General features: G+C 70.5%; 98 protein-coding genes, 4 tRNA genes and 1 other RNA gene (2 of these 103 cut by a window edge). 76 read left to right on the top strand and 27 right to left on the bottom strand.

Going from position 1 to position 115,343, the window contains the following annotated elements; all coding sequences use genetic code 11:
* From ASL10_RS06370 to rnpB, 6 genes are all read left to right on the top strand, one after another.
* A protein-coding gene (locus ASL10_RS06370; RefSeq protein WP_056045525.1) for an FAD-dependent oxidoreductase crosses the window boundary here: on the top strand, window positions 1-400 show its 3' end. Its footprint begins 740 nt before the window's first position; the window shows 400 of its 1,140 coding nt (coding positions 741-1,140); its start codon lies off the left edge, out of view; the stop codon is at window positions 398-400.
* Between the two features lie 29 nt (window positions 401-429).
* Window positions 430-1,203: an alpha/beta fold hydrolase gene (locus tag ASL10_RS06365; protein ID WP_056045523.1), complete on the top strand. Its 774-nt coding sequence runs from the start codon at window positions 430-432 to the stop codon at window positions 1,201-1,203.
* Between the two features lie 126 nt (window positions 1,204-1,329).
* The gene (locus ASL10_RS06360) at window positions 1,330-2,769 is read left to right on the top strand and encodes a hypothetical protein (RefSeq protein ID WP_157485306.1); all 1,440 of its coding nucleotides are present in this window, start codon (window positions 1,330-1,332) and stop codon (window positions 2,767-2,769) included.
* Window positions 2,770-2,778: 9 nt separating this feature from the next.
* A complete protein-coding gene (locus ASL10_RS06355) occupies window positions 2,779-3,594 on the top strand; it encodes a Nif3-like dinuclear metal center hexameric protein (protein WP_056045517.1) in 816 nt (271 codons plus the stop codon).
* Window positions 3,595-3,706: 112 nt separating this feature from the next.
* Window positions 3,707-4,450, top strand: a complete 744-nt coding sequence (locus ASL10_RS06350) for a zinc ribbon domain-containing protein (protein ID WP_233568328.1) — start codon at window positions 3,707-3,709, stop codon at window positions 4,448-4,450.
* A gap of 71 nt (window positions 4,451-4,521) precedes the next feature.
* An RNA gene (gene rnpB / locus ASL10_RS11545) (RNase P RNA component class A) lies at window positions 4,522-4,902 on the top strand.
* A gap of 75 nt (window positions 4,903-4,977) precedes the next feature.
* Here rnpB and ppgK read toward each other — a convergent pair.
* Window positions 4,978-5,739, bottom strand: a complete 762-nt coding sequence (gene ppgK / locus ASL10_RS06345) for a polyphosphate--glucose phosphotransferase (protein WP_056045514.1) — start codon at window positions 5,737-5,739, stop codon at window positions 4,978-4,980.
* Window positions 5,740-5,752: 13 nt separating this feature from the next.
* On the bottom strand, window positions 5,753-6,616 hold the full coding sequence (gene map, locus ASL10_RS06340; protein ID WP_056045510.1) for a type I methionyl aminopeptidase: 864 nt from the start codon (window positions 6,614-6,616) through the stop codon (window positions 5,753-5,755).
* Window positions 6,617-6,682: 66 nt separating this feature from the next.
* Between map and ASL10_RS15965 the strand changes: the two genes are divergently transcribed.
* A complete protein-coding gene (locus tag ASL10_RS15965) occupies window positions 6,683-6,853 on the top strand; it encodes an SPOR domain-containing protein (protein ID WP_123570143.1) in 171 nt (56 codons plus the stop codon).
* Between the two features lie 66 nt (window positions 6,854-6,919).
* Here ASL10_RS15965 and ASL10_RS06335 read toward each other — a convergent pair whose 3' ends face one another.
* Window positions 6,920-8,698, bottom strand: coding sequence for an NAD+ synthase (locus ASL10_RS06335; RefSeq protein WP_056047500.1), 1,779 nt, complete (start codon window positions 8,696-8,698; stop codon window positions 6,920-6,922).
* A 37-nt stretch (window positions 8,699-8,735) separates the two neighbouring features.
* On the opposite strand from ASL10_RS06335, the gene ASL10_RS06330 reads away from it, so the two are divergent.
* The 5 genes from ASL10_RS06330 (at window position 8,736) to ASL10_RS06310 (ending at window position 18,195) form a co-directional block, all read left to right on the top strand.
* The gene (locus ASL10_RS06330; RefSeq protein WP_056045507.1) at window positions 8,736-10,073 is read left to right on the top strand and encodes a glutamine synthetase family protein; all 1,338 of its coding nucleotides are present in this window, start codon (window positions 8,736-8,738) and stop codon (window positions 10,071-10,073) included.
* 21 nt (window positions 10,074-10,094) lie between these two features.
* Window positions 10,095-13,040, top strand: a complete 2,946-nt coding sequence (locus ASL10_RS06325; RefSeq protein ID WP_056045504.1) for a bifunctional [glutamine synthetase] adenylyltransferase/[glutamine synthetase]-adenylyl-L-tyrosine phosphorylase — start codon at window positions 10,095-10,097, stop codon at window positions 13,038-13,040.
* Window positions 13,041-13,546: 506 nt separating this feature from the next.
* Window positions 13,547-15,133 carry a glycosyltransferase family 2 protein gene (locus tag ASL10_RS06320; RefSeq protein WP_123570783.1) on the top strand — a complete coding sequence of 529 codons (1,587 nt, stop codon included), beginning with the start codon at window positions 13,547-13,549 and terminating at the stop codon, window positions 15,131-15,133.
* Entirely contained in the window at window positions 15,126-16,709 is a 1,584-nt protein-coding gene (locus ASL10_RS06315; protein WP_148053613.1) for a glycoside hydrolase family 26 protein, read from the top strand. The genes ASL10_RS06320 and ASL10_RS06315 overlap by 8 nt, the downstream gene beginning before the upstream one ends.
* A 55-nt stretch (window positions 16,710-16,764) precedes the next feature.
* Window positions 16,765-18,195 (top strand): UDP-glucose/GDP-mannose dehydrogenase family protein, encoded by a 1,431-nt coding sequence (locus ASL10_RS06310; RefSeq protein ID WP_082460236.1) that lies wholly within the window; start codon window positions 16,765-16,767, stop codon window positions 18,193-18,195.
* Window positions 18,196-18,383: 188 nt separating this feature from the next.
* On the opposite strand, the gene glnA is transcribed toward ASL10_RS06310, so the two are convergent.
* A complete protein-coding gene (gene glnA / locus ASL10_RS06305; protein WP_043592663.1) occupies window positions 18,384-19,808 on the bottom strand; it encodes a type I glutamate--ammonia ligase in 1,425 nt (474 codons plus the stop codon).
* Window positions 19,809-19,946: 138 nt separating this feature from the next.
* Between glnA and ASL10_RS06300 the strand changes: the two genes are divergently transcribed.
* Window positions 19,947-20,390 carry an RDD family protein gene (locus ASL10_RS06300; protein WP_056045495.1) on the top strand — a complete coding sequence of 148 codons (444 nt, stop codon included), beginning with the start codon at window positions 19,947-19,949 and terminating at the stop codon, window positions 20,388-20,390.
* Window positions 20,391-20,474: 84 nt separating this feature from the next.
* Here the strand turns inward: ASL10_RS06300 and ASL10_RS06295 are convergent, their stop codons facing one another.
* A complete protein-coding gene (locus tag ASL10_RS06295; RefSeq protein ID WP_056045492.1) occupies window positions 20,475-21,197 on the bottom strand; it encodes a DUF4191 domain-containing protein in 723 nt (240 codons plus the stop codon).
* Window positions 21,198-21,319: 122 nt separating this feature from the next.
* Between ASL10_RS06295 and ASL10_RS15960 the strand changes: the two genes are divergently transcribed.
* Window positions 21,320-22,705: a hypothetical protein gene (locus ASL10_RS15960; RefSeq protein WP_056045489.1), complete on the top strand. Its 1,386-nt coding sequence runs from the start codon at window positions 21,320-21,322 to the stop codon at window positions 22,703-22,705.
* Between the two features lie 27 nt (window positions 22,706-22,732).
* On the opposite strand, the gene sucB is transcribed toward ASL10_RS15960, so the two are convergent.
* From sucB to ASL10_RS06275, 3 genes are all read right to left on the bottom strand, one after another.
* On the bottom strand, window positions 22,733-24,232 hold the full coding sequence (gene sucB / locus ASL10_RS06285; RefSeq protein WP_056045486.1) for a 2-oxoglutarate dehydrogenase, E2 component, dihydrolipoamide succinyltransferase: 1,500 nt from the start codon (window positions 24,230-24,232) through the stop codon (window positions 22,733-22,735).
* A gap of 89 nt (window positions 24,233-24,321) precedes the next feature.
* On the bottom strand, window positions 24,322-25,695 hold the full coding sequence (gene lpdA / locus ASL10_RS06280; RefSeq protein ID WP_056045482.1) for a dihydrolipoyl dehydrogenase: 1,374 nt from the start codon (window positions 25,693-25,695) through the stop codon (window positions 24,322-24,324).
* Between the two features lie 174 nt (window positions 25,696-25,869).
* The gene (locus ASL10_RS06275) at window positions 25,870-27,348 is read right to left on the bottom strand and encodes a leucyl aminopeptidase (protein ID WP_056045479.1); all 1,479 of its coding nucleotides are present in this window, start codon (window positions 27,346-27,348) and stop codon (window positions 25,870-25,872) included.
* A gap of 85 nt (window positions 27,349-27,433) precedes the next feature.
* On the opposite strand from ASL10_RS06275, the gene ASL10_RS06270 reads away from it, so the two are divergent.
* The 5 genes from ASL10_RS06270 (at window position 27,434) to ASL10_RS06250 (ending at window position 33,317) form a co-directional block, all read left to right on the top strand.
* Window positions 27,434-28,360, top strand: coding sequence for a proteasome assembly chaperone family protein (locus ASL10_RS06270; protein WP_056047489.1), 927 nt, complete (start codon window positions 27,434-27,436; stop codon window positions 28,358-28,360).
* Between the two features lie 88 nt (window positions 28,361-28,448).
* The gene (locus ASL10_RS06265) at window positions 28,449-29,804 is read left to right on the top strand and encodes a nitrate/nitrite transporter (protein WP_056045476.1); all 1,356 of its coding nucleotides are present in this window, start codon (window positions 28,449-28,451) and stop codon (window positions 29,802-29,804) included.
* Between the two features lie 240 nt (window positions 29,805-30,044).
* The gene (locus ASL10_RS06260) at window positions 30,045-31,304 is read left to right on the top strand and encodes an RNA polymerase sigma factor (protein ID WP_056047486.1); all 1,260 of its coding nucleotides are present in this window, start codon (window positions 30,045-30,047) and stop codon (window positions 31,302-31,304) included.
* 4 nt (window positions 31,305-31,308) lie between these two features.
* Window positions 31,309-32,568 (top strand): MurT ligase domain-containing protein, encoded by a 1,260-nt coding sequence (locus tag ASL10_RS06255; RefSeq protein WP_056045474.1) that lies wholly within the window; start codon window positions 31,309-31,311, stop codon window positions 32,566-32,568.
* Window positions 32,565-33,317, top strand: a complete 753-nt coding sequence (locus ASL10_RS06250; RefSeq protein ID WP_056045471.1) for a hypothetical protein — start codon at window positions 32,565-32,567, stop codon at window positions 33,315-33,317. Before ASL10_RS06255 ends, ASL10_RS06250 begins: the two co-directional genes overlap by 4 nt.
* Before the next feature lie 100 nt (window positions 33,318-33,417).
* Here ASL10_RS06250 and ASL10_RS06245 read toward each other — a convergent pair whose 3' ends face one another.
* Window positions 33,418-33,645 (bottom strand): hypothetical protein, encoded by a 228-nt coding sequence (locus tag ASL10_RS06245; protein WP_043592677.1) that lies wholly within the window; start codon window positions 33,643-33,645, stop codon window positions 33,418-33,420.
* Between the two features lie 224 nt (window positions 33,646-33,869).
* Here ASL10_RS06245 and ASL10_RS06240 point away from each other — a divergent pair, with 224 nt between their 5' ends.
* The gene (locus tag ASL10_RS06240) at window positions 33,870-35,984 is read left to right on the top strand and encodes a type IIA DNA topoisomerase subunit B (protein ID WP_056045466.1); all 2,115 of its coding nucleotides are present in this window, start codon (window positions 33,870-33,872) and stop codon (window positions 35,982-35,984) included.
* Between the two features lie 80 nt (window positions 35,985-36,064).
* Here ASL10_RS06240 and ASL10_RS06235 read toward each other — a convergent pair whose 3' ends face one another.
* A complete protein-coding gene (locus ASL10_RS06235) occupies window positions 36,065-38,578 on the bottom strand; it encodes a DNA topoisomerase (ATP-hydrolyzing) subunit A (RefSeq protein ID WP_056045464.1) in 2,514 nt (837 codons plus the stop codon).
* 97 nt (window positions 38,579-38,675) lie between these two features.
* On the opposite strand from ASL10_RS06235, the gene ASL10_RS06230 reads away from it, so the two are divergent.
* Entirely contained in the window at window positions 38,676-39,770 is a 1,095-nt protein-coding gene (locus ASL10_RS06230; protein WP_235452488.1) for an alkaline phosphatase family protein, read from the top strand.
* 28 nt (window positions 39,771-39,798) lie between these two features.
* Here ASL10_RS06230 and sepH read toward each other — a convergent pair whose 3' ends face one another.
* Window positions 39,799-40,953: a septation protein SepH gene (gene sepH / locus ASL10_RS06225; RefSeq protein ID WP_056045456.1), complete on the bottom strand. Its 1,155-nt coding sequence runs from the start codon at window positions 40,951-40,953 to the stop codon at window positions 39,799-39,801.
* 198 nt (window positions 40,954-41,151) lie between these two features.
* Here sepH and ASL10_RS06220 point away from each other — a divergent pair, with 198 nt between their 5' ends.
* Entirely contained in the window at window positions 41,152-41,445 is a 294-nt protein-coding gene (locus ASL10_RS06220; RefSeq protein WP_043592858.1) for a DUF4193 domain-containing protein, read from the top strand.
* Here ASL10_RS06220 and ASL10_RS06215 read toward each other — a convergent pair.
* Window positions 41,420-41,875, bottom strand: coding sequence for a DUF3093 domain-containing protein (locus ASL10_RS06215; protein WP_056047483.1), 456 nt, complete (start codon window positions 41,873-41,875; stop codon window positions 41,420-41,422). The two genes, ASL10_RS06220 and ASL10_RS06215, sit on opposite strands and share 26 nt — an antisense overlap.
* A 39-nt stretch (window positions 41,876-41,914) precedes the next feature.
* Between ASL10_RS06215 and dut the strand changes: the two genes are divergently transcribed.
* The 5 genes from dut (at window position 41,915) to dxs (ending at window position 48,899) form a co-directional block, all read left to right on the top strand.
* Window positions 41,915-42,376, top strand: a complete 462-nt coding sequence (gene dut, locus ASL10_RS06210) for a dUTP diphosphatase (protein ID WP_200922575.1) — start codon at window positions 41,915-41,917, stop codon at window positions 42,374-42,376.
* Between the two features lie 77 nt (window positions 42,377-42,453).
* Complete coding sequence (locus ASL10_RS06205; protein WP_123570779.1) at window positions 42,454-43,092, top strand: DUF3710 domain-containing protein; 639 nt, start codon at window positions 42,454-42,456, stop codon at window positions 43,090-43,092.
* Window positions 43,093-43,098: 6 nt separating this feature from the next.
* Entirely contained in the window at window positions 43,099-43,857 is a 759-nt protein-coding gene (locus ASL10_RS06200; protein ID WP_056045452.1) for a DUF3159 domain-containing protein, read from the top strand.
* 151 nt (window positions 43,858-44,008) lie between these two features.
* Window positions 44,009-46,825 (top strand): aconitate hydratase AcnA, encoded by a 2,817-nt coding sequence (gene acnA / locus ASL10_RS06195; RefSeq protein ID WP_056045449.1) that lies wholly within the window; start codon window positions 44,009-44,011, stop codon window positions 46,823-46,825.
* A 127-nt stretch (window positions 46,826-46,952) separates the two neighbouring features.
* Window positions 46,953-48,899: a 1-deoxy-D-xylulose-5-phosphate synthase gene (dxs, locus tag ASL10_RS06190; protein WP_056045446.1), complete on the top strand. Its 1,947-nt coding sequence runs from the start codon at window positions 46,953-46,955 to the stop codon at window positions 48,897-48,899.
* A gap of 79 nt (window positions 48,900-48,978) precedes the next feature.
* Here the strand turns inward: dxs and ASL10_RS06185 are convergent, their stop codons facing one another.
* From ASL10_RS06185 to ASL10_RS06170, 4 genes are all read right to left on the bottom strand, one after another.
* On the bottom strand, window positions 48,979-51,102 hold the full coding sequence (locus ASL10_RS06185) for a 3-hydroxyacyl-CoA dehydrogenase NAD-binding domain-containing protein (protein ID WP_056045443.1): 2,124 nt from the start codon (window positions 51,100-51,102) through the stop codon (window positions 48,979-48,981).
* On the bottom strand, window positions 51,099-52,304 hold the full coding sequence (locus ASL10_RS06180) for a thiolase family protein (protein WP_056045440.1): 1,206 nt from the start codon (window positions 52,302-52,304) through the stop codon (window positions 51,099-51,101). The genes ASL10_RS06185 and ASL10_RS06180 overlap by 4 nt, the downstream gene beginning before the upstream one ends.
* A 73-nt stretch (window positions 52,305-52,377) precedes the next feature.
* Entirely contained in the window at window positions 52,378-53,712 is a 1,335-nt protein-coding gene (locus ASL10_RS06175; protein WP_082460233.1) for an HRDC domain-containing protein, read from the bottom strand.
* Window positions 53,713-53,755: 43 nt separating this feature from the next.
* Window positions 53,756-54,352 (bottom strand): DUF3000 domain-containing protein, encoded by a 597-nt coding sequence (locus tag ASL10_RS06170; protein ID WP_056045437.1) that lies wholly within the window; start codon window positions 54,350-54,352, stop codon window positions 53,756-53,758.
* A 109-nt stretch (window positions 54,353-54,461) separates the two neighbouring features.
* On the opposite strand from ASL10_RS06170, the gene ASL10_RS06165 reads away from it, so the two are divergent.
* Window positions 54,462-55,706: a S9 family peptidase gene (locus tag ASL10_RS06165; RefSeq protein WP_235452485.1), complete on the top strand. Its 1,245-nt coding sequence runs from the start codon at window positions 54,462-54,464 to the stop codon at window positions 55,704-55,706.
* On the opposite strand, the gene ASL10_RS06160 is transcribed toward ASL10_RS06165, so the two are convergent.
* Genes ASL10_RS06160 through ASL10_RS06150 form a run of 3 tightly spaced genes read right to left on the bottom strand, consistent with a single transcriptional unit; the run spans window position 55,664 to window position 57,755 of the window.
* On the bottom strand, window positions 55,664-56,419 hold the full coding sequence (locus ASL10_RS06160; RefSeq protein ID WP_056045434.1) for a dihydrofolate reductase family protein: 756 nt from the start codon (window positions 56,417-56,419) through the stop codon (window positions 55,664-55,666). The two genes, ASL10_RS06165 and ASL10_RS06160, sit on opposite strands and share 43 nt — an antisense overlap.
* Window positions 56,416-56,859 (bottom strand): SufE family protein, encoded by a 444-nt coding sequence (locus tag ASL10_RS06155; protein ID WP_056045431.1) that lies wholly within the window; start codon window positions 56,857-56,859, stop codon window positions 56,416-56,418. Before ASL10_RS06155 ends, ASL10_RS06160 begins: the two co-directional genes overlap by 4 nt.
* Window positions 56,856-57,755, bottom strand: coding sequence for a sulfurtransferase (locus tag ASL10_RS06150; protein WP_056047468.1), 900 nt, complete (start codon window positions 57,753-57,755; stop codon window positions 56,856-56,858). The genes ASL10_RS06155 and ASL10_RS06150 overlap by 4 nt, the downstream gene beginning before the upstream one ends.
* A 176-nt stretch (window positions 57,756-57,931) precedes the next feature.
* On the opposite strand from ASL10_RS06150, the gene zapE reads away from it, so the two are divergent.
* Together zapE and ASL10_RS06140 are read left to right on the top strand one after the other, a co-directional pair.
* Entirely contained in the window at window positions 57,932-58,948 is a 1,017-nt protein-coding gene (zapE, locus tag ASL10_RS06145) for a cell division protein ZapE (RefSeq protein WP_056045427.1), read from the top strand.
* Window positions 58,949-59,169: 221 nt separating this feature from the next.
* Window positions 59,170-60,450: an ammonium transporter gene (locus ASL10_RS06140; RefSeq protein ID WP_056045424.1), complete on the top strand. Its 1,281-nt coding sequence runs from the start codon at window positions 59,170-59,172 to the stop codon at window positions 60,448-60,450.
* 144 nt (window positions 60,451-60,594) lie between these two features.
* On the opposite strand, the gene ASL10_RS06135 is transcribed toward ASL10_RS06140, so the two are convergent.
* Both ASL10_RS06135 and ASL10_RS06130 read right to left on the bottom strand, forming a co-directional pair.
* Window positions 60,595-62,289, bottom strand: coding sequence for an alpha-amylase family glycosyl hydrolase (locus tag ASL10_RS06135; protein WP_056045420.1), 1,695 nt, complete (start codon window positions 62,287-62,289; stop codon window positions 60,595-60,597).
* Window positions 62,290-62,413: 124 nt separating this feature from the next.
* Window positions 62,414-62,486, bottom strand: a tRNA-Val gene (locus ASL10_RS06130).
* Between the two features lie 174 nt (window positions 62,487-62,660).
* Between ASL10_RS06130 and ASL10_RS06125 the strand changes: the two genes are divergently transcribed.
* The 3 genes from ASL10_RS06125 (at window position 62,661) to ASL10_RS06115 (ending at window position 63,025) form a co-directional block, all read left to right on the top strand.
* Window positions 62,661-62,732: transfer RNA gene (locus ASL10_RS06125), tRNA-Gly, on the top strand.
* A 66-nt stretch (window positions 62,733-62,798) separates the two neighbouring features.
* Window positions 62,799-62,872, top strand: a tRNA-Cys gene (locus tag ASL10_RS06120).
* An 81-nt stretch (window positions 62,873-62,953) separates the two neighbouring features.
* Window positions 62,954-63,025, top strand: a tRNA-Val gene (locus ASL10_RS06115).
* 148 nt (window positions 63,026-63,173) lie between these two features.
* Here the strand turns inward: ASL10_RS06115 and ASL10_RS06110 are convergent.
* Window positions 63,174-64,673, bottom strand: a complete 1,500-nt coding sequence (locus ASL10_RS06110; protein ID WP_056045416.1) for a serine/threonine-protein kinase — start codon at window positions 64,671-64,673, stop codon at window positions 63,174-63,176.
* Window positions 64,670-66,007 (bottom strand): bifunctional phosphopantothenoylcysteine decarboxylase/phosphopantothenate--cysteine ligase CoaBC, encoded by a 1,338-nt coding sequence (gene coaBC / locus ASL10_RS06105; RefSeq protein ID WP_056047462.1) that lies wholly within the window; start codon window positions 66,005-66,007, stop codon window positions 64,670-64,672. The genes ASL10_RS06110 and coaBC overlap by 4 nt, the downstream gene beginning before the upstream one ends.
* Before the next feature lie 178 nt (window positions 66,008-66,185).
* Here coaBC and ASL10_RS06100 point away from each other — a divergent pair, with 178 nt between their 5' ends.
* From ASL10_RS06100 to ASL10_RS06085, 4 genes are all read left to right on the top strand, one after another.
* Window positions 66,186-66,932: an NRDE family protein gene (locus ASL10_RS06100; protein ID WP_056045413.1), complete on the top strand. Its 747-nt coding sequence runs from the start codon at window positions 66,186-66,188 to the stop codon at window positions 66,930-66,932.
* Window positions 66,933-67,086: 154 nt separating this feature from the next.
* Window positions 67,087-67,941: an amino acid ABC transporter substrate-binding protein gene (locus tag ASL10_RS06095; RefSeq protein WP_056047459.1), complete on the top strand. Its 855-nt coding sequence runs from the start codon at window positions 67,087-67,089 to the stop codon at window positions 67,939-67,941.
* A 2-nt stretch (window positions 67,942-67,943) separates the two neighbouring features.
* The gene (locus tag ASL10_RS06090) at window positions 67,944-68,609 is read left to right on the top strand and encodes an amino acid ABC transporter permease (RefSeq protein ID WP_056045410.1); all 666 of its coding nucleotides are present in this window, start codon (window positions 67,944-67,946) and stop codon (window positions 68,607-68,609) included.
* Window positions 68,599-69,402, top strand: coding sequence for an amino acid ABC transporter ATP-binding protein (locus tag ASL10_RS06085; protein ID WP_056045408.1), 804 nt, complete (start codon window positions 68,599-68,601; stop codon window positions 69,400-69,402). The genes ASL10_RS06090 and ASL10_RS06085 overlap by 11 nt, the downstream gene beginning before the upstream one ends.
* Before the next feature lie 78 nt (window positions 69,403-69,480).
* On the opposite strand, the gene ASL10_RS06080 is transcribed toward ASL10_RS06085, so the two are convergent.
* Window positions 69,481-70,707 carry a cobalamin-independent methionine synthase II family protein gene (locus tag ASL10_RS06080; RefSeq protein WP_056045404.1) on the bottom strand — a complete coding sequence of 409 codons (1,227 nt, stop codon included), beginning with the start codon at window positions 70,705-70,707 and terminating at the stop codon, window positions 69,481-69,483.
* 221 nt (window positions 70,708-70,928) lie between these two features.
* On the opposite strand from ASL10_RS06080, the gene ASL10_RS06075 reads away from it, so the two are divergent.
* The 15 genes from ASL10_RS06075 (at window position 70,929) to ASL10_RS06005 (ending at window position 86,077) form a co-directional block, all read left to right on the top strand.
* Window positions 70,929-72,236 carry an aminotransferase class V-fold PLP-dependent enzyme gene (locus ASL10_RS06075; protein ID WP_056047456.1) on the top strand — a complete coding sequence of 436 codons (1,308 nt, stop codon included), beginning with the start codon at window positions 70,929-70,931 and terminating at the stop codon, window positions 72,234-72,236.
* Window positions 72,233-72,682 (top strand): Fe-S cluster assembly sulfur transfer protein SufU, encoded by a 450-nt coding sequence (sufU, locus tag ASL10_RS06070; protein ID WP_056045401.1) that lies wholly within the window; start codon window positions 72,233-72,235, stop codon window positions 72,680-72,682. The genes ASL10_RS06075 and sufU overlap by 4 nt, the downstream gene beginning before the upstream one ends.
* Before the next feature lie 194 nt (window positions 72,683-72,876).
* Window positions 72,877-74,814 carry a threonine--tRNA ligase gene (gene thrS, locus ASL10_RS06065; RefSeq protein ID WP_199859613.1) on the top strand — a complete coding sequence of 646 codons (1,938 nt, stop codon included), beginning with the start codon at window positions 72,877-72,879 and terminating at the stop codon, window positions 74,812-74,814.
* Between the two features lie 2 nt (window positions 74,815-74,816).
* Window positions 74,817-75,401: an HIT domain-containing protein gene (locus tag ASL10_RS06060; RefSeq protein WP_369794371.1), complete on the top strand. Its 585-nt coding sequence runs from the start codon at window positions 74,817-74,819 to the stop codon at window positions 75,399-75,401.
* Between the two features lie 23 nt (window positions 75,402-75,424).
* The gene (gene pdxS, locus ASL10_RS06055; protein WP_056045394.1) at window positions 75,425-76,339 is read left to right on the top strand and encodes a pyridoxal 5'-phosphate synthase lyase subunit PdxS; all 915 of its coding nucleotides are present in this window, start codon (window positions 75,425-75,427) and stop codon (window positions 76,337-76,339) included.
* 22 nt (window positions 76,340-76,361) lie between these two features.
* A complete protein-coding gene (gene pdxT / locus ASL10_RS06050; RefSeq protein WP_056045389.1) occupies window positions 76,362-76,967 on the top strand; it encodes a pyridoxal 5'-phosphate synthase glutaminase subunit PdxT in 606 nt (201 codons plus the stop codon).
* A gap of 38 nt (window positions 76,968-77,005) precedes the next feature.
* On the top strand, window positions 77,006-77,767 hold the full coding sequence (locus ASL10_RS06045) for a YebC/PmpR family DNA-binding transcriptional regulator (protein ID WP_056045387.1): 762 nt from the start codon (window positions 77,006-77,008) through the stop codon (window positions 77,765-77,767).
* A gap of 9 nt (window positions 77,768-77,776) precedes the next feature.
* A complete protein-coding gene (ruvC, locus tag ASL10_RS06040) occupies window positions 77,777-78,352 on the top strand; it encodes a crossover junction endodeoxyribonuclease RuvC (RefSeq protein WP_043592720.1) in 576 nt (191 codons plus the stop codon).
* A complete protein-coding gene (ruvA, locus tag ASL10_RS06035) occupies window positions 78,349-78,963 on the top strand; it encodes a Holliday junction branch migration protein RuvA (protein WP_056045385.1) in 615 nt (204 codons plus the stop codon). The genes ruvC and ruvA overlap by 4 nt, the downstream gene beginning before the upstream one ends.
* A complete protein-coding gene (gene ruvB, locus ASL10_RS06030; protein WP_056045381.1) occupies window positions 78,960-79,985 on the top strand; it encodes a Holliday junction branch migration DNA helicase RuvB in 1,026 nt (341 codons plus the stop codon). The genes ruvA and ruvB overlap by 4 nt, the downstream gene beginning before the upstream one ends.
* Window positions 79,986-80,064: 79 nt before the next feature.
* A complete protein-coding gene (gene yajC / locus ASL10_RS06025; protein ID WP_056045376.1) occupies window positions 80,065-80,478 on the top strand; it encodes a preprotein translocase subunit YajC in 414 nt (137 codons plus the stop codon).
* A 96-nt stretch (window positions 80,479-80,574) separates the two neighbouring features.
* Window positions 80,575-82,338: a protein translocase subunit SecD gene (gene secD / locus ASL10_RS06020; RefSeq protein ID WP_056045374.1), complete on the top strand. Its 1,764-nt coding sequence runs from the start codon at window positions 80,575-80,577 to the stop codon at window positions 82,336-82,338.
* A complete protein-coding gene (gene secF / locus ASL10_RS06015) occupies window positions 82,338-83,348 on the top strand; it encodes a protein translocase subunit SecF (RefSeq protein WP_056045371.1) in 1,011 nt (336 codons plus the stop codon). The genes secD and secF overlap by 1 nt, the downstream gene beginning before the upstream one ends.
* Window positions 83,345-83,695: a rhodanese-like domain-containing protein gene (locus ASL10_RS06010; RefSeq protein WP_056045369.1), complete on the top strand. Its 351-nt coding sequence runs from the start codon at window positions 83,345-83,347 to the stop codon at window positions 83,693-83,695. The genes secF and ASL10_RS06010 overlap by 4 nt, the downstream gene beginning before the upstream one ends.
* A gap of 237 nt (window positions 83,696-83,932) precedes the next feature.
* Complete coding sequence (locus ASL10_RS06005; RefSeq protein ID WP_235452715.1) at window positions 83,933-86,077, top strand: bifunctional (p)ppGpp synthetase/guanosine-3',5'-bis(diphosphate) 3'-pyrophosphohydrolase; 2,145 nt, start codon at window positions 83,933-83,935, stop codon at window positions 86,075-86,077.
* Here the strand turns inward: ASL10_RS06005 and ASL10_RS06000 are convergent.
* The 3 genes from ASL10_RS06000 to ASL10_RS05990 all read right to left on the bottom strand — a co-directional run bounded on the left by ASL10_RS06000 (window position 86,056) and on the right by ASL10_RS05990 (window position 88,910).
* Complete coding sequence (locus ASL10_RS06000) at window positions 86,056-86,697, bottom strand: hypothetical protein (protein WP_056045366.1); 642 nt, start codon at window positions 86,695-86,697, stop codon at window positions 86,056-86,058. The two genes, ASL10_RS06005 and ASL10_RS06000, sit on opposite strands and share 22 nt — an antisense overlap.
* Before the next feature lie 102 nt (window positions 86,698-86,799).
* Window positions 86,800-88,029 (bottom strand): DUF349 domain-containing protein, encoded by a 1,230-nt coding sequence (locus tag ASL10_RS05995; RefSeq protein ID WP_056045363.1) that lies wholly within the window; start codon window positions 88,027-88,029, stop codon window positions 86,800-86,802.
* Between the two features lie 89 nt (window positions 88,030-88,118).
* Window positions 88,119-88,910 carry a peptidylprolyl isomerase gene (locus tag ASL10_RS05990; protein WP_082460230.1) on the bottom strand — a complete coding sequence of 264 codons (792 nt, stop codon included), beginning with the start codon at window positions 88,908-88,910 and terminating at the stop codon, window positions 88,119-88,121.
* 65 nt (window positions 88,911-88,975) lie between these two features.
* On the opposite strand from ASL10_RS05990, the gene ASL10_RS05985 reads away from it, so the two are divergent.
* From ASL10_RS05985 to ASL10_RS05870, 24 genes are all read left to right on the top strand, one after another.
* Complete coding sequence (locus tag ASL10_RS05985; protein WP_082460229.1) at window positions 88,976-90,385, top strand: replication-associated recombination protein A; 1,410 nt, start codon at window positions 88,976-88,978, stop codon at window positions 90,383-90,385.
* A 220-nt stretch (window positions 90,386-90,605) separates the two neighbouring features.
* A complete protein-coding gene (rpsD, locus tag ASL10_RS05980) occupies window positions 90,606-91,235 on the top strand; it encodes a 30S ribosomal protein S4 (protein ID WP_043592736.1) in 630 nt (209 codons plus the stop codon).
* A gap of 123 nt (window positions 91,236-91,358) precedes the next feature.
* Window positions 91,359-91,550: a hypothetical protein gene (locus ASL10_RS05975; RefSeq protein WP_056045353.1), complete on the top strand. Its 192-nt coding sequence runs from the start codon at window positions 91,359-91,361 to the stop codon at window positions 91,548-91,550.
* A 56-nt stretch (window positions 91,551-91,606) separates the two neighbouring features.
* A complete protein-coding gene (alaS, locus tag ASL10_RS05970; protein WP_056045351.1) occupies window positions 91,607-94,279 on the top strand; it encodes an alanine--tRNA ligase in 2,673 nt (890 codons plus the stop codon).
* Between the two features lie 8 nt (window positions 94,280-94,287).
* On the top strand, window positions 94,288-94,797 hold the full coding sequence (gene ruvX / locus ASL10_RS05965) for a Holliday junction resolvase RuvX (protein ID WP_056045348.1): 510 nt from the start codon (window positions 94,288-94,290) through the stop codon (window positions 94,795-94,797).
* Window positions 94,798-94,800: 3 nt separating this feature from the next.
* Window positions 94,801-96,144: an endolytic transglycosylase MltG gene (gene mltG, locus ASL10_RS05960; protein ID WP_056045346.1), complete on the top strand. Its 1,344-nt coding sequence runs from the start codon at window positions 94,801-94,803 to the stop codon at window positions 96,142-96,144.
* A 98-nt stretch (window positions 96,145-96,242) separates the two neighbouring features.
* The gene (gene aroC, locus ASL10_RS05955; RefSeq protein WP_056045343.1) at window positions 96,243-97,448 is read left to right on the top strand and encodes a chorismate synthase; all 1,206 of its coding nucleotides are present in this window, start codon (window positions 96,243-96,245) and stop codon (window positions 97,446-97,448) included.
* A 32-nt stretch (window positions 97,449-97,480) separates the two neighbouring features.
* Complete coding sequence (locus ASL10_RS05950; RefSeq protein WP_056047447.1) at window positions 97,481-97,960, top strand: shikimate kinase; 480 nt, start codon at window positions 97,481-97,483, stop codon at window positions 97,958-97,960.
* Entirely contained in the window at window positions 97,957-99,045 is a 1,089-nt protein-coding gene (gene aroB, locus ASL10_RS05945; RefSeq protein ID WP_056045338.1) for a 3-dehydroquinate synthase, read from the top strand. The genes ASL10_RS05950 and aroB overlap by 4 nt, the downstream gene beginning before the upstream one ends.
* An 85-nt stretch (window positions 99,046-99,130) precedes the next feature.
* Entirely contained in the window at window positions 99,131-99,694 is a 564-nt protein-coding gene (gene efp / locus ASL10_RS05940) for an elongation factor P (protein WP_043592746.1), read from the top strand.
* Between the two features lie 3 nt (window positions 99,695-99,697).
* Window positions 99,698-100,108, top strand: a complete 411-nt coding sequence (gene nusB, locus ASL10_RS05935) for a transcription antitermination factor NusB (RefSeq protein WP_043592748.1) — start codon at window positions 99,698-99,700, stop codon at window positions 100,106-100,108.
* Between the two features lie 121 nt (window positions 100,109-100,229).
* Window positions 100,230-100,823, top strand: coding sequence for a bifunctional pyr operon transcriptional regulator/uracil phosphoribosyltransferase PyrR (gene pyrR / locus ASL10_RS05930; protein WP_056045333.1), 594 nt, complete (start codon window positions 100,230-100,232; stop codon window positions 100,821-100,823).
* Window positions 100,820-101,776 (top strand): aspartate carbamoyltransferase catalytic subunit, encoded by a 957-nt coding sequence (locus ASL10_RS05925; protein WP_056045330.1) that lies wholly within the window; start codon window positions 100,820-100,822, stop codon window positions 101,774-101,776. The genes pyrR and ASL10_RS05925 overlap by 4 nt, the downstream gene beginning before the upstream one ends.
* A complete protein-coding gene (locus ASL10_RS05920) occupies window positions 101,773-103,140 on the top strand; it encodes a dihydroorotase (RefSeq protein ID WP_056045327.1) in 1,368 nt (455 codons plus the stop codon). Before ASL10_RS05925 ends, ASL10_RS05920 begins: the two co-directional genes overlap by 4 nt.
* Window positions 103,137-103,658, top strand: coding sequence for a hypothetical protein (locus ASL10_RS05915; RefSeq protein WP_056045324.1), 522 nt, complete (start codon window positions 103,137-103,139; stop codon window positions 103,656-103,658). Before ASL10_RS05920 ends, ASL10_RS05915 begins: the two co-directional genes overlap by 4 nt.
* Complete coding sequence (gene carA, locus ASL10_RS05910; protein WP_056045322.1) at window positions 103,651-104,835, top strand: glutamine-hydrolyzing carbamoyl-phosphate synthase small subunit; 1,185 nt, start codon at window positions 103,651-103,653, stop codon at window positions 104,833-104,835. Before ASL10_RS05915 ends, carA begins: the two co-directional genes overlap by 8 nt.
* A complete protein-coding gene (gene carB, locus ASL10_RS05905; protein ID WP_056045319.1) occupies window positions 104,835-108,110 on the top strand; it encodes a carbamoyl-phosphate synthase large subunit in 3,276 nt (1,091 codons plus the stop codon). The genes carA and carB overlap by 1 nt, the downstream gene beginning before the upstream one ends.
* Window positions 108,107-108,961, top strand: coding sequence for an orotidine-5'-phosphate decarboxylase (gene pyrF, locus ASL10_RS05900; RefSeq protein ID WP_056045314.1), 855 nt, complete (start codon window positions 108,107-108,109; stop codon window positions 108,959-108,961). Before carB ends, pyrF begins: the two co-directional genes overlap by 4 nt.
* Entirely contained in the window at window positions 108,949-109,863 is a 915-nt protein-coding gene (gene gmk, locus ASL10_RS05895; RefSeq protein WP_056045311.1) for a guanylate kinase, read from the top strand. Before pyrF ends, gmk begins: the two co-directional genes overlap by 13 nt.
* 77 nt (window positions 109,864-109,940) lie before the next feature.
* Entirely contained in the window at window positions 109,941-110,207 is a 267-nt protein-coding gene (gene rpoZ / locus ASL10_RS05890; RefSeq protein ID WP_056045308.1) for a DNA-directed RNA polymerase subunit omega, read from the top strand.
* 120 nt (window positions 110,208-110,327) lie between these two features.
* Complete coding sequence (metK, locus tag ASL10_RS05885; RefSeq protein WP_056045305.1) at window positions 110,328-111,560, top strand: methionine adenosyltransferase; 1,233 nt, start codon at window positions 110,328-110,330, stop codon at window positions 111,558-111,560.
* A 2-nt stretch (window positions 111,561-111,562) separates the two neighbouring features.
* Window positions 111,563-113,638, top strand: coding sequence for a primosomal protein N' (locus ASL10_RS05880; protein WP_235452478.1), 2,076 nt, complete (start codon window positions 111,563-111,565; stop codon window positions 113,636-113,638).
* A gap of 15 nt (window positions 113,639-113,653) precedes the next feature.
* A complete protein-coding gene (gene fmt, locus ASL10_RS05875; protein ID WP_082460228.1) occupies window positions 113,654-114,643 on the top strand; it encodes a methionyl-tRNA formyltransferase in 990 nt (329 codons plus the stop codon).
* On the top strand, window positions 114,640-115,343 hold the 5' portion of the coding sequence (locus tag ASL10_RS05870; protein WP_056045302.1) for an RsmB/NOP family class I SAM-dependent RNA methyltransferase. The gene runs 667 nt beyond the window's last position; 704 of the gene's 1,371 nt are visible here — the first part of the coding sequence; it begins with the start codon at window positions 114,640-114,642; its stop codon lies off the right edge, out of view. The genes fmt and ASL10_RS05870 overlap by 4 nt, the downstream gene beginning before the upstream one ends.

The following is a 115,343-nucleotide window of genomic DNA, read 5'->3' as shown; positions in this document are numbered from 1 at the left end:
TCCCGACCCCGACCGACCCGGCGAGTCGTGGTGGCCGGGCGTCGTCTACGGCATGCTCACGCCGGGCGAGGGCGTCAAGGCGGGCTGGCACGGAGCCGGACCCGTCGTGCACCCCGACCGCCGGTCGTTCGAACCCGACCCCGGGCAGCTCGAGCAGCTGCGGCGGTACGCCCGCGAGTGGTTGCCCGGCGTCGACGCCGAGACCGCCGACCCGATCAGCTGCACGTACACGACCACCGACGACGAGGACTTCGTGCTCGACCGGGTCGGCCCCGTCGTGGTGGGGGCGGGGTTCTCCGGGCACGGCTTCAAGTTCACGCCTCTCGTGGGGTCGATCCTCGTCGACCTCGTCGAGGGCGGCGACGCCCCCGCGCGGTTCCGGCGGCTGGGCCGGCCGTGAGCCCCCGGAGCGCGACGACCAGGGGCACCGTGGCGGGCCTGCCCTTCGTGCGCCGGGGGAGCGGCGTCCCGACGATCCTGCTGCCCGGGGTCGGCCCCGGTCGCCACCACCCCTCGACCTGGGACCGGACCCTGCTGCGGCTCGAGACGGCGCCGCTCGTCCGGCGGCTCGACCTGTGGACGCTCGGTCGTCGCCGCGGGTTGCCCGAGGGCACGACGATGGAGGACCTCGCCGACGACGTGGCCCGGGCCGCGGCCGAGATCGCGGACGGCCCGATCGACGTGGTCGGCACCTCGACGGGCGGCAGCATCGCGCTCCGACTGGCCGTCGACCACCCCGAGCTCGTCCGTCGACTGGTCCTCGTGTCCTCCGCCCACCGGCTGGGCGAGGCCGGGCGCGAGGCCCAGCAGCGCACGGCCGAGCGCCTCCGGGCCGGTGACGCGAGAGGTGCCTCGGCCGCGATGCTCGGTCAGACGACCACCGGCGTCCCGTCCTCGAACGCCCTGCGGCGCCTCGGACGGGTGGCACACCACTTCGTCGTCGGCGACCGACACGACGACCTGGTCGTGACGCTGGACGCCGAGGACTCGTTCGACGTGGGCGACCGCCTGGGCGAGGTCACGGCCCCGACGCTCGTCGTGGCCGGTGGCGCCGACGGTTTCTACCCCCTCGACCTGGTGGCGCGGACCGTCGCCGGCCTGCCGGACGCGACGCTCGCCGTGCACCCCCGGTCGGGCCACCTCGGCCTGGGCTCGCGAGGAGTGTCCCGCGAGGTGCTCGCCCACCTGACCCGCGCCTCCTGACGCTCGGGGCCTCGAGGACGCCCGGGGGTCGGCCGGGGGTCGGCCGGGGCACCCCGGACGACGAATGTGCCGGTCGGACCGGCGAGTCCGCCCGTCGCGGGGCCGTTCGTCACCTACCATCCGAGCATGGCCGACAACGTGCAGACCGCGAGCGTCGGGGGCATCGCACCCCTCGACGACGACGTCACGTTCCACCGGCGCCGTGTGACGTTCGTCGCACCCCTCGACGACACCGTCCCCGAGCCCTCCGCTCGCCCGGACCAGCAGGAGCACCACCCCGTGAACCAGACCCTCGCCCCCGAGACCTCCGAGACCTCCGAGACCTCCGAGGCCGTCCAGGCCCCCGTCGATCGGCTCGACGACACGACCGAGGACCGTCAGGCCGAGACGCGTCAGGCCGAGACGCGCCACACCGAGGCCCGCCCCGTCGACTCCGCCACTCCAGTGGTGCCCCGTCCCGTCTCGATCCCCTCGCACCGCGCCGACGTCGTCCTCGACGACGTCGTGCCCACGGACGCCTTCGAGGCCCGCCCGGCGAGCGTGGCCCGCCACTCGGTCGACACCTCGGCGATCACCCTGCCGGTGCTCGCCGTGTCGGTGCCCGACGATCTGCCCCAGCCACCGGAGCGCATGACGCTCGACGACGAGGTGCTCGCCCGCCTGGTCGAGAAGCGCCTCGAGGACACCGCGACCATCGACCTGATGGCCGTCGTCCAGGCCCAGCTGGCCCTGCGCGAGGTCGAGGCCGCGCGCTTCGCCTCCTGGGAGGACGAGATCACCCGCGTCGGCACGGACGAGGCGGCGCGCGCCCTCGAGGCCACGCGCCTCCGGTTCACCGGGGTCCTGCCCGTCGTGACGCCCGGGGCGATCCGTCAGGCCAGGCCCGTCGTCGAGGCGGGCCACGCGCCGGACGCCGACCGTGACGCGCAGCTGGCGGACGCCACGCTGACCTCTGCTCCCGTCGTCGTCCCGTCGACCGGCCCCCGTCCCGTCGGGCTCGACGCCGGCAACTCCGCCGACTCCGCCGACGCCCCGGACCCCCGGGCGGCAGCCGACCAGGAGGCGCTGGTCGCGCCGACCCGGTCGGCCTCCGACATGCAGACGGTCGTCTCCGCCCCCGTCCCGCCCCTGCTGCGTCGTCCCCTCGCGCTCGTGGTCGCCGCCACGGCCGCGCTGATCGTCGTCGCGGCCGTCGTGCTGGCCTTCGTCCCCGCCCTCGCCGTGGCCTCGGCCGTCCTCGCCACCGTCGCCGTCCCCGTCGCGACCGGCCTCGTCGGCCTGACCGCGCTCGCCTCGGTCTCGACCCGCCCCGACGACGCCACCCGCGTCGCCCGCCGCGGTCCGGTGGGCGTCGTCGCCGGCGTCGTGGTCGGCACCGTCGTCGGCTTCGGTCTGCTCCTGAGCGACCTCGGTTCGTTCGCCTGGCAGGGTTTCGTCGTCCGGGCCGTGGGCCTCACCGGCCTGTCGACGTCCGTCTCGGTGGTCGTCGCCCTGCTCGGCGCCTCGGTCGTCGCGTTCATCGTCGCGGTCATGATCACGGGGTTCCGCTCGACGGCTCGCGACTAGGCTGTCGAGGTGTCCACCCTCGCCTCGGTCAACTCCGTCATCGAACGTCTCTGGCCTCTCGCGGGCGCGTCGTCGTGGGATTCTCCCGGTCTCGTCGTCGGTGACCCCGACCGGCCCGTGACCCACGTGCACCTGGCCGTCGACGCCGTGCTCGACACCGTCGACGAGGCCGTCGGCATGGGGGCCGACCTGTTGCTGGTCCACCATCCGCTGCTGTTCCACGGCGTCTCGACGGTGTCGGAGGACACCACCAAGGGTGCCGTCGTCGCGCGTCTCGTCCGTGCCGGGTGCGGCCTCGTCGCCGCCCACACCAACGCCGACGTCGTCGAGACCGGCACGTCCCGCGTGCTCGCGCACCAGCTCGGCCTCGTCGACCAGCGCCCGATCACCCCGGGCGCCACCGACGACACGGGACTCGGCATCGTCGGGCGCCTGCCGCACGCCATGACGCTCGTGGCCCTCGCCCGCCAGCTCGGCGACGTGCTGCCCCCGACCGCGTCCGGCATCCGTGTGGCAGGTGACGCCGACCGCGTCGTCGAGACCGTCGCCCTCTGCGCCGGTGCCGGCGACTCGCTGCTGGCCGACCCGGCGGTGCTCGCCGCCGACGTGTACGTCACCAGCGACCTGCGCCACCACCCCGCCTCCGACGCGCGCGAACTCATGAGGCTCGGCCGCGGCCCCGCCCTGGTCGACGTGTCGCACTGGGCGGCCGAGTGGCTCTGGCTCGACACGGCGGCCGCGCAGCTCCGCCGCGAGCTGCACGACGTCGAGGTCACCCTCAGCGACCTGCGCACCGACCCGTGGGACTTCGCCGTCGTGCAGTGAGCACGCCGAGCCGCCCGTCGCGACGTCGCCGGGTCGCGACCCGCAAGACCTCGCGGCACGCGCCTCCTCGTCGCCCCGTCCCTGCCTCCCCCCGACCCCGAGAAGAGTCCCCATGCCCCTGATGAAAGCCAGCTACGAGCACCAGGCCCTGCTGCTCGACCTGCAGCAACTCGACACCGCACTCCGCCAGATCGCGCACAAGGGGGCGAACCTCCCCGAGATCGCCGTCCTCGCGTCGCTCGAGGGCGACGGCTCTCGCCTCCGCAGCCGCCTCGCGACCGAGCAGGGCGCCTGGGAGGACGCGCAGAGCGAGCTCAAGCGCATCGAGTCCGACGTCGCCGTCGTCGAGGCGCGCGTCGTCCGTGACGAACAGCGCATCGCGTCGTCGTCGTCCTCGAAGGACGTGGCCGCGCTCGAGGGCGAGCTCGCCGCCCTCGCCAAGCGTCGCTCCGACCTGGAGGACCTCCAGCTCGAGGTGATGGAACGCGTCGAGAGCCTGGGTGCCGTCGCGGCGGTGACGCGGGGCGAGCTCGACCAGCTCGACACCCGCCGCGTCGACGCCGAGACCGGGCGCGACGCGAAGCTCGCCGAGCTCGAGGCCGACCGGGCCGAGGTCGTCGCCAACCGCGAGACCATCGCCGCCACGGTGCCCGCCGATCTGCTGGCCCTCTACGAGCGTCAGCGGGACCGCTACGGCGTGGGTGCCTCGTTGTTGCGTGGTGGCGTGTCGAGCGCGAGTGGCGTGGCCCTGACGGGCAGCGACCTCGCGGCCGTGCGTGCCGCCGCCGAGGACGACGTCGTGCTCTGCCCCGACAGCAACGCGGTCCTCGTCCGCACCTACGAATCAGGCCTCTGACCAGGGGCGGGGCCCCCGCACGAGCCGTGGCACACGGAGGGGCGTCGCACCGCTAGGCTCGGGGTCGCGAATGGGTCGACAAGACGGTCGCGTCGGCGGGCGAGAGCCCGTCGCCGAGGAACGTCCGGGCTCCACAGAGCAGGGCGGTGGGTAACACCCACCCGGGGCAACCCGCGAGAAAGTGCAACAGAGAGCAGACCGCCACGCGTCGCACCTCCGGGTGCGACACGGGGTAAGGGTGAAACGGCGGTGTAAGAGACCACCAGCGGCTCGGGTGACCGGCCGGCTATGTAAACCTCGCCCGGAGCAAGGTCAAAGAGGGGACGACGAGGCTGCTCGCCGAGTCCCCGGGTAGACCGCTAGAGAGCTGCGGCAACGTAGTTCCGAGAGAGATGGCCGTCCATGGTGCCTCGGCACCGGGACAGAACCCGGCGTAGCAGTCGGCCCATTCGCCTCACGCGAGACGACCCCGGCCCAGGAGGCGCGCCTCCTCGGCCGGGGTCGTCTCGCGTCGGTCGCGTCTCGCCTCAGAACGCCGGGTTCGAGTCGGCGGCCAGGGCGGCGGCACCCATGATGCCGGCGTTGTTGCGGAGTTTCGCCGGGACGATCTCGGCCCGCAGGTCGAGCAGCGGCAAGAACTCGTCGTGGTGCTTCGAGACGCCGCCGCCGACGATGATCAGGCGCGGGTAGAGCAGGGCCTCGAGGTGCGAGTAGTACTTCTGCAGGCGCTTCGCCCAGTGCTTCCAGCTGAGGTCGTCGCGCTCCTTCGCCGCGAACGAGGCCTTGGTCTCGTAGTCCTTGCCACCGATCTCGAGGTGCCCGAGCTCGGCGTTGACGATGAGCACGCCGTCGTTGATCAGGGCGGTGCCGATGCCCGTGCCGAGCGTCGTCATGACGACGAGGCCCTTCACGTCCTTCGCGGCCCCGAAACGGGTCTCGGCGTAGCCCGCGGCGTCGGCGTCGTTGACGAAGTGGATGTCGCGGCCGAGCGTGGTCTCGAAGAGCTTCTCGGCCTCGAAGCCGATCCACTTCTTCGACACGTTGGCGGCCGAGAGGGTCTTGCCGTCCATGATGGCGGCCGGGAAACAGACGCCGACCGGCACCGAGGCGTCGTCGAGGCCGAGTTCGTCGACGATCTGCCGGACGACCGCGACGATGGCGTCGGGTTCACCGCCCTCGGGAGTGCTCTTCTTGATGCGGTCCGAGAGGAGCTCGCCGCTGTCGAGGTCGACGATCGCCCCCTTGATGCCTGTGCCGCCGATGTCGATTCCCACTGCGGTGCGTGCCATGGGTGGTCCTTTCTCAGGAGAGCGTGAGGATGTCGGCACCGCGTTCGGTGACGACCAGGGTGTGCTCGAACTGGGCCGTGAGGCTCTTGTCGCGGGTGGTGACGGTCCAGTCGTCGTCCCAGACGTCGGCCTCGATGCCACCGAGGGTCAACATGGGCTCGATGGTGAACACCATCCCGACCTCGATGACGTCGTCGTACTGCGGCGCGTCGTAGTGGGGGATGATCAGGCCGGAGTGGAAGGCGCGTCCGACGCCGTGGCCGGTGTAGTCGCGCACGACGCCCAGGCCGAAGCGCTTGGCGTACGACTCGATCGCCCGACCGATCACGTTCACCTGACGCCCCGGAGCGACGGCCTTGATGCCGCGCCTCAGCGCCTCACGGGTGCGGTCGACCAGGTCGACGGTCTCGGGGGCGGCCTCGCCGACGACGAAGGTGCGGTTCAGGTCGCCGTGGACGCCGTTCTTGAACGCCGTGATGTCGACGTTGATCAGGTCGCCGTCGACCAGGACGGTGTCGTCGGGGATGCCGTGGCAGATGACCTCGTTCACCGAGGTGCAGACCGACTTGGGGTACCCGCGGTACCCCAGGGTCGACGGGTAGGCGTCGTGGGCGACGACGAACTCGTGGGCGATGCGGTCGAGTTCTTCGGTCGTCACGCCGGGGCGGAGGGCGGCCTCGACGGCGTCGATGGCCTGCGAGGCGATGCGGCCGCTCTCGCGGATCAGCTCGACGGTCTCGGCGTCGTAGACGTCGCCGTCGGTGTACTCGGCCGGAGCGGCCTTGCCGACGTACTCGGGTCGGGCGATCGACGGGGGGACCGGACGCTGCGCTGAGATCCGGCCCGGGGTCAAGAATCCGTGGGAGTCCCGGGGCATACGATCAAGCTTAGGGGGAGCGCGACGGGCTCGCGTTCTCGACAGCCGCACCGAGAGGACGACACCATGGCCGAGTTCTGGTTCAACACGAAGACGCACGAGGTCGAGGAGGGCAAGGTCTCTCCGGCCGTCGACCGCGCCGGGCCCTACGCCACCCGCGACGAGGCGGCCCGGGCGATCGAGACGATCAAGGCCCGCAACGCCGCCCTCGACGCCGAAGAGGCCGCGAACGACTGACCGGTCCGGTCGTCCGGTCGGCGCGTCGCCGTCGGGACGACCGGTCGCCGACGGGCCGATCGGGCGTCAGACCGTCGTCGGCCGGTAGGTGATCGGCAGACGGCGGTCCCGGCCGAAGGCCATGCCCGAGATCTTCGGGCCGATCGCCCCCTGGCGGCGCTTCCACTCGGAGCGGTCGACCAGCTTCGTGATCTCGGCCACCGTGTCCGCGTCGTAGCCGAGCGCCACGACGTCGGCCGCCCCGAGCGCGTTCGTGATGTACCCCTCGAGGATGCCGTCGAGCACCTCGTAGGGCGGCAACGAGTCCTCGTCCTTCTGGTCCGGCCGCAGCTCGGCCGACGGCGGCTTCGTGATCGAGTTCTCGGGGATGGGCGCGGTCTCGCCGATCGACTCGGCGTGGGCGTTGCGCCACCGGGCGAGCTCCCAGACCATCGTCTTGGGGACGTCCTTGATCGGGGCGAACCCACCGACCGAGTCGCCGTAGATCGTCGAGTAGCCGACGGCGAGCTCGGTCTTGTTGCCCGTGGTCAGCACGAGGTGGCCGTGCAGGTTCGACAACCCCATCAGCACGAGCGCCCGGGCGCGGGCCTGGACGTTCTCGGCGGCGAGGCCGGTGAGGTGCAACTGGTCCTCGAACGGTGCGACGAGGCCGGCGATCGGTTCGGTCGAGTACCGCACGCCGATCCGCTCGGCGACGTCGTCGGCGTCGCTGCGGCTGTGCTCGCTCGACCACTGGCTGGGCATCGAGACGCCGTACACGGCGTCGGCCCCGATGGCGTCGGCGGCGATCGCCGCGCACACGGCCGAGTCGATGCCGCCCGAGAGTCCGAGGATGACGCTGCGGAACCCGTTCTTCCGCACGTAGTCGCGAGTGCCCAGCACCAGGGCGTTCCAGAGCTGCTGGCGGTCGTCGGGCAGGTCGGCGACGTCGCGCTCGACCGGGGACGAGGAGGCGCGCCCGGCGTGCGGCCCGGAGCCACCGGAACCGACGGTCGCGTCGGACGCCGGGTCGAGCTCGACGCGGCGGATGCCCTCGGGCAGCTCGGTGTCCGTGGCCGGCTCGGGGTCGAGGTCGACGACGAGCAGGTGCTCGTCGAACTGCGGGGCCCGGGCCAGGATCGTGCCGCTGCCGTCGACGACCACGCTGTCGCCGTCGAAGACGAGGTCGTCCTGACCGCCGACGATGTTGACGTAGGCCACCAGGGTGTCGTTCTCGACGGCCCGGCGGGTGACGAGGGGGAGGCGCACCTCGTCCTTGTCGCGGACGAACGGGCTCGCGTTGATCACGACGAGCAGGCCCGCGTCGGCGTGCAGCACGCGCTCGACGGGGCCGCCGTCGCGCCAGAGGTCCTCGCAGATCACGAGGGCGACGTCGACGCCCGCCACGCGGACGACGAGCAACTCGTCGCCGGGGATGAACACGCGGTACTCGTCGAAGACCGAGTAGTTGGGCAGGTGGTACTTGGCGGTGGTCGTCACGACGCGACCGCCCTGCAGGACGCTGGCGCAGTTCTTCGCGATGGCGGTCGGGGCGTTGCTCGTGCCCAGGAGGCGCGGCTCGAACGGTCCGTCGGCGTGGCCGACCACCACGGGGAGGTCGCCCAGGCCCTCGGCCTCGAGGGTCTCGGCCAGCACCTCGACGGCGTGCCGACTGGCCTGGAGGAAGCTCGGCCGGCTGGCCAGGTCCTCGATCGGGTACCCCGTGACGCTCATCTCGCCCGCGGCGAGGAGGTCGGCGCCGGCGGCGTGGGCCCGGCGGGCCGCCTCGACGATCTGGGCGGAGTTGCCGGCGAGGTCGCCGACGACGGGGTTGGTCTGCGCGAGCGCCAAGCGGAGTCGGGGCATGTCCACTACCGTAGTGGCGGAGCAGAAAGGCCGTGGCATGGACAAACAGAGGGACTTCGTCCTCCGCACGATCGAAGAGCGCGGCATCAAGTTCATCCGCCTCTGGTTCACCGACGTGATCGGCACCCTCAAGTCCGTCGCCATCGCCCCGGCCGAGGTCGAGGGGGCGTTCGCCGAGGGCATCGGCTTCGACGGTTCGGCCATCGAGGGCCTGACGCGCTCGTACGAGGCCGACGTCCTCGCGCAGCCCGATCCGACGACCTTCCAGATCCTGCCCTGGCGGGGCGAGATCGATCCGACCGCCCGCATGTTCTGCGACATCACGACGCCCGACGGCCAGCCCGCCGTGGCGGATCCGCGCAACGTCCTGAAGCGCACCCTGGCCCGGGCGGGCGAGCGCGGCTTCACCTTCTACACGCACCCCGAGGTCGAGTTCTACCTCCTCAAGAGCGCCCAGCTCGGCGCCGACGGCCCCCAGCCGGTCGACTCGGCCGGCTACTTCGACAACGTCCCCGGCGGGACCGCCCACGACTTCCGTCGCCGCTCCGTCCGCATGCTCGAAGACCTCGGCATCTCGGTCGAGTTCAGCCACCACGAGGCGGGGCCCGGTCAGAACGAGATCGACCTGCGCTACGCCGACGCGCTGACGACGGCCGACAACATCATGACCTTCCGGACGGTCATCAAAGAGGTCGCCATCGAGCAGGGCGTCTTCGCCTCGTTCATGCCGAAGCCGTTCAGCCAGCACCCCGGTTCGGGCATGCACACGCACATGTCGCTCTTCGAGGGCGACTCCAACGCCTTCTACGAGGCGGGCGCCGAGTACCAGCTGTCGACCATCGGTCGTCAGTTCATCGCGGGCCTGCTCAAGCACGCCCCCGAGATCACGGCCGTGACGAACCAGTTCGTCAACAGCTACAAGCGCCTCTGGGGCGGCGACGAGGCGCCGAGCTTCGTGACCTGGGGCCACAACAACCGCTCGGCGCTCGTGCGCGTCCCGCTCTACAAGCCGAACAAGGGCAACTCGAGCCGGGTCGAGTACCGTGCCATCGACTCCGCGGCGAACCCGTACCTGGCCTTCTCGCTGATGCTGGCGGCGGGGCTCAAGGGCATCGAAGAGGGCTACGAGCTGCCCGCCGAGGCCGAGGACAACGTCTGGGGCCTGAGCGACGCCGAGCGTCGTGCCCTGGGTTACCGTCAGCTGCCCGCCAGCCTCGACCACGCCCTGTCGATCATGGAGACCAGCGAACTCGTCGCCGAGACGTTGGGCGAGCAGGTCTTCAACTACGTGCTCCTCAACAAGCGACAAGAGTGGAAAGAGTACCGGGCACAGGTCACGCCGTTCGAGCTGCGCTCGAACCTCGAGATCCTCTAGTCGACCGGCCACCCCGCCCTCATGCCCCGATCCGCGACCGGTCTCTCCGAGCTGGCGCGGCTCGGGTTCTCCGACCTCGGTGCCGGGCGTGACCGGCTCGACCGCCTCGTCGCCGAGGTGCCCCAGGTGCGCGACCTGGTCCCGTGGTTCGCCACGGTGGCCGACCCGGACGCGGCCCTGGCGCACCTCGAGCGATCGGTCGAGCGGGATCGTGCCGGCGTGGTCGAGTTGCTCCACGGCGAGGCCGGCCCGCGCCTCCTGAGGGTCCTCGGTGCCTCCGAGGGCCTTGCCGAGTTCGTCGCGCGTCGCCCGGCCGAGGCGGGCGTCCTGCTCGAACCGCTGGACGAACCACCGCCGGCCGCGACGTACCGTGACGACGTCCGTCGGGCGGCGACCGGGCTGACCGGCGACGAGGCGCGCGTCGCGCTCCGGGTCCGGTACCGGCGTCACCTGCTCCAGCTGGCGTCCTTCGACCTCGAGGCCGACGACCCCGTCGAGGTCCTGCCCCGCGTGGCCGCCGCTCTCGCCGACCTCGCGGGCGCCGCCCTCGACGCCGCCGTCGACGTGGCCCGACGCGAGGTCCCGTTCCCCGCCGCCGACGTCGAGCGCACCCGGCTCGCCGTCATCGGCATGGGCAAGGCCGGGGCCCGCGAGCTGAACTACCTCAGCGACGTCGACGTGGTCTACGTCGCCGAGGGCGTCGACGGGCTCGAGAACGGTCGGGCCGTCGAGATCGGCAGCCGTCTGGCGATGCACGCGGCTCGGGCGATCTCGGACCTCGCCGTCGAACCCGACCTCTGGGAGGTCGACGCGAACCTGCGGCCGGAGGGCAAGGACGGCGCCCTCGTCCGCACGCTCGAGTCGCACGTCGCGTACTACGAGCGCTGGGCCAAGGGGTGGGAGTTCCAGGCCCTGTTGAAGGCGCGGCCCCTCGCGGGCGACGTCGACCTCGGCGAGCGCTACGTCGCGGCCGTCGCGCCGTTCGTCTGGTCGGCCGCCTCACGCGAGAACTTCGTCGAGTCGGTCCAGGCCATGCGCGAACGGGTCACGGCCCTGATCCCGGCGGGCGAGGTCGACCAGCAGCTCAAACTCGGTCCCGGCGGACTGCGCGACATCGAGTTCACCATCCAGCTGCTGCAGCTCGTCCACGGGCAGGCCGACGAACGCGTGCACCAGCGCTCGACGCTCGACGCGTTGGGCGCCCTGGCCGCGCGGGGCTACGTCGGACGAGCCGAGGCCGCGGAGTTCGACCGCGACTACCGCGTGCTGCGCCTGCTGGAGCACCGCATCCAGCTGACGCGACTGCGGCGCACGCACCTCATGCCGACGGACGAGAACGCCCTCCGGGTCCTCGCCCGCGGCACCGGTCTCGCGCCGGGTGCCGCCCAACTCGTCGACCTGTGGCAAGGGGTGAAGCGTCGGGTCCGTACGTTGCACGTGCGGCTGTTCTACCGCCCGCTCCTGTCGGCCGTCGCGGCGCGACCCGAAGAAGACCTGGCGCTCAGCTCCGACCAGGCGTCGGCGCGGCTCGCGGCCATCGGATTCGCCGACCCGAAGGGCGCGCTCGGTCACATCGCCGCCCTGACGGCCGGCGTCTCCCGCCGGGCGAGCATCCAGCGCCACCTGCTGCCGGCCATGCTGCAGTGGTTCGCCGACGGCACCGACCCCGACCTCGGTCTGCTCGCGTTCCGGCGATTGAGCGACGGCCTCGGCGAGTCGTACTGGTTCCTCCGCATGCTGCGGGACTCGTCGGGGGCCGCCCACCGACTGACGACCGTCCTGTCGTCGTCGACCTTCGCCGCCGACCTGCTGGAGCGCATCCCCGAGGCCGCGGCGTGGCTCGAGAACGACGCGGAGCTCAAGGCCCGCTCCCTCTCGAGCCTCCTCGACGAGACGGCCGCCACCCTGGCGCGGCACCGTTCGCCCGACGCGGCGGCGACGGTCCTGCGGCAGGCGCGGCGCCGCGAGATCCTGCGGCTCGCCGTGGGCGGCATCCTGGGCATCCTCGACATCGGCACCCTGGCCCGGGGCCTGACCGCGGTGACGACGGCCTCGGTGACCGGGGCGTTGGCCCTCGCCCGCCGGGACGCCGGCGACCTCGAGTTCGCCGTGATCGCCATGGGCCGGTACGGGGGAGAAGAACTCGGGTTCGGTTCCGACGCCGACTTGCTCTACGTCTACCGCGCTCCCGAGGGCGACGAGACGGCCCATCGGCGTGCCCTCACGGTGGCCGCCGAGATGAGCCGACTCACGTCCGACGCCCTCGTGCCGTTCGACCTCGACACCGGCCTGCGCCCCGAGGGGAAGAACGGGCCGGTGGTCCGATCGCTGTCCTCGTACCGGGCCTACTACGCTCGCTGGTCGCTCACATGGGAGGCCCAGTCGTTGTTGCGCGCCCGGCCCGTGGCCGGTGACGAGACGCTTCTCGACGACTTCATGGCCGTCGCCGACGCGGTGCGGTACCCCGCCGAGCTGACCGAGCAGCAGATCCGCGAGGTCAAGCGCATCAAGGCCAGGGTCGAGTCCGAGCGTCTGCCCAAGGGCGCCGAGCCCTCGCGTCACCTCAAGCTCGGTCGGGGCTCGCTGAGCGACGTCGAGTGGTTCGTCCAACTGCTCCAGCTGCAGCACGGGGTGGACGTGCCCGGCCTCCGGACCCCGTCGACGCTCGACGCCCTCGCCGCGGCGGTGGACGCCGGCCTGGTGGCCGACGAGGACGCCCGGCGGCTGCACGACGCCTGGATCATGGCCTCCCGGGCGCGCTCGGCGGTCACCCTCTGGACCTCCCGGACACAGGACGTCCTGCCACGGGACCGTCGGCAGCTGGAAGGCGTGGCGCGCCTGATGGAGTACCCGCCGGGCTCCGCCACGACCCTCGAAGAGGACTACCTCGCGGCCACCCGTCGGTCACGCGCCGTCTTCGAGCGCGAGTTCTACGGCATCGACGAGGCACCCGAGCCGCTCGGCTGACCCGTCCGGGATGTGCGACACGCCCGGGCTGCGCCGGAGGCGGTCGATCCGCTCGGGTCGACGTCGGGCCATTTCGCTGTACCCCGTTTGGCGGTGTTGTACCCCTGTGCACGTGTCCATCGGATTTCGGGCAGATGACCCACGGGTGGGGGGTGGTCGTCGACGGCGGCGTCGAGGCCCATCGCTGCCCATTGGGCAACGCCCGTGCCGGGCGCTGATTCCGGGCTCGTGACCAGGCTTTTCGTTCGGCGTCGGATCACGGCTGCCCGTCCCACCTGCGGACCGATCGAACGGTTCCGTTCGGACGTCGAGCCCTCACCGACGTGTCAGCACTTCTGTCGACAGCACCTTGCCCGACCCGACGTACCCCGACCGGCGCGCCCGGCCACCCGCGGTCGGGGGGTGGTTGTGAGCCGCCCGTGAGTGACTGAGAATTCCCTCAACCCGATAGACCAATTCCCCAGCGTTGCGGAAGCCGATCCCTTCTCACACCTCAGGTGGCCATCGTGTTGACCTTCATCCTGCAGATCCGATCCATGGCGGGCGGATACCCCGAGATCTACCTCTTCGCCGCCTACAGCGCCCTCATCTGGGTGCTCTGGATCATCAAGGTCCTGCTCTCCCGCCGCTACCGCCCCTTCACGGGCGAGTTCCGCGGCACGACCAGCGTCGTCGTCCCCGTCGTGGACGAACCGCTCGACCTCTTCCGGGACGTCATCGGCCGCATGGTCGAACAGGGTCCCGGCGAGATCATCGTCGTCATCAACGGCAAGCCCAACCCCGAGCTCGCCGCCGTCTGCGAGGAGTTCGGGCCGCTCGTCCGGTGGGTGCACACGCCGATCCCGGGCAAGCGCAACGCCGTCATGATCGGCACCGAGCTCAGCCGGGGAGACATCACCGTCCTGGTCGACTCCGACACGGTCTGGACGCCGGGCACCCTCTCCGAGCTGCTCCGTCCGTTCGCCCAGGAGAACGTCGGGGGAGTCACCACCCGCCAGCGCATCCTCGAGCCCGAGCGCAGCTGGATCACGCGGTGGGCCGACTGGCTCGAGAACTCCCGTGCCCTCTACTCGATGCCGGCGCAGAGCGTGCTGGGGCAGATCGGCTGCCTGCCGGGCCGCACCATCGCCTTCCGCCGCGAGATCCTCGTCCGGGTCATGGACAAGTTCATGACGGAGAAGTTCATGGGCGTGTTCCTCGAGGTCAGTGACGACCGCACCCTGACGAACCTCACGCTCAAGGAGGGCTACCGCACCGTCTACCAGCACACCAGCCTCGTCTACACGGACGCCCCGCTCCAGGTCAAGAAGCTCTACAAGCAGCAGCTGCGCTGGGCTCGCGGGAGCCAGTACAACACCCTCCGCATGATGCCGTGGATGGTCGGGCACGCCCCGCTCCTCGCGTTCTTCTTCGCCATGGACATCGTGCTGCCCTTCATGCTCATGGGCGTCATCGGCGGCTGGATCTACCGGGGGATCACCGGCCAGGGCGTGAACCTGTACCGCGGCATCCTCGAGGAGTACGGCGTGCAGACCGGTCTCATCAGCATCGTCGTCCTCATGGTGGTCTCGTCCGTGCTCAGCATGTCGATCCGTCAGATGCGCCACCTGGCCGAGAAGCCCTCGGACTTCTTCCGCCTCCCGGTGTTCATCATCGTGTCGACGTTCTTCCTCATGCCCATCCGGGTCATCGGGTTCTTCCGCATGGGTCACGCCAGCGGTTGGGGCACCCGGGCCGGGGCCTACGCAGGAGGCGCGGCCAACGACGAGATGCAGGGTGCGCTCGACGAGGTGGCCGAGGAGGCCCCCATCGACGCCCTCGAACGGCAGTTCCGCGACGGCGTCGACCCGGGGGTCGACACGCTCTTCGACTTCGGCTCGACTGCCGACGAGACGGACGAACAGGGTGCGGTCCTCGTCCGGAGCCGCAAGGCGGCCCTGGCCGCCGAGGCCGACGGCGCGACCACGCCGGCACCGGTGGCCGCCGTGGCCACCGCCACCGCGCCTCCTCGTCGTCGCCTCAACCCCAAAGCCGGGTTCCCGTACCTGATCGGCGCCGCCATCATCGCCCTGGAGGTCTTCTTCATTGTCTGACTCGACGCAGGACTTCGTCACTCCCGTCCACATGCATTCCGGCGCCTGGTGGGCCACCTCGCACGGCAACGCCCGACGCACGGCGCTCGGCGCCACCGCCGTGGTGGTGTTGCTCGCGATGATCTCGTGGCTCATCTGGGTCTCGCCGTCCGACAACATCGTCCGCAGTGCCGTCACCGAGGTCACGGGCGTCGACCCGTCCATCAACGTCTCGTCGCTCAAGGCGGACCGGTCCGCCTTGCTCGACCAGCTGGTCTCCGCGAAGAAGCAGCTCGCCGAGAGCAAGGCCGCCCTGGCCGACGTGCAGCAGCAGGCCTGGACGTCCGAGGGACAGCTGACCGCGGCGCAGGCGAAGCTCGCCTCCGCCGAGTCGGCGCTGGCCCAGGCACAGACCGCCGCGGAGTCGGGGGGCGCGGGCACCGGGTCGGGCGCCGCAGGCACCGCCGGCGGTCGGGGGACCGGCGCGTCGACCGGCTCCGGGTCGGGCGGCACGGGGTCGAACGGATCGACCGGAGGCGGCGCCACGGGCCCCGTCACGGTCGAGACGCCGTCCCTCGCCTCGATCATCGACCCCGACTCGCGGTACTTCGGGCTCTTCACGGACCAGGCGCCGTTCAACTGGGCGACCTACGACGCGCAGGAGGCGGCGGTCGGTTCCGAGGCCAACATGGTCGGGTACTTCCAGGGTTTCGACCAGGAGTTCCGTGCCGACGCCGTCCGCTCGTCCTGGTCGCGGGGCAAGCTGCCCGTCCTGACGTGGGAGTCGCAGCCGATCAAGGCCGGCAACAACGAGCCCGAACAGCCCGACTACAGCCTGACGAAGATCATCGACGGCAGCTTCGACTCGTATCTGACCACCTACGCCGACGACATCGTGGCCAACGGCATGCCGCTGGCCCTGCGGTTCGACCACGAGATGAACGGCACCTGGTACCCCTGGAGCACCGACTACGGCAACAGCAAGGGCGCCGTCAACGGCAACGGTCCCGCGGACTACGTGAAGGCCTGGCAGCACGTCCACGACCTGTTCGAGCGGCAGGGTGCGAACGACCTGGTCGCCTGGATCTGGGCGCCCACGCGGGTCGACCGTCTGGCCACGGGCAAGACGGGCGGGAGCAACCACACCACGGAGGCCTTCCTGGCGACCCTCTACCCGGGCCCCGAGTACGTCGACATCGTGGGCATGTCGGGCTACTACCGCCCGCCGTACGACGACAAGTCCAAGCCGACCTTCGACAGCACCTTCGGGGCCACCCTGAAGCAGCTCCGGGCGATCGCACCGGGCAAGAACATCCTGCTCGCCGAGATCGGCGCCAGCGAGACGGGTGGCTCGTCGGATCCGACGGCCACGAGCGAGAAGGCGCAGTGGTTCAACTCGCTGTTCGCCGCGCTGGCCGATCCGGCGAACGCGGACATCATCGGCTTCTCGTACTTCGACCTCGTCGCCACCACGGTCGTGGACGGGGTGCGGTCGACCAACGACTGGCGCCTCACGTCCCGGTCCGACAGCCTCGCCGCCTTCACCGCGGGGATCACCCGACGCGACGTCGGTTACGACCTGCAGCCGTCGCCGTGACGACAGCCACCACCTTCCCCTTCTCCCGCCTCTTCCCCATCCCCAGGAGCGCATCATGAAGAAAGACGCCACCACCCCCGAGTCCGCCGTCGCCGCGACGGGGGCCGACGCCACCTCGGTGAAGCCCCGAATCAGCGTCATCGGCACCGGCTACCTCGGCGCCACGCACGCGGCGGCCATGGCCGAGATGGGCTTCGACGTCATCGGGGTCGACACCGACCCCGCCAAGGTCGCCGCCCTGGCCGAGGGGCGCGTGCCGTTCTTCGAGCCCGGCCTGCCCGAACTCATCCTCGAGCACGTGGGTTCCGGTCGACTCTCCTTCACCACCGACCTCGCCGAGGCCGTGGCCCTGTCGGACGTGCACTTCATCTGCGTCGGCACGCCGCAGCGCCGGGGGAGTCACGCCGCGAACCTCTCGTACGTCGAGGAGGCGACCCGCAACGTCGCCGCCGCCCTCAGCCACGACGGCCTCATCGTCGGCAAGTCGACCGTCCCGGTCGGAACGGCGGCGCACCTGCGCGAGATCGTGGCGGGCGTCGTCCCCGCCGGTGTCTCGGCCGACCTCGTCTGGAACCCCGAGTTCCTCCGCGAGGGCCATGCCGTCGAGGACACGCTGCGTCCCGACCGCATCGTCTTCGGCGGCACCGACGTCCGCACCGAGGCCCTGATGCGTGAGGTCTACGCCCTGCCGATCGCCACGGGCACGCCCGTCATCTCGTGCGACCTGCCGACCGCCGAACTCGTCAAGGTCAGCGCCAACGCGTTCCTCGCGACGAAGATCTCGTTCATCAACGCCATCAGCGAGTTGTGCGAGGCGGCCGGTGCCAACGTCTCGACCCTCGCCGACGCGCTGGGCTTCGACGACCGCATCGGACGCAAGTTCCTGAACGCGGGGCTCGGCTTCGGCGGCGGGTGCCTGCCGAAGGACATCCGTGCCCTGATGTTCCGGGCCAACGAGCTGTCCGCCCACCGCGTCGTCGGGCTCATGCAACAGGTCGACGAGATCAACATGGCCCAGCGCCAGCGGGTCATCGACCAGGCGATCGACGCCTGCGGCGGCTCCGTGCTCAACCGGCGCATCGCGGTGCTCGGGGCGGCCTTCAAGCCGCACACCGACGACGTGCGCGACTCGCCGGCCCTCAACGTGGCGGCGGCCCTGCACCTCCGGGGCGCCCAGGTGCTCGTCGTCGACCCCGAGGCCACGCAGACGGCCCAGCGGAGCTTCCCGACGCTGTCGTTCGCGGACTCGGCCGCCGAGGCCGTGACGGACGCCGACGCGGTGCTGCTCCTCACCGAGTGGCCCGAGTTCGTCGGGGCGGACGCGGCCGGGCTCGCCGAGCTCGCCGCGAACCCCGTGGTGATCGATGCGCGCAACGTGCTCGACGCCGAGGTCTGGTCGGCCGCCGGCTGGGAGGTCCGTCCGTTGGGCGGCCGTCGCACGCCGGCCCAGCGTCGTGTGCTGACGCCGACCGCCGTACCCGCCTGACCGGATCGTCGGGCACGGGCTGACGGGCCGCCTCCCTCGGGAGGCGGCCCGTCCTGCGTGCGCCCCCGCGCCTCCTGGTCCGGGGTGACCCAGAGGAGGCGCGGGTCGTCACCCCGAGGACCGCTGGGGCAGCGACGCGAGAGGCCCGCACCCCCTGGGGGATGCGGGCCTCTCGTTGTGCGACGGCGTCAGACGCCGAAGTACAGCTCGAACTCGAAGGGGTGAGGACGCTGCGCCATGGGCAGGATCTCCTTCTCGCGCTTGTAGGCGATCCAGGTCTCGATGAGGTCCTCGGTGAACACGTTGCCCTTGGTCAGGAACTCGTGGTCGGCCTCGAGCGCGTCGAGCGCACCCTCGAGCGACGCGGGCACCTGCGGGATGTTCTTCGCCTCCTCGGGCGGCAGCTCGTAGAGGTCCTTGTCGACCGGCTCGTGCGGCTCGATGCGGTTCTGGATGCCGTCGAGGCCGGCCATCAGCTGCGCGGCGAACGCCAGGTACGGGTTCGAGGCGGCGTCGGGGACGCGGAACTCGATGCGCTTGGCCTTCGGGTTCGTGCCGGTGATCGGGATGCGGATGGCCGCCGAACGGTTGCCGGCCGAGTACACCAGGTTCACGGGCGCCTCGAAGCCCGGGATCAGACGGTGGTACGAGTTGATCGACGGGTTCGTGAAGGCGAGGACGGCGGGAGCGTGCTTGAGCAGGCCACCGATGTACCAGCGGGCGAGGTCGGACAGGCCGCCGTAGCCGTTCTCGTCGTAGAACAGCGGCTTGCCGTCGTTCCAGAGCGATTGGTGGGTGTGCATGCCCGAGCCGTTGTCGCCGAAGAGGGGCTTCGGCATGAAGGTCGCGACCTTGCCCCACTGCTCGGCGGTGTTCTTGACGATGTACTTGAACTTGAGGATGTCGTCCGCGGCGTGGACCATCGTGTCGAACTTGTAGTTGATCTCCTGCTGGCCGCCGGTGCCCACCTCGTGGTGCGCACGCTCGAGCTCGAGACCCGAGTCGATCAGCTTGAGGCTGATGTCGTCGCGCAGGTCGGCCGTCTTGTCGACGGGGCTGACGGGGAAGTAGCCGCCCTTGTACGCCGTCTTGTTGGCGAGGTTCCCGCCCTCTTCGACGCGGCCGGTGTTCCAGGCGCCTTCTTCGGAGTCGACGCTGTAGAAGCTGGCGTTCTGCTTCACCTCGTAGCGGACGTCGTCGAAGATGTAGAACTCCGCCTCGGGGGCGAAGAAGGCGGTGTCGGCGATGCCGGTCGACGCGAGGTACTTCTCGGCCTTCTTGGCGACCTGACGCGGGTCACGGCTGTACAGCTCGCCGTTGCGCGGGTTGAAGATGTCGAAGACGAGGACGAGCGTGCGCTCGGCGCGGAACGGGTCGACGTACCCGGTCGTGACGTCGGGGATGAGCTGCATGTCCGACTCGTGGATCGAGGCGAAGCCCCGGATGGAGGACCCGTCGAAGAGCTGTCCGACGGAGAAGAACTCCTCGTCGACCGTGGAGGCGGGGATGTTGAAGTGCTGCTGGACACCGGGAAGATCGGTGAAGCGGATGTCAAGGAACTTGACGTCGGTGTCCTTGATGAACTTCAGCACCTCGGAAGAATCAGTGAACATCTAGATGTCTCTCCAATGGGCTTGGAACGGATCGGATGCGGGACGCAGCCTCCGTCGAGGCTACGGAGGGGCCGTTTCGCTGCGGTGTCCCTGATGTTTCGGGCATGTTACGGCTCGGCCCCTCGGTAGGCTCGATGCATGCCCGATCGCACCGCGCCTCCTTCCCGTCCCGCCTCCGTGGGCGGCCCCGACGACGGCGCGCAACGCTGGCCGGGCGAGCGTCTCGGGCTGCCCGAGAAGGGGCCGCGCTCCGTGGCCCGACTCGGACGGCGCGTGGGGGGGCTGGCCGTCGACTGGGCGATCGCCTACGCCGTCGCCGCACTCTTCTTCGGCGGCGAGGGCCTGGCCATCACCGGGGTGTTCCTGCTGATGCAGATCCTGTTCCTGGTGCTCTTCGGCGGCACCCTCGGGCACCTCGCCCTGGGCATGCGCCTCGTGCCGATGGCGGGCGGTCGCATCGGCGTCGGCCGGCCGGTCCTGCGGTCGGTGCTGCTCGTGCTCGTCATCCCGGCCGTCGTCTGGGACCTCGACCAGCGCGGGCTGCACGATCGAGTCGCCGGGACGCTGCTCGTCCGCGTCTGAGGCACCCGTCCCACACGCACGACGGCGCCCCTCCTGGTCGGAGGGGCGCCGTCGTCACGTCACGTCGAGGCGGGGGTCGCCGGGTCAGCGCGGACGGCCCGACCGCACCTTGAAGGGGTCGACGCCCTTGGGGATGGGCAGGCCGTTCTGGCCGAGGGACTGGAGGCGGTTGCTGACGGCCAGCACCTCGTTGCGGTTGATGGACGACTTGAGCTTGTTCATGCGTCCGGCGAGCTTGTGGAGGGGCACGGAGTCCGCATCGGGGCCGACGTTCAGCACGTGGACCGGCACGTTCGGCAGGATGCGCGTGACCTTGCGACGCTCTTCGTCGACGAGTCGGCGGGTCTGGCCGGCGCCGCCCTCGGCGATGAGCACCACGCCCGGCCGGCCGACCGCGCGGTACACCGCGGCCTGACTGCGCCCCTGGACGGCGACGGGCATCTCGGCGGCACGCCACGCACGACGCAGGCCGCTCTTCATGACGGCACCGACGGCACCCGGCTGCCCCTCGATCTGCGAGTAGGCCGCGCGCTCGGCCTTACGACCCAGCACGATCAGCAGCAGCAGGAACCCGAGCATGACGCCGACGACGATGTAGAGCACCAGCGCGAGCACGTTGCCACCCGTGAGCAGCAGCGCCGCGGCCACGCCGAGCAGCACGGGCACGAAGAACGCCAGCAGCATCATCGGCAGCGCCGTCTTGTCGACGCGGCGGGTCATCTGGAAGACCTGCCACATCTGCTTGAAACGGCCGGGTTCCTTCGGCGGTTTCGGGGACGTGTTCTCGGGAGACGTGCGTCGAGCCATGTGCACCAGGATACGGGGTCGGCGGTCCCGACGAATCCTCCCCAGGGACTCCGGTCCGTCGCCGGTCGACAGGGCTCCCCGGCGGGAGGGCGCCGACGACCACCGGACGACACCATCGCCTCATGACGAACGAGTCGATCGGCCCCTACCGCGTGCTCTCCCGGCGCCTCGACGGCGGGGCGGAGCGCATCCTCGCCGAGGCGCCCGGCGGCTCACGCGTCGTGCTCAGGAGGCGCGGGTCGCGTCCGACCGGACGCTCTCCCGTCGTCGAGGCGGTCGCCTTCTCCCGGGCGGACCACGCCCACGTCGCCACCCTCGTCGACGTGGTGACGGACCCGTCCGGCGAGGTCGTGCTCGTCTTCGCGGACGTCGGCGGCGACCCACTCGCCTCGTGGCTGGCCGCCCGCGGTCGACCCGAGACCGGGGAGGTCATCACCCTCGTCGTCCCCGTGCTCGGCGCGGTCCAGCATCTGGCCCGTCGGGGCACGGCCGTGCGTGCGCTGGACGTCGACGACGTCGAGATCGACGCCCGCGGGGCACCCGTCCTGGTCGGCGTCCATCCTGTGGACGCGGGGTCGGATGCGGGGCCGGACGCCGAGCGCACGTCGCTGCCCGTGGCGGCGGAGTTCGCCCGGGCCCTGGTCGAGCGGGCGGTGCGACCGGCCTCGCGATCCTCGGCGCCGGTCCTGGACTCGACGAGCTTCGAGTCCCTCGTCGAATCGGTCTTCGACCTCGGCGAAGCGGTCCCGCTCTCGAGTGTCGACGCCGTGGTCGACGGCGACGAGGTCCCCCGGGGCGATCGCGTCGAGTCGGTCGCCGAGGACGAACCGGTCATGCCGGGCTGGCTCGCACTCCTGCCCGAGTCAGAGGCGATCGACCGGGTGATCGCGGGCGTGGCCGACCTCCGCCCACGGCGGCTGGTCGACGCCCTGCGAGCCGTCCGTCGGCGATACCGACTGCTCGCGGCCGCAGGCGTCGTCGTCGCCGGGGTGGCTCTCGTCCTCGGACCGGCCGCCTCGGGACGTGATGACGGTCCACGTCAGGACGGACCGTCCGCCGCGGTGGGTCCGGTCGCGCCCGGGTCCGAGTCGTCGGCGCCGGTGAGCCCGTCCGGCGACTCCGCGGACACCCGCACGCCTGCACCCGCTCGGACGGGCGGGGCGGTGACGCCCGGCGAGGTCGAAGCCCTGGTGGGGGGTGATGATGCCGGTGCAGCCGCCGAGGTGCTCCTGCAGGCACGGCTGACGTGCCTACGTGACGTCACGCCGAGTTGTCTCGACGCCGTCGATCAACCCGGTTCGCCGATCGCCCTCCGGGACGCCGACGTGCTCGACGACCCCTCGCTCGCCTCGGCGGCGACGGTCCCTCTCGAGCTCACGGGACGAGTGTCACGAACCGGGGGGACGGCGTTGCTCGAGGCGACGGGCCCGCACGGCGAAACGGCCTCGGTCCTCGTGATGAGGACCGAGGCCGGTTGGCGGCTTCGCGACGTGATCGTCGATCGGTGAGGCCGGTCGGGCCTCACGCGAGGGGCGTCAGATGCCGAGCTTGGACGTGAAGTCCCCGCCCTCGAGGCGCTCCTTGACGGCGACCAGGAAGCGCGCCGCGTCGGCGCCGTCGACGATGCGGTGGTCGTACGACAGGGCCAGGTAGACCATGGACCGGATGGCGATGGACTCCGAACCGTCGGCCTTGATGACCACGGGGCGCTTGACGACGATGCCGGTGCCGAGGATGGCCACCTGCGGAAGGAAGACCACGGGGGTGTCGAACAGGGCGCCGCGCGATCCCGTGTTGGTGACGGTGAAGGTGCCACCGGCCAGCTCGTCGGGCTTCAGCTTGTTGTCACGCGTGCGCTGCGCGAGGTCGGCGATCTGGCCGGCGATGCCCGCGAGGTCGAGGTCCGAGGCGTTCTTGATGACCGGCGTCAGCAGGCCGCGCTCCGTGTCGACCGCCATGGCCACGTGCTCGTGGTCGGGGTAGACGATCGAGTCACCGTCGACGGTGGCGTTCAGCTTCGGGTGCGCCTTGAGCGCCTCGGCGGCCGCCAGGGTGAAGAACGGCAGGAAGGACAGCTTGTTGCCGGTCTTCTCGAGGAAGGCACCCTTGTTGGCATCGCGGAAGGCCGCGACCTTGGTGACGTCGACCTCGACCACGCTGGTGAGTTGGGCCATGGCCTGCATCGACTGGACCGCACGCTCGGCGACGACCTTGCGGAGGCGCGACATCGGAACGGTCGTGCCGCGCAACGGCGACACCTCGATCGGGGCGGGACCGGAGGAGGCCGGCGCCGAGGTCGTCGAGGTCGCGGCCGCTTCGGCGGCGGCGAGGACGTCCTCCTTGCGGATGCGACCGCCGACGCCACTGCCGGACAGGGTCGAGATGTCGACACCCTTCTCGTTCGCCAGCTTGCGGACGAGCGGGGTGACGTAACCCACCGGCGCACCGCTGCTCGGGGCCGGCGTGGCGGGTGCCGACGTCTCGGACGATCCCGTGGCGGGTGACGGCGTCGGTGCCGACGGGGCCGGCTGCTCGCTGCTGGGCCGGGCGGCCTGGGGCTGTGCGGCGGCCGGCTGCTGGCCGGCGGCGTCCTGCTGTGCGCCATCCTGCTGGGCGGCGGGCGCGGGGTCCACCGCGGGGGCGGGCTCGGGCGCGCTGGCGGCGGAGTCCTCACCCGGGGCAGGGGCCGCGGACGACGGGAGCTCGGGCTCCTCGGCCTCCGGCTCGGCGAGTGCCGAGGGTGCCTGCTCCGGCTCTTCGGCGGCTTCCGGCTCGTCCGCCGGCGACTCGGAGGCGCTGCCGTCTCCGATGCGGACGAGGGCCGTGCCCACCTCGACGGTCTCGTCCTCGGCGACGAGGATCTCCTCGATCACGCCGGCGACGGGCGAAGGGATCTCGGTGTCGACCTTGTCGGTCGAGACCTCGAGCAGCGGCTCGTCGACCTCGACGCGGTCACCGACGTTCTTCAACCAGCGGGTGACCGTACCCTCGGTGACACTCTCTCCGAGTGCCGGGAGGTTGACGGATTCGCTCATCTGTGGGGCTCCTTTGACGACATGTGTGTCTGTGGTTGCTGTGGTGGTGGTGCGGGCCCCTGCTGAGCAGGAGCGATGGTGCCAGGGATCTACATCGCGTGCAGCGGCTTGCCCGCGAGGGCCAGCATGGCTTCGCCGAGGGCTTCGTTCTGCGTGGGGTGCGCGTGGATCAGGGGAGCGACGTCCTCCGGGTAGGCCTCCCAGTTGACGGCGAGCTGTGCCTCACCGATCAGTTCGCCGACACGGGCGCCGATCATGTGCACGCCCACGACGGGTCCGTCGACGACGCGGACCACCTTGACCGAGCCGCTGGTCCCGATGATGTGGCTCTTGCCGTTGCCCGCGAGGTTGTAGTCGTAGCTGGTGACCTTGTCGGCGCCGTACTGGTCGGCGGCCTTGACCTCGGTCAGGCCGACCGATGCGACCTCGGGGTCGGAGTAGGTGACCTTGGGGATGTTCACGTCGGAGATCACCTGCGGCTTGAGGCCGGCGATCTCTTCCGCGACGAAGATGCCGTGCTGGAAGCTGCGGTGCGCGAGCTGCAGGCCGGGCACGATGTCGCCCAGGGCGTAGACGCCGGGGACGTTCGTCGCGAGACGTTCGTTCGTCAGGACGAAACCGCGGTCCATCGTGATGCCGACCTCTTCGTAGCCGAGACCGGCGGTCGAGGGGCCACGGCCGACGGCGACGAGCATGAGGTCGGCGTCGAACGTCTTGCCGTCCTCGAGGGTGACGACGACGCCGTCCTCGTTCTGCTCGACGCCCTGGAACCGGACGCCCAGCGAGAAGGCGATGCCGCGCTTGCGGAACGCGCGCTCGAACTGCTTCGAGATCGACTCCTCCTCGTTGGGGACGAGGTGCGGCAGGGCCTCGACGATGGTCACGTCGACGCCGAAGCTCTTCCAGACGCTGGCGAACTCGACGCCGATGACGCCGCCGCCGAGGATGACGACCTTGTTCGGCACGTGGTCGAGCGCGAGGGCGTGCTCGCTGGTGATGACCTTGCCGCCGATCTCGAGACCGGGGAGGCTCCGCGAGTACGAACCCGTCGCGAGCACGACGTTCTTGGCCTTGAGCGTGGTCTCGCCGACCTGGACGGTCGAGGGCGACGTGAGCTTGCCCTCGCCTTCGACGGTCGTGATGCCACGGGCCTTGACGAGCCCCTGGAGACCCTTGTACTTGCTGGCGACGATGCCCTCGCGGTACGAGGTCACGGCGGCGATGTCGATGCCGTGGAAATCGGTGTTGACGCCGTACTTGGCGGATTCGCGCGACACGTCGGCCACCTCGGCCGAGTGCAACAGCGCCTTGGTGGGGATGCAGCCTCGGTGGAGGCAGGTGCCCCCGACCTTGTCCTTCTCGACGAGTGCGACGCTCAGGCCCAACTCGCTCGCTCGCAGCGCTGCGGCGTATCCGCCGCTCCCGCCACCGAGCACCACCAGGTCAAAATTCTGTTCCGACACCCAGCAACTCCCTCGTGCGTCCGCGGTGCCCCGACGCCGAGGCGGGGCCGTCGCGGTGGCGACGACGCCCGTCCCCGAACCGACCGCATCGTCCGGCGGCGTCGTCGTGACGCGCGTCGGAGGATGCTCTCGGGGGACCGATCTCAGCGGGTTTCTCCCGCCCCCTCGACCCTACTACGCAGCAGAAAACTTGTCGGCCAGCTCGATCAGGGTACGGACGGTCACGCCCGTCGAGCCCTTGGCCGTGTAGCCGTATCCGCCGCCCTTGTTGTTGGACGGACCGGCGATGTCGAGGTGGGCCCAGGGGATCGGCGTCGTCGTGCCCTCCCGCGAGCCGACGAACTCGTTGAGGAAGACGCCGGCGAGCAGCATGCCTGCGGCCGTGTTGCCCGGGGTCGCGTTCACGAGGTCGGCCACGTCGGAGTTCAGGCGCGCGCGGAGTTCGGAGGCCAGCGGCATGCGCCAGAAGGTCTCTCCGGCCGCGTCGGCGAGCGACACGATCTCGGACGCGAGGTCGTCGTTGCCCATGACGCCGACGTATCGCATGCCCAGGGCGACGACCTGGGCACCCGTGAGGGTGGCCACGTCGACGATGGCGTCGGGCTGCTCGTCGCTCGCCGCGACCAACCCGTCCGCCATGACCAGGCGGCCCTCGGCGTCGGTGTTCGTCACCTCGACGGTCGTGCCGCCCTTGATGGTGAGGACGTCGTCGGGTCGGATCGCCGTGCCGCTCGGCATGTTCTCGGCGATGCAGAGCCAGGCGGTCAGCCGCACGGGGAGCCGCAGCTTGGCCACGGCCACCGTCACGGCGAGGACCGTGGCGGCCCCCGTCATGTCGTCCTTCATGCCGAGCATGCTCCCGGCGGGCTTGAGGGACAACCCGCCCGTGTCGTACGTGATGCCCTTGCCGACCAGGGCGAGGTGCTTGGCGGCTCCGGCGGGGGAGTACTCGACCTTGACGAGTCGGGGACCGCGGCTCGAGCCCTGACCGACGCCGAGGATGCCCCCGTACCCGCCGTCACGGAGGCCGTCCTCGTCGAGCACGGTCACCGAGAGGGCGTCGTCCGACGCGTGCGCGACGGCGAAGTCGGCGAGTGCCTGGGGGTACATCTGCTGCGGGGGAGTCGTGGCGAGGTCACGGACGGTGTGCACCGCCTCGGCCACCACGGCGGCACGGTCGAGGACGGACTCTTGGACCTCCGTGGCCGTCGCGAGGGCGATGTCGCGAGCGTGTCGACGGGTGTCGGACGCCGAGGAGTGCCGGAACGCGTCGAACTCGTACGAGGCGATCGCGGCGCCCTCGAGGGCGGCCAGTGCGTCGGCGGCGTCGCCCACGGGCAGGGCCAGGACGACCCGGTCGACGGCCGTGAGCTGACGGACGGCCGAGCCGGCGGCGTAGCGCAGGCTCTCGGCCGTGACGGCGTCGCCCAGGCCGACCAGCGCCACGATGGTGGCCGTGACGCCGGACGCGGGGACCTTGACGAGTTCGTCCCGGGCGCCCGTCACACCGAGGGCGGCGAAGGACTCGGCGAGCCCCGGGACCTCGAGGGTCGGCTCGGGACCGTCGGCCCCCTTCACCACTCCGACGACGAGGACGTCGGCCTCGGCGGTGATCGGATCGGACGACAGGACGGAGAGGGTGGCGACGGTCATCCATCCATCGTATCCACCGTGGTGTTCGCTCTCGGCACGTGGTCGCGGGCCCTCCTGGCGACGACCGGTGCCTAGCATGGAGACCATGCACGACCCCGCAGCTCTCTACGACTTCACCCCCGACGCCGACGGCGTGCCCGAGGGCCTCCCGCTCGTCGCCGGACTCACCGGGTTCGCCGACGCGGGCTCGGCGGTGAGCCAGCTCGCGGAGTACGTCCTCGACACCCTCGACCACACCCTCGTGGCGACGTTCGACGCCGACGAGCTCCTCGACTACCGGGCCCGTCGCCCGACCTTCACGTTCGACCAGGACCACATCTCCGAGATCGAGCCGTCGACCCTCTCCCTCTACCTCGTCCACGACGACCTCGGTCAGCGGTTCCTCCTCCTGGCGGGCTTCGAACCCGACTTCCAGTGGCAGCGCTTCACCGCGGCCGTCGTGCAGCTCGTCGAGCGCTACCGCGTCTCGACCACGACCTGGGTGCACTCGATCCCGATGCCCGTGCCCCACACCCGTCCCATCGGCGTGACGGTCAGCGGCAACCGGTCCGACCTGGTCGAGGCGATGTCCGTCTGGAAGCCCGTGACCCAGGCCCCAGCCAACGCTCTGCACCTCGTCGAACACCGGCTCGGCGAGACGGGTCACCCCACGGCGGGCTTCGTCCTGCTCGTCCCGCACTACCTCGCCGACACCGAGTTCCCCGACGCCGCCGTGGCGGCGCTGTCGAGCATCAGTGCCGCCACGGGGCTGATCTTCCCGACCGACCGCCTCCGCGAAGAGGGTCGTGACTTCATGGTCAAGGTCGACGAGCAGGTCGCCGGCAACCACGAGCTCTCCCGCCTGGTCGCCACGCTCGAGGAACGTCACGACACCTACATGCAGGGAAACCCGCTGCCGTCGCCGTTGACCGACCAGGACGGCCAGGTGCCCACTGCCGACGCACTGGCGGCCGAACTCGAGAAGTTCCTCGCCACCCGGCGGGTCGACGGCGAGGGCGACGACCGCGCCTGACCGGCACCGCACCTCCCGGGTCCGTTCCGATCCGCGGACGCAGGAGGCGCGGGCCGGCGTCCGGCGCCCGGTCGGCTAGGGTCACGGGGTGAACTCCGCACGCGCCTGGCTCGTCTGGGGCGCCGCCGTCTTCGCCTACGTCGTCGCCGTCCTGCAGCGGTCGTCACTTGGCGTCTCGGGCGTCGAGGCCCAGCAGCTCTTCGGCGTCTCCGCCTCCAGCCTGTCGACCCTGGCCGTCGTCCAACTCGTCGTCTACGCCGGGCTGCAGATCCCGGTCGGCGTCCTGCTCGACCGGGTGGGGCCCAAGAGGCTCATCGTCGCAGGGGCCGTCATGCTGGCGGCGGGCCAGCTGGTCGTGGCGCTCTCGCCCCCGACGATCGGCGTGGCCGTCGTGGGCCGCGTGCTCGTCGGCGCCGGCGACGCGATGACCTTCATCTCGGTGATCCGTCTGCTGCCCTCGTGGTTCCGTGGTCCGATCCTGCCGCAGGTGTCGCAGTGGACCGGCAACGTCGGACAACTGGGTCAGGTGCTGTCGGCCGTGCCGCTGTCGATCGTCCTGCACGGGGCGGGGTGGGGCCCGGCCTTCCTCAGCGCGGCGGCGTTGTCGGTCGTGGCCGCCGTGGTGGTGCTCATGGTCGTCAAGGAGTCGCCGACCGGTCGCGTCCGCTCCGAGACGGTCGTCAGTTGGGCCGACGCGGGGCGACAGCTCGGACAGAGCGTCCGGCGTCCCGGGACCCGGCTGGGGTTCTGGTCGCACTTCGTGACGCAGTCGTCGGGCACGGTCTTCAGCCTGCTGTGGGGCGTCCCCCTGTTGGTGGGCGGTCTGGGCTTCACGACCGCCGAGGCCTCGGGCATGCTCTCCCTCCTCGTGCTGTCCGGTGTCGTGGCGGGGCCGGTCCTCGGGGTGCTGGTCGCCCGGTACCCGATGCGACGCTCCAACCTGGTCCTCGGCATCGTCACGGTGCTGGCCGTGGTCTGGACGACGCTGCTCGCGTGGCCGGGGATACCCCCGCACTGGCTCGCCTACGTGCTCGTGGTCGTGCTCGGAGTGGGCGGGCCCGGTTCCCTGATCGGCTTCGACTTCGCGCGGACCTTCAACCCGCTTCGCAGCCTCGGCGTGGCCAACGGGGTGGTCAACGTCGGTGGCTTCCTGGCGAGCTTCGTGATGATGTTCCTCATCGGCGTCGTGCTCGATCGACTCGATGCCGCCCGCATCGCCTCGGGCCAGCCGAGCGACCTCTTCGCGTTCGAGTCGTTCCGCATCGCGCTGCTCGTGCAGTACGTGGTGATCGGCGGTGGCGTGGTGGCTCTGCTCGTCGAGCGTCGGCGCACCCGCCGGGGCCTGCGGCTGGAGGAAGGAATAGAGGTGGCGCCGCTCTGGGTTGCCCTCAACAAGAGATGGCATGCCGCACGCACCCGGGCCCGGAGGGGACCGACCGCCTGAGGTCGCCCTTGTCGCTCGGCACCGGTCGGACGTGCAATAATGGGATACGGACCCGTTCATGTCCATCGATCGAGTTACCGCGTCGACGTCGTCGACGCGCATTCGATCGAGGACTTGACATGGGTCCTAGTACTGCCCGAATTCGGCCGACGCCCAGTGCCGGTCGACGTCCCCACCGGCGCACGTGAACGCGACGATCGCGTCCGGTCCGGAACGTACCGAGAACTGAAAGGTGTTCGCATGGCTACACGAAGCAAGGCGACCACGGCCCCCGACGAGGCCGTGACCGACGACACGGCCGTCGAGGCCGAGACCACGGCTCCTCCCGCCAAGAAGGCGCCGGCCAAGAGGGCTCCCGCCAAGAAGGCGGCGACGAAGGCTCCGGCCAAGACCGCCGCGGCCAAGAAGGCCGCCGCAGCCGAACCCGCCGACGACGAGGTCGACGCCGAGGCCGCGGTCGACCCGGCTGCCGCCGACGACGCGGACGGCGAGGGCGCCAAGCCCGTCCCCGAGATCCTCCCCACCGGCGCGCTCGTCATCTCGCAGGACGACGACGACGAGATGCCCGTCTACTCGACGACGATCACGGGTGCGACGGCCGACCCCGTCAAGGACTACCTGAAGCAGATCGGCAAGGTCGCCCTGTTGAACGCGGCCGAAGAGGTCGAGCTCGCCATGCGGATCGAGGCGGGTCTCTTCGCCGACGACAAGCTCGCGAACAGCACCGGCCTGAGCCGCGAGCTCGAGCGTGAGCTGCGCTGGGTGTCGCGCGACGGTCAGCGGGCCAAGAGCCACCTGCTCGGTGCCAACCTCCGACTCGTGGTCAGCCTCGCCAAGCGTTACACGGGCCGTGGCATGCAGTTCCTCGACCTGATCCAAGAGGGAAACCTCGGCTTGATCCGCGCCGTCGAGAAGTTCGACTACACCAAGGGCTTCAAGTTCTCCACCTACGCCACCTGGTGGATCCGTCAGGCCATCACGCGGGCCATGGCGGACCAGGCTCGCACCATCCGCATCCCGGTGCACATGGTCGAGGTCATCAACAAGCTCGCCCGTGTCCAGCGTCAGATGCTGCAAGACCTGGGACGCGAGCCCACGCCCGAAGAGCTCTCGCGTGAACTCGACATGACGCCCGAGAAGGTCGTCGAGGTCCAGAAGTACGGCCGCGAGCCCATCTCGCTCCACACGCCCCTGGGTGAGGACGGCGACAGCGAGTTCGGCGACCTCATCGAGGACACCGAGGCCGTCGTGCCGGCCGACGCCGTCGGGTTCACGATGCTGCAGAAACAGCTCGAATCGCTGCTCGACAGCCTGTCCGAGCGCGAGGCCGGTGTCATCCGCATGCGCTTCGGGCTCGGTGACGGCATGCCGAAGACCCTCGACCAGATCGGTGACACGTTCGGCGTGACGCGCGAGCGCATCCGCCAGATCGAGTCCAAGACGATGGCGAAACTTCGCCACCCGTCGCGTTCACAGTCGCTCCGCGACTACCTCGAGTAGGCCCGTGCGTTACCTGGTCCCCGTGCTGGCCGGCCGTCTCGTCCGGGCGGTCGCCCGGTTGCGTGGTGGCGGGTCGGCGTACCCGGGGCAGACGGTCCTGAAGCTCGCGCCCGACTTCCTCACCCATGTGTCGTCCCAGTTCGATCGCGGCGTCGTGTTCGTGCTCGGGTCGAACGGCAAGTCGACGACCACGATGATGCTCACCGAGACGCTTCGTGCCCACGGGTTGAAGGTGTTCACGAACCCCACGGGTGCCAACCTCCCGCAGGGCATCGCGTCGGCCTTCCTCCGTGAGGTGACGCCCTTCGGTCGCGTCCGTGACGACATCGGGGTCATCGAGGTCGACGAGGCCTTCGCGGTCGAGTTGACGAAGTCCCTGCACCCCTCCACGGTGCTCATGCTCAACGTGCAGGTCGACCAGTTGTACCGGTTCTTCGAGACCGAGCGGGTCGGCACGATGATGACCGACACCGCCGCCGAGGCGACGGTCGCGGTCGTCACGAACCGCGACGACCAGCACCTCGGCCCCTACCAGCCGGTCGGTCGCCAGACGGTGACCCGGTTCGGCGCTTCCTCCGAGGTCGTCTCCGCGTCACCCAACGGCCTGCAGAACGCGCACGACTTCAGGCGTGAGGCCGACTCCTCGTTGACCGCGGAGACCGAGGTGACCGCACTCACGGGCACCGGTGCCACCATCACGGTCTCGGGCACTCCGATCGACGTCCGGCTGCCGGCCCGTGGTCTCCACTACGCGGTCGACGCGGCAGCGGCGCTCCAGACGGCCTCGGTCGTCCTGGGGCACCCGGTCGACCCGGCCGCCGTCCGGCGGGCGTTCGAGAGCATGAAGCCGGCCTACGGCCGTGGTGAGCGCATGTCCCTCGGCGCCGACGAAGCCGAGTTCATCATGTTCAAGAACGCGGCGAGCCTCCAGATGAACCTCGACGCACTCCCGCAGGGCGTCGAGCAGGTCATGTTGGCCATCGACGAGGGCACGCCCGACATCTCGTGGATCTACGACATCGATTTCTCGCACCTCGACCACGTCGACGTCCTCGCCGGCGCGAAGGCCTGGCAGTTGGCCTTGAGGCTCGAGCACGAGGGCATCCCGGTCCACGTGATCGAAGAAGACATCTCGAAGGCCATCCGTCTGATGCGAGCCCTTCCGTCCCCGAGCGACAAGACGAAGCACTTCGTGACGAACTACGAGCAGATGATGCTGGCCCGTCGCATCCTCGGCCACCCCGACCTGGAGAAGACCGCGTGAGCGACGACGTCCTCCGAATCGTCCACCTCTACCCGGAAGAGCTCGGCGTGAGCGGCGATCGGGGCAACGTGACGTCGCTCTCGGTGCGCGCGAACCGGGCCGGGATCGACAGCCGCGTGCTCGAGTACCGCGTGGGCGACGACGTGCCGACCGTCGCCGACGTGGTCGTCGTGGGGCACGGCCCCCTGTCCGGCGTGCGAGCCGTCGCCGCCGACGCTCGCCGCCTCGCGCCGACGCTCAAGTCGTTCGCGGCGTCCGGGGTGCCGGTCGTGGCGGTGGGGGGCGGTCTCGAGCTCCTCAGTCGGGGCGTCGAGGACGTCGACGGGGCGACGGTCGAGGGAGTCGGTTTCTTCGACGCCGTGGTCCGCCGCGGGGCTCCGCGACGGACGAACTACCTGCAGGTGACGACCGACTACCAGGGCGACGAGGTCACCCTCTTCGGTTTCGAGGATCATGCCGCGCATCTCGAACTCGGCGTGGACGCGGAGCCCTTCGGGACCGTCGTCCACGGAGGCGGGAACGGTGACGGGCGCGAGGGCGTCCGACGCGGGGTCTCCTTCGGCACGCAGCTGAAGGGCCCGGTCCTGCCGCTCAACCCCGCCCTCACCGACCGGGTGCTCCGCGTCGCCCTGAGCCGCCGGATGATCTCCTACTCGGCAGGCCCCGGGCACGCGAAGCTCGACGAGTACGCCGCCGCGTCGCAGAAGGTCATCGCCGACAACCTCGAGCGTTCGTTCAAGGCCATGTGACGACGTCGGTCCGCAGACACGACGAAGGCCCCGCATCGATCGGATGCGGGGCCTTCGTCGTACCGCCGGCCCGGGCTGTGGTCCGGGGAGGCGCGGCGTCTCAGTGGGCGAGGAGCTTCGAACTCTCGTCGAGCCACTCGATGGCGGTGGGCTGCAGCTTCTCCTTGAACTTCGCGCCGTGGTGGGCGCAGAAGAGCAGTTCGCCGGTGGCCATGGTCGCGCGGATGTAGGCCTGGGCTCCGCAGCTGTCGCAGCGGTCCGCGGCGCTCAACTGGTAACGGGAGCCGAGCTCGTCGACGGCGGTCTGGTCGGTGGCCATCTGAGTCATGTGATGCTCCTCCTGACGGTGGTGCGGTGGGTGAGACACTCATCAAAACACGCCGACGTCGGTATCGCGTGCCATCGGCACCGGATTTCGCTCATCGCGTAGCGGCGAGGGGCCGGTCGAGTGTCGGGACTGCCGTGTCGGCGGCCCTCGGTAGGCTGTAACGCGGTCACCGCCTCCCCGCATTCCCGTCGTCGAGAGATGGCGGCGGGCCCCTCAGGAGAACAATGCCCCCCACCTCGTCCGCCCCCGCCTCCGACTACTCGGCCCGGCACCTCTCGGTGCTCGAAGGCCTCGAGGCCGTGCGCAAACGCCCCGGCATGTACATCGGGTCGACCGACTCCCGGGGCCTGATGCACTGTCTGTGGGAGATCATCGACAACTCGGTCGACGAGGCGCTGGGCGGGCACGGCGACACCATCGACGTCGTTCTGCACCCCGACGACAGCGTCGAGGTCCGCGACAGCGGACGCGGGGTGCCCGTCGACATCGAACCCAAGACGGGTCTGAGCGGTGTCGAGGTCGTGTTCACGAAGCTCCACGCCGGCGGGAAGTTCGGCGGCGGGTCCTACACGTCGTCCGGCGGCCTCCACGGCGTCGGTGCCTCCGTCGTCAACGCACTGTCCGAGAGGCTCGACGTCGAGGTCGACCGGGGCGGCAAGACGTACGCCATGTCGTTCCGACGCGGTGAACCCGGCACCTTCGAGGACGTCGACGAACCCACCCCCGATTCACCGTTCACCCCCTTCGTGTCCGGCAGCGTGCTCCGAGAAGTGGGCAAGACCAAGCGTGGCGTCACCGGCACCCGGGTGCGTTACTGGGCCGATCGCCAGATCTTCACCCGAGGGGCCTCGTTCCAGACGGATGAGCTGTCGGCCAGGGCCCGGCAGACGGCCTTCCTCATCCCGGGGCTGACGTTGACCCTGCGCGACGAACGCGTGGGTTCGCTCACGGACGGCGGCTTCCCCCTCGAGAGCACCTTCCGCTTCGACGGAGGCATCAGCGAATACGTCGAGTTCCTCGCTCCCGACACCGCCGTGACCGACACGTGGCGTCTGACCGGGTCGGGCACCTACACCGAGACGGTACCCGTGCTCACCGACGGTGGTGCCATGATCGCCACCGAACTCGAACGCCAGTGCGACGTCGACATCGCCCTGCGCTGGGGCGGGGGGTACGAGACGGTCTTCCGCAGCTACGTCAACATCATCGCGACGCCGAAGGGCGGATCGCACCAGACCGGTTTCGAGGCCGGGCTGCTCAAGTTCGTGCGGCAGCAGGTCGAGGCCAACGCCCGTCGCCTCAAGGTGGGCACCGACAAGATCGAGAAGGACGACGTCCTGGCCGGTCTGACGGCGGTCCTGACGGTGCGCCTGCCCGAGCCGCAATTCGAGGGCCAGACGAAAGAGATCCTGGGCACACCGGCCGTCCGCGCGATCGTCGCGAACGTCGTGGCGAACGAGTTGGGCGCGTTGTTCACGTCGACCCGGCGAGAAGACAAGGCGCAGACCGCCCTCGTGCTCGACAAGGTCGTCGCCGAGATGAAGACCCGCATCGCCGCACGGGCGCACAAAGAGACCCAGCGTCGCAAGAACGCCCTGGAGAACTCGACCCTGCCGGCCAAACTGGTCGACTGCCGGTCGAACGACGTGGCGAACAGCGAGCTGTTCATCGTCGAAGGGGACTCCGCGCTGGGCACGGCCAAGGTCGCCCGGAACAGCGAGTTCCAGGCACTCCTGCCCATCCGCGGCAAGATCCTGAACGTGCAGAAGGCCTCGGTCAGCGACATGCTCTCGAACCTCGAGTGCGCCTCCATCATCCAGGTGCTGGGAGCCGGGTCCGGACGGTCCTTCGATCTCGAGGCGGCCCGCTACGGCAAGGTCATCATCATGAGCGACGCCGACGTGGACGGTGCCCACATCCGGACGCTGCTGCTGACGCTGTTCTTTCGGTACATGAGACCGATGATCGAAGCCGGTCGCGTCTTCGCGGCCGTCCCCCCTCTGCACCGAGTGGTCGTGATGCACCCCGGCAGCAAGCCGAACGAGACGATCTACACGTACTCCGAGAAAGAGCTGCACGGTGTCCTCGCAGGGCTCAAGCGCACGAACAAGAAGTTCCAGGACCCCATCCAGCGGTACAAGGGACTCGGCGAGATGGACGCCGAACAGCTCCGCACCACGACGATGGAACGCCAGAACCGCATGCTGCGGCGCGTCAAGGTCGACGACGCCGAGAACGCCGCCCGCGTCTTCGAACTGCTGATGGGCAACGACGTGGCTCCTCGCAAGGAGTTCATCATCGACGGCGCCGGTCTCAGCCGGGACCGCATCGACGTCTGAGTCCTGATCAGGCCGTCACCGAGAACGAGGACGCCCTGTCTCGACGTCGAGGCCGCCGCCTCGGTCGGTCCGTCGAGGGGTCACTCGTCCGGTTCGGCACCTGCCTCGAGGCCGGTGGCCGAATCGGCGATGTGTGCCACCGAGGCGCCGACCGAGCCCACGGGCGCGTCCAGGGGCGTGCCCGATCCGTCACGGCGTGAGAGCTCGGCGGGCAGAGTGCGGACCGAACCGTCCGGCCCGACCGCCTGAGCGGGAGCCGGGCCGACCCAGGCCAGCGACAGGGCGTCCTCGCCCTTCAGCAACGAATGGGACCGGACGCCGCCCGTGGCACGCCCCTTGCCCGGGTACTCGTCGAACGCGCTGAGCTTGGCACGTCCGGGGTCGGTGCCGGCGATCGTCGAGCTGCTCGACGAGACCGTCGCGACGACGGCCTCGCGGCCCGCGGGCACGGCACCGAAGAAGATCACGGTCGCGTCGTCCGGAAGGTTGATGCCGGCCACCCCGCCGCCCGCGGGCCCCTGCGGTCTGACCGCGGAGGCGGTGAACCGGAGCAACTGCGTGGCGGACGTGACGAAGACGAGTTCGTCCTCGTCGACCCCTTGGGCGACGCCGACGACCTGGTCGCCCTTCTTCAGGGTGATGACCGGGAAGTCGGGTCGGGCGGGGTACTGGCCGGTCGCGACCCGTTTGACGACCCCGCGGGCCGTGCCGAGCACGATGCTCCGGTCGGCGGTCAGCGAGACGAGCCCGAGCACGCGCTCCTTCTTGTCGACCACGCCGATGTAGTCCCGGATGGGCACCCCCGCACCCAGCTGGACGGACGTGGGCGGCACGGACGGGAGGTCGACGGGGGTGAACCGGACGAGGCGGCCGAGGTTCGTCACGGCGCCGATCTCGGTCCGCGTCGTCGTGTCGATCGACGAGAGGACGGCGTCGTGCTTCGTGCGCCGGGTCGGGGGAGTGGGGGCCGCGGAGTCGGGGTCGAGGTGGTCCACCCGCAGGACGCGGCCCGTCGTCGAGAGGAACACCCGGGTCGGGGTGTCGGCGATCTCGAGCACCGGTGCCGACCTGCTGCCGCGACCGGTCGTCGCGACGCTCGCCTTGGCCTCCGTGAGCAGGGTCCGACGCGGCGTGCCGAACTGCTCGGCGATGTCGGCGAGTTCGCTCGAGACGAGGGCCCGGAGGCGGGCGGGGTCGGCCAGGAGGTCCTTGAGGTCGGCGATGGCCGCGAGCAGCTCGTCGCGCTCGGCTTCGAGTTCGATGCGGCTGAACTTGGTGAGTCGGCGCAGCTGCAGGTCGAGGATGTACTCGGCCTGGATCTCGCTGAGGTCGAAGACCTCGCGCAGGCGTGCCCGGGCGGCAGGCGTGTCGTCGCTCGTCCGGATCACCTGGATGACCTCGTCGATGTCGACGATGGCGACGAGGAGGCCCTCGACGAGATGGAGGCGGTCCTCTTTCTTGGCCAGCCGGTAGCGGCTGCGACGTGTGACGACCGAGAGGCGGTGCGCGACGTAGACCTCGAGCATCTCCTTCAGGCCGAGGGTCCGCGGCTGCCCCTCGACCAGGGCGACGTTGTTGATGCTGAAGCCGTCTTCGAGCGGGGTGTAGCGATAGAGCTGCTCGAGGACCGCCTCGGGGCTGAAACCCGTCTTGATGCCGATCACGAGACGGAGACCGTGCTTGTGGTCGGTCAGGTCGGTGACGTCCGTGATGCCGGTGAGCTTCTTCGCCTGCACCCCGTCCTTGATCTTCTCGATCACCTTCTCGGGCCCCACGAGGTACGGCAGCTCGGTGACCACGAGACCGTTCTTCCGTGCGGTGATGCTCTCGACGCCGACCCGCGCCCGGGTCTTGAAGCTGCCTCGACCCGTGGCGTAGGCGTCGCGGACCCCGGCCAGCCCGGCGATCGTGCCGCCGGTCGGCAGGTCGGGACCCGGCACGAACGCCATCAGGTCGTCCAGGCTGGCGTCGGGGTGGTCGATCAGGTGCCGGGCGGCACCGACGACCTCGACGAGGTTGTGGGGCGCCATGTTGGTCGCCATGCCCACCGCGATGCCGCTCGCACCGTTCACGAGCAGGTTCGGGAAGGCTGCCGGAAGCACCTCGGGCTGCATCAACTGGTTGTCGTAGTTGGGGACGAAGTCGACGACGTCCTCGCCGAGTCCCTGGGTCATGGCCAGCGACGCCTCGGCGAGACGGGCCTCGGTGTACCGCGGTGCGGCCGGCCCGTCGTCGAGCGAGCCGAAGTTGCCGTGCCCGTCGATGAGCGGCACCCGCATGGTGAAGGGCTGCGCCTGACGGACCATGGCGTCGTAGATCGCGGTGTCGCCGTGCGGGTGGAGCTTGCCCATGACCTCACCGACGACGCGCGCGCTCTTGACGTGGCCCCGGTCGGGCCGGAGGCCCATCTCGGACATCTGGTAGAGGATGCGACGCTGGACGGGCTTGAGGCCGTCCCGGGCGTCGGGCAGCGCTCGGGAGTAGATGACCGAGTACGCGTACTCGAGGAACGACCCCTGCATCTCGAGCGAGACGTCGATGTCCTCGATGCGTTCGCCGTGGTCGGAGCTGCTCGTGTTCTCGGTGGTGGTCATGCACTTCTCACGGATCGGGGTGGACGGGGCACCCGATCGTCGCTGTGCCAGACTGGGGCCGGTGTCCTCCATCGTACCGGCGCGCCCCAGAGGGGCCGTGAGCCTGGCCGACGTGGTGCCCTCGAGTCTCGCGTCCCTGCGGGGCGAGCCGAACGCGCTCCGCCTGCCCGCCGCGCGGGCCGCGGTGGTCGTCCTGGTGGACGGTCTCGGCCAGGCGGCCCTCGGCGCCCGTCGGGGCCACGCCCGGACGTTGTCGGGGGTGAAGGGCAGCCTGTGGTCCGGGTGGCCCACGACCACCGCCGCGGCGCTCACGACGCTGACGACCGGGGTGCTCCCCGGCGAGCACGGCCTCGTCGGCTACTCGGCCCTCGACCCCGAGAACGATCGAGTGGTGAAGCAGCTCTCGGGGTGGGACGATCGCATGCGGCCCGACGAGTGGCAGCGGCGTCCCACGCTGTTCGAGACGGCCACCGACGTGGAGTCCCACGCCGTCGGCCCCAAGCGCTACCGATCGTCCGGCCTGACCGAGGCCATCCTCCGGGGCGCCACCTACGACGTGGCGGAGAGCGTGGCCGACCGCTTCGCGACCGCGGCGATGCTCGTCGACTCGACCCGCGCCTCCTTGGTGTACCTCTACGTCCCCGAGCTCGACATGATCGCTCACCGTGCCGGCTGGGAATCGGACGAATGGATCGATGCCCTCGAAGGCGTCGACGGCGAGGTCCGGAGGCTGGAGGCCTCGGTCGCGCCCGACGTCGGGGTGATCGTCACGGCCGACCACGGCATCGTCGACGTGGCCGAACGGAGGCGCATCGTCTTCGGGGGCATGCCCGCCCTGGTCGACGGGGTGAGGCACGTGGCGGGGGAGCCCCGCTGCCTGCAACTGCACCTCGAGCCCGATGCCGACGAGGGCCGCCGGGATGCGGTGCTCGACGCGTGGCGAGCAGCCGAAGGCGACCGAGCCTGGGTGTTGTCCCGGTCGGAGGCCGTCGACGCCGGTTGGTTCGGGGCCGTGGACCCGGCGGTCCTGCCCCGCATCGGCGACGTGATCGTCGCCGCCCGGCGGGGCGTCGCCTACTACGACGGACGAGATCGCGGTGGTGCTCCGGGAACCATGGTCGGTCACCACGGATCGTGGTCCGACGACGAGACGCTCGTGCCCTTGAGGACGTTCGGCGCCTACCGGCGGTGATCGTGGCCGCCGGGGCGGGCCAGGAGGGTCAGGCGGGGTCGTCGTCCGTACGCGCTCCGAAGACGATCTCGTCCCAGCTCGGCATCGAGGTGCGCCCCCGCGCCTTCTTGGTCGACTGGGCCGCGCTGGGCATCTCGCGTCGGCCAGCGCGTCCCCGGCTGCCCCGGATGCCCGTGGGCTGGACCGGTGCGTCGCCCGCCGGGGCGTCACCTCGGGTCGACCGGTCGGGCAGCACGGGTGTGGGTTTGGTGGCCCCTTCGGGCAGGTCGAAGTCGTCCAGGGGGACGTCGATCACGCGGATCGCCCCGGTGGCCTGGTGGTCCGGGCGCCCGTCGTCGTCGGAGAACCGGGCGGCCTCGCGTTCTCCGCGTCGGCGTCTCAGCGCCTCGAGGAGGTCCGCGGTCTGGTCGTGCCCGCTCTCGTCGTCGGGTGCCCGGTTGGCGGCGGCGAAGGAGGCGGTGCTGCGGACGCCGGGACGCAACCGGTCGGTCGCGGTCTCGGCCGGCAGTTCGACCGCGTCGGCCTGCTCGACCAGGAAGGCGCCGCTGTCGAAACGGCCCGAGGTGTCGTCGTGGCGCGGCTCACGGGAGACGGCCCGGAGACGAGGGACGAGTGGACCGACGTCCTCGCCGTGCTGCGAGAGGCGATGGGCGTCGCCGCCGAGGGGGGCGAGGACCGACTTCTTCGGGTCGAAGCGCCACGTCGCGTCGCGCTCGACCTCGTGCGTGACGAAGGCCAGGTGGACCACCCAGCCGTGCTCGGCGTCCTTGTAGGCGCTCCATTCGCGCTGGGAGGTCTCGGCACCGTCCAGTCGCTCGTCGATGACGGCCCCGAAGGTGGTCGCCTGAACACCGGACGCCGCGTCGTCGTCGACGGACACCGGGACGGCCCTGGCGCTTTCGAGCACGAAGGCGCGCTCGGCGAGGACCGGCCCTTCGAACCGGTGCACGTAGTCGAGGTCGGCGCCGGTCAGGTCGGACACCTGCTGAGGGGTCTTGCCCGCCCGGACCAGGGCCTGGATCTCACGGGGCGGTGCCTTCCGTTCGACCGGGGCGTCGCCGGGGCTGGCCGCCCTCAGCTGGGAGTGGAGGGTGTGGGTGACGGGAAGGCGGTACTCGCCACCGGCGTCGGTGGCGACGAGCAGAGCTCCGCTCTGGACGCCGATGACCCTGAGATCCTGCATTTTCCACGCCTTTCACCGTCGTGATCCGGTGCCAAGAGTCGCACGTCGGCGGCCGTTCTCACGGGAATACGACGGGCGTGCCGTCAGTTCTTCCGAGGCGGCTGAAAGGCCGTGGGAACTGGTTTGCTATTCGACAACGAGTGATGCAAACTGCACCCGCCGAATCGGGCACACGAATCACCGAAGAACTGGATGGGCATGGCCACCGACTACGACGCACCTCGCAAGAACGACGACGACGGCTCGGAGTCGATCGAGGGGCTCAAAGAGAGGGTCCCCGACAAGATGACCGGCGTCGTCGACGACGACGCCGACAACCCGGGCTCGTTCGAGCTCGCCGGGCAGGACCTCTCGGACCTCGACCTCGACGTCGTCGTCCTCCCCCCGCAGGTCGACGAGTTCACCTGTGTCGAGTGCTTCCTGGTCAAGCACCGTTCGCAGCTCGACCACGAGACCAAGCTGGGCGCTATCTGCCGGGAGTGCGCCGCCTGAGCGCCTCCAACCGTCGCACGACCTCGTCGGGTCGACGGGTCGACACCAACCAGTAGGGCGCCGGGTCGTCGAGGTCCGTCAACGAGATCTTGACCACCGGTCGCACCCACCCCCGGAAGAGGGTCCAGGCTCGCGCGTCGAGCCGGGGCCCTCTTTCTCGTGTCGCGTCGGCGCCGGTGAACCCCTCGGCGTCACCGATCTCGTGGGGGAACAGACGGGCCCGCCCCGCGGTGAAGCCCTCGTCGTCGATCGTCAGCACGGGCGAGGTCAGGACGAGCAGGACGACGGCGGCCGCGTAGAACACGACGGCCATCACCACGCCGACCGTCGAGTTGATCGGCAGGAAGACCAGGAGGGTGGCGGGGACGAGGAGCGCGCAGGCCACGAAGACGGAGAGCGGCGGGAGCAGGCGCTCACGGTAGGGGTTCATGACGTCCATTCGACCAGACTTCTGCACTACCCTCGACACGTGATCCAGACCCTCGACGTCCTCATCGCCGCCGAGGCGATGTCGGTGCCCGTGTATTCCCACCCGGGCGACGCCGGCGCCGACCTGGTCTCGACCGAGGACCTCGTGCTGAGGCCCGGCCACCGCGCCCTGGTCGGCACGGGCGTCTCCATCGCCCTTCCCGAGGGTTTCGCCGCGTTCGTCATGCCCCGCAGCGGCCTCGCCGCCAAGCACGGCATCACCGTCGTGAACGCCCCGGGCACCGTCGACGCGGGGTACCGCGGAGAGATCAAGGTCTCGCTGCTCAACACCGACCTCGAGGCCGAGCACCACGTCGCCGTCGGTGACAAGATCGCCCAGCTCGTCATCATGCCGGTCGTCCGCGCGACCTTCGTTCCCGTCGCGACGCTCCCCGAGAGCGTCCGAGGGGCCGACGGTCACGGATCCACCGGATACGCACACAACCCAGGAGGCACCGCGTGAGGAAGTCCAAACGCCGCGAGCAAGAACTGGCCGCAGTCGAGATCGACGTCGAGTCGGCCGACGTCGCCGACGTCGAGATCGACATCGAGTCCCTCGACGACGCCGAGGTCGAGGTGTTCGACGATTCCAAGTCGGCACCCGCGGACCGCTCCGAGGTGGGCCCGCTGGACGAGACCGAGGCCAACCCCGTCCGCCCGTACGTCGATCTCGGTGGCGTCAAGATCCTGCCCCGCGAAGGGCTCCACCTCCGACTCGAAGTCGAAGAGGGAAGCAAGAGGGTCGTCGCCGTCGGTCTCGACTTCGCCAAGTCGACGCTGCAGGTGCAGCCGTTCGCGGCGCCGCGCACGACCGGACTCTGGAACGAGATCCGAGGTCAGATCAGCGAGCAGATCGAGAAGCAGGGCGGCACGACGGCCGAGGTCGAGGGGCCCTTCGGTCCCGAGGTCCGAGCCGAGATCCCGGTGATGGGCGGTGACCCCGGCACGACCCGACGAGCACGCTTCATCGGCGTCGACGGGCCCCGCTGGTTCCTCCGCGGCGTGATCGCGGGCGACGCGGCTCACGAAGGCGACGCTGCCGAGAAGATCGAAGAACTCTTCCGCAGCATCGTCGTGGTCCGCGGGACGACCCCGATGCCACCGCGCGAGCTGATCCCGCTGTCGATGCCGAAGGCCGGCCCGACCGACGCCCCGGGCACCACGCCCTCGGTCGTCTGACCCGACGTGTCCGCGTCCGACGACCGGCCCGATCCGGCTGATCCGTCGCCGCTCGACGACCCCCGGGTGTCGCTCGCGGCCCAGTTGCAGGCCGCCGCCCGACGGGCCGGCATCGGCCAGGTCGCCCCTGGCGAGGTCCCGACGGCGTCGGCGCTGCTCACCGCCATCGGCGGGGTGCGGGGGCTCGTCGAGTCCATCGTGCCCGGGCTCGGCTTCGTGGTCGTCTACACGATCACGCAGGACGTCGTCCCGTCGGTCCTCATCCCGCTGGTCCTGGCCGTGGCGTTCGTCGTCGCGCGCGCGGTCCAGCGCGGTCCGGTCGCCCAGGCCCTCGCGGGCGTCTTCGGCATCGCCCTCTCCGCGGGGATCGCCTTGCTCTCCGGCCGTGCCGAGAACAACTTCGTGCCCGGCCTCCTGATCAACGCCGCGTCGCTCGCCGCGATGCTCGTCAGCATCGCCGTGCGCTGGCCGCTCATCGGCATCGTGGTCGGACTCCTCACGAACGACGGCACGGGCTGGCGGGGGGACCGGGCGAAACGACGCGTCCTCGTCCTGGCCACCTGGTTGTGGGCCGGACTCTTCGCCGCCCGCCTCGCCGTCCAGGTGCCGCTGTGGCTGGCCGGGGACGTCGCTCTTCTCGGGACGCTCAAGCTCGTCATGGGCGTGCCGCTCTACGCGGGGTTGCTCTGGGTGACCTGGCTCCTCGTGCGGACGGTCTACCGCGGACGCGAGGCGGCGGACGACGCGCGGGGCCCCTCGGCCTGACCCGCGCCTCCTGGTGCTATGTTTTGTCTTGACATCGAGACAAATCGCTGGGATCGGCCCCGGGGACACCCCGCGGACTTAGGCTGACCTCGCTGGTGGGCGTCGCGCGCACCGGCCAAGATGAGGGCGTAGTCAGCAAGGGAGACGGCACGTGTCTGCAATCAACAGTTTCGGCTCGAAGAACACCCTCACGGTCGGGTCCACCGACTACGAGGTCTACCGCATCGACGCGGTCGAGGGTTCTTCGAAGCTTCCGTTCAGCCTCAAGGTCCTGCTCGAGAACCTGCTCCGCACCGAGGACGGTGCGAACGTCACGGGTGACCAGATCCGGGCCCTCGGCTCGTGGCAGCCCACCGCCGAGCCCGACACCGAGATCCAGTTCACGCCGGCGCGCGTGGTCATGCAGGACTTCACGGGGGTGCCCTGCATCGTCGACCTCGCCACCATGCGAGAGGCCGTCGCCGAGCTCGGCGGAGACCCGACCAAGATCAACCCGCTGGCACCGGCCGAGCTCGTCATCGACCACTCCGTCATCGCGGACCTCTTCGGCTCCGAGAACGCGCTCGAACGCAACGTCGAGATCGAGTACGAGCGCAACGGCGAGCGGTACCAGTTCCTCCGTTGGGGGCAGACGGCCTTCGACGACTTCAAGGTCGTCCCGCCGGGCACCGGCATCGTCCACCAGGTCAACATCGAGTACCTGGCGCGGGTCACCTACAGCCGCGAGGTCGGCGGAGTGCTGCAGGCGTACCCCGACACCCTCGTCGGCACCGACTCGCACACGACGATGGTCAACGGCCTGGGCGTGCTCGGCTGGGGCGTCGGGGGCATCGAGGCCGAGGCCGCGATGCTCGGTCAGCCCGTGTCGATGTTGATCCCCAAGGTCGTCGGCTTCAAGCTCTCCGGCTCGATCCCGACCGGCGTGACGGCGACCGACGTGGTGCTCACCATCACGCAGCAGCTGCGCCGGCACGGCGTCGTCGGCAAGTTCGTCGAGTTCTACGGCGAAGGCGTCGCCGAGGTGCCCCTGGCCAACCGGGCGACCATCGGCAACATGAGCCCCGAGTTCGGTTCGACGGCGGCGATCTTCCCGATCGACGACGTGACCCTCGACTACCTGCGTCTGACCGGGCGCTCCGAGGAGCAGATCGACCTCGTCGAGCAGTACTCCAAGCTGCAGGGCCTGTGGCACGACCCCTCGACCGAACCCGTGTTCAGCGAGTACCTCGAGCTCGACCTCGGGACGGTCGTCCCGTCCATCGCCGGGCCGAAGCGTCCGCAGGACCGCATCGAGCTCACCGAGGCCAAGTCGCAGTTCGAGGTCGACCTCGAGAACTACGCCACGACGGACCACTCGCACGTCGACGCCGCGGTAGAGGGCACGTTCCCGGCCTCCGACCCGATCGGCTTCACGGCCGAGGACGACGACGACGCCCAGCCGCACTCGATCTCGCACACGTCGCACGCACCGGCCAAGGTCTCCAAGCCCACCTCCGTGGCACTCGGCGACGGCTCGACGTTCACGCTCGACCACGGCGCCGTGGCCATCGCTGCCATCACGTCGTGCACGAACACGTCGAACCCCTCCGTCATGCTCGCCGCGGGCCTGCTCGCCCGCAACGCCAGCAAGAAGGGGCTCAAGGCCAAGCCGTGGGTCAAGACGACCCTCGCGCCCGGGTCGAAGGTCGTCACGGACTACTACGAGAAGGCCGGCCTGACCACCTATCTCGAGGACCTCGGTTTCTACACCGTCGGCTACGGCTGCACGACCTGCATCGGCAACTCGGGCCCGCTGCTCGACGAGATCTCGACGGCGGTGCAGGACAACGACCTCGCCGTCACGGCCGTCCTGTCGGGCAACCGCAACTTCGAGGGTCGCATCAACCCCGACGTCAAGATGAACTACCTCGCCAGCCCGCCGCTCGTCATCGCGTACGCCCTCGCCGGGTCGATGAACTTCGACTTCGAGAACGACGCCCTGGGCACCGCCGACGACGGCTCCGACGTCTACCTCCGCGACATCTGGCCCGACGCGGCCGAGGTGCAGCAGACGATCGACTCGTCCATCGACACGGGGATGTTCACCCACGAGTACGCCGGGGTGTTCGACGGCGACGAGCGCTGGCGCTCCCTGCCGACCCCGACGGGCGCCACCTTCGAGTGGGACTCCGAGTCGACCTACGTGCGCAAACCTCCGTACTTCGAGGGCATGACGATCGAGACCACGCCGGTGACCGACATCCAGGGCGCCCGCGTGCTGGCCAAGCTCGGCGACTCGGTCACGACCGACCACATCAGCCCCGCCGGGTCGATCAAGGTCGACAGCCCGGCCGGCCACTACCTCGACGAGCACGGCGTGGACCGCAAGGACTTCAACTCGTACGGGTCCCGTCGAGGCAACCACGAGGTCATGATCCGGGGCACGTTCGCGAACATCCGCCTCAAGAACCAGTTGCTGGACGGGGTCGAGGGTGGCTACACCCGCGACTTCACCCAGGCCGAGGGGCCGCAGTCGTTCATCTACGACGCCAGTGCCCGCTACCAGGAGCAGGGCACGCCCTTGGTCATCCTGGGCGGCAAGGAGTACGGCTCGGGCTCGTCCCGGGACTGGGCCGCGAAGGGCACGAGCCTGCTCGGGGTCAAGGCGGTCATCACCGAGAGCTTCGAACGCATTCACCGGTCGAACCTGATCGGCATGGGAGTGGTTCCCCTGCAGTTCCCGCAGGGCGAGAGCTGGGAGTCGCTCGGTCTCGACGGCACGGAGCAGATCGACATCGTCGGCATCGAGCAGCTCAACGAGGGCACGACGCCGAAGACGGTCCACGTCACGGCGACCCCCACCACCCATTCGCCCGCGGGCAAGCAGCCGGTCGAGTTCGACGCCGTCGTACGCATCGACACCCCCGGCGAGGCCGACTACTACCGCAACGGTGGCATCCTGCAGTACGTCCTGCGCAGCCTGGTCTGAGCGACGGACCCCGCAGTGACCAGGCCCCCGGACGATCGCCCGCGTCGTCCGGGGGTCGCACGGCGTTCTCGCCGGTCGCGTGCCTAGACTTGCGTGATGCCCGAGAGGGCCGAGAGGGAAGGCCAGCATGAGCCTGCTGCAGACGATCACGGGGCCTCGTGACCTCGACCGCCTGACGAACGAACAGATGGTCGAACTGGCCGCCGACATCCGCCGGTTCCTCGTGACCGAAGTGTCGAAGACCGGGGGCCACCTCGGGCCGAACCTCGGCGTCGTCGAGTTGACGTTGGCCATGCACCGGGTGTTCCACTCGCCGCACGACGCCTTCGTCTTCGACACCGGCCACCAGTCGTACGTCCACAAGCTCCTCACCGGTCGCCAGGACTTCTCGGGGCTCCGGCTCCGGGGCGGTCTCGCCGGATACCCTCAGCGGTCCGAGTCCGAGCACGACATCGTCGAGAGCTCACACGCCTCGAGTTCGCTCTCGTGGGCCGACGGCATCTCCCGGGCCTTCCAACTGACGGGCCGGGACGATCGGCACGTGGTAGCCGTCGTGGGCGACGGCGCGTTGACCGGGGGCATGACGTGGGAGGCCCTGAACAACATCAGCGACGACAACGACCGCCGCCTCACCATCGTGGTCAACGACAACGGCCGGTCCTACGCCCCGACGATCGGAGGAATGGCCCGTTTCCTCAACACGGTCCGCACCCGCCAGGCCTACCGCGAGCTCCACGTCGGCAGCAGGGCCGTCTTCGACCGACTCGGACATCCGGGTCGTGCGGTCTACCGCGGCGTCCGGGGTGGTCTGCACGGCTTCCTGAGCCGGTTCACGAACAACGAGGCCCTCTACTCGAACCTGGACATCAAGTACATCGGGCCGGTCGACGGTCACGACCAGGTCGCCATGGAAGAAGCGCTGCTCCAGGCGAAGAACTACGGGGCGCCCGTGATCGTGCACGCCATCACCGAGAAGGGCCGGGGATTCGATCCGGCGCGCGCCGACGTCGCCGACCAGTTCCACGCGGTCGGGCAGATCGACCCCGAGACGGGCGAACCCCTCGAGGCGGCCACCTCGCCGTCGTGGACGTCGGTCTTCGCCGACGAGATCGTCGACATCGCCGAGCACGACGAGAAGGTCGTCGGCATCACGGCGGCGATGCTGCGTCCGGTGGGCCTGCACAAGCTCGCCGAACGGTTCCCGAAGCGGGTCTTCGACGTCGGCATCGCCGAACAGCACGCGGTCACGAGTGCCGCGGGTCTCGCGTTCGGTGGACTGCACCCCGTCGTCGCGCTGTACGCCACCTTCGTGAACCGAGCCTTCGACCAGGTGCTGATGGACGTCGCCCTCCACCGGGCCGGTGTCACCTTCGTCCTGGACCGCGCCGGTGTGACCGGACCGGACGGCCCGAGCCACCACGGAATGTGGGACCTCGCCCTCCTGCAGATCGTGCCGCACATCCGTCTGGCCGCCCCTCGTGACGCGACGCGACTCCGCGAAGAGCTCCGGGAGGCCGTGGCGGTCGACGACGCTCCCACCGTCATCCGGTTCTCGAAAGGCGCCGTCGGCGTCGAGCACGACGCCGTCGAACGACTCGAGGACGGTGTCGAGGTGCTGCGACGCACCGGCCGTGACGACGTCCTCATCGTCTGCGTCGGCCCGATGGCCGGCATCGGACTCGAGGTCGCCGAACGACTGGAGGCCCAGGGCATCGGTGCCACGGTCGTCGATCCTCGATGGGTCGTCCCCGTCCCGGCCAGCATCATCGAGCTGGCGGCGGCCCACCGGCTCGTCATCACGATCGAGGACGGCGTGCGGGTGGGCGGGATCGGCACCCGTGTGCGACAGGACCTCCGTGGCGCAGGCGTCGACACGGCCGTGACCGAGTTGGGACTGCCCGACGAGTTCCTCGAACACGGGTCCCGGGCCGAGATCCTCGACGAGGCCGGCCTCACGCCGCAGCACATCGCTCGCGACGTCGTCGCCCAGGTGCTCGGCAGCCGAATCCCGGTGGCGAGGCCACTGGACGAGACCGCTGCCGCGTCTCGGCACGAGGATGCCCGGCACGACTGAGCCCCGGTGCGGTGTCACGCCACACGACAGACGTCGAACGCCCCGTCCCTCTCGAGACGGGGCGTTCGGCGTGGGTGGTCTACTCGACGCCGCGGATCGCGGGTTCGTGGAAGTCGCGTCCCCGCACCCGACGTGAGGCACCGACCCGGTCGAGGTACGGCGTGACCCCGCCCATCTGGAACGGGTACCCGGCGCCGAGGATCAGGCAGAGGTCGACGTCCTCGGCCGCGGCCACGACGTGGTCGTCGAGCATGCGCCCGACCTCGTCGGCGAGACCGTCCTCGATGCGGACGCGCAACTCGTCGTCGGTCAGGGCCGTTCCCGGTCCGGCGGCGAGGGCGACGGCCTTCTTGTCGAATCCCTTGCGACGGCCCTTCGAGTCGCGTTCGAAGATCGTGCCGTGCTCGGCCAGGCGGTGCAGTCCGTCACTGGCGAAGAACCGGTCGGGGAAGGCGGCATGGTGGGTGTCCAGGACGTGCGCCCCGACGGTCAGTCCCACCAGCTCGAGCAACTCGAACGGCGTCATCGGGAGGCCGAACGGCGCCGTCGCCCGATCGACGACCTCGAACGGCGTCCCCGTCTCGACGGCGTGCATGGCCTCGCCCAGCAGCTTGGCCAAGATGCGGTTGACCACGAACCCCGGGGTGTCGGCCGTGATGACGGCGTTCTTCCGCAGGGCCTTCGCCGTCACCATCGCCGTGCTCAGCGTCTCGTCGTCGGTCGCCGGGGTCTTGACGACCTCGACGAGGGGCATCACCGCGACCGGGTTGAAGAAGTGGAATCCGACCAGTCGCTCGGGATGAGCGAGGCGCGCCCCGATCTGCTCGACACTGAGCGACGACGTGTTGGTCGCCAGCACCGTGGTGTCCGAGACGACGGCCTCGACGTTCGCGAACACCTCCTGCTTGACCGACAGCTCTTCGAACACGGCCTCGATGACCCAGTCGGCGTCGGCGAAGTCGGCGAGATCGGTCGTGCCCGTGATGAGCGCCTTGAGGCGGTTGGACTCGTCCCGCGAGATCCTGCCCCCGCCCTGCAACTCGTCGATCTCGCCTCTGATGCGGGCGAGTGCCGCGTCGACCCGAGCCTGGTCGAGGTCGGTGATGACGACCGGGACGCGCAGACGGCGCACGAAGAGCAGCGCGAACTGGCTCGCCATGAGTCCGGCGCCGACGATGCCCACCTTGCCGATCTTTCGGGCGAGGTCGGGGGAGGGCGCACCGGCGGGCTTCTTGGCCCGCTTCTGGACGAGATCGAAGGCGTACATGCTGGCGTGGAACTGGTCGCCTGCCACGAGGTCGGCCAGCGCTTCGTCCTCGGCCGCGAAGCCGGTCGTCCGGTCGGTGTTCTTCGCGGCCTTCAGCAGGTCGAGGGCGGCGTAGGGCGACTTCGCGACGGTGCCGATCTTCGACTCGAGCGACTTGCGCGCCACGGAGATCGCGACGTCCCACTTGACGGCACGCTCGAGCCTGCCCGGGACGTTAGGACGCTTGACGGTGACGCGGCCGGTCAGCACCCCGTCGGCCCACCGGATGCTGTCCTCGAGGAAGGACGCGGGGCCGAACATCGCGTCGACGATGCCGAGTTCGAGCGCCTGGGCGGGCTTCAGGGTGCGGTTGTTCTTCAGGGGGTTCTCGATGACGACCTTGAGGGCGTTCTCGATGCCGATCAGGTTCGGCAACAACCAGGCGCCACCCCACCCGGGGATGATGCCGAGGAAGACCTCCGGCAGGGCGATGGCGGCGGCCGACGAGTCGACCGTGCGGTAGTCGGCGTGCAGCCCGATCTCGACGCCACCGCCCAGGGCGAGCCCGTTGACGAAGACGAACGTGGGCACCGGGGCGTCGTGCAGCTTGCCGAGCACGGCGTGGCCGAGCCGGGCGAGCTCGCGGGCGACCTCGCGGCTGGGGATAGCGCTCACCTTGCTGAGGTCGGCACCCGCCGCCAGGAAGTACGGCTTGCCCGTGACGGCGATCGCCGCGATCTCACCCGAGGAGGCGCGGCTGCGGACGGCGTCGAGGGTCGCGCCGAACTCGTGCAGCGTCGCGGGCCCCAGCGTGCTCGGCCGGGTGTGGTCGCGGCCGTTGTCGAGGGTGATGAGGGCCAGGACGCCGCCAGAGGGCAACGGCACGTCGCGGACGTAAGAGTGCGTGACGACCTCGTCGGCCGACAGCTCGGTCAGTTGTTCGGTCGCCGTGCTCATGCGCGTGCCGCCTTCTTCGAGTAGTGGGGGTTCTCCCAGATGACGCTGCCGCCCTGACCGAGGCCGATGCACATGGCCGTGAGGCCGTACCGCACCTCGGGGTGCTGCTCGAACTGGCGGGCGAGCTGGATCATCAGCCTCACGCCCGAGGACGCGAGGGGGTGACCGACGGCGATGGCCCCGCCCCAGGGGTTCACGCGCGGGTCGTCGTCGTCGATGCCGAAGTGGTCGAGCAGGGAGAGGACCTGCACCGCGAACGCCTCGTTCAGTTCGAAGAGGCCGATGTCGTCGATCGACAGCCCCGCCTTGCGGAGGGCCTTCTCGGTGGACGGCACGGGACCGATGCCCATGATCTCGGGCTCGACGCCGGCGAAGGCGAAGCTGACGAGACGCATCTTGGGGGTGAGCCCGAATTCCTTCGCGGCGGCACCCGACGCCATCAGGCTGACCGTCGCCCCGTCGTTGAGACCCGACGAGTTGCCCGCCGTGACGCGGCCGTGCGGCCGGAAGGGAGTGCGCAGCCCGGCAAGACCCTCCATCGTGGTCTCGGGTCGAGGCGCCTCGTCTCGGGTGGCGAGCCCCCAGCCCTGGTCCGTCTTGATGGCCACCGGGACGAGGTCGGGTTGGATCTGGCCGGCGTCGTAGGCCGCTGCGAGCTTCTGTTGCGATCGCAGGGCGTACCGGTCGGAGCGCTCCTTCGTGAGCTGGGGGAACCGGTCGTGGATGCGCTCCGCGGTGTTGCCCATGTTCAGGGCCTCGCCGCTGACGAGCTTCTCGGCGGCGAAGCGCGGATTGGGGTCGGCGGCGAACCCCATGGGGTGACGCCCCATGTGCTCGACTCCGCCGGCGAGGGCGACGTCGTACGCGCCGAAGGCGATGCCGCCGGCGACGCTCGTCACGCTCGTCATGGCGCCGGCACACATCCGGTCGATGGCGTACCCGGGCACGGACTGGGGGAGACCCGCGAGGAGCGCCGTCGTGCGTCCGAGGGTGAGGCCTTGATCGCCCTGTTGAGTGGTCGCCGCGATGGCGACGTCGTCGATGCGTTCGGGCGGCAGGGACGGGTTGCGTTCGAGCAGACCCTTCATCGCTTTGACGACCAGGTCGTCGGCGCGGGTCTGCCAGTACATGCCTTTGTCGCCGGCCCGACCGAATGGGGTGCGTACCCCGTCGACGAACACGACATCGTTGCTCTCGGCCACAGTGCCTCCAGTGTCAGGATCTGGTCCTGATCTTAGGGACGACGCCGGGGGCCCGAGAATCGTTCGAGCAATCCTACGAAGCGCCGTCGCCCGTCGCCTCGGGCTCTTGGTGGGCGTCGACAAAGGCCTCGGCGACCGCCTCGGCCACGGCCTCGACCTGCCAGGTCCGCGCACCGAGCTCGACGAGTGCGGCCGCGATGGTCGGTGCGTCGAAGGGGATGGGCGGGTCCCAGGCCAGCCGGCGCAGGGTCTCGGGTGTGAGCAGGTTCTCGACCGGCAGGTCGAGCCCCTCGGCGATCTCGGTCACCTTGGGGCGGACGGCCTTGTAGCGCGCGTCGGCCAGCGGGTTCTTGTCCGCCCACGATCGGGGCGGGGGGAGGGTGTCGCTCGCCGGCCCCCGGTGCGAGGGCAGGTCCGTCGTCTCACGGCCGCGTTCGATCGCCGCGAACCAGCGGTCCAGCTCACTGCGACTGGCTCGGCCGACGAACTCCTTGATGCCGGCGAGGGACCGTTTGTCGGTGGGCATCGCCTTCGTGGCGGCCAGGAGCGAGGAGTCCGGGACGAGACGGCCCGGGGCCGTGTCGATCTCGCGCGCGTAGTCGTCCCGCGCCTGCCAGAGTTCACGAGCCACGGCGAGGGACCGGGACCCGCGCAGGCTGTGCAGCCCGGTCAGTCGACGCCACGGGTCGACCTTCGCGGGCTTTGCCTCCCGCCTCAGGGTCGCGTCGAACTCCTGGCGCGCGATCTCGAGCTTGCCCGCGTCCGCGAGGACCGCCTCCATGGCGTCCCGGAGGTCGACGAGCAGCTCGACGTCGAGAGCCGCGTAGACGAGCCAGCTCTGCGGCAAAGGTCGCGTCGACCAGTCGGCGGCACTGTGTTCTTTCGCGAGGTGGACGCCCAGGAGCTGTTCGACGACGGCACCGAGCCCGACCTTGGGGAGCCCGGCGAGGCGCGCACCCAGTTCGGTGTCGAAGATGCGGCTCGGATCGAGGCCGACCTCGCGCAGGCACGCGAGGTCCTGGCTGGCGGCGTGGAGCACCCACTCCTCGTCGCCGATGACGGCTTGCAGTTCGGCGAACGAGCCGATGGCGGGTGGGTCGAGGAGGAACACCCCCGAGCCGCGTCGGAACACCTGGATGAGGTAGGCCCGCTGCGAGTAGCGATAGCCGGAGGCGCGCTCGGCGTCGATCGAGACCGGCCCGGTCCCGGCGCGGATCGCCTCGACGGCGGCCAGGTACCCCTCGCGGTCGTCGATGACGGTCACCTCGCCGTGCTGCGAGTCGGCGGTCTCGACGACGGGTCGGACGGAGACCCGGGGGCGGGTGTCGCGCGGCTCGGAGCCGTGGGGTGCTGCCGCGTCGGCCGCCGCCGCGTCTGGTGCGGCCTCGTCTGGTGTCGCTGTGGTCATGTCTCCGCTGTTCTCTCCGGGGGCGCTGTTCTGTTCCGGTGGTTCAGTCTCGTCCGACCCGCCTCGAGGCGAGGAGGGTGACGCCCTCGACGGTCGGGGGCAGGCCGGCGAGCGTGCAGATCAGCTCGCTCCAGGCCTCGATGTGCGGGGCCAGGTCGGTGGTGGCGGGGCTCCAGGACGCCCGGAGTTCGAGCTGGGCCCCGTCACCGTGGTTGGCCAGCTCACCGTATCCGGTCGAGAGGATCTTGGTGGCGGTGCCCGATGCCCGGTCGTAGACGGCACCGCGGGCGTCGAGGCTGTCGACGAGCCAGGACCACGCGACGTCGGCCACGAACGGATCGAGGGCGATCTCGGTCTCGAGGGGCGCCTGCGCGAAGCTGACGACCCGGAAGGGTCCGCCCCACGCCTCGGGTTCGTCGTCGTCGTAGAGCAGCACGAAGCGTCCGGTGCCGAGGTCGGGGTCCGGGCGACCGGACGCGCCGATGACGTCCCCGGCGAGGGCCAGGGCGTGGGGCGCGAGGCCGTTCGGAGCGGGGATCTCGGTCACGGTGAGGGCGTCCCGCGCGGCGGCACGGTGGACGGACTCGACGGCCGCGGCGAACGCGGGCGGGCGGGTCGACGTCGGGGGGATCTCGGACACCTTGGAAGACTAGGGTCGATCCCGAGGGCGACCCCCGCGGCACGCCGCGCCCGGCTCAGCAGATCCACAGGTCTCCCCGCTCCATCTCACGCCGTCCGAGGAGCCGCCCGTGAACCGCCCCGCATCCACCGGTCGACGGGGCGTCGGCCCGCTCGCCGTCGTCTCGATCGCGGTCGGGGGCACCATGGTGGTGTCGTCCGCAGCCCTCGTCTCGGGGATCGTCGCCATCGCCCGGAAGATCGTCACCCCTGCCCGGAGGCGACGCGACGACGTGCGCATCGAGGCCCACGACGCCGTCGCCGGGACGATCACCCTGCGTTCGACGCCCGACACGCGCCTCCCCGGTCGCTACAGCTTCTGGTACGACCGGGGCCGAGGGCACGCCCGCATCGGTGAGGTGGTGCACGACGACGGCCGGCACGTCGAACGTCGGGTCGAACACGGGGACGGCGCCGGGGGCGTCGAAGGAGTCGAGGCATCCGGCCTGCGGCGCGCCCACCGGGGTCGCATCGGCGGCTGGCTGTACCCGACGCCGCACGACGCGGGCCTCACGGCCGACGAGGTCGTGGTCAAGACCGAGGTCGGTCCGGCGCCCGCCTGGCTGGTCCCCGCCGAGGGCGGGCTCGACGGCCCGTGGATGATCGGGGTGCACGGTCGCGGGGTGACGCGCGCCGAGACGATCCGTGCGGCACCGGTCTTCCGGCGAGAGGGCTTCACCTCGCTCCTCGTGTCGTACCGCAACGACGGCGAGGCGCCCCGTTCGCCCGACGGCCGTTACGCCCTGGGCGACTCCGAGTGGCGCGACGTCGAGGCGGCGATCCGGTTCGCCCTCGACCACGGGGCGACGTCCGTCGTGCTGATGGGCTGGTCCATGGGTGGGGCGCTGGTGTTGCAGGCCGCCACCCGCTCCACCCTGCGCGGCGCCGTCTCGGGTCTCGTGCTCGAGTCGCCCGTCGTCGACTGGCGGACGACGCTCGCCTACCAGGGCGCGGCCATGCGGGTGCCGGGGATCGTCCAGGGTCTGGTGCTGCGCCTCCTGGGGTCGCCCCTGCTCTGCCGGCTGGCCGGCCGCGCCGAGCCCATCGACTTCGACCGGCTCGACCTCGTCTCACGCGCGTGCGAGCTCGACCTCCCGGTGCTGGTGCTGCACAGCGACGACGACGGCTTCGTGCCGTCCACCGCCTCACACGCGCTGGCCGAGGCCCGGCCCGACATCGTGACCTTCGAGGTGTTCGACGTCGCCCGGCACACCAAGCTCTGGAACCTCGACCCCGAGCGGTTCGAGGGGGCGATCGGTCGATGGCTCGACCGTCAGCGACTCGCGGGTCCACCGTCCACCGACCACCGCGCGTAGAGCGTGCTCTGCTCGTCGACCAGCAGTTGGCCGAGCACGAGCGACGCCGGGTCGAAACGTTCGCGACCGAAGACGGGCAGGCCGCTGCCGATCACGACCGGCGAAGTCGACAGGCACAGCTCGTCGACGAGGCCGTCCCGGAGGAACTGCCCGGCGAGCGAGGGGCCGCCCTCGCAGACGAGCGAACGGAGGCGCTGCTCGCGCAGGCACCGGAGGATCGCGGCGGGCTCCAACCGGCCGCCGTCGTCGGTCGCCGACAACACGCGGGCGGCCGCCCAGATCGCCTCACCGAGGGTCTCGCGGACCCGTGCCCGCGCGGATTCGGGGCAGACCACGACGACCCGCTCGGCTTCGGCCGGGTCCATCCGGTGGCCGGAGAGGTCGCCCGACGCCGTGACGACGACGAGTCGCGAGGACTTCGGCACCCGGTAGCCCTCGGCGCGCACGCTCGCCGCACCGACGAGGACACCGTCGGCGAGCGAGCGGATGGCGGCCAGGATCGTGCGGTCGGTGGCGTTGCTCAGCGTCTCGGAGGTGCCGTCGGACCCCGCGGCGTCACCGCTGACCGCCGCGATCAGGTTGAGTCGCAGCCACGTCTCGCTCGGCGGGGCGTACAGCTCGCGGATCCGGGCGGGGGTCGAGTCCTCGTCGATCTCGAGCTCGAGCCCGACGTCGCCGGGACGTCCGAGGGCGTGCAGCACCCGGAGCGTCACGCGACGGCGGTCCGTTCGCGGATCTGACGCTTGGCGCGGCCGAGCAGCGCGGTCATGCCGCGGATGCGCAGCGGGCTCACGGCCTCGGTCAGGCCGATCGTCTGCGGGTAGTCGTCGGGGACGTCGTCGAGCACCTGCTCGACGGTCAGTCCGTCGAGCCCCTGGGCGAGGATCGAGGCGAAGCCCCGGGTCGTCGGCGCCTCGCGCGGTGCCGTCGCGTGCAGGTGCACCCGACCGTCGGTGACCTCGACGAACAGGAACACGGGGGACTGGCACTCGACCACCCGTTCGAACAGGTCGGGATGGTCGGCGTACCGGGCGGGCAGCTCGGGCAGCTCGTTCGAGAACTCGAGCAACAACTGAAGACGGTTCCGCACGTCGAGGGCGAGGAACTCCTCGCGGATCTCGACGAGCGCCTCGGGCAGGGCCGCGTCGGTCACCGGGCCGGCACCTCGCCCGGCTCGGTGCCCTGCACGATGGGGACCCGCACGGCGCTGCCCCACTCGGTCCAGGAGCCGTCGTAGTTGCGCACGTCCTCGAAGCCCATCAGGTGCGTCAGGACGAACCAGGTGTGGCTCGACCGCTCACCGATGCGGCAGTAGGCGACGACCTCGTCGCCGTCGGAGAGGCCCGCCCCGTCGCGGTAGATGGCGTCGAGTTCGGCGAGAGGCCGGAAGGTGCCGTCGTCGGCCGCGGCCTTGCCCCACGGCACGTTCTGGGCGCTCGGGATGTGACCGGCACGCAGGGCGCCCTCGTCGGGGTAGGCCGGGGCCGTGGTGCGCTGGCCGGAGAACTCCTCGGGCGAGCGCACGTCGATCAGGGGTTTGCCGAGGTGCGCCAGCACGTCGTCCTTGTAGGCGCGGATGACGCTGTCGTCCCGCTCGACGACGGGGTAGTCGGTGGCCTCGACCTCGGGCGCCTCGGTCGTGTAGTCGCGTCCCTCGGCCTCCCACTTCGCGCGGCCGCCGTCGAGCAGACGGACGTCCTGGTGCCCGAAGAGCGAGAAGACCCACAGCGCGTACGCGGCCCACCAGTTGTTCTTGTCGCCGTAGATGACGACCGTGCTGTCGCGCGTGATGCCGCTGCGGCTCATCAGCGCGGCGAAGCCCTCGCCGTCGACGTAGTCGCGCTGCACCGGGTCGTTGAGGTCGAGGTGCCAGTCGATCTTGACGGCGCCGGCGATGTGGCCGGTCTCGTACAGGAGGACGTCCTCGTCGGACTCGACGACGACGAGCCCGGGGGTGCCGAGGTGCTGCTGCAGCCACTCGGTGCCGACGAGACGCTCGGGATGGGCGTACTCGCCGAAGCGGGCGGACGTGTCGTGCTCGACGGCCATGGTGTCTCCTTGTGCGGGGGTCGGGGTGGAGCCGACGCCGGGCGACGCGTGGTGCCCGGCGGCGTAGGATCGCCTCTGGTCGGCCCCGTCGAGGTTACGCATGCCGCGTGACCGTCGCCCGGGAACCGTACGACTCTGACACAGATCCCCGCCCACCCCACCGCGAGGCCGCGCCCATGCCCCCCGAATCCGTCAGCACCCTCGTCTCGCTGAGCGACCGCACCCCGACGATCACGGGGGCCGAGATCGTGACGCAACTCGTGCCTCCTCGTCAGTTCGCGGAGGCCTCGCTCGAGAACTACCGGCCCGACCCGGCCTTCGCCTCCCAGGCCGAGGCGGTGGCCGCCGTGACGGCGTTCGGAGGCGCGGGTCCCGACGCGCCGCGGAGGGGCCTGTTCCGCAAGAAGCCGGCTGCCCCGGCCGTGCGTCCCGGCCTGTACCTCGACGGCGGCTTCGGCGTGGGCAAGACCCACCTGCTCGCCGCCCTCTGGAACCGCACGCCCGGCCGGCGGTACTTCGGCACCTTCATCGAGTTCACCGCGTTGGTCGGCGCCGTCGGCTACGCCGGGGCCGCGTCGCAGCTGAAGGGCGCCGCCCTGGTCTGCATCGACGAGTTCGAGCTCGACGACCCGGGCGACACCATGATGATGACCCGACTGCTCGGCGACCTGGCCGACGACGGCACGCGCATCGCCGCCACCTCGAACACGCCGCCCAACGCCCTCGGTGAGGGCCGGTTCGCCGCCGCCGACTTCCTCCGCGAGATCCAAGGGCTCAGCGACAAGTTCTTCACCCTGCGCATCGACGGGGACGACTACCGGCGTCGCGAGGTCGAGGCCCGGGCGCACGTGGTCGACGACGTCGACGCGGCGGCGGCCGCGCTCGGCGGGACCGTGTCGCTCGACGACTTCGACGGCGTGGTCGCCCACCTCGCGACGGTCCACCCCAGCAAGTACGTGAAGCTCGTCGACGACCTCGACGCGGTGGGGCTCCGTGACGTCCACGTCCTCACGAGCCAGGTGGACGCCCTGCGCCTCGTGGCCTTCGTGGACCGCCTGTACGACGCGCAGATCCGGGTGGTGGCCTCGGGCACGCCCCTCGACCAGGTCTTCTCGGACGAGATGCTCGCCGGCGGCTACCGCAAGAAGTACCTGCGCGCCGTGTCGCGCTTGGTGGCCCTGACCTCGCTCTGACGGGATCCCCACCCCGCACCGGGCATCCGGTAACACGTTGTTTACCTGCGCCCGAATCGTGTTACATCGGGGAAACAATCCCGCACACGGCCCGAAACCTCTCCCCGCGACACTGGGGGCCGCACCGGACGAGAGCGTTCGTCACCACAGCCCGTGAACCCACACGGTCGACCTCGACGTCGGTGCCTCCCCGGCTCCGAAACTCGAGAGGTGACCCACCCATGGACCAAGGCAACACCGCCTTCATGTTGATCTGCGCGGCACTCGTGCTGCTCATGACCCCCGGCCTGGCCTTCTTCTACGGCGGCCTCGTCAAGGCCAAGAGCGTCATCAGCATGATGATGCTCAGCTTCGGCGCGATGGGCCTCATCGGCGTCCTGTGGGTGCTCTTCGGCTATGCGATCGCCTTCGGCAACCCGACCTCGATCCCCGGTGGGAGCGAGAGCTTCGTGGGCGTCCAGGGCCTGATCGGCCTCGACGTCGCGAACCTCGGCCTCGGCGCCGCCTTCGAGGACAGCCTGGACCCGACCGGCGCCTACCCGACGATCGCCTTCGCCGCCTTCCAGGCCACCTTCGCGATCATCACGGTGGCCCTCATCTCGGGCGCCATCGCCGACCGCGCCAAGTTCGGGGCGTGGATGATCTTCGCCGGCGTCTGGGCCACGGTCGTCTACTTCCCGGTCGCCAGCTGGGTCTTCAACTTCACGAAGGACGCCGACGGCAACACCGTCGGTGGCTGGATCGCCGCCATGGGCGTCATCGACTTCGCCGGCGGCACGGCCGTCCACATCAACGCCGGTGCCGCGGCCCTCGCCCTGGCACTCGTCCTCGGCAAGCGCGTCGGCTTCGCCAAGGGTGCCGACAAGCCGCACAACCCGCCCTTCGTCCTGCTGGGTGCCGGGCTGCTCTGGTTCGGCTGGTTCGGCTTCAACGCCGGCTCCGAGCTCGCGGCCGACGGCGTGGCCGCCCTGGCGTTCCTGAACACCATCGCCGCACCGGCCGCCGCCGTGCTCGGCTGGCTGGTCGTCGAGAAGCTCAAGGACGGCAAGGCCACCTCGGTCGGCGCCGCCTCGGGTGCCGTCGCCGGCCTCGTCGCCATCACCCCGGCCTGCGCCGCCCTCACCCCGGGGTGGGCCGTCGTCCTCGGCGTCGTCGCGGGTGCCGTCTGCGCCCTCGCCATCGACCTCAAGTTCAAGCTCGGGTTCGACGACTCCCTCGACGTCGTGGGCATCCACCTCGTCGGTGGCCTCATCGGGACGCTGTACCTCGGCATCTTCGCGAACGACACCGGCCTCATCTTCTCGCACACCTTCACGCAGCTCGGCATCCAGGCCCTCTCGGCCCTGGCCGTCATGCTCTACTCGTTCGTCCTGGCCTTCGTCATCGGCTTCGTCATCGAGAAGACCATCGGCTTCCGCGTGAAGAACGAGGACGAGGTGGCCGGCATCGACCTCGCCCTGCACGGTGAAGAGGGCTACGTCCTCGAGAACTCGCGCGCCTGACCCACGTCGCACGACGAACGGCCCCGGTCCTCGGACCGGGGCCGTTCTGCGTCCCGACCGCGGCAGAACGCAGGAGGCGCGGTGCGCGACCGCGTCGCACCGCGCCTCCTGCGGGTGGTCGCCCGGTCGGACCGGGCCCGGGTCTCAGGTCAGCGAGAACCAGACCGTGGTCTCGCCCGGCACCTCGGTGACGCCGGCGAGCGTGTCGTGCAACGGCTCGCTGGAGGCCAGGACGCGTGCCCCGGTGGGCAGGTCGACCGGGCCGCCGCCGAAGTTCGTCAGCGAGTGCCACCCCTCGTGGCGGGAGAAGCGCACGACGTCCTCCGAGGTGTCGTCGGCCCAGAGGAAGGCCTCACCGCGCTGCAGCTCGCGGCGGAGGGCGAGGGCGCGTCGGTAGATCGACAACGTGGACTCGTCCTCGTCGTCCTGCACCGAGACGGCGAGGTCCTCGAACCACTCGGGTTGCGGCAGGTGCGGGGCGTGGTCCCCGAAGCCCAGGGCGGGCTCGCTCGTGTCCCAGGGCAGCGGCACCCGGCTGCCGTCACGGCCCTTGCGCCGGTGGCCCGTGCGGACCCAGACCGGGTCCTGCAGGTCGTCGGGACGCAGGTCGGCCACCTCGAAGAGGCCCAGTTCTTCTCCTTGGTAGACGTAGGCCGAACCCGGGAGGGCGAGCATGAGCAGCGTCGCCGCACGGGCCCGACGGAGGCCCGCATCGGGGTTCAGAGTGGGTCGGCGACCGTCGCTCAGCACGAAGGCGTCGAGGTCCTGCCCCTTCGGCAGGCCGTAGCGCGTGGCGTGACGGACGACGTCGTGGTTCGAGAGCACCCACGTGCTCGTCGCCCCGCTGACGGCCGCCTGCTCGAGGGTCGACGCGATGATGGTCCGGTACTGGTCGGCGTCGAAGTCGGCGCGCGTCAGGGCGAAGTTGAAGGCCTGGCCGAGCTCGGTGGGGCGGGCGTAGAGCGGCACCCGCTCGGGCTGCACCCAGGCCTCGGCCACGGCGCTCCGGGGCGGGTCGTACTCGTCGAGGACCCGGCGCCACCCCTCGAAGATCGTGTGCACCTCGTCACGGTCGTAGAGCGGATCGCTGCCGTCGACCGGCAGGAGCTGACGTTCGGCCGCGTCGCGGAGGGGCTCGGTGAGGTCCTTCGCGAGCCCGTGGGCGACGTCGACCCGGAATCCGTCGACGCCACGGTCCGACCAGAACCGCAGCGTGCGTTCGAAGTCGGTGCGGACCTCGGGGTTGCTCCAGTCGAGGTCGGGTTGCTCGGGGGCGAACAGGTGCAGGTACCACTGTTCGGGCGTGCCGTCGGGGCGCTGCAGGCGGGTCCAGGCGCCACCGCCGAAGTTCGAGACCCAGGTCGACGGGGGAGTGTCTCCTCCCTCGCCGAGGCCGTCCCGGAACACGTACCGGCCACGGGCGGCGCTGCCGGGCTCGGACGCCACCGCCTCACGGAACCACTCGTGGTCGCTCGAGGTGTGGTTCGGGACGATGTCGACCACGACCCTCAGCCCGGCCGAGTGGAGGGCGGCGACCATCTCGTCGAAGTCGTCGAGGGTGCCGAGGCGGGGGTCGACGTCGCGGTAGTCGGCGACGTCGTACCCGCCGTCGGCGAGCGGTGACGGATAGAAGGGGCTCAGCCAGACGGCGTCGACCCCGAGCCGCTGCAGGTACGGCACGCGCGAGGTCACGCCGGCCAGGTCACCGATGCCGTCGTCGTTCGCGTCGGCGAAGCTGCGCGGATACACCTGGTACACCACGGCCTGCCGCCACCAGTCGGCGTCGGGGACGGGCGTGGGGCGGGTCGCGGCGGCGCGGGAGGTGGGGGAGTCGGTCATGGGGCGAGGATGCCACGTCTCGGCAGTGGGCGGCGTCGATGCTCCGACGGCGGCACCGGGCCGGGGATCGCGGGCCAGGAACGACGAAAGGCCCTGCAGGAGCAGGGCCTTTCGATGGTGATCGTGGGCGATACCGGGCTCGAACCGATGACCTCTTCCGTGTGAAGGAAGCGCGCTACCAACTGCGCCAATCGCCCGTGTGGGACTCGACGATGCTAGTGCATCGCGGTGCTCGAACGCCATTCGGCCGGTCGTCGAGGTCACCGTCGTGAGCTGCCCCGTGATCGATCAAGACACGAACTTCCCTCGATTTGGTTTCTGCCCCGGGGTGTGGGTATTGTTCTTTTGCACGCAGAAATGCAAAGCGAAATGCGGATGTGGCGCAGCGGTAGCGCATCACCTTGCCAAGGTGAGGGTCGCGAGTTCGAATCTCGTCATCCGCTCGAGTGTAATGCTCACCAGAGGGTGGTCCACCGACTGGTGGCCTCCCTCTGGGGGGCTACTCGTATGGTGGAGTGGCCGAGAGGCGAGGCACCGGCCTGCAAAGCCGTTCACGCGGGTTCAAATCCCGTCTCCACCTCCATTCGATCTAGACCTAGGTCTAGACTCTATGTTGCAATTGAATAGTGCGGTTCGAGGGAAGATTCTCGGATCGTTGAGACATGAGCGATTGGCGCAGCGGTAGCGCGCTTCCCTGACACGGAAGAGGTCGCTGGTTCGATCCCAGTATCGCTCACACACAGAAAGCCCCGGCCTCGGCCGGGGCTTTCGTCATGTCCGGGCTTCTTCTCTCACGGGGTGGCCCGCCTCTCCTGCCGAGAGGCCACGACCTGTCGCCCACCTCACGATGCGAGCGACGGGTCGTGACGTCCCGCGGCATCCGCCTAGGGGGTGTCGGTCCCCGTCCCGAGACCGACCCCGTTGCCCCGGCCGTTCCCGTTCCCGTTCCCGTTGGTGCCCGGGCCGCCGTTGCCGCTGTTGCCGGGCCCGCTGTTCCCTCCGGGGACGTCGACGCCAGGGACGTCGACCGTCGGGGGCGTCACGGGGTCGACGGTCGGCTGCGTCGTCGGCTCGACCGGCGCCTCCTGGGTGGGGCTCACCTCGTCCGAGGGAGCCGGGTCGACCGGTGAGTCGTCGGTGGAGTCGTCGGACGGTGACGGCGAGTCGACGTCCGACGACTCGGACGGCGTCGTCGACGGATCCGTCTCGACGCTCGGACTCGTGCTCTCCGTCGGGTCCACCGTCCCACCGTCGCGGGTGGCGGCCCAACCGATGCCCGCCGCCAGCAGCCCGGCGACGACGATCGCCGCCAGCACGAGGGGCCAACGCCGACGCTTCCGGGTCCCGTCGTCCGCCGTGACGTCGGCGACCAGGTCCGTGGCGTCGGCGCGGGAGGCCGCCCCCGCCCCGAACACCTGCGTGCGGGCATCGTCCCGGGCCAGGACGCGAGTGGGGGCGTCGCCTCCGGGCAGGGCAGCCGTCGGCACGTCGGGAGCGGCCATGACGCGCGTGACGGCTTCGGTCGACCCGGCGCCCTCGACGGCCAGCGTGCGGGCCGCTCGGGCGACCTCGGCGGCGGCCGGACGGTCGTCGGGTGCTCGCGCGGTCATGCGCGTCAACAGTTCCGCCCACCCCGAGCCGATCGAGGCCGGGATCTCGGGGTCGCGGGTGAGACGGGCCATGACCGACTCGACGACCGACCCCGTGAAGACGCGCCGCCCGGTCAGCGCCTCGACCAGCACCAACCCGAGCGAATAGACGTCGGACGCGGGGGCCGGCGGACGCCCCTCGGCCTGCTCCGGGCTGACGAAGGCGGCGGTGCCCATCAGGGTTCCCGTGGCCGTCACCCGCGTCGAGTCGATCAGGTAGGCGATGCCGAAGTCGGCGAGCTTGGCCCGTCGGGGGTCGCCTTCGTGGTGCGGCGCGGCGAGCAGGATGTTCGCGGGCTTGACGTCCCGGTGGACGACGCCGGCGCGGTGCACCGCCGCCAGGCCGTCCGCGACGTCGCCGAGCACCGCCGCGGCCTCGGCGTGCGACAACGGACCGTCGGCGAGCACGGTCTGCAGGGTGGGGCCGTCGACGTACTCCATCACGAGGTAGGCGTCGTCGTCGTGGCCGTCGCCCTCGACCCGGGCGTCGTAGAGCGTGACGAGCCCCGGGTGGTTGAGGGAGGCGAGGAGGCGCACCTCGCTGACCTGGCGGCTGAGGTCGTGGACGTCGTGCCCGTCCGAGGAGAAGAGCTTGACGGCGACGACCCGGCCGAGCTCGAGGTCGCTCGCCCGGTAGACGGCCCCCATGCCTCCGCGCCCGACGATCGCGTCGAGGCGGTAGCGACCGCCGACGGTCGTGCCGAGGCGGGGATCGGCCTGCTCGCGGGGGCTCATGCGCCCGCTCCCGTCGACGCGCCGGGGAGCACGGGAGGAGTGCTGCCACCCGACCCCCGACTCGCGACCCGACGGGACACCACGGCGTCGAGCACCGTCTCGGCCACGGCGGTCTTCGACCCCTCGGCCTCGGACACCACGTCACCGTCGGCGTCGATCACGACGACGGCCGTGTCGTCGCTGCCGAAGCCGGTCGTCCAGCCCACCGTGTTGAGGACGAGCAGGTCCGCTCCCTTCCGCCGCTGCTTGGCGCGCCCGAGCGAGAGCAGTTCGTCCCGGTCGGCGGCCGTCTCGGCCGCGAAGCCGACGACCACCTGCCCCACGGCCCGACGGGCGACGAGCCCGGCCAGGACGTCCGGGGTCCGGACGAGACGGACGGTCAGCTCGTCGCCCGAGTCGTCCTTCCGGATCTTCCCGTCGGCCACCGACGACGGCCGGTAGTCCGCCACCGCGGCCGCCATGATCACGACGTCCGCCGCCGGGGCGTGCTCGCCCATCGCGGCGTCGAGCTCGAGGGCGGTGCCGACCTCGACGACGTCGATCGTCCCCTCCGTCTCGAGCGTCTGCCGCACGGCTCCGTCGAGTGCGGCCGCGACGACGGTGACGTGGGCACCGCGGCGGGCCGCCCCGAGGGCGAGCGCCGCCCCCTGCGTACCGCTCGACCGGTTGCCGACGAACCGCACGGGGTCCAGGGGCTCACGGGTGCCGCCGGCCGAGACGACCAACCGGAGGCCGTCCAGGTCGCCGACCCGCGCCTCCTGGTCCCGAGCACCCGGGGCGACGGCTCGCGGGGCGTCGGGGGAGCCCGGGCCGGTCACGAGGGCGAGTGCCGCGGCGACGATCTCGTCGGGTTCGCTCAGCCGGCCGGGCCCCACGTCGCCCCCGGTCAGCGGCCCGTCGTCCGGCCCGACGACGGTCACCCCGCGCGACCTCAGCAGGTCGACGTTCGCGACCGTCGCCGGGTTCCGCCACATCTCGGTGTGCATGGCGGGCGCGACGACGAGCGGCGCGGTGCTCGCGAGGATCGTCGTGCCGAGCAGGTCGTCGGACAGGCCGTGGGCGATCTTCGCCAGGGTGTGGGCGGTCGCGGGGGCCACGACGATCAGGTCGGCGCGCTGCCCCAGGGCCACGTGCCGCACCTCCGCGACGTCGTCGAAGACGGACGTGTGAACCGGGTTGCGGCTCGTGGCCTCCCAGGTGGGCGCCCCGACGAAGCGCAGGGCGGCCTCGGTCGGCACGACGTGGACGTCGTGCCCCCGCAGCACGAGGCCGCGGACGACCCCGACGGCCTTGTACGCCGCGATGCCGCCCGAGACGCCGACGACGACGGACAGGCGACGCGGGGCGTCGGCGGGGGAGGAGCGGGGGTGGTCGTGCGTCACGGTGGGCCTCGTCGATCGATGCGTCGGTCGGCCGACCCGGTGCCGGGTCGGTAGCGTTGCCCACCACGATGCCGCATCCCGCGGTCGAGCGTCGGCACCCGTCCCGACGAGCCCCCACCCTGAGGACCCCATGTGCACCGTCGTCGTCGCCGTCCAGCCGGACGCGCCCTGGCCCGTCGTCTTCCTCGGGCTCCGGGACGAGTCGCCCGACCGCCCCTGGGACGAGCCCGGCGCCTGGTGGCCCGACCTCGGTGAGCGGGTGACCGGGGTGCACGACCGCGAGGCGGGCGGGGCCTGGTTGGCGACCGCCCGGGGCCCGAGCCGGGCGAGCGTCGTGCTCAACCGTCACGAGGCGCCCGCGTCGCCGCCCGGCGGATGGACCACCCGCGGTGCCCTGCCCCTCCGGGCGGCCGCCGACGGCGTCCTGCCCGACGGGCCGCAGACGACCCGCACCTTCAACCTGCTCACCGCGGACGCAGGAGGCGCGGTGCACTCCGTCTGGGACGGCACCGCCACCGATACGGCCCGCCTCGCCGCCGGGGTGCACCTGCTCACGCACGCCGCCCCCGACGACCGGTCCGTGCCGCGCGTCGACCGCTGGCTGCCCCGGTTCCGTGACGTCGCGCCTCCGACCGGTCCGCTGCCGACGGGGGCCGAGGGCGAGGGCAGCTGGACGCCGTGGCTCGACCTGCTGCGCGAGAGCAGCGCCCTGCCGACGGACGACGACGACGCGCTCGTGCGGGCCGACCTGGTCGACGGACGCCTCTTCCATTCGCTGTCGCTGAGCACCGTCGCCGTCTCGGCCGACGACGTGGCCCACCGGCACGTGCGGCTCGACGGCGCCCCCTCGGTGGGGGAGGCGATCGCGCGACGCTGACGGGCGCGTGGCGACGCCGACGGGTGTGCGACGACGCCCGGCCTCCGTGGCCGCAAGGTCATGCGGAGTCATCGGGAATCACGCCCGCCCCCGCGGCGTTAGTGTCGGGAGGCTCGTCCGACCCCCGAGCCGCAGCAAAGGAACCCTCGTGAAGATCACCGCCGTCCGCACCGTCCGTCGCCTCGCCTCCGTCGGCGTCGTCGCCGCCGCCGCCGTCGCCCTGGCCGCCTGCGCGCCCGCCTCCACCGACGGGGTCGTCCAGTCCACCGGCAGCGCGACCGCCGACACGAGCGCGGCGAAGAGCCTGTCCGACATCCAGGCGGCCGGCGAGCTCGTCATCGGCACCGAGGGCACCTACCAGCCCTTCACCTACCACGAGGGCGGGGCCGGCGCGCTGACCGGCTACGACGTCGACGTCGCCACGGCCGTCGCCGAGAAGCTCGGCGTCACCCCGGCCTTCGAGGAGACGCAGTTCGACGCCCTGCTCGCCGGACTCACCGCCGGCCGCTTCGACCTCGTGGCCAACCAGATCTCGATCACCGACGAGCGTGAGGCCACGTACGACTTCTCGACGCCCTACACGGTCAGCCGCGGTGTCGTGATCACGGCCGCCGACAACACCGACATCACCTCGCTCTCCGACCTCGAGGGCAAGACGACGGCCCAGTCGCAGTCGAGCAACTTCTACACGACCGCCAAGGACGCGGGCGCGGACGTGCAGGTCGTCGACGGCTGGGCCCAGTCGGTCGCGCTCCTCGAGCAGGGTCGCATCGACGCGACCGTCAACGACGAACTGACCTTCCTCGACTACGTCAAGACCAACCCCGACCAGGCCGCCGGCATCAAGATCGCGGCGACCACGGACGACGTCTCGCGCTCGGCCCTGGTCACCACGAAGGGCAGCGACGACCTCGTGTCGGCGATCGACGACGCCCTCGCCGAGCTCAAGGCCGACGGCACGCTGGCGACCATCAGCGAGAAGTATTTCGGCCAGGACGTCAGCGAGTAGGCGTGCAGTCCTCCCTCGACCTCTTCTGGCGGTCGCTCTGGCCGATCGTGTCGGGGGCGCTCGTCGCGTCGATCCCGCTCGCCTTCGCATCGATGGCGATCGGGCTGGTCATCGCCGTCGTCATCGCGCTGATGCGCCTGTCGGGCAAGGCGGCGCTCGCGGGCATCGCCCGGGTCTACATCTCGATCATCCGGGGCACGCCGCTGCTCGTGCAGCTCTTCGTCGTCTTCTACGGCCTTCCGTCGATCGGCGTCAAGCTCGATCCGTGGCCCAGCGCCATCATCGCGTTCTCCTTGAACGTCGGTGGGTACGCGGCCGAGGTCATCCGCGCGGCCATCCTCTCGGTGCCCAAGGGCCAGTGGGAGGCCGCCCACACGATCGGCATGTCGCGGGGGCTCGCCCTCCGGCGGATCATCCTGCCGCAGGCGGCGCGCGTCTCGGTGCCCCCGCTGTCGAACACCTTCATCAGCCTGGTCAAGGACACCTCGTTGGCGAGCGTCATCCTCGTCGTCGAGTTGTTCCGTCAGGCCGAGCAGATCGCCACCGTCTCGAACCAGTTCCTGCTGATCTACCTCGAGGCCGCCCTGGTCTACTGGGTGATCTGCCTGATCCTGTCGTTCGGGCAGGACGCCCTCGAGAAGAGATTGGACCGCCACGTTGCCCGCTGACGTCACCCCGCCCCGGCCGGCCGACGAGACCGGTGCCCCCGTGCTGACCGTCCGGGGGCTGCACAAGGCGTTCGGCTCGAACGAGGTGCTGCGCGGCATCGACCTCGAGGTGCGCCGCGGACGCGTCGTCGCCATCATCGGGCCCTCGGGCTCGGGCAAGACGACCGTGCTGCGGTCGCTCAACAGCCTCGAGGTGCCCGACGGCGGAGTCGTCACGCTCTCCGACGGCCGCTCGATCGACTTCGGCACCACGGTCGGCAAGCGCGACCTGTTGGCCCTCCGCGATCGCTCGTCGATGGTGTTCCAGCACTTCAACCTGTTCCCGCACCTCACGGTGCTGGAGAACGTCGTCGAGGGACCGGTGCGCGTCCAGGGACGCGATCCGAAGGAGGCGCGGGCCGAGGCCGAGGCACTCCTCGCGCGCGTCGGCCTCGTCGAGAAGGCCGACGCCTACCCGGCCGAGCTCTCGGGCGGCCAGCAGCAGCGCGTGGGCATCGTGCGCGCGCTCGCCCTGCGGCCCGAACTCCTGCTCTTCGACGAGCCGACCTCGGCCCTCGACCCCGAACTGGTCGGTGACGTGCTCACCGTCGTGAAGGAACTCGCCGACGAGGGCTGGACGATGATCGTCGTCACCCACGAGCTCGAGTTCGCCCGCCGGGTGGCCGACGAGCTGCTCTTCATGGACGCCGGCGTCGTCGTCGAGCGGGGCCGTCCCGCCGACGTGCTGTCCCGCCCCCGCGAGGCCCGCACGCAGCAGTTCCTGCAACGGGTGCTCAAGCCGCTCGACGACTGACGGGACGTCCACGCGACGAGCGACCCGCGCCTCCTCGATCGGGGACCAGGAGGCGCGGGTCGACTCCGCCGCGGACGCTCAGCCGAACAGGCGGTGCGAGGCGATGCGCGCGCCCTCGCCGAGCGAGGCCAGCTTGGCCACCGCGATCTGCGGGTGGATGCGACCGCCCAGGCCGCAGTCGGTCGAGGCGACGACGTTCTCGGGGCCGACCAGCGAGGCGAACCGTTCGATGCGGTCGGCCACGAGTTCGGGGTGTTCGACCACGTTCGTGGCGTGGCTGACGACACCCGGCACGATCGTCTTGCCGGTCGGCAGCTCGACGTCGCGCCAGAGCTTCCACTCGTGCTCGTGACGGACGTTGGCCGCCTCGAACGAGTACGAGCCGGCGTCGATCTCGAGCATGAGGTCGACGATGTGACGGAACTCGACGTCGGTCGTGTGGGGACCGTGCCACGAGCCCCAACAGAGGTGGAAGCGCACCTGCTCCGGCGGCAGGCCGCGGAGGGCGTGGTTGAGCGCCTCGACGCGGATTCGGGTGAACGCCCGGTAGTCCTCGACGCTCGGCTCCGGGTTGATCTGGTCCCAGTTCTCGGCGATCGAGGGGTCGTCGATCTGCACGGTCAGGCCGGCCTCGACGATCGCCGTGTACTCCTCCCGCAGCACCTCGGCCCAGGCCCAGATGTGCTCTTCGTCGGTGGCGTAGAAGTCGTTCGCGATGCGGGCTCCGCTTCCCGGTGACAGCGAGGTGATGAAGCCCGAGCGCGAACCGCTCGCCTCGAGGCCGGCCTTCAGGTTGGCGATGTCCGAGGCGATGGCGACGTGTCCGACGTAGGCCAGCGGGCCCGTCGTGCTCGGGAACGGCGTCGCGCCCGAGCCCGTGCCGATGCCCGAGGTCGGGTCGGTGTAGGCGTCGTGGAACGTCTGCCAGTCGCGACGGTCGGGGAACGACGTCAGCCGCACGTCGCCGGGGGAGGACCGCACGGCCGGCTGGCTGAAGATGTCCGACCCCGTCAACGAGAGACCGCTCACGCGCTGGAACGAGTACGACCACCAGGCGCCGTAGTCGACGGCGCTCGTCATCGCCTTGCCGTACTCGCCGTCGCCGACGATGGTGATGCCGAGATCGTTCTGGCGCCGGACGAGATCGACGACGGCGTCGGTCAGCAGGGCGTCGAACTCGGGCGTGCGCTCGAGGGTGAAGCCGTCCACGCCGAGCGCGCGCGCGTCGTTCGCCGCGATCAGCTCGGGCGTGCGCGGCAGGCTTCCCGCGTGGGTGGTCTCGATGCGGCCGGGGGTGGTCGTCATGGTGTGCTCCGTTCGTCGCCACCACTCTGGCCCCGACCCCCGACGTATGCGACGTCCGCGACACGGGGCGTCACAGCCACGGGGTCGGGAACACCGCGCGGCCGTCAGCCGTTGCGTCCCGTGTCGGCCGGAGCCGGGCCCCTCGGGGGGCCTCGGTACGATCGACGGGAAGGGACACCGTGACCACCACCTCCTCCGCACCATCCACCCACCGTCCGGGGCTGTCCGACGACGACGCCCGCCGTCTGCGCGCCGACTTCCCGCTCCTCGGGCAGGACGTCAACGGCGAGCCGCTCGCCTACCTCGACTCGGGGGCGACCGCCCAACGGCCGGCATCCGTGCTCGACGCCGAGCGGCGCTTCCTCGAGACGACGAACTCGGCCGTGCACCGGGGCGCCCACACGCTCGCCGCCCTGTCGACCGAGGCCTACGAAGAGGCGCGCGAGACGGTCGCCCGCTTCGTCGGTGCCGACGTCGACGAGATCGTCTGGACCTCCAACGCCACCGACGCCCTCAACCTCTTCGCGTACGGCGTCGCGAACGCGACGCACGGGCGGGGTGGTGAGGCCGCGCGACGCTTCGCCCTCGCGCCCGGCGACGAGATCGTCGTCACCGAGGCCGAACACCACGCGAACCTCGTCCCGTGGCAAGAACTCGCCGCGACGACCGGTGCCAGCCTGCGATTCGTGCCGGTCCGCGACGACGGCACCTGGACCACCGCCGACGCGGCCGCCGTGATCGGACCCCGCACGCGCCTCCTCGCCTTCGCCCACGTCTCGAACGTCACCGGCCTCGTCGCGCCCGTCGCCGAGCTGGTGGCGCTGGCGCACGACGTCGGCGCCCTCGTCGTCCTCGACGCCTGCCAGTCGGTCCCGCACCGCCCCGTCGACCTCCACGACCTCGACGTCGACTTCGCCGCCTTCTCGGGCCACAAGATGCTGGGGCCCACGGGCATCGGCGTCCTCTACGGCCGGGCGGAACTGCTGAACGCCCTGCCGCCGTTCCGGACCGGCGGCTCGATGATCACGACGGTGACGATGGAGGGCTCCGAGTACCTCCCCGCTCCGCAGCGCTTCGAGGCCGGCACGCAGCCCGTGTCCCAGGCCGTCGCCCTGGCCGAGGCCGTGCGCTACCTCGACGCCGTCGGCATGGACCGGGTGCGCGCCCACGAGGAGGCCCTCGCCGACCTGCTCGTCCGCGGCCTCGAGGCCGTCGACGGCGTCACGGTCGTGGGCCCGCCCGCCGGCGTGCCGCGATCGGGACTCGCCAGCTTCGTCGTCGACGGGGTGCACGCCCACGACGTGGGCCAGTTCCTCGACGCGCTCGGCATCGCCGTGCGGGTCGGCCACCACTGCGCCCAGCCACTGCACCGGCGTCTCGGGGTGACGGCCACGACGCGGGCCAGCACCTACCTGTACTCGTCGAGCGACGAGGTCGACCGGCTGGTCGCCGGGGTCGCCGAGGTCCGCGGCTACTTCGGCGTCGTCGGCCCGGAGCCCGTCGACGAGAAGGCCGAGGAGGCGCGGTGAGCGCCGCCCTCGACGGCCTGTACCAGCAGGTCATCCTCGACCACGCCAAGGCGCGCCACGGCGACGGCGAGCTGCCCGGGGCCGACGCGCAGCACCACGAACGCAACCCGACCTGCGGTGACGAGATCACCGTCCGCGTCGCCCTCGAGCCCGGGACCGACCGCATCGCCGACCTCCGCTGGCAGGGCGCCGGCTGCAGCATCTCGATGGCCTCCGCCTCGGTGCTGGCGCAGCTGGCTCCGGGTCGCACGCTGACCGAGCTCGACGCACTCGTCGGGGAGTTCCGCGAGATGATGCGGTCCCGGGGCGCCGGGGAGCCCGACGACGAGGTCCTCGGCGACGCGGTCGTGTTCCACGGGGTCTCGAAGTTCGTCATGAGGGTGAAGTGCGGCGTGCTCGCGTGGGTCGCGGCGGAGGCCTGTTCGACCGAACTGCGCGCCGTCTGAGCCGACCCGGGCCTCGTCGCCCGTCGAGGCCCTGGTCGACCGGTCGGCGGTCGGTCGGCGACTAAAGTGGTCCCCGCCCCTCGACGATAGGAACCACCGCCGTGTCCGACCAGACCGACATCGACCCGACCGCCTCCTCAGCCGCGACCGGCCTCTCGGCCGTCGAGGCCACCGCGACGACGACCGGCTCCGAGCTGTTCACCGACAAGTCGGTCGTGGCCGTCCGCGTGTCCGGCGAGCTCCGCGACCTCGCGACCGAACTGCACGCGGGCGACGTGGCCGAGCCGGTCACGATCGACTCGCCCGACGGCCTGGCCATCCTCCGGCACTCGGCTGCGCACGTGATGGCCCAGGCGGTGCAGCAGATCAACCCCGAGGCCAGGCTCGGCATCGGACCGCCCGTCACCGACGGCTTCTACTACGACTTCGACGTCGCGGAGCCCTTCACCCCCGACGACCTCAAGGCCATCGAGAAGGGCATGGAGCGCATCATCCGTCAGGGCCAGCGCTTCCGTCGTCGCGTCGTGACCGACGACGAGGCCCGCGAGCTGCTCGCCCACGAACCGTTCAAGCTCGAGCTCATCGGGCTCAAGGGCGGGTCGGCCGACGAGCTCGGCGCCGACGGCGAGTCGGTCGAGGTGGGCGGGGCCGAGCTCACGGTCTACGACAACCTCGACCCGAAGACCGGCGAGGTCGTCTGGTTCGACCTCTGCCGCGGTCCCCACGTGCCCAGCACGCGCCTCCTCGGCAACGCCACGAAGCTGATGCGCGTGGCGGCCGCCTACTGGCGCGGGTCCGAGAAGAACCCCCAGCTGCAGCGCATCTACGGCACGGCGTGGCCCACCAAGGACGACCTGCGCGCCTACCAGGCCCGACTCGAGGAGGCCGCCAAGCGCGACCACCGCAAGCTCGGCGCCGAGCTGGACCTCTTCTCGTTCCCCGACGAGATCGGCTCGGGTCTCGCGATCTTCCACCCGAAGGGCGGCATCATCCGTCGCCAGATGGAGGACTACTCGCGCGAACGCCACGAGAAGGCCGGGTACGAGTTCGTCTACACGCCGCACATCACCAAGGCGGCCCTGTTCGAGACCTCGGGCCACCTGGGCTGGTACAAGGACGGCATGTTCCCGGCGATGCACCTCGACGAGGCACGCAACGACGAGGGCGAGATCACCCGTCAGGGTGCGGACTACTACCTCAAGCCGATGAACTGTCCGATGCACATCCTGGCGTACCGTTCGTCGGCCAAGTCCTACCGTGACCTGCCACAGCGCCTGTTCGAGTTCGGCACCGTGTACCGCAACGAGAAGTCCGGCGTCATCCACGGGCTCACCCGCGTGCGCGGCATGACCCAGGACGACGCGCACATCTTCACCACCCGTGACGACATGGCGGCCGAGCTCAAGGGCACGCTCGACTTCGTCCTCAGCCTGCTGCGCGACTACGGCCTCGACGACTTCTACCTCGAGCTGTCCACCAAGGACCCCGAGAAGTACGTGGGCGACGACGCCACCTGGGACGAGGCGACGGCGACGCTGAGGCAGGTCGCAGAAGAGACCGGCCTCGAACTCGTTCCCGACCCGGCCGGCGCGGCGTTCTACGGGCCGAAGATCTCGGTCCAGGCACGTGACGCGATCGGACGCACCTGGCAGATGTCGACGGTGCAGCTCGACTTCAACCTGCCCGAGCGCTTCGACCTCGAGTACACGGCGGCCGACGGCTCGCGTCAGCGTCCGGTCATGATCCACCGGGCGTTGTTCGGTTCGATCGAGCGCTTCTTCGGCGTGCTCACCGAGCACTACGCCGGGGCCTTCCCGGTCTGGCTGGCGCCCGTCCAGGTCGTGGCGATCCCCGTCGCCGACGAATACGGCGACTACCTCGACGGCGTCGTGGCGCGTCTGCGCGAGGTCGGCGTCCGGGCGCAGGTCGACCACAGCGACGACCGCATGCCGAAGAAGATCCGCACGCACACCAAGGCCAAGGTGCCGTTCCAGTTGATCGCCGGCGAGGACGACCGCGCGGCCGGGGCCGTCAGCTTCCGCTACCGGGACGGCTCGCAGGAGAACGGCGTGCCGCTCGACGAGGCGATCGCCAAGATCGTCGCCGCCATCGAGACCAAGGCCCAGGTCTGAGCGTGGTCGCCGACGGGTCTGCGGCCGAGTCCTCCGCCGACTTCGCCGCGGTCCCGGACGCGTTCCAGCGACTCTGGACGCCGCACCGCGCCGTCTACGTCGAGGCGGGCCAGGGCGCCCACGACGACTCCTGCCCGTTCTGCAGCGCCCCCTCGAGGTCGGACGACGACGCGCTCATCGTGGCCCGGGGCGAACACGCCTACGTGTTGCTCAACCTCTACCCCTACAACCCGGGGCACCTGCTGGTCTGCCCGTACCGGCACGTCTCCACCTACGACCTCGCCACCTCCGACGAGGTGGCCGAGATCGCGTCCCTGACCCAGACCGCCATGCGGGTCCTCACACAGGTGTCCCACGCGCAGGGCTTCAACATCGGCATGAACCAGGGGCAGGTCGGCGGAGCCGGCATCGCGGCCCACCTGCACCAACACGTGGTGCCGCGCTACGGCGGCGACTCGAACTTCTTCCCGATCATCGCTCAGACGAAGGCCGTCACGCAGCTGCTCGGCGACGTCCGCGTCGCCGTCTCCGAGGCCTGGCCGAGGGACGGCGACGGCACGACGCCGACGGCGGCGTCGGCGGTCTGATCGGGCCTAAGATAGGGGCCATCATGAGCGACACGACCTCTGCCTCCCACCAGTCCTCCACCACCGGTTCGAGCCGCGTCAAGCGCGGTCTCGCCGAGATGCTCAAGGGCGGCGTCATCATGGACGTCGTCAACGTCGAGCAGGCGAAGATCGCCGAAGACGCCGGGGCCGTGGCCGTCATGGCCCTCGAGCGCGTTCCCGCCGACATCCGGTCCCAGGGCGGTGTCGCCCGCATGAGCGACCCCGACATGATCGACGAGATCGTGGCGGCGGTCTCGATCCCCGTCATGGCGAAGGCCCGCATCGGCCACTTCGTCGAGGCCCAGATCCTCCAGACCCTCGGCGTGGACTACATCGACGAGTCCGAGGTGCTGAGCCCGGCCGACTACGTCAACCACATCGACAAGTGGAACTTCACCGTCCCCTTCGTCTGCGGGGCCACCAACCTGGGCGAGGCGCTGCGTCGCATCACCGAGGGCGCGGCCATGATCCGCTCCAAGGGCGAGGCCGGCACCGGTGACGTGTCCGAGGCCACCAAGCACATCCGCACGATCTCGAAAGAGATCGCCCAGCTCCGTGGGCTCAAGTCCGACGAGCTCTACGTCGCCGCGAAAGAACTGCAGGCTCCCTTCGAGCTCGTGAAAGAGATCGCCGAGACCGGCAAGCTCCCCGTCGTCCTCTTCACCGCGGGCGGCGTCGCGACACCCGCCGACGCGGCTCTCATGATGCAGCTCGGTGCCGACGGCGTCTTCGTCGGTTCGGGCATCTTCAAGTCGGGCAACCCCGCCGAGCGTGCCAAGGCGATCGTCAAGGCCACCACCTTCTTCGACGACCCCCAGGTCGTGGCCGACGCGTCGCGCGGTCTCGGCGAGGCGATGGTCGGCATCAACGTGCCCGACCTCCCCGCACCGCACCGCCTCGCCGAGCGCGGCTGGTGACCTCGGGGGTCGATCGTCGGTGATGCCCGAACGAACGCCCCGGGTCGGCGTCCTGGCCCTGCAAGGCGATTTTCGTGAACACCTGGCCGTCCTGACCTCGTTGGGGGCCGAGGCCGTCGCCGTACGCCGAGCCACCGAGCTCGACGAGATCGATGGTCTGGTGATCCCGGGTGGCGAGTCCAGCGTCATGGACAAGCTGTCCCGGACGTTCGACCTGGACGGGCCGCTCCGACGGGCGATCGGGTCGGGGTTGCCCGTCTACGGCACCTGCGCCGGCCTCATCATGCTCGCGGACCGCATCGTCGACGGCATCCCCGGCCAGCAGAGCATCGGGGGCCTCGACGTCTCGGTCCGGCGCAACGCGTTCGGCTCCCAGACCGACTCGTTCGAGACCGATGTCCACGTCCCCGTGCTCGACGGTCCACCCGTGCACGCGGTCTTCATCCGCGCCCCGGTGGTCGACGCGGTCGGGCCGGCCGCGACGGCGATCGGCGTCCTCGAGGACGGCCGGGTCGTCGCCGTCGAGCAAGGTCTCCTGATGGGCACCTCGTTCCACCCGGAGGTCACCGACGACCTGCGGTTCCACTCGCGGTTCCTCGACAAGGCCCGCGCGCGGGCGTCGCGGTAGACTCGTCGCGATCCACGTCAGCAGTCTGAAGGAGCACCGTGTCCGGGCATTCCAAGTGGGCAACGACCAAGCACAAGAAGGCCGTCATCGACAGTCGACGTGCCAAGTCGTTCGCCAAGCTCATCAAGAACATCGAGGTCGCGGCCAAGCAGGGCGGGGCCGACATGTCCGGCAACCCCACGCTGGTCGACGCCGTCCAGAAGGCCAAGAAGACCTCGGTCCCCAACGACAACATCGACCGGGCCGTCAAGCGCGGTGCCGGTCTCAGCGGCGAGAGCGTCGACTACCAGACGATCATGTACGAGGGGTACGGCCCCAACGGCGTCGCGTTGTTGATCGAGTGCCTCACCGACAACAAGAACCGCGCGGCCGCCAACGTCCGTACGGTGATGTCGCGCAACGGCGGCACCATGGCCGACCCCGGCAGCGTGGCCTACAACTTCAGCCGCAAGGGCGTCATCGCCGTCATGAAGACGGACGACCTCACCGAAGACGACGTCCTCGCCGCCGTCCTCGACGCCGGAGCCGAAGAGGTCACCGATCGTGGTGAAGGCTTCGAGATCGTCACCGAGGCCTCCGACCTGGTCCCGGCCCGTTCGGCCCTCCAGGACGCCGGCATCGACTACGACTCGGCCGACATCGAGTTCGTGCCCGGGCTCAAGATCGAGGTCGACCTCGAGACGGCACGCAAGGTCTTCCGACTCATCGACGCCCTCGACGACGACGACGACGTGCAGAACGTCTACGCGAACCACGACGTCCCCGCCGACGTGCAGGCCGCGCTCGACGACGAAGAATAGGCCGCCGCGGTGACGCTCCGGGTGCTCGGCATCGACCCCGGGCTCACCCGATGCGGGGTCGGGGTGGTCGAGGTCGACGCCCAGCGGCGTGCGACCCTGGTCGACGTGCAGGTCATCCGCACCGCCCCCGACCTCGCCCTCGAGTTGCGTCTCCTCGCCCTGGGTCGCGGTCTCGAGGCGCTCATCGACGAGCACCGGCCGGACGCCATGGCGATCGAGCGGGTCTTCGCCCAACAGAACGTCCGCAGCGTCATGGGGGTGGCACAGGTCAGCGGCCTCGCCCTGCGTGCCGCAGCCGAACGCGAGATCCCCGTCACGCTGCACACGCCGTCCGAGGTGAAGGCTGCCGTGACCGGGTACGGGTCGGCCGACAAGAAGCAGGTCGGCACGATGGTCGCCCGGTTGCTCGGGCTGGCCGAGGCGCCCCGGCCGGCGGACGCCGCCGACGCCCTGGCCCTGGCCATCTGCCATGCCTGGCGGGGTGCGCCCGTCGCTGCCCGCGCCTCCTCGGGTTCCCTCACGCCGGCCCAGCGAGCGTGGCGCGACGCCGAGAAGTCGGTGCGCACTCCTAGGCTGGGGGCATGATCTCGAGTGTCCGCGGTACCGTCCTGTCCGCGTCCGGCACATCGGTCGTGGTCGAGGTCGGCGGGGTGGGCCTCCGTGTCTCGGTCACCCCACAGCTCGCACTGACGGTCCGCGTCGGCGAGCAGGCGCTCGTCCACACGGCGTTGATCGTCCGAGAAGACGACCTCTCGCTCTTCGGCTTCGCCGACCGCGAAGAACTCGAGGTCTTCGACCTGCTCCGCAGCGTCACCGGCGTCGGTCCGAAGTCGGCCCAGGGCGTCATGTCGACGCTCACGCCCCATCAGGTCGCCACCGCCGTCGCCGACGACGACGACGCCGCGTTCCGACGCGTCTCGGGCATCGGGCCGAAGACGGCCAAGCTCATCGTCCTCTCGCTGACCGGCAAGCTCGACGTGGCACCGACCGCGCCGACCGTCACGGCGGCGTCGACGACGGCTGCCGACGTGCTCGTCGCGTTGGTCGGGCTCGGGTGGTCCGACCGTGAGGCGCAGGCCGCCATCGACGCCGTCGTGGCGGACCGTGGCGACGCCGTCGCGGTGGCCGTGCCGCAGTTGCTGCGTGCCGCACTCGGTCACCTCGGTCCGCAGAAGTCCACCGGGGCCCGAGCGTGAGCGACGACGACCTGACCCGTCCCACGCTCGAGTCCGAGGCCGAGCTGGCCTTCGAAGGGGCGCTGCGGCCCACCTCGCTCGGCGAGTTCGTCGGGCAGTCCAAGGTGCGGGGCCAGCTCGAGCTGCTGCTCAAGGCCGCGACGATGCAGGGCCGCACCCCCGACCACATCCTGCTCGCCGGACCGCCCGGGCTCGGCAAGACGACCCTGGCCATGATCGTGGCCCACGAAGGGGCTCGGCCGTTGCGGATGTCGTCGGGTCCCGCGATCCAGCACGCGGGCGACCTGGCCGCGGTCCTCTCTGCCCTCGTGCCGGGGGAGGTGCTCTTCATCGACGAGATCCATCGCATGGCGCGGCCGGCCGAAGAGATGCTGTACCTCGCAATGGAGGACTACCGGATCGACATCATGGTGGGCAAGGGGGCAGGAGCGACCAGCATCCCCCTCGAGTTGTCGCCCTTCACCCTCGTCGGTGCGACCACCCGCAGCGGGCTGCTGCCCAACCCCCTGCGCGACCGGTTCGGCTTCACGGCGCACCTCGAGTTCTACGACGAGGCCGAGCTGACCGAGGTCCTCCGCCGGGCGGCGTCCCTCCTCGGCATCGTCATCGACGGTGCCGCCCTGGCCGAGATCGCCGGACGGTGCCGGGGCACGCCTCGCATCGCGAACCGCCTTCTCCGACGCGTCCGCGACTACGCGCTCGTCCACGGGCGGGATGCCGACCTGACGACCGTGCGCGAAGCGCTCGATCTCTACGACGTCGATTCGCTGGGGCTCGACCGGCTCGACCGTGAGGTCGTCCGCACGGTGCTGACCCGGTTCGGCGGCGGACCCGTCGGCCTCAACACCCTTGCGGTCTCGGTGGGAGAAGAGGCCGACACGATCGAGTCGGTCGTCGAGCCGTTCCTCGTCCGGGTGGGCCTGCTCACCCGGACGCCGCGGGGACGCATCGCCACTCCCGAGGCCTGGCGGCACTTCGGTCTGGCGCACGCCTCAGGGGCGCTCTTCGGCGATGACCTATAATTCCTGCAGGTCCGAGGCCTTCGCTCGCTGAAGCGAGTCCCGCTCGGCCCACACCCCCAACAGCGAAAGGGAGTTCCGCATGGATCCCGCAACCCTCATCATGGTCCTCCTCCTGGTGGTCCTCGTCGTCTTCATGTTCCGCAACAAGAAGAAGCGCGACCGTCAGCAGGCAGAACTGCAGAACAAGCTCGTCCCCGGCGTCGAGGTCATGCTCTCGTTCGGCGTCTACGGCACCGTCGTCTCCATCGACGACGAGAACAACGTCGCCGAGGTCGAGGTCTCGCCCGGCACCGTCCTCAAGGTCCACCGTCAGACCCTGGGTCGCGTCGTCGAACCGGTCATCGACGAGCCCGTCGCCGACGACGCCGACTCGCTGGCCGACGGCTCCACCAAGCACGACCGCGTCATCGACGACGCTCCCGAGTTCGGTGAACGCGCCACGTCCGCACCGGTCGACTCGACGGTCGCCAAGGACTCCGACACCAAGGCCTGACCCGACGACCGCCTCGGCCGCCTTGCGCGGCCGGGTCCGATCCACGGCGCGCGCTCCACGTGAGCGCGCGCTCCCATGAGAAAGCAGAGTTCCTCCGTGGCACGCTCGACGCCGGTGAAGAAAGCAATACGATCCCTGACCTGGTTGTTGGTCATCATCGCCGGCCTCACGGCCCTGAACGGCACGGCCACGTTCCTGAACGACTCCGGTCGTGACGGGTGGTGGAACGGAGCGAGTTGGGTGCCCGAACTGGCCCTCGACCTGCAGGGCGGCACGCAGATCACCCTTGCGGCCCAGCTCCAGAGCGGCGAGACGGTGTCGTCGGAGCAGCTGGACCAGGCGGTCACGATCATCCGGCAGCGCATCGACTCGGCCGGCGTCTCGGAATCCGAGATCACCAAGCAGGGCACGCAGAACATCGTCGTGTCCATCCCCGGACGACCCGACAACGCGACCCTCGAACGCATCGAGGCGTCGGCCAAGCTGACCTTCCGCCCCGTGCTCTACACCGAGGCGGTCTCGAACGCCGCGGTCGGCGGAGAAGGCGACGGCGCCACGGCCAGCCCGAGCGCCACGCCCTACACCCCCAACCCCGAGCTCGAGAGCACGCCGACCGCGTCCCCGACGAACGCGTCCGACCTGGCGTGGATCACCCCCCAGCTCGCCGACCTCTACCAGAACTACGACTGCGCGGCCGAGAACGACCTGGCCACGGCCCGTGACGACGAGCCACTGGTCACCTGCTCCACCGACGGCACGGCCAAGTACATCCTCGGCCCGGTCGAGGTGCAGGGTTCCGACATCAGCGACGCCACGAACGGTCTCGCCGCCGACTCGCAGGGCAACTCGACGAACACCTGGGCCGTGAACCTCGAGTTCAACGGCCAGGGCACCGACCGGTTCTCCCAGGTCACCTCGCGCCTCGTCTCGTTGCAGGCGCCGCAGAACCAGTTCGCCGTGACCCTCGACAACCAGGTCATCACGGCGCCGTCCGCGAACGCCGCCATCACCGACGGCCGGGCCCAGATCACGGGCCAGTTCACGCAGGACTCCTCGAAGACCCTCGCCGACCAGCTGAAGTTCGGTGCCCTCCCGCTCAGCTTCTCGGTCCAGAGCAACGAGACGATCACCGCGACCCTCGGACAGACCCAGCTGATCAGCGGCCTGATCGCCGGCCTCATCGGCCTGATCCTGGTGGTCATCTACTCGCTGATCCAGTACCGGGCCCTCGCCTTCGTGACCGTCCTGTCGCTGGTCATCGCCGCCGTGCTCACCTACCTCGTGATCGCCATCCTGTCCTGGCGAGAGGGCTACCGCCTCTCGCTGGCGGGGGTGACCGGTCTGATCGTGGCCATCGGCATCACGGCCGACTCATTCATCGTCTACTTCGAACGCATCCGGGACGAACTCCGCGACGGTCGCATCCTCGAGAGCGCCGTCGAATCGGGCTGGAAGCGCGCCATCCGCACGATCATCGCGTCCGACACGGTGAACTTCCTGGCGGCCATCACGCTCTTCATCCTCGCGGTCGGCAACGTCAAGGGCTTCGCGCTCACCTTGGGCATCACCACGGTGATCGACCTGATCGTGGTCTCGCTGTTCACCCACCCCATGCTCCAGCTCATCGCCCGGACGCGGTTCTTCGGCGAAGGCCACTCGTTCAGCGGGCTCAACCCACGCGCCCTCGGCGCCGTCTACCGGGGGCGGGCGCAGTTCCGAACCCCGGCCGTCGTCGGCCGCAAGCAAGCGGGCGGTCGCGAGGCCGTCAAGCGTCAGACCATCGCCGAGCGCAAAGCCGCCGAGAAGAACACCGAGCGCGTCGACTCGTCGACCGCCGGTGAAGGGAAGAAGGACTCCTGATGGCCAGTTTCTCGAAATTCGGCAACGACCTCTACACGGGTGCCCGGTCGTACGACATCATCGGCCACCGCCGCCGCTGGTACTGGATCGCCGCCCTGGTCATCCTCATCTCGGTCACCGTCCCGTTCCTCCGCGGCGGCTTCCACTTCGGCATCGAGTTCACGGGCGGGTCGGAGTTCCAGGTCGCCCAGCCGGCCGAACTCGACCAGGACGTCGCCACGACGACCGTCGACGAGGTCGTACCCGGTTCGAACCCGCGGGTCACCCAGGTCGGCACCGACACGATCCGCGTGCAGACCTCGCAGCTGGAAGCCGCTCAGACGAACGACGTGGCGGCGGCGTTGGCCACCGCGTACGACGTCCCCGACGATCGAGTGACCTCGTCCTTCATCGGTGCCTCATGGGGTGCCGACATCACGAGCCAGGCCATCAAGGGTCTCGTGATCTTCCTGATCCTCGCCGCGATCGGCATGACGCTGTACTTCCGAACCTGGAAGATGTCGTTGGCCGCCATGGCAGCCCTGCTGCACGACCTCGTGCTGACCGCGGGCATCTACGGCATCGTCGGCTTCGAGGTCACCCCGGCGGCGGTCATCGGCTTCCTGACGATCCTCGGCTACTCGCTCTACGACACCGTGGTGGTGTTCGACAAGATCCGCGAGAACACCGCCGACGACGGCGAGGGCTCACGACGCACGTTCGGACAGTCCGTGAACCTGGCCGTCAACCAGACGTTGGTCCGGTCGATCAACACGTCGGTCGTGGCGCTCCTCCCCGTCGCGGCGATCCTCTTCATCGGGGCATTCGTCCTGGGAGCGGGCACCCTCCGCGACATCTCCCTGGCGCTCTTCATCGGCATCCTGGTCGGGACCTACTCGACGATCTTCATCGCCTCACCGCTCTACGCCACGCTCCGCCTCCGTGAGCCGGACATCGCGAAACGCGATGCCAGCAAGCTCGAGGCACAGAAGACCGAGCCCCTCACCGTCGACGAGACGGTGGGCGCATGATCGGCGACCACCGTCGACCCGAGATCGGGGCCGACGCCGCCATCGGCGCCCTGTCCGACGGCACCTACGTGCTCGACGTCCGAGAACCGCACGAATGGGATGAAGGTCATGCGCCCGGCGCGACGTCCATCCCACTGTCCGAGCTGAACGAACGGGTCGGGGAGGTCCCCACCGACCGCCCCGTCCTCGTCGTCTGCCACTCCGGCATGCGGTCGGCTCGCGCGACGGACGCCCTGCGAGGCGTCGGCGTGGACGCCCGCAACGTCGTCGGTGGGATGCTCGCCTGGCGGGACGCGGGGGGCACGGTCGTGGCAGACGACGGCCACCCCGGGGCGTCGGTCGACTGACGGCCGACGGGTACCCTTGACCCCACGGAGTCCACGTCCGACCACGACGGCCGGCGGTGGCGCTCCGACCCGAGAGAACGAGGTGCAGCCGTGACCGAGATCACCACACGGAACAACTCCGCACCGCCCGAGACGCCCGGCGGTCAGAACACGGCCTCGTTGCGGACGCTCCTGCCTCGACTCTTCTCGCGCAGCCAGCCGGCAGGCGCCGTCGACCGGTTGATCAAGACCGTGCGCATGCACCATCCCAAGGCCGACATCGTCATCATCGAGCGGGCCTACTCGGTGGCCGAGAAGGCGCACACGGGTCAACTGCGCAAGAGCGGCGAACCGTACATCACCCATCCCGTCGCGGTGGCGCAGATCCTCGCCGATCTGGGCATCGGCGCCAAGACCGTCGCGGCTGCACTGCTGCACGACACCGTCGAGGACACCGACTACACACTGGCCATGCTCCAGCGCGACTTCGGGGACGAGATCGCGATGCTCGTCGACGGGGTCACCAAGCTCGACAAGCTCAAGTACGGCGACAGCGCTCAGGCCGAGACCGTCCGGAAGATGGTCGTGGCCATGTCGAAAGACATCCGGGTCCTCGTCATCAAGCTCGCCGACCGGCTGCACAACGCTCGCACCTGGGGTTTCGTCGAGTCGGCGTCAGCGACCCGCAAGGCCACCGAGACCCTCGAGATCTACGCCCCCCTGGCGCACCGGCTCGGCATCCAGACCATCAAATGGGAGCTCGAGGACCTCTCGTTCGCGGTGCTCCACCCCAAGCTCTACGTCGAGATCGACAACCTGGTCAAACAGCGCACGCCGCAACGCGAGCAGTTCGTGCAGAACGTCATCAACGCCGTCAAGTCCGACCTCAAGTCAACGAAGATCCGCGGCGACGTCATGGGTCGGCCCAAGCAGTACTACTCGATCTACCAGAAGATGATCGTCCGGGGTCGGGAGTTCGACGAGATCTACGACCTCGTCGGCATCCGCATCCTCGTCAACTCGCTTCGCGACTGCTACGCCGTGTTGGGCTCGATCCACGCCCGCTGGAACCCGATCCCCGGCCGCTTCAAGGACTACATCGCCACGCCGAAGTTCAACCTGTACCAGTCGCTGCACACGACCGTCATCGGTCCCAAGGGACGTCCCGTCGAGATCCAGATCCGCACGCACGAGATGCACCAGCGGGCCGAGTTCGGCGTGGCCGCCCACTGGAAGTACAAGCAGCGCATGAACGGCGGGCGCGACGACCAGGGCGGAGCGAAGACCGAGACGGACATGGCCTGGCTCGCCCACATCTCGGACTGGCAGGCCGAGACGGCGGACCCCAGTGAGTTCCTGGACAGCCTCCGTTTCGAGATCGGCGCGAAGGAGGTCTACGTCTTCACGCCTCAGGGCAAGGTCATCGGCCTGCCGTCGGGAGCGACCCCGGTCGACTTCGCCTACGCCGTGCACACCGAGGTCGGACACCGCACGATGGGCGCCAAGGTCAACGGTCGCCTCGTGCCCCTCGAGAGCGTCCTGTCGAGTGGCGACGTCGTCGAGGTCTTCACCTCGAAGAATCCTGACTCGGGGCCGAGCCAGGACTGGCTCGCCTTCGTCAAGAGCCCCCGCGCCCGGAACAAGATCAGGCAGTGGTTCACGAAAGAACGCCGCGACGAGGCCATGGAGCAGGGCAAGGACGCCATCGCCCGTGCCATGCGGAAGCAGAACCTGCCGCTCCAGAAGCTGATGACCCAGGACAGCATCGCCGAAGTCGCCGCCACCATGCGGTACGACGACGTGTCGAGTCTCTACGCGGCCGTCGGCGAGGGCCACATCTCGACCCAGTCCGTCATCGAGAAGATCCTCGCCGCGGTCCACACGCAGACCGAGGTCGACGAAGGCGAGTTCGAGTTCCCCAGCCAAGGTCGAGCACGGCCGTTGCGCAACAGCGACTCGGGCGTGCTGGTCCGAGGGGCCCCGGACATCCTGGTGAAACTCGCCAAGTGCTGCACGCCCGTGCCGGGCGACCAGATCGTCGGATTCGTGACCCGCGGCCAGGGCGTCAGCGTCCACCAGGCGAACTGCCACAACGTCCAAGGTCTGTTGAAAGAGCCCGAGCGGATGATCGAGGTCGAGTGGGCTCCGTCGTCCAAGAGCGTGTTCATGGTGCAGATCCAGATCGAGGCCCTCGATCGCAGCGGATTGCTGTCGGACGTCACCCGGGTCCTGAGCGAGCACCACGTCAACATCCTGTCGGCGAGCGTCTCGACCTCTGACGAACGCCTGGCCCTCAGCCGCTTCGTGTTCGAGATGGGTGACACCACCCACCTCGATCGCGTCCTGAACGCGGTCCGACGCATCGACGCCGTGTACGACGTCTACCGGGTCAGCGCCGGCTGAGACGCTGCCTCCTCCGACGGACCGGGTGGGCCTGCGTCTCGTCGCACCTCGTCGTCGACGAGGGCCGCGTCGGCGCCGGCTGAACAGACTCGACCGAGCCGCTCCACGGTTCGCGTTCGATGGGGGAGCCGTCCACGTCGATCGAGGACGGCGATCGCGTCGGCGTACGTCACGCCCTGCTGAGACACGACGTCCCGCGCGGCCGTCTCGTCCTGAGACGCCCAGCCCTCACAGCGAGCGAGGTCGACGACGGTCCGGGCCGGTGTGGTGACGGCCACACCCTGGACGGTGACGATCTCGCCCTCGTCGATGACGACCTGTCGGACGATCGAACCCCGACCACGATGCTTCACCCTGGCCGGCGACACCACCAGCCCGGAGTGGGGGAGTGGTGCCGGGCCTCGGGCACCCCAGACCCAGGCGGCACTCCGTTCGGCCGCGACGACTCCGGCGCCGAGGGCGATCCCGATCGCGATCGCCCGGCCCCCGGCATCGTCGATCTCGGCCACGCTGCGCCACGAGCCACCGACTGCGTAGACCTGCCCGTCCAGTGCAGCCGCACGCAGTTCGGGCTCGGGCAGGTCGTCGTCGGTCAGGACCAGGGGGAGACGAGCAGGCATGCGCCCAGCCTGGCCGACCCTGCCGACGACGACGAACCGCCCGACCCTCCCTGTGGAGAATCGGACGGTTCGCGACGTCGGTGGGCGGTCGGCCCCGGACGGTCAGCCCAGGGCGTCGAGCCAGACCTTCCGGGCGTCCAGAGCTTCACGAGCCTCGCGGACACGACGAGCGTCGCCGCTGGCCTCGGCCGTCGCGAGTTCGTCTTCGAGCTTGCTGATGGCGTCGTGCAGTTGGCTCGCGAGCCCCTGGGACCGTGCCTGGCGTTCGGGGTTGTTCTTCTCCCAGAACTGCTCGTCGAGCTGACGCACGTGGGACTCGACCTTGCGGAGGCGATCCTCGACCACCCGGACCTGCTCGCGAGGAACGCGACCGATCTCGTCCCATCGCAGCTGGATCGAGGTGAGGGCCTCGCGCGCCGGGACCCGGTCCGTGACCGTCAGGATCTTCTCGGCCTCGGTGAGCAGCTCGAGTTTCTGTTCGAGGTTGCCCTCGTACTCGGCGGTGTCCTGCGCGACGACCTCGGACTTGGCTGCGTAGAGGACGTCGCCTGCACGCTTGAACTTCGCCCAGAGGGCGTCGTCGTACTTCTTCCCGGCACGGCCGGCGCGCTTCCAGTCGTCGAGCAGCCCCCGGTAGGCCGAGATGCCGTCGACACCCTTCGGCGCCAGGGCCTCGGCCGCTTCGACGAGGGCTTGCTTGCGCTGACGAGCGTCACGGTGGGTCGCGTCGAGTTCGGCGTAGAAGGCCTTGCGGTGCTGGTCGATGGTGGTGCGCGCAGCACGGAATCGTTTCCAGAGGTCGTTGCCCTCGCCCTTCGGGATGCGAGGACCGTCCTGTTGATGCTTCTGCCACCGGGCGAAGATGTCGTCGAGGGTGGCCGTGACCTGCTTCCACTGGACGCGGGCGGGGTCCTGGGCCGCCAGGGCCTCGGCCTCCGTGACGAGAGCGGTGCGGTAGGCGACCGCTTCGGTGAGGGCCTTCTGTGCCTCGGCGCTCTGCTGTTGCGTCAGCTCGTCGACCGTGGAGTCGAGTGCCGACACCCGAAGGCGCAGGGCCTCGAGATCCCCGACCGCGCTCGGTTCGACGAGCTGCTCGCGCAGGTGGGTGACCGTCTTGACGACGTCGCCCGCCGATGCGCCGCGCTTGATGCGCTGCTCGAGCAACGTCACCTGCCCGGCGAGTTCGATGAACTTGCGTTCGTAGTACGCGAGAGCCTCGGCGGGCGTCGCGTCGGGGTACTGCCCCACGGCGCGTTCGCCGTCGCCCTCGCGGACGTAGACCGTGCCGTCGTCGGCGACGCGGCCCCAGGGTGCCTGATCGTCAGTAGCCACTTTTATCCCTTGCTGAACGTGCTCGTCGCGGGACCAGGACAGGCCACCACGATGGGTGCTCAGCCTATTGCACAGCGGACCGCGGCGGACTACTCGATGGTCGCGCCCGTGATCGTCGTCGGCACGACGGGAGCGCCGTCGGTCTCGCTCGTACCGGGAGTCAGGCCCGCGTCCGTGATCTGCGCCTCGAGCTGGTCGAGTCCGCTCGTGACGCGTCCGACCACGGTGTAACCACCCGTCGAGCCGTCGAGGGTGGTGTCGCCGTAGGTGATGAAGAACTGCGTCGACTGCGAGTACGGGTCGGTGCTCCGAGCCATGGCGATCGTCCCCGTCGGGTACACGCCGTCCGACGGGACGTTCTCGAGTGGGCCGAAGGTGAAACCGGCGTCGCCCGTCCCGTCGCCGTTGGCGGACCCGCACTGGATGAACTTCGCCGTCGCGGCGTCGCTCATGCGGTGGCAGGTCGTCCCCGTGTAGAAGCCCTTCTGGATGAGGTCGATGACGACGCTCGACGCCTGCGGGGCCTTCGCCCCGTCCAGTTCGATCCCGAGCTCGACGCCGTCATTGAGCGTGAGGCCGCCCGTCCAGGAGCGGCCGTCGGCGATCGCCTCGCTGGGCACGTCCCCGACGTTCTCGCCGGCGGCGGGCGTCGAGGAGGCGCTGGGCGCGTCAGACGGAGCCGCCGCGGGGGCACCGGGACCGCTGGTCGACCAGAACACCTGGGACACGGCCGCGACTCCGACCACGACCACGACGGCGGTCACGGCGAGGACGTTGTCCCGACGGCGTCGGGCGACCTGCGTCGCGTGCACCTGCTGACGAGCGGTGTACCTGCGGAGCCGGTCCCGGCTCTCACGGTCCGGGTTCTTGCTCGGTGCCACGGGTCCTCCAGCTCGGTGATGTCCAGCCTGCACTGTATCGGAGGGCCGGTCTAGCATGGGTCACCATGAGCCCGCTCCCGCAGAGCTCGACCCCTCTCGCGGTCCGCATGCGTCCCACCACCCTCGACGAGGTCGCCGGTCAACGGCACCTCTTGCGGCCCGGCTCGCCTCTGGTCACCCTGGCGTCCGGCACGGGTGCCGACCAGGGGGCCGTCTCCGTCATCCTCTGGGGTCCGCCGGGTACGGGGAAGACCACCCTCGCCCAGGCCATCGCCCGCAGCTCCGGCCGACAGTTCATCGAGCTGTCAGCCGTGACCGCGGGAGTCAAGGACGTCCGACAGGTGATGGAGAAGGCCCTGTCGAACCGTGACCTCTACGGCACGACGACCGTGCTCTTCCTCGACGAGATCCATCGCTTCACCAAGGCGCAGCAGGACGCCCTGCTGCCCGGCGTCGAGAACGGCTGGGTCATCCTCATCGCCGCCACCACCGAGAACCCGTCCTTCTCGGTCATCACGCCCCTGCTGTCCCGTTCGCTCCTGCTGACGCTCGAACAGCTCAGCGACGACGACCTGGCCCAGTTGGTCCAGCGGGCGGTCGGCGACCCCCGCGGTCTCGACGGATCCGTGCGCCTCGACGACGAAGCCCTGGCCACCATCGTCCGACTGGCCTCCGGTGACGCCCGACGTGCGCTCACGGCCCTCGAGGCGTCCGCCCAGTCGGCGTGGGCCACGAAGCTCGAGGCCGACGCGGTGCCGGCGGCCTCGGCCGACGACGCGTCCGACGCCGACTTCGATCCCGACGCCGAGTACGACGAGAACGATCCCGACGACGACCGTCCGACGATCACGTCCGAGATCGTCGCCCAGTCGGTCGACCGGGCGTTGCTGCGGTACGACCGCAACGGCGACGAGCACTACGACGTCATCAGCGCCTTCATCAAGTCCATCCGGGGGTCCGACGTCGACGCGTCGCTCCATTACCTCGCCCGCATGATCGAGGCGGGTGAGGACCCCCGCTTCATCTGCCGTCGGATCATCGTGTCGGCGGGTGAGGACATCGGCATGGCCGATCCGAACGCACTCACCGTCGCGGTCTCGGCCGCGACCGCCGTGCAGATGATCGGCATGCCCGAGGGACGCATCCCGATGGCCGAGGCCGTCGTCTACCTGGCGACCGCACCCAAGTCGAACCGGTCCTACTCCGCCCTCGACGCCGCGATCGCGGACGTCCGGGCCGGCAAGGCGGGCCGCGTGCCCAAGCACCTGCGCGACGCCCATTACCCCGGGGCACGGCGCCTCGGGCACGGGAAGGGCTACCGCTACGCCCACGACTCCGAGTTCGGGGTGGTCGAGCAGCAGTACCTCCCCGACGAACTCGTCGGCCACGAGTACTACGATCCCACCGCCAACGGCAACGAACGCGACGTGGCGGCCCGTCTCGAGAAGCTGCGCCGGATCACCCGCGGGCACTGACGGCACGACCGACCGGCTGCTCGCATCGGCGCCCGAGCTCCTGTATGCTCGGGGGGTTGCCTGTTCTCGGGCGTCGACGCGCGGCTGCTGACGACGACCCGATCAAGGTGCGACGACCTGTAGCCGGTCGCCACCGCGGCACTCACCCCTCTTGTTACGCCGCCCGGCGCTCGCGCGCTGGGGCGGTCCCTGACGAACCACCGACAAGAAAAAGGAACAAGTGTCCACCAAGTCACGTACCCGCAGCAAGACCCGTCTCTCGCGTGCCCTCGGCATCGCCCTGACCCCGAAGGCTGCTCGTTACCTCGAGAAGCGCCCCTACGCTCCCGGCGAGCACGGCCGCACCAAGCGCAAGACCGACAGCGACTACGCCGTCCGTCTGCGTGAGAAGCAGCGCCTGCGCGCCCAGTACGGCATCCGCGAGGCCCAGCTCAAGATCGTCTTCAACGAGGCCCGCAAGGCTTCGGGCCTGACCGGTGAGAACCTGGTCGAGCTCCTCGAGACCCGTCTCGACGCCCTCGTCCTCCGTGCCGGCTTCGCCCGCACGACGGCCCAGGCCCGTCAGATGGTCGTCCACCGCCACATCCTGGTGGACGGCAAGCTCGTCGACCGCCCCTCGTTCCGCGTCAAGCCGGGTCAGATGATCCACGTCAAGGAGCGCAGCGAGAAGACCGAGCCCTTCCAGGTCGCCGCGGCCGGCGGTCACGTCGACCTGCTGCCCAAGGTGCCCGGTTACCTCGAGGTCGAGATCGACAAGCTGCAGGCCCGCCTCGTGCGTCGCCCGAAGCGCGTCGAGGTCCCGGTGACCTGCGAGGTCCAGCTCGTCGTCGAGTACTACGCCGCGCGCTAGAACTCGTCACCCCGTCAGGAGCGGGCCACGGTCGTGGCCCGCTCCTTTCGCGTTCCCGGGGCCGGGTAAGCTGTCGAGTCGTCGCGCTCGCACGTCGCGGCACCAGCCCCAAGAGGAGTCCCCGTGAAGAGCCTGTTCCTGCTCGCCGTCGGTGTCGTCGGCGGCTTCGCCGTCGCCCACCAGTTCAACAAGACATCTCGGGGTCAGCAGTTCTTCGGCGACCTCGACGGCAACGTGAAGTCGTTCCGTGCCGCCGTGGTAGACGGTTACAAGGCCCGCGAAGCCGAACTGCGTTCCGACCGCGACGAGTCCTGAGCGCGCCGCCGCGCCTCCTCGTCCTGACACACGACCAACCCACCCTCGGGAGAACCATGCAGACCGCCGAAATCCGCCGCCGTTGGCTCGACTACTTCGGCGATCGGGGCCACACCGTCGTCCCGTCCGCGTCCCTGGTCAGCGACGATCCCAGCCTGCTCTTCACCGTCGCGGGCATGGTCCCGTTCATCCCGTACCTCACGGGGCTCGTCCCGACGCCGTACCCGCGTGCCACCAGCGTCCAGAAGTGCATCCGCACCAACGACATCGAAGAGGTCGGCAAGACGCCGCGGCACGGCACGTTCTTCCAGATGAACGGCAACTTCTCGTTCGGCGACTACTTCAAGGAAGAGGCGATCGGCTACGCCTGGGAGCTCCTGACCTCGAGCGAGGCCGACGGAGGACTCGCGTTCTCGCCCGACGACCTCTGGGTGACGGTGTACGAGGAGGACGACGAGGCCATCGCCCTCTGGAAGAAGGTCGCCGGTCTGCCCGACGAGCGCATCCAGCGACTCGGCAAGGACTCCAACTACTGGCACACCGGCCAGCCGGGGCCCGCAGGTCCGTGCTCGGAGATCTTCTTCGACCGTGGTCCCGCCTACGGCGCCGACGGTGGCCCGGCGACGGACGACGACCGTTACGTCGAGATCTGGAACCTCGTGTTCATGCAGTACCAGATCGAGAACGTGCGCTCGAAGGTCGACTTCGACATCGTCCGCGAGCTGCCGAACAAGAACATCGACACCGGCATGGGTCTCGAGCGCGTGGCGTTCCTCAAGCAGGGCGTCGACAACATGTACGAGATCGACCAGGTGCGCCCCGTCCTCGACAAGGCCGCCGAGCTGTCGGGACGGCGCTACGGAGCCGTCCACGACGACGACGTGCGGATGCGGGTCATCGCCGACCACGTCCGCAGCTCGCTCATGTTGATGTCCGACGGGGTCCGCCCGTCCAACGAGGGTCGGGGCTACATCCTCCGCCGCCTCCTGCGCCGCACGGTCCGGTCGATGCGCTTGCTCGGCGTCGACGGCCCCACGTTCCCCTCGCTCTTCCCCGAGTCCCGCGACGCGATGAAGGCCGCCTACCCCGAGGTCGAGACCGACTACGAGCGCATCTCGCGCCTGGCCTACGCCGAGGAGGAGACCTTCCTCCGCACCCTGGCCGCCGGGACGAACATCCTCGACATCGCCGTCGACGACACGAAGCAGCGTGCCTCGGCGGGCACGACCCCGCAGCTGCAGGGCGACACGGCGTTCCTCCTGCACGACACCTTCGGGTTCCCCATCGACCTGACGCTCGAGATCGCGGAAGAGAGCGGTCTGACGGTCGATCGCGAGGCATTCGACCGACTCATGTCCGAGCAGCGTGCCCGGGCGAAGGCCGATGCCAAGTCCCGGAAGGTGGCCCTGGCCGACCTGAGCGTCTACAGCGCGTTCCGGGCCCAGGGCGAGACGGTCTTCACCGGCTACGACGAGCTCGACACCGAGACGCGCGTGCTGGGCCTGATCGTCGACGGGGCCGACGTCGACCGGGCCGTGGCGGGTGACATCGCCGAGGTGATCCTCGCCGAGACCTCCCTGTACGCCGAGTCCGGCGGTCAGGAAGCTGACTCGGGCCGCATCGTCGGCGTGGGCTTCGACCTCGAGGTCCTCGACGTGCAGAAGCCCGTCAAGGGGCTGATCAGCCACCGCGTCCAGGTGACGTCCGGCGAGGTGGGGGTCGGCGACACGGCGACCAGCGTGGTCGACCCGGCCTACCGCCGCGGCGCGACGCAGGCGCATTCGGCGACGCACCTGATCCACGCCGCCCTCCGGGAGGTGCTCGGCCCGGAGGCGCACCAGGCGGGGTCGTACAACAAGGCCGGATACATGCGGCTCGACTTCAACTGGAACCAGGCGCTGAGCCCGCAGACACGCTCCGAGATCGAGGAGATCGCGAACAACGCCATCCGCGACGACCTGCAGGTCGTCACCCGCGAGATGCCCCTCGACGACGCCCGCGCGCTGGGCGCCATGGCGCTGTTCGGTGAGAAGTACGGCGAGACGGTCCGCATGGTCGACATCGGTGGTCCCTGGTCGCGCGAGCTCTGCGCGGGCACCCATGTCTCGACCAGCTCGCAGGTCGGCCTCATCAACCTCGTCAGCGAGAGCTCGGTGGGGTCGACCAACCGCCGCGTCGAGTCCCTCGTCGGCATGGACGCATTCCGTGACTTCGCCGCCGAGCGGGCTCTCGTGTCCCAACTGACCTCGTCGCTCAAGACTCCCCGTGATCAGCTGGCCGACCGCATCGGCGACCTGGTCACGAGCCTCCGGACGGCAGAGAAGAAGATCGCCGAGTTCGAGTCCGCCCGCCTCGCCACCCGCGTCCCGGCGCTGGCCGAGACGGCGAGTCGGATCGGCGACCTCACGGTCGTCGCCGAATCGGTCGGGTCGCTCGCTTCGACCGACGACCTGCGGTCGCTCGCCCTGTCGGTCCGCGAACGCCTGGGCGCGTCCAGCGCCTCCGTCGTCGCCCTGGCAGCCGACGTCGCGGGCAAGCCCGCCGTGATCGTGGCCACCACGGACGGCGCGCGCCAGGCCGGCGTCAAGGCCGGCCGTCTCGCCAAGGGCGCCGCCGCGGCTCTCGGTGGCGGGGGCGGCGGCAAGGACGACCTCGCCCAGGGCGGCGGATCCGACGTCTCGGCCATCCCCACCGCGCTGGCCGGCATCGTCGCCGAGCTCGGGTCCTGAGGACGCTCGTGCGGCGCGGAGTCCGGATCGGCATCGACGTGGGCAAGGCCCGGGTCGGTGTCGCCCGCACCGATCCCGACGGTCTGCTCGCCACCCCGGTCGAGACGCTGGCGCGTTCGGCCGACGGCGTGGCCGACATCGGTGCCGTCCGGGACCTCGTCGTCGGACTCGACGCGCTCGAGGTGATCGTCGGGCTGCCCATCGCCCTATCGGGTCGCGACACGGCCTCCACCCAGGACGCCCGGGACTTCGCCGCGGCCGTCGCCCAGGCCGTGGCCGTGCCCGTGCGCCTCGTCGACGAGCGCCTGTCGACCGTGAGCGCCCAGGGCGCCCTCCGGGCCTCGGGCCGGAAGGGCAGGAGCCAGCGGTCCGTCATCGACCAAGTGGCCGCTGTTATCATCGTCCAGCACGCGCTCGACCTCGAGCGCTCGAGCGGTCGACCGCCCGGGCGGATGGTCGACGTGACCCGAGAGGCGAGCGGCGACGGTGCCGCACCCGCCACCGACGAGAGACAGTGATTCGTGGCCGACGAACCCGACTGGGACGACATCTTCGCGTCCCAACCCCAGAACGACCGCCCTGCCGACACCTCCGGACGACGACGGGGTGATCCGGGTGATGGTCGACCGGGCGACGCCGACGGTGCACCCCTCCGCCGCAGCACCCACGTCGACGCCCCCGCCCTGTCCCGCCGCGAACAGCGTGAGCGCGAGCGACAGGCCGAACCCGCCGTCGTTCCCTCCTCCGACGGTGGGGGGGACCGCCCCCGCGGACGCACGACGCGCGAACCGCGCGAACGGCGTTCCAAGAAGGGCCCGATCGTCCTCGCGTCCATCCTCGTGCTCGTCCTGGCCGGCGGAACCGCCGGCGTCGCCGCCGCCTGGGGGCAGGTACAGCCCCTGATCGCCAAGTTCACGGGTGACGACGAACCGGCCGACTACGCCGGCAGCGGGAACGGCACGCCCGTCGAGTTCGCCATCGTCTCAGGTCAGGTCGGCTCCGACATCGCGCAGAACCTCGCGGACGCGGGCGTCACGCAGAGCTACGAGTCGGCCTACTCGCTCCTCCTGTCCAACCCGTCGATGACCTTCCAACCGGGCACCTATACCCTGCAGCAGCAGATGAGCGCCCAGTCGGCCCTCGATGCACTGCAGGACAGCGCCAACCGCATCACCAACAAGGTCGTCATCCCCGAGGGGACCGTGGCGGCGGACGTCTACGAACTCCTGGCCACCGCGACGTCGATCCCCATCGCCGACGTCCAGGCCGCCGCTGCGGACTACACGACGTTCGGGCTGCCCGCCGAGGCCACGAGCCTCGAGGGATGGCTCTTCCCGGCGACCTACGAACTCGACCCGGGCAAGACCGCCCACGACTACCTGCAGGACATGGTGACGACCATGACCCAGCACCTGCAGTCCGCCGGCGCACAGCCCGCCGAATACCAGAAGACCATCGTCTTCGCGTCGCTCGTCCAGAAAGAGGCCGGTCTGGCCGACGACTACCCGAAGGTCGCGCGGGTCTTCCAGAACCGTCTCGACCAGGGCATGCTCCTCCAGTCCGACGCGACGGTGGCCTACGGCACCGGCAACACCCACCGGGTCACGACGACCGACGAAGAGCGCGGTGACGCGAACAACGCCTACAACACCTACGTCCACGAGGGTCTGCCGGTCGGGCCGATCTCGAACCCCGGTGATCTCGCCCTGAACGCCGCCCTCAAGCCGGCCGACGGGACCTGGCTCTACTTCGTCACGGTCGATCTCGACTCGGGCGAGACGGCGTTCTCGACCACGTTCGCGGAGCACCAGGCCGCGGTCAAGCAGTGGCAGGCCTGGATGCGGGAGCACCCCGAGTACCAGTGACCGACCCACGGGACCCCTGGGCAGACCCACCGGTCCCGAGGGGCCGATCGACCGTCACACGGTCGGTCGGCCCCTCTCTCTGTGGGAAGATCGACACCATGCTTCGTTGGTTGACCGCTGGAGAATCTCACGGGCCCGAGCTCGTCGCCGTCCTCGAAGGGCTGCCGGCCGGCGTGCCGGTGTCGCTCGACGCGATCCGTGCCGACCTCGCCCGACGCAAACTGGGCTACGGCCGCGGTTCCCGCATGAAGTTCGAGCAGGACGAACTCAACATCTCGGGCGGCGTCCGTCATGGTTTGACCATGGGCAGCCCCGTGGCCCTGCGGATCGGCAACACCGAATGGCCGAAGTGGGTCGAGGTGATGAACCCCGAGCCCGTCGAGGTGAGTGAGGCCTCCCGGGGGCGGAGCGCACCCCTCACCCGACCCCGTCCCGGCCACGCCGACCTCGTCGGCATGCAGAAGTACGACTTCGACGAGGCCCGTCCCATCCTCGAGCGGGCGAGCGCACGCGAGACGGCAGCGCGCGTCGCGCTCGGAGCCGTCGCCCGGTCGTTCCTCGCCGAGCTCGGCATCGAGCTCGTCAGCCACACCCTGTCGATCGGGCCCGTGCGCGTGCCCGACGGCAGCCCGGTGCCCGTCCCGACGGACGTGGACCGTCTCGACGACGACCCGTTGCGCTGCTTCGACCAGGCGACCAGCGCCCTCATGGTCGACGAGGTCGAGGCCGCCAAGAAAGACGGCGACACCCTGGGCGGCGTCGTCGAGGTGCTCGCCTACGGGGTGCCGCCCGGGCTCGGTTCGCACGTCCAGTGGGACCGTCGTCTCGACTCGCAGCTGGCCGCCGCGTTGATGGGCATCCAGGCGATCAAGGGAGTCGAGGTCGGCGACGGCTTCGAGACCACCCGGAGGCGCGGTTCCGTCGCCCACGACGAGCTCCACCGCACGGGAGGGGTCATCTCGCGTGACACCGACCGAGCCGGCGGCACCGAGGGGGGCATGAGCACCGGCACGGTCCTCCGCGTGCGTGCCGGCATGAAGCCCATCGCGACCGTGCCCCGGGCGCTGGCCACCGTCGACGTCACGAGCGGCGAAGAGAGCAAGGCGCACCACCAGCGATCGGACGTCTGCGCGGTCCCGGCCGCCGGCGTCGTCGCCGAGTCGATGGTCGCCCTCGTCCTCGCGAACTCGGTCCTGGAGAAGTTCGGCGGCGACTCGCTGGGGGAGACGGCGCGCAACCTGCGGGGCTACCTCGACGCCATCCCCGAGAACCTGCGGACTCAGCCGGCGTCCGCCGCCGAGTGACGGTCGCGCGGCCGGTCGTCCTGATCGGGCCCATGGGGGCGGGCAAGACGAGCATCGGCAAGAAGCTCTCCCGTCGTCTCGGCGTCCCGTTCGTCGACAGCGACCGTCTCGTCGTCCGGCGGCACGGGCCCATCGCCGACCTGTTCGACCGTCACGGCGAGGCCCACTTCCGGGCACTCGAACACGAGGCCGTGGTCGAGGCCCTGACCGGCGACGGGGTGGTGTCGCTGGGTGGGGGAGCCGTCCTCGACGAACGCACGCGCGCCTCCTTGTCCGGGTTGCCCGTCGTCCTGCTGACCGTGACGGCGGAGGCCGTCGAGTCGAGGCTGGCCGGGAGCACCCGGCCGCTGCTGCAGAGAGGCGGGATCGAGGCCTGGCGGGCCATCGCCGCCGAGCGCGATCCGGTCTACCGGGCACTGGCGTCCGCCGTGTTCGACACGTCCCACCGACCCGTCTCGACCGTCGTCGACGACATCGAGACCTGGCTCGACTCCGAGAGAGGCACCGCATGACCGACGCGACCGACACCACCACCATCCACGTCGGGGGAGACGCCCCGTACGACGTCCTGATCGGTCGGGGCCTCACCGGCCACCTGCCGGCGGTCCTGCACCCGCAGACCAAGAAGGTCCTGATCGTCCACGCCCCCACCTTGGGCCGCAAGGCCGGAGAGGTGCGCGACGCCCTCGTGGCGGCCGGCTACGAGGCCCTCATCGCCGAGGTGCCCGACGCCGAGGACGCCAAGCGCGTCGAGGTCGCCGCCTTCTGCTGGCAGGTGCTGGGCCAGGCCGACTTCACCCGCACCGACGCCGTCATCGGTCTCGGCGGCGGGGCGATCACCGACCTGGCGGGCTTCGTTGCCGGCACCTGGCTCCGAGGCGTCCCGCTGGTCCAGATGCCGACCAGCGTGCTGGGGCTCGTCGACGCGAGCGTCGGCGGCAAGACCGGAGTGAACACGGCCGAGGGCAAGAACCTCGTCGGTGTCTTCCACCCGCCCGTGGCGGTGCTCGCCGACCTCGACCACCTCGACACGCTCTCGAAGAACGAGATCCTCGCCGGTTTCGCCGAGGTCGTGAAGGTTGGGTTCATCGCCGAACCCGAGATCCTCGACATCGTCGAGGCGGACGTCGACCGGGCGACCGACCCGACCACGCCGGAGTTCCGGCGGGTGGTCGAACTGGCGATCGGGCTCAAGGCCCGCGTCGTGGGCGAAGACCTCACCGAGCAGGGCCTGCGCGAGATCCTGAACTACGGCCACACCCTCGGCCACGCCGTCGAGCACGCCGAGCGTTACCAGTGGCGTCACGGGGCCGCGGTGTCGGTGGGCATGGTGTTCGCCGCAGAACTCGCCCGCCTGACCGGCCGACTGTCCGACGAGGCGGTCGACCGTCATCGCCGCATCCTCGAGTCGCTGACCCTTCCCGTCTCGTATCCGCTCGGGCGCTGGAACACCCTGCTCGCGACCATGCAACGGGACAAGAAGGCGCGCGCGGGCCTGTTGCGCTTCATCGTCCTGGACGAGATCGGTCGGCCCACCGTGCTGCAGGGGCCCGACCAGAGCCTGCTCTTCGCGGCGTACCAAGAGATCGGTTCGTAGCCCTTCGGCCCTTCGGGGCGTCCGCTACACTCGACGATGGCCGATTCCGGCCGACCTCCCACCACCCCGAACGGATCATCCGCGCATGGCGACTACCAACGACATCAAGAACGGTGCCGTCCTCAACCTCGACGGTCAACTCTGGAACGTCATCGAGTTCCAGCACGTCAAGCCGGGCAAGGGTGGCGCGTTCGTCCGCACCAAGATGAAGAACGTGATGTCGGGCAAGGTCGTCGACAAGACGTTCAACGCCGGCACCAAGATCGATTTCGCCAACGTCGACCGTCGTGAGTACACGTACCTCTACGCCGAGGCCGACGGCTACGTGTTCATGGACACGAGCGACTACGACCAGATCAACGTGCCCGCCACGATCGTCGGCGACGCGAAGAACTTCATGCTCGAGAACCAGAACGTGCAGATGGCCCTGCACGACGGCGACCCGCTGTACATCGAGCTTCCCGCCTCCGTCATCCTCGAGGTCACGTACACCGAGCCCGGCCTCCAGGGCGACCGCTCGACCGGCGGGACGAAGCCCGCCACCGTCGAGACCGGCTACGAGATCCAGGTGCCGCTGTTCCTCGAGACCGGCACCAAGGTCAAGGTCGACACCCGCGACGGCGGCTACCTCGGCCGCGTCAACGACTAGTCGGTGAGCGCACGCACCAAGGCGCGCAAGCGCGCCCTCGACGTCCTGTACGTCGCCGACATCCGTCAGATCAGCATGACCGACGCACTCGTCGCCGAGACCCAGCGGGCCCTCGACCAGCCCGAGCGGGGTTCGAGCTGGGGTTATGCCCGCGACATCGTGCAGGGCGTCATCGACCACCGCGACGAGATCGACGAACTCATCGAGACGTACTCTCAGGGCTGGACCCTCGCGCGCATGCCCACCCTCGACCGCGGCATCATCCGGATCGGCATCTGGGAGCTGCGTCACAACGACGAGATCCCCGACGCCGTGGCGATCAGCGAGGCCGTCGAACTGGCCCAGACCCTCAGCACCGACGACTCCGCCTCGTTCGTCAACGGACTGCTCGGTCGGATCGCGACCGCGGACTGACCGCCGACCGGCCGCCGTCGTCGCCAGCCGGCTCGTCGGGCGTCCGACGAACCGTTAGGGTTGAGCGACCCACACCGACATCCTTTAAATTCCGTCCCGAGAGGCGGGGAAGGAGGTCCGATTGAGCACCCGTACCGTGCTGAGTCAGGCTGACATCGCGCGTGCCCTCACGCGCATCTCGCACGAGATCCTCGAGTCGAACAAAGGTGCCGACGACCTGGTCGTCCTGGGCATCCCGACGCGGGGGGTCGTGCTCGCCGATCGGCTCGCCGCGACCCTCTCGTCCATCTCGGGCAGCACCGTTCCCGTGGGGTCGGTCGACGTGACGATGTACCGGGACGACCTCCGGCGCCAGCCCACCCGGTCGCCCCGACCCACCTCGGTGCCCTCCGGCGGCATCGACGGCAAGACCGTCGTCCTCGTCGACGACGTCCTCTACTCGGGCCGTACCATCCGTGCCGCGTTGGACGCCCTGAGCTCGATCGGCCGACCCCGGGCCGTCCGCCTCGCGGTCCTCGTCGATCGAGGCCACCGAGAGCTGCCCATCCGTGCCGACTTCGTGGGCAAGAACCTGCCGACCTCGACCGTCGAACGCATCTTCGTTCGGCTGCACGGCGTCGACGACGACGAACTCGTCGCCATCGACGACGCCACGACCGCAGGAGGCGCGGGGGCCGCCTCCGCGCCCGTCACCACCCCGGGGGCGAACCGATGAGGCACCTGCTCAGCACCGCCGACCTCTCGCGCGACGAGTCGATCCGCGTCCTCGACGTCGCGGAGGACATGGCGGACGTCGCCACCCGCGAGGTGCGCAAGCTGCCGACGCTCCGCGGCATCACGGTCGTCAACCTGTTCTACGAGGACAGCACCCGTACGCGCATCTCGTTCGAGGCCGCCGCCAAGCGGCTCAGTGCGGACGTCATCAACTTCGCCGCCAAGGGGTCGAGCGTCTCCAAGGGCGAGTCCCTGAAGGACACGGCCCAGACCCTCGCCGCCATGGGGGCCGACGGCATCGTGATCCGCCACCCGTCGAGCGGCGCACCTCGTGTGCTGGCCGACAGCGGCTGGGTGGACGCCGGCATCGTCAACGCTGGCGACGGCACCCACGAACACCCCACGCAGGCCCTGCTCGACGCGTTCACGATCCGCCGGCGCGTCCACGGCGCGGCGAGCCGGGGGCGCGACCTCGACGGCGTCGAGGTGATGATCGTCGGTGACATCCTGCACTCGCGGGTGGCCCGTTCCAACGCGTGGTTGTTGCGGACGCTCGGGGCGCACGTCACGGTGGTCGCGCCTCCCACGCTGATCCCGGTGGACGTCAGCCGCTTCGGCGTCTCCGTCCGCTACGACCTCGACGAGGCCCTGGCCGAGGTGCGACCGGACGTCGTCATGATGCTGCGCATCCAACAGGAGCGCATGAACGACGCGTTCTTCCCCAACCCCCGCGAGTACGCCCGGTCCTGGGGGCTGGGTGCGATGCGGTTCCGGGCTCTGCCCGAGTCCACGCTCGTCATGCACCCCGGCCCGATGAACCGAGGCCTCGAGATCAGCGACGAGGCCGCCGACTCGCCGCGGTCCACCGTCCGTGAGCAGGTCACGAACGGCGTGGCCGTCCGCATGGCCGTGCTCTACCTCACCCTCGCCGGCGACCGGGAGGACGCATCGTGACCACCACCCACCTCATCCGGGGCGCCGAGACCGTCGACGGCACCCGCACCGACGTCGTCGTCCGTGACGGCGTCGTCGCCGAACTCGGCACCGGCCTGACCGCCGCCGGTGCGACGGTCACCGACGCCGACGGCCTGCTCCTGCTCCCCGGCCTCGTCGACCTCCACACCCACCTGCGCGAGCCGGGGGGAGAGGGCAGCGAGACCGTCCTGACCGGATCGCGCGCAGCGGCCGCCGGCGGGTACACCGCGGTCAACGCGATGGCCAACTCGTCACCCGTGGCCGACACCGCGGGGGTCGTCGAACAGGTGCAGGCGCTGGGGGAGCGGGCCGGCTTCGTGACCGTCCGCCCGATCGGCGCCGTGAGCCAGGGGCTGAAGGGGACCCACCTCTCCGAGATCGGTGCCATGGCCCGCTCGCGGGCCGCCGTCCGGGTCTTCTCCGACGACGGTTCCTGCGTCGCCGACCCATTGCTGATGCGTCGGGCCCTCGAGTACATCAAGGGGTTCGGGGGAGTCCTCGCCCAGCACGCCCAGGAGCCGAGGCTCACGGAGGGCGCCCAGATGAACGAGGGCGCACTGTCGGCCGAACTGGGCCTGGGAGGCTGGCCCGCGGTCGCCGAAGAGGCCATCATCGCCCGCGACGTCCTGCTCGCCGACCACGTCGGCGCCCGGCTGCACGTCTGCCACGTGTCGACGGCGGGCAGCGTCGAGGTCATCCGCTGGGCCAAGTCGCGCGGCATCGAGGTCACGGCCGAGGTGACGCCGCACCACCTCCTGCTGACGGAGGACCTCGTGTCGGGTTACGACTCACGGTTCAAGGTCAATCCGCCGCTGCGTCGCTCGGAAGACGTCGAGGCGTTGCGTGCCGCCCTGGCCGACGGCACGATCGACATCGTGGCCACCGACCACGCCCCGCACACGTCCGAGGCCAAGTGCTGCGAGTGGGACGCCGCCGCGAACGGCATGGTCGGCCTCGAGTCGGCCCTGTCGGTCGTCCACCACACGATGGTCGACACGGGGCTCGTCGGCTGGGCCGACGTCGCCCGCGTCATGTCGATCGCCCCGGCCGAGATCGGGCAGGTCGCCGGCCACGGTCGTCCCCTCGCCGTGGGCGAGCCCGCCGAGCTCACGCTCTACGATCGTGGGGTGACCCGCACGTTCTCGACCGAGCACCTCGCGGGCAAGAGCCGCAACTCGCCCTACCTCGGTCGCGTCCTGCCCGGACGGGTGCGGGCGACCTTCCACCAGGGCTACGCGACGGTGGTCGACGGGCACGTCGTCGAGAGCGAGGTCGTCGCCCACGCGGCTCGACTCGTCGACAGCGCCGCCGCCCTCGCCTCCGAGGGGACGCCCGCCCGATGAGCCAGTGGATCATCGCCGCGCTCATCCTCGTCGGCGTCGGACTGCTGATCGGTCTGATGGCCCGGTCCTGGCGCGCCAGGGGGCGGCGTCAGTCCGACATCCCCGCCCCCGACCGGGCGCCCGACGACCTCTCGGCCCCCGTCCTCGCCGTCGATGCCCTCTACGTCGCCACGTCACGGGGCGGTGACCCGCTCGACCGCGTCGTCGTGCACGGCCTCGGGTTCCGCGGTCGGGCGATCGTGTCCGTCCACGCCGAGGGCGTGCGCCTGGAGATCGCGGGCGAACCGGCCGTGCTGATCCGCGCCTCCTCGTTGCGGGGCGTCGACCGTGCGACCTGGACCATCGACCGCGTCGTCGAGCGGGACGGCCTCGTCCTCGTCGGCTGGCGCCTCGGCGACGTCGACCTCGACACCTACCTGCGCATCACCGACGACCCGGCACCCGTCGTCGCCGCGATCCGCCCCCTCGTCCCCACGGCCCCCGGGGCCGGCACCACCAAGGAGAAGACCATTGACTGACGCCGCCACCACCGAGAGGGCCGTGCTGGTCCTCGCCGACGGCACCCGGTACACGGGCCGTGCCTACGGCGCCGTCGGACGCACCCTCGGCGAGGTCGTCTTCGCGACCGGCATGACCGGCTACCAGGAGACCCTCACCGACCCGTCGTACGCCGGGCAGATCGTCGTCATGACGGCACCGCACATCGGCAACACGGGCGTGAACGACACCGACCCCGAGTCACGCCGCATCTGGGTCGCCGGGTACGTCGTGCGGGACGCGAGCCGGGTGGTCTCGAACCACCGGGCGCAGGGCAGCCTCGACGACCAGCTCGTCGCCGACGGCATCGTCGGCATCCGCGGCATCGACACCCGCGCCGTCACGCGCCGTCTGCGCGAGGTCGGCTCGATGAAGGGCGGGGTCTTCAGCGGTCCCGACGCGGAGCTCGACCCCGACGAGCAGCTGTCCCTCGTCACCGCCGGGGCGGACATGCGCGGCCTCAACCTCTCGAGCCAGGTGTCGACGGTCGAGCCGTACGTCCTGCACGCCGAGGGCGACCGCATCGGCTCCGTCGCGGTGCTCGACCTGGGCGTGAAGACCTCGACGCTCCGCTACCTGGCGCAGCGCGGCTTCGAGGTGCACGTGCTGCCGCAGTCCACGACCCTGGACGAGCTCCGTGCCCTCGCCCCCGACGCGCTCTTCTACTCGAACGGCCCGGGCGACCCGGCGGCGAGCGACTCCCAGGTCGAACTGCTGCAGGGTGCCCTGCGGGACGGGCTGCCCTACTTCGGCATCTGCTTCGGCAACCAGCTCTTCGGCCGGGCCCTGGGATTCGGCACGTACAAGCTGCCCTTCGGCCACCGTGGCATCAACCAACCCGTGCTCGACAAGACGACGAACAAGGTCGAGATCACCAGCCAGAACCACGGCTTCGCGGTCGACGCACCCATCGACGGCGTCCTCGACTCCCCGGCCGGCTTCGGTCGGGTCGAGGTCAGCCACTACAGCCTGAACGACCAGGTCGTCGAGGGCCTCCGTGCCCTCGACATCCCCGCGTTCTCGGTGCAGTACCACCCCGAGGCCGCCGCGGGCCCCCACGACAGCAACCACCTCTTCGACCGCTTCCGCGAGGCGGTCGTCGCCCGCACGAACGGCCAGGCCGTCGACTTCGGCTCCGACATCGAAAGCAGCAACTGATGCCCAAGCGTGACGACATCAACTCCGTCCTCGTGATCGGCTCCGGGCCGATCGTCATCGGCCAGGCGGCCGAGTTCGACTACTCGGGCACCCAGGCGTGCCGCGTGCTGCGTGAAGAAGGGGTCCGGGTCATCCTCGTCAACCCGAACCCGGCCACGATCATGACCGACCCCGACTTCGCCGACGCGACGTACATCGAGCCCATCACGTCCGAGGTGCTCGAGGCGATCATCGTGAAGGAGCGCCCCGACGCGATCCTGCCCACCCTCGGCGGGCAGACGGCCCTGAACGCCGCCATCGCCCTCGACGAAGAAGGCATCCTCGCCAAGCACGGCGTCGAGTTGATCGGCGCCAAGGTCGAGGCCATCCAGAAGGGCGAGGACCGCCAGCTCTTCAAGAAGCTCGTGCTGGAGTCCGGTGCCGACGTCGCCAAGTCGTACATCGCCACGACGGTCGACCAGGCCGTCGAGTACGCCGAAGACCTCGGGTACCCGCTGGTCATCCGGCCCTCGTTCACCATGGGCGGGCTCGGATCGGGCTTCGCCTACACCCGTGACGAGCTCGTCCGCATGGTCACGGACGGCCTGCACCAGAGCCCGACCACCGAGGTGCTCCTCGAGGAGAGCATCCTCGGCTGGAAGGAGTACGAGCTCGAGATGATGCGGGACACGGCCGACAACACGGTCGTGGTCTGCTCGATCGAGAACGTCGACCCCGTCGGAGTCCACACCGGCGACTCGATCACCGTCGCCCCGGCGCTCACCCTGACCGACCGCGAGTACCAGAACCTGCGCGACATCAGCATCGACATCATCCGTCGCGTGGGCGTCGACACGGGCGGCTGCAACATCCAGTTCGCGGTGGACCCCGCGGACGGCCGCGTCATCGTCATCGAGATGAACCCCCGCGTGTCGCGCTCGAGCGCCCTGGCGTCCAAGGCGACCGGCTTCCCGATCGCCAAGATCGCGGCGAAGCTCGCCCTCGGGTACCGTCTCGACGAGATCCCGAACGACATCACGAAGGTGACCCCCGCCTCCTTCGAGCCGACGCTCGACTACGTCGTCGTCAAGGTGCCCCGGTTCGCCTTCGAGAAGTTCCCGGCGGCCGACACGACGCTGACCACGACGATGAAGAGCGTGGGCGAGGCCATGGCCCTCGGCCGCAACTTCACGCAGGCGCTGCAGAAGGCGCTCCGGTCGCTCGAGAAGCGTGGCTCGAGCTTCCACTGGCAGGGCGAGCCCGGAGACGAGGAGGCGCTGCTCGCGTTGTCGTCGACGCCCACGGACGGCCGCATCGTCACCGTCCAGCAGGCCCTGCGGGCCGGCGCCACCGCCGAGCAGGTCTTCGACGCCACGAAGATCGACCCCTGGTTCATCGACCAGGTCGTGTTGATCAACGAGGTCGCCGAGCAGGTCGCCGCGGCGGCCGAGCTCGACGCGGACGTGCTCGTGCTCGCGAAGGACCACGGCTTCAGCGACGACCAGATCGGCCAGTTGCGCGGTCTCTCCGAGCAGCAGGTCCGCGATCACCGGCACGCCCTCGACGTGCGTCCCGTCTTCAAGACCGTCGACACCTGCGCGGGGGAGTTCCCCGCGCTGACGCCGTACCACTACTCGAGCTACGACGCCGAGACCGAGGTCGTGGCCAGCGATCGCCGCAAGGTGATCATCCTCGGCTCCGGGCCGAACCGCATCGGGCAGGGCGTCGAGTTCGACTACTCGTGCGTCCACGCGAGCTTCGCCCTGAGCGACGCCGGGTTCGAGACGATCATGATCAACTGCAACCCCGAGACGGTGTCGACCGACTACGACACGAGCGACCGGTTGTACTTCGAGCCGCTCACCCTCGAGGACGTCCTCGAGGTGGTCCACGCCGAGAGCGCCAGCGGCGAGCTCGTCGGCGTCGTCGTGCAGCTCGGCGGCCAGACGGCCCTCGGCCTGTCGAAGGGCCTGGAGGCCGCGGGCGTGCCCATCCTCGGCACGACGCCCGACGCGATCGACTCGGCCGAAGAACGAGGCCTCTTCCAGGGCATCCTCGACGCCGCCGGCCTGCTCGCGCCGCGCAACGGCACGGCGACCGACTACGACAGCGCCGTCGCCGTCGCCGAAGAGATCGGCTACCCGGTGCTGGTGCGCCCGTCGTACGTGCTCGGTGGCCGCGGCATGGAGATCGTCTACGACAGCCCCTCGCTCGCCGACTACTTCGAGCGGGTCGCCGACCAGGCCATCATCGGACCGGAGGCACCCCTGCTGGTCGACCGGTTCCTGGACGACGCCGTCGAGATCGACGTCGACGCGCTCTACGACGGCACCGAGCTCTACGTCGGCGGCATCATGGAGCACATCGAGGAAGCTGGCATCCACTCCGGTGACTCGAGCTGCACCCTTCCGCCCGTCACGCTCGGGAAGGGCGAGATCGACCGCGTCCGCGACGCGACCCTCGCCATCGCGAAGGGCATCGGCGTGTCCGGTCTGCTGAACGTGCAGTTCGCGATCGCGGCCGGCGTGCTCTACGTCATCGAGGCCAACCCCCGGGCGAGCCGCACGGTGCCCTTCGTCTCGAAGGCCCTCGGCATCCCGTTGGCCAAGGCGGCCTCGCTCATCATGGTCGGCCACAGCGTGCGCGACCTCGTGGAGACCGGCCTGCTGCCGGAGCAGGACGGCTCGGACGTCCCCCTCGACTCGCCGATCTCGGTGAAGGAAGCCGTGCTCCCCTTCAAGCGGTTCCGCACGAAGGAGGGCCAGGTCGTCGACAGCGTCCTCAGCCCCGAGATGCGTTCCACGGGCGAGGTCATGGGCATCGACCGCGACTTCCCCCGGGCGTTCGCGAAGAGCCAGACGGCGGCGTACGGCGGCCTCCCCACCTCGGGCACCGTCTTCGTCAGCGTCGCCGATCGTGACAAGCGGGCCATCGTGTTGCCGGTGCTGCGCCTCCAGCAGCTCGGCTTCCGCATCCTGGCGACCGAGGGGACGGCCACCGTCCTCGTCCGCAACGGCATCCACGCCGACACCGTCGACAAGTTCAGCGCCGGAGGCCACTCGGTCGTCGACCTGATCAACGCCGACGAGGTCGACATCGTGATCAACACCCCGAGCGGCTCGAGCGCCCGGGCCGACGGCTACGAGATCCGTGCGGCGACGGTCGCAGCCGACAAGGCGCTCTTCACGACCATCGCCCAGCTCGGTGCGGCCGTCGCCTCGATCGAGGCCGTCCAGAGCGACCTCGAGGTGACGAGCCTGCAGGACTACGGCCTCGCCCGGGCGGCCCGACGGTGAGCTCGTCGTTCGGCGACCGGCTCGCGGCGGCCTTCGCCGCGACCGGTCCGCTCTGCGTCGGCATCGATCCGCATCCCTATCTCCTCGACCAGTGGGGCCTGCCGTCCGACGCCTCGGGTGTCCGTGAGTTCGGCCTACGCGTCCTCGACGGTCTGGTCGGCTCGGCGACGATCGTGAAACCGCAGGTCGCGTTCTTCGAACGGTGGGGCTCCGCGGGGTTCGCAGCCCTCGAAGACGTCCTCGAGGCCGGTCGCGAGCGGGGCCTGGTGCAGATCGGCGACGCGAAGCGGGGCGACATCGGCTCGACGATGGACGCCTACGGCGAGGCCTGGTTCGACGCGTCGTCACCGCTGCGGGTCGACGCGCTGACGGTCTCGCCCTATCTCGGCTTCGACTCCATGACCGGACTGGTCACCCGGGCACGGGCCGTCGGCGCCGGCGTCTTCGTGCTGGCCGCGACGTCCAACGTCGAGGCCCTCGCCACCCAGACGGCCGTCCGGACGGACGACCACGGCGCGGAGGGCACCGTCGCGAGCGGTATCGTCGACGACGTGCTCCATGACAACCAGACGGCGGGCGACGCTCCGTTCGGCAGCGTCGGCCTCGTGCTCGGCGCGACCGTCGACCTCGACGACTACGGCATCGACGCCGCCCGACTGACGACGACGCCGGTGCTCGCCCCGGGGTTCGGCCACCAGGGCGCGACCTATGCCGACCTGCCGCGGCTCTTCGGCCCCGCGGCCGGTGCCGTGCTCGTCTCCGCCTCCCGAGCCCTCCTCTCGGCGGGTCCGGAAGGGTTCGCCGACGCGGTCCGTCGTGATGCCGACGAGGTGCGTTCGTGCCTCGTCTGACCCCGCCTCCCGTCGACCGTGCCGCGGCGGCCCGAGCCGCCGTGGCCGCGCGTCGCGGTCGCGCCGCCGTCAAGAACGCCGTCGCCTCCCGGACCCGCAGCGCCCTCGACGTCGCGGAGTCCGCCTGGGCCGGTGAACCCACGAGCCCCGAGGGGTCGCTCAGGGTCCGCGAACTCCTGACCAGCATCCCGGGCATCGGTCCGACCCGCGTCGCCCGCATCATGACCGAGCTCGGCATCGCCGAGTCGAAGCGCGTCGGCGGACTCGGGGTGAGGCAACGCCGCATCCTCGGCGACTGGCTGGCCGTCCGCGAGTCGAAGGGGCGCCTCCGGTCCCGGCTGGTCGTCCTGGCGGGCCCCACGGCCGTGGGCAAGGGCACGGTCTCGACCTACATCCGCGAGAACTACCCCGACGTGCATCTCAGCGTGTCGGCGACGACCCGTGCCCCGCGACCCGGCGAGGTCGACGGGGTCCACTACTACTTCGTGGACGACGCGGAGTTCGACCGCATGATCCGCGACCGCGAACTGCTCGAGTACGCCACGGTGCACAACTCGTACCGCTACGGCACGCCCCGCCCTCCGTTGGACGCCGCGTTGAACGAGGGGCGCAGCGTGCTGCTCGAGATCGACCTGCAGGGCGCTCGACTCGTCCGGGCCGCGATGCCCGAGGCCGTGCTCGTGTTCCTGCTGCCCCCGACCTGGGACGAACTCGTCCGTCGACTCATCGGTCGGGGTACCGAGGACGCTGCCGAACAGCAACGCCGACTCGAGACCGCGAAGGTCGAACTGGCCGCCCAGGACGAGTTCGACGCGCGTGTCGTGAACCACGACGTGGCCGAAGCGGCCCGGGAGGTCGTAGAATTAATGACTGCGCCCGAACCGGGCCGCACCCGCGCGTGACCCGCGCCCCCATCTTGGTGCCCACGCTCGTCCCGAGCGGAGCCGGCACCGTCCCCCATCGACACGAGGAGCAACCAATGGCCGACAAGAACCAGGGCATCATCGATCCCCCCATCGACGAGCTGCTGTCGAAGGTCGAGTCGAAGTACGCACTCGTCATCTTCGCCTCCAAGCGCGCGCGTCAGATCAACGACTACTACGCCGACCTGCACGAGGGCAGCCTGTTCGACAACGTCGGCCCCCTGGTCGACAGCTCCATCGACGACAAGCCCCTGTCGGTCGCGATGCACGAGATCAACGAGGACAAGCTCGAGGTGAAGCCGCTCGCCGTCCCCTCCGAGTAGCGGGGCGACACGACCAGCCCCTCTGACGGTGGTCGGTCCTATCATCTGACGAGGCCCCCGGGAGTCCATCCCGCGGGGCCTCATCGCGTCCCCACCCAGAACGACACCCAGAGGAACACCGTGACCCCGACCGACACGACGACCGCCCCCGCCCCGACGGCATCGACCTCCCTTCGACTCTTCACCTCCGAGTCGGTCACCGAGGGCCACCCCGACAAGATCTGCGACCAGATCTCGGACGGCATCCTCGACGCGCTGCTGGCTGTCGACCCCGCCAGCCGGGTCGCGGTCGAGACCATGGTCACGACGGGACTCGTGCACGTGGCCGGCGAGGTCACCACCAAGGGCTACGTCGACATCCCCACGATCGTGCGCGACCTCATCGTGGGCATCGGCTACGACTCGTCGGCCGTGAGCTTCGACGGCCGTACCTGCGGCGTCGAGGTGTCGATCGGGTCCCAGTCGCCCGACATCGCCCAGGGCGTCGACACCGCCCTCGAGGCGCGTGGCGGCGACGACGACCTGCTCAACCGCCAGGGTGCCGGCGACCAGGGCATCATGTTCGGCTACGCCACCAACGAGACCCCCCAGTTCATGCCGCTCCCCGTGTGGCTGGCCCACCGGCTCGCCGAGCGACTGGCGGCCGTGCGCAAGTCGGGCACCCTCGACTACCTCCGGCCCGACGGCAAGACGCAGGTGACGGTCGGCTACGACGGGGTCGTGCCCACGACCGTCGACACCGTCGTCCTGTCGACCCAGCACTCGCCTGCGGTCTCGAGCGCTCAGCTCGAGTCCGACGTCATCGAGCACGTCATCCGCCCCGTCCTCGACGAGGCAGGGTTCTCGTCCACGGACACCCGGTTCATCATCAACCCGACCGGCAGGTTCGAGATCGGCGGCCCGCAGGGCGACGCCGGACTCACCGGCCGCAAGATCATCGTCGACACCTACGGCGGGGCGAGCCGTCACGGTGGGGGCGCGTTCTCGGGCAAGGACCCCTCGAAGGTCGACCGGTCCGCCGCGTACGCCATGCGGTGGGTGGCCAAGAACGCCGTCGCCGCGGGCCTCGCCGACCGGCTCGAACTCCAGGTGGCCTACGCGATCGGGCGGGCCGCACCCGTCGGCCTCTACGTCGAGACCTTCGGCACCGGGCACGTCGGCGACGACGTCATCACGGCCGCCATCGAGAGCGTGTTCGACCTCCGCCCGGCGGCGATCATCCGCGACCTCGACCTGCTGAGGCCGATCTACGCGGCGACGTCGACCTACGGCCACTTCGGTCGCGACCTGCCCGACTTCACCTGGGAGGCGCTCGACCGCGTCGACGCCCTCCGGGCCGCCGCCGGGCTCTGACCGTGGCGGCGGTCGCCGACGTCCCCGTCGACAGCGTGCCGCGCGTCGTCCGGGTGATGGTCGAATCGCCGCTGCCGCAACTCGACCGGTTGTTCGACTACGCCGTGCCCGAGCGGCTGCGCGACCAGATCGCCCCGGGCATCCGCGTCAAGGTTCCGCTCCGCTCCGCCGGGCGCATCGCCGACGGCTTCGTCGTCGAGGTCGCGTCGTCGTCCGAGCACGGCGGCGACCTGTCCGAGATCGAGGACGTCGTGTCGACCGTGTCGGTCCTGGCACCCGAGGTGTGGCGCCTCGCGCGCGCCGTGGCCGACCGGGCCGGCGGATCGGCCAGCGACGTCGTGCGGCTCGCGATCCCACCGCGTCAGGTCCGGGTCGAGAAGGCCCACCTGGCCGCCGCCGACAACTCGTCCTCACCGGCCACCGGCCCCACCGGCCCCACTGCCCCGACCGTGGCTCCCGTGGCACCCTCGACTCCCGACCACGACGCCGACGCCCACCCCGAACCCGTCCCGGTCGTCGTCGGCTATCGGTCGACCGACCTCGCCGGGCTCGTTGCGGCCCGCGGTCGCGCGGCGGTCGACGCCGTTCCGCTGCTGGTCGAACTGCCCGACGGGGCATGGGTGGGTCATTGGGCCCTCACGGCCGCCCAGCTCGCTGCGGTCGCCGTCGGCGCGGGCGACAACGCCGTGGTCGCCGTCCCCGACTACCGCGACGAAGAGCACGTCCTCCAGGCCCTCGCCGCCGTCCTCCCGCCCGACCGCGTCGTCCGGCTCGACTCCCGACAGTCGAACGCCGACCGCTACCGAGCGCTCCTCCGTGCCCGAGGCGACGAGCCCGTGGTCGTCGTCGGCAACCGGTCCGTCCTGCTCGCCCCCTCGGCCAGGCTCGGGGTCGTCGTGGTGTTCGACGACGGTGACCCGTCCTTCGGCGAGCCGCTCGCCCCGTACGTGCACGCCCGCGACACCGCGCTGCTCCGGCAGGCCCAACAAGACAGCGCCCTGGTGTTCCTCGGCCACTCCCGCAGCACCGACGTGCAGCGCCTGGTCGAGATCGGCTTCCTGGCCGAGGTGCGTCCCGATCCGCGCTACCAGCCCCGGGTCGTGCCGACCGTCCGTCAGGCCGCCACGGACGGATTCGCCGCGCAGGCCCGCATCCCCTCCTCGGCCTACGCCGAGGCGCGGGCCGCGGTCGAGCACGGACCGGTCCTGATCCAGGTGGCCTCGCCCGGCTACTCGCCACGCCTGGCCTGCGTCGACTGTGGCGACACGGCCCGCTGCCTGCGGTGCAACGGCCCCCTCCAGCAACGCGAGCGAGGGGCGACCCCGGCCTGCGCCTGGTGTGGCGCCCTGGCCGTCTCGTGGCACTGCCGCACCTGCGAGGGAACGCGCATGCGGGCCGTCGGCACCGGCGCGTCGCGGACGGCCGACGAACTCGGCAAGGCGTTCCCCGGGGTGCGCGTCATCGTCTCGGACGGCGCGAGGGCCCTGACCCACGTCGACGCCGACCCGGCGATCGTCGTCGCGACCCGCGGGGCCGAGCCGATCGCCCCCGGCGGTTACCGAGCCGTGCTGCTGCTCGACGGTGAGCGCATGCTCGCCCGAGAGAGCCTCCGCGTCGCGGAGGACTGCCTCCGCTGGTGGGCCAACGCCACGGCCCTGGCCGCACGTCGCGCCCCGGTCGTGCTGGTCGGGGTGGGTGGCGCCATCGCCTCCGCCCTCGCGACGTGGGAGCTCGCCCGCTTCGTCTCCTCGGAGCTCGCCGACCGTCGCGTCCTGCGCTTCCCCCCGGCCGTCCGCGTGGCCACCGTGACCGGCACGGTCGACACCGTCGCGCGTGCGCTCGACGACCTGCCCGACGAGGTCCGTGCCGAGACCCTCGGTCCGGTGGACGTCGAGTCCGCCGGCGTCCGCGCCATCGTCCGCTTCGACTACTCGCGTGGTCACGACGTGGCGCTGGCTCTCCGCTCCCAGGTCATCTGGGCGGCCACGGACCGACGCAAGGCGCTCGGTCAGAAGCGTGCGCGGGCCGTCCCTACACTCAGAGTGCGGTTCGACGACGTCGAGCCGTTCGCCGACTGACCCGCCAGGAACCCCATGCGCCTCGTCTTCGCCGGCAGCCCCGCCGCTGCCGTGCCCTCGCTCACCGCCCTCGCCGACGGTCCTCACGAGGTCGTCGCCGTGCTGACCCGCGACGACACCCCGCAGGGACGCAGACGCGTCCTGACCCCCACCCCCGTCGCCGTCGAGGCCGACCGCCTCGGTCTCCGCGTCGTCAAGGCCCGCCGCATCACGCCTGAGGTCACGGCCGAGCTCACGGGACTCGATCCCGACCTCGGCGTCGTCGTGGCCTACGGAGCCCTGCTCCGCGAGCCCCTCCTCGGCGCCCCCCGGCTCGGCTGGGTCAACCTGCACTTCTCCCTCCTCCCCGCCTGGCGCGGCGCCGCCCCCGTCCAGCGGTCGCTCATGGCGGGCGACGCCGTGTCGGGCGCCGCGGTGTTCCAGCTCGTCCCCGAGCTCGACGCGGGGGACGTCTACGGCACCCTCGAGCGCCTCCTCGACGGCACCGAGACCGCAGGCCAGCTCCTCGCCGAGCTCGCGCGTTCCGGTGCCGGCCTGCTGGTCGACGTCGTCGACCGCCTCGCCGACGGCACGGCCACGGCGACGCCCCAGACCGGCGCGGTCACGCTCGCCCCCAAGCTGACCCTCGCCGACGGCGTCCTCGACGCCTCGCGACCGGCGACCGAGGTGATCGCCCGTTTCCGAGGCGTCACGCCGGAGCCCGGCGCCCGCGTCGACCTCGACGGCTCGGGCCTCAAGATCACGGAGGCGCGGACGACGTCGACCGACGAGGCACCTCTCGAGGCCGGTCGCCTCGAGTCCCGGGGCCGCCGTGTGCTGCTGGGCACCGCCTCCTCGCCCGTCGAGCTGGTCCGGGTGCAACCGGCGGGCAAGAAAGAGATGTCGGCGGCCGACTGGTGGCGGGGGCTGCCCCGCGGGGTCGACCGTCGCGTGACCCCGCCCACCCCGCCCGTCCCGGCTGACATCGACATCACCACCGACACCGACCCGAAGAGCACCTCATGAGCCGAGTCCAACCCGCCCGCCAGGTCGCCCTCGACGTCCTCCGGGCCGTCGAGCAGGACGACGCCTACGCCAACCTCCTGCTGCCGCAGCGCATCGTCCGGGCCCGTCTCGGAGCCCAGGACGCAGGGCTCGCGACCGAACTGACCTACGGCACCCTGCGCCTCCGGGGCTACTACGACCGCGTCATCGCGCTGGCCGCCCGTCGGGGCACCGACGCGATCGACCCGGCACTCCTGGACGTCCTCCGCCTCGGCACGCACCAGCTCCTCTCGACGCGCGTGGCGGTCCACGCGGCCGTCGACGAGAGCGTCGAGCTCGCACGTCAGGTGGGCAGCCGATCGGGCACTGGATTCGTCAACGGCGTGCTGCGCACCATCTCACGGTCCACGCCCGACGAGTGGCGCGAGCGCGTCCTCGCCGACACGACCGGGGACGACGACCGTCTGGCCGCGGAGTGGTCGCACCCCGCCTGGGTGGTGCGGGCGTTCCGTCGTTCGCTGGCCGCCGAGGGGCGGGAGGGCGAGCTCGTCGATCTGCTGTCGGCCGACAACGACGCCCCGAAGGTCAGCCTCGTCGCCCTGCCGGGGCTCGCCGAGGTGTCCGAGCTCGGCGCCCCGAGCGGGCGCCTGTCGCCACTGGCGGCGACGAGTGGTGGGGGCGATCCGGCCCAGCAGACGGCCGTCCGCGAGGGGCGTGCCCG

Origin of the sequence: Frigoribacterium sp. Leaf8 (assembly GCF_001421165.1) — a bacterium.
In the GTDB taxonomy this organism is placed as follows: Bacteria; Actinomycetota; Actinomycetes; order Actinomycetales; family Microbacteriaceae; genus Frigoribacterium.
Note: the sequence above shows the minus strand (reverse complement) of the source record. Positions and strands in the feature narration are given on the sequence as shown.

Bases quoted from the DNA above. Each gene is read 5' to 3' on its own strand.
- ASL10_RS06360 (WP_157485306.1), top strand. From the start codon at position 1,330: ATGGCCGACAACGTGCAGACCGCGAGCGTCGGGGGCATCGCACCCCTC.
- ASL10_RS06350 (WP_233568328.1), top strand. From the start codon at position 3,707: ATGCCCCTGATGAAAGCCAGCTACGAGCACCAGGCCCTGCTGCTCGAC.
- ppgK (WP_056045514.1), bottom strand. From the start codon at position 5,739: ATGGCACGCACCGCAGTGGGAATCGACATCGGCGGCACAGGCATCAAG.
- map (WP_056045510.1), bottom strand. From the start codon at position 6,616: ATGCCCCGGGACTCCCACGGATTCTTGACCCCGGGCCGGATCTCAGCG.
- ASL10_RS15965 (WP_123570143.1), top strand. From the start codon at position 6,683: ATGGCCGAGTTCTGGTTCAACACGAAGACGCACGAGGTCGAGGAGGGC.
- ASL10_RS06335 (WP_056047500.1), bottom strand. From the start codon at position 8,698: ATGCCCCGACTCCGCTTGGCGCTCGCGCAGACCAACCCCGTCGTCGGC.
- ASL10_RS06330 (WP_056045507.1), top strand. From the start codon at position 8,736: ATGGACAAACAGAGGGACTTCGTCCTCCGCACGATCGAAGAGCGCGGC.
- ASL10_RS06325 (WP_056045504.1), top strand. From the start codon at position 10,095: ATGCCCCGATCCGCGACCGGTCTCTCCGAGCTGGCGCGGCTCGGGTTC.
- ASL10_RS06310 (WP_082460236.1), top strand. From the start codon at position 16,765: ATGAAGAAAGACGCCACCACCCCCGAGTCCGCCGTCGCCGCGACGGGG.
- glnA (WP_043592663.1), bottom strand. From the start codon at position 19,808: ATGTTCACTGATTCTTCCGAGGTGCTGAAGTTCATCAAGGACACCGAC.
- ASL10_RS06300 (WP_056045495.1), top strand. From the start codon at position 19,947: ATGCCCGATCGCACCGCGCCTCCTTCCCGTCCCGCCTCCGTGGGCGGC.
- ASL10_RS06295 (WP_056045492.1), bottom strand. From the start codon at position 21,197: ATGGCTCGACGCACGTCTCCCGAGAACACGTCCCCGAAACCGCCGAAG.
- ASL10_RS15960 (WP_056045489.1), top strand. From the start codon at position 21,320: ATGACGAACGAGTCGATCGGCCCCTACCGCGTGCTCTCCCGGCGCCTC.
- sucB (WP_056045486.1), bottom strand. From the start codon at position 24,232: ATGAGCGAATCCGTCAACCTCCCGGCACTCGGAGAGAGTGTCACCGAG.
- ASL10_RS06275 (WP_056045479.1), bottom strand. From the start codon at position 27,348: ATGACCGTCGCCACCCTCTCCGTCCTGTCGTCCGATCCGATCACCGCC.
- ASL10_RS06270 (WP_056047489.1), top strand. From the start codon at position 27,434: ATGCACGACCCCGCAGCTCTCTACGACTTCACCCCCGACGCCGACGGC.
- ASL10_RS06260 (WP_056047486.1), top strand. From the start codon at position 30,045: ATGGCTACACGAAGCAAGGCGACCACGGCCCCCGACGAGGCCGTGACC.
- ASL10_RS06245 (WP_043592677.1), bottom strand. From the start codon at position 33,645: ATGACTCAGATGGCCACCGACCAGACCGCCGTCGACGAGCTCGGCTCC.
- ASL10_RS06240 (WP_056045466.1), top strand. From the start codon at position 33,870: ATGCCCCCCACCTCGTCCGCCCCCGCCTCCGACTACTCGGCCCGGCAC.
- ASL10_RS06235 (WP_056045464.1), bottom strand. From the start codon at position 38,578: ATGACCACCACCGAGAACACGAGCAGCTCCGACCACGGCGAACGCATC.
- sepH (WP_056045456.1), bottom strand. From the start codon at position 40,953: ATGCAGGATCTCAGGGTCATCGGCGTCCAGAGCGGAGCTCTGCTCGTC.
- ASL10_RS06220 (WP_043592858.1), top strand. From the start codon at position 41,152: ATGGCCACCGACTACGACGCACCTCGCAAGAACGACGACGACGGCTCG.
- ASL10_RS06215 (WP_056047483.1), bottom strand. From the start codon at position 41,875: ATGAACCCCTACCGTGAGCGCCTGCTCCCGCCGCTCTCCGTCTTCGTG.
- dxs (WP_056045446.1), top strand. From the start codon at position 46,953: ATGAGCCTGCTGCAGACGATCACGGGGCCTCGTGACCTCGACCGCCTG.
- ASL10_RS06185 (WP_056045443.1), bottom strand. From the start codon at position 51,102: ATGAGCACGGCGACCGAACAACTGACCGAGCTGTCGGCCGACGAGGTC.
- ASL10_RS06175 (WP_082460233.1), bottom strand. From the start codon at position 53,712: ATGACCACAGCGACACCAGACGAGGCCGCACCAGACGCGGCGGCGGCC.
- ASL10_RS06150 (WP_056047468.1), bottom strand. From the start codon at position 57,755: ATGGCCGTCGAGCACGACACGTCCGCCCGCTTCGGCGAGTACGCCCAT.
- zapE (WP_056045427.1), top strand. From the start codon at position 57,932: ATGCCCCCCGAATCCGTCAGCACCCTCGTCTCGCTGAGCGACCGCACC.
- ASL10_RS06140 (WP_056045424.1), top strand. From the start codon at position 59,170: ATGGACCAAGGCAACACCGCCTTCATGTTGATCTGCGCGGCACTCGTG.
- ASL10_RS06135 (WP_056045420.1), bottom strand. From the start codon at position 62,289: ATGACCGACTCCCCCACCTCCCGCGCCGCCGCGACCCGCCCCACGCCC.
- ASL10_RS06110 (WP_056045416.1), bottom strand. From the start codon at position 64,673: ATGAGCCCCCGCGAGCAGGCCGATCCCCGCCTCGGCACGACCGTCGGC.
- ASL10_RS06100 (WP_056045413.1), top strand. From the start codon at position 66,186: ATGTGCACCGTCGTCGTCGCCGTCCAGCCGGACGCGCCCTGGCCCGTC.
- ASL10_RS06080 (WP_056045404.1), bottom strand. From the start codon at position 70,707: ATGACGACCACCCCCGGCCGCATCGAGACCACCCACGCGGGAAGCCTG.
- pdxS (WP_056045394.1), top strand. From the start codon at position 75,425: ATGAGCGACACGACCTCTGCCTCCCACCAGTCCTCCACCACCGGTTCG.
- pdxT (WP_056045389.1), top strand. From the start codon at position 76,362: ATGCCCGAACGAACGCCCCGGGTCGGCGTCCTGGCCCTGCAAGGCGAT.
- ruvA (WP_056045385.1), top strand. From the start codon at position 78,349: ATGATCTCGAGTGTCCGCGGTACCGTCCTGTCCGCGTCCGGCACATCG.
- yajC (WP_056045376.1), top strand. From the start codon at position 80,065: ATGGATCCCGCAACCCTCATCATGGTCCTCCTCCTGGTGGTCCTCGTC.
- secF (WP_056045371.1), top strand. From the start codon at position 82,338: ATGGCCAGTTTCTCGAAATTCGGCAACGACCTCTACACGGGTGCCCGG.
- ASL10_RS06010 (WP_056045369.1), top strand. From the start codon at position 83,345: ATGATCGGCGACCACCGTCGACCCGAGATCGGGGCCGACGCCGCCATC.
- ASL10_RS06005 (WP_235452715.1), top strand. From the start codon at position 83,933: ATGCACCATCCCAAGGCCGACATCGTCATCATCGAGCGGGCCTACTCG.
- ASL10_RS06000 (WP_056045366.1), bottom strand. From the start codon at position 86,697: ATGCCTGCTCGTCTCCCCCTGGTCCTGACCGACGACGACCTGCCCGAG.
- ASL10_RS05985 (WP_082460229.1), top strand. From the start codon at position 88,976: ATGAGCCCGCTCCCGCAGAGCTCGACCCCTCTCGCGGTCCGCATGCGT.
- alaS (WP_056045351.1), top strand. From the start codon at position 91,607: ATGCAGACCGCCGAAATCCGCCGCCGTTGGCTCGACTACTTCGGCGAT.
- aroC (WP_056045343.1), top strand. From the start codon at position 96,243: ATGCTTCGTTGGTTGACCGCTGGAGAATCTCACGGGCCCGAGCTCGTC.
- ASL10_RS05950 (WP_056047447.1), top strand. From the start codon at position 97,481: ATGGGGGCGGGCAAGACGAGCATCGGCAAGAAGCTCTCCCGTCGTCTC.
- aroB (WP_056045338.1), top strand. From the start codon at position 97,957: ATGACCGACGCGACCGACACCACCACCATCCACGTCGGGGGAGACGCC.
- efp (WP_043592746.1), top strand. From the start codon at position 99,131: ATGGCGACTACCAACGACATCAAGAACGGTGCCGTCCTCAACCTCGAC.
- ASL10_RS05925 (WP_056045330.1), top strand. From the start codon at position 100,820: ATGAGGCACCTGCTCAGCACCGCCGACCTCTCGCGCGACGAGTCGATC.
- ASL10_RS05915 (WP_056045324.1), top strand. From the start codon at position 103,137: ATGAGCCAGTGGATCATCGCCGCGCTCATCCTCGTCGGCGTCGGACTG.
- carB (WP_056045319.1), top strand. From the start codon at position 104,835: ATGCCCAAGCGTGACGACATCAACTCCGTCCTCGTGATCGGCTCCGGG.
- rpoZ (WP_056045308.1), top strand. From the start codon at position 109,941: ATGGCCGACAAGAACCAGGGCATCATCGATCCCCCCATCGACGAGCTG.
- fmt (WP_082460228.1), top strand. From the start codon at position 113,654: ATGCGCCTCGTCTTCGCCGGCAGCCCCGCCGCTGCCGTGCCCTCGCTC.